Origin of the sequence: Brenneria sp. hezel4-2-4 (genome assembly GCF_013155275.1) — a bacterium.
GTDB lineage: Bacteria > Pseudomonadota > Gammaproteobacteria > Enterobacterales > Enterobacteriaceae > Brenneria.
The window spans coordinates 346,028-461,370 of record NZ_JABJXS010000004.1 but is presented as its reverse complement, the minus strand read 5'-3'; the positions used below and the strand labels follow the sequence as shown (position 1 = coordinate 461,370).

Here is a 115,343-nt window from a genome sequence, read left to right as displayed (position 1 = left end):
GTTGAAAATCGCTCCTGGCGATTTATTGCTGTCGAGGAAAGGAATACGCTAATTTTATGAAGCCGATTTTTAGCAGGGGACCTTCCCTGCAACTACGACTTTTCCTTGCCGTCGTTACCGCGATTTTTGTGATTATTGCAGACAGTCGGCTTGGCGCGTTCGTTAAAATCAGAACCTATATGGATACCGCCGTCAGCCCTTTCTACTTTCTGGCCAACGGTCCGCGTCAGGTGCTGGATAACGTGTCTGAATCTTTGGCGACCCGTGAACAGCTGGGTCTGGAAAACACCGCGCTGCGTCAGGAGTTGCTAATGAAAAACAGCGACTTATTGTTATTGGGGCAACTGAAGCAAGAAAACGCCCGTTTACGTGAGTTGCTGGGTTCTCCGCTGCGTCAGGATGAGCAAAAAATGGTGACGCAGGTGATTTCCGCGGGAACCGATCCCTATAGCGATCAGGTTGTCATTGATAAAGGGCAGGTAAACGGCGTGTATGAAGGCCAGCCGGTCATCAGCGACAAAGGCGTGGTCGGTCAGGTGGTGGCTGTCGGGCAGTTTACCAGCCGGGTGTTGCTGATTTGCGATGTTTCCCATGCGCTGCCTATTCAGGTTCTGCGCAATGATATCCGCGTGATTGCCGCCGGTAATAGCTGTACTGACGATCTGCAACTGGAGCATTTACCCAATAATACCGACATTCGCGTCGGTGATGTGTTGGTGACGTCCGGGCTGGGCGGCCGCTTCCCGGAAGGCTACCCTGTTGCGGTGGTATCCTCGGTGACCGTTGATACTCAACGGGCTTATACCGTGATTCAGGCTCATCCGACGGCCGGCTTGCAGCGTTTGCGCTATCTGTTGCTGCTGTGGGGCGTGGACAGAAATTCAAGCGCCGCTTTGCCCGCCGCCGAAGTTCATCGCGTCGCCAACGAGCGCATGATGCAGATGATGCCGCAGGTGTTGCCTTCTCCTGACGATATGGGGCCGCCGCCGCCGTCGGTTGCCGACCCCGCCGCTACGCCGCCGGGGGTACGCCAATGAATCGCTATCGCCGACACGGCAACTGGGTTATCTGGCTCTCTTTTTTGATCGCGATGGTATTGCAGATCATGCCATGGCCGGAGCAGATTTATGCCTATCGTCCTTCCTGGCTGACGCTGTTTCTCATTTATTGGGTTATGGCGTTGCCGCATCGGGTCAACGTGGGAACCGGGTTTGTGCTGGGTATGATTATGGATCTGATTTTAGGATCTACGCTCGGTGTCCGGGCGCTGGCGATGAGTATTGTTGCTTACCTGGTCGCATTTAAATTTCAGCTCTTCCGTAATATGGCGCTATGGCAGCAGGCGCTGATTGTGATGTTGCTTTCGCTGTTGATGGATTTGATAGTGTTCTGGGCTGAGTTTCTGGTGATTAACATCTCTTTCCGTCCGGAAACATTCTGGAATAGCGTGGTTGATGGCGTGTTGTGGCCGTGGCTGTTCCTGCTGATGCGTAAAATACGCCGTCAGTTCACCGTGCAATAAGGCTGCTCATGAATCAACTTTATCTGGCCTCTTCCTCTCCCCGCCGCCGGGAACTGCTGGCGCTGCTCGACATTCCTTTTGCCCTTTTGAGCGTGGCGGTAGAAGAACGGCGGTTGCCGAATGAAGCGGCGGATGCTTATGTCCGCCGGCTAGCGCATGAGAAAGCGTCTGCCGGCGTCGTGATTGCTCCGTCTGATTTGCCGGTGCTGGGCGCGGATACTATTGTGGTATTGAACGGACAGGTGTTGGAAAAACCACGGGATGAAGCGCACGCCGCAGAAATGCTGACGATGCTTTCCGGGCGGCAACATCAGGTGATGACCGCCGTGGCGTTGGCCGACAGGCAGGATATTTTAAGCAGTCTGGTGGTGACCGACGTCGTATTTCGCCGGCTTTCCCGTCAGGACATTGAGCATTATATCTCCAGCGGCGAGCCGATGGATAAAGCCGGTTCCTACGGTATCCAGGGCAAAGGCGGATGCTTTGTTAAGGCGATCCAGGGAAGTTATCACGCTGTGGTAGGATTGCCGCTGGTGGAAACACAAACGTTGTTCAGTAATTTCGCTGCGCTGCGGATGACGAGAGGAAAACATGACTGCTGAGTTACTGGTAAACGTCACGCCTTCGGAAACGCGGGTTGCTTATATTGATGGCGGTATTTTGCAGGAAATCCACATTGAGCGTGAAGCCAAGCGCGGCATCGTCGGCAATATCTATAAAGGCCGCGTGAGCCGGGTATTGCCGGGGATGCAGGCGGCTTTTGTGGATATCGGGCTGGATAAAGCCGCGTTCCTGCATGCGTCCGATATTATGCCGCATACGGAATGTGTCGCCGGTGACGAACAGAAAAACTTTCATGTGCGCGATATCGCCGAGCTGGTGCGTCAGGGACAGGATCTGATGGTGCAGGTGGTGAAAGATCCGTTGGGCACCAAAGGCGCCCGTCTGACGACGGATATCACGCTGCCCTCGCGCTATCTGGTCTTTATGCCGGGCGCTTCACACGTTGGCGTTTCACAGCGGATCGAAAGCGAGGTCGAGCGCGAGCGTTTAAAGAAAACGGTCGCCGACTATTGTGACGAGCATGGCGGGTTCATTATCCGTACCGCCGCGGAAGGGATCGGCGAAGAAGAGCTTTCTCAGGACGCCGCTTTTCTAAAACGCCTATGGAGCAAGGTCATGGAGCGTAAAAAACGCCACCAGACCAAATATCAACTTTATGGCGAAGTCGCCCTGGCGCAACGGATCCTGCGTGATTTCGCCGGAGCGGCGCTGGATCGCATTCGCGTGGATTCCAGACTGACCTACGATTCGTTGCTGGAGTTTACCGCGGAATATATCCCGGAAATGACCAATAAACTGGAACATTACGCCGGTACACAGCCCATCTTTGATTTATTCGATGTGGAAAATGAGATTCAACGGGCGTTGGAAAGAAAAGTCGAATTGAAGTCCGGCGGTTATCTGATTATCGATCAGACCGAAGCCATGACCACCATTGATATTAATACCGGGGCATTCGTCGGCCACCGTAATCTGGACGAGACCATTTTCAATACCAATATCGAAGCGACCCAGGCGGTGGCCCGGCAGCTTCGGTTACGCAATCTCGGCGGCATCATCATCATCGACTTTATCGATATGAACAATGAAGATCACCGCCGCCGCGTGCTGCATTCTCTGGAGCAGGCACTAAGTAAAGATCGGGTAAAAACCAGTATTAATGGCTTCTCTCAACTAGGATTAGTAGAGATGACGCGTAAGCGCACCCGTGAGAGTATAGAGCATGTTCTGTGTCATGAGTGCCCGACCTGCCACGGGCGGGGGACGGTAAAAACCGTCGAAACGGTCTGCTATGAAATCATGCGCGAGATTGTGCGCGTTCACCATGCTTACGATACCGATCGTTTCCTGGTGTATGCCTCGCCGGCGGTAGGCGAAGCGCTGAAAAGCGAAGAGTCGCATGCGCTGGCCGAGGTTGAAATTTTCGTCGGCAAACAGGTCAAAGTACAGATCGAGCCATTGTATAGCCAGGAACAGTTCGACGTCGTCATGATGTAAGTTTGCTTACGACCGACAACGCCGACCGGCGGGTGTTTTCATACACGCGCATGGCTGGAGACGGCATACTCCCCCGATACCCCAATGAAAGCGGCTTTCGCTCGTCGTCGGTGACGAAAACAAGGAGAAATACGTGAGGCGACTGCCCGGAATATTATTAGCCACGGGCGCCACTCTTATTGTGATTGTTGCGCTGTTAGTCAGCGGTTTAAGATTGGTGCTGCCACAGCTCGATCGCTTCCGGCCACAGCTGGTGGAATGGGCGCAGTCCGCCGCCGGGGTTCCACTGGAAATCGGCTCGCTGCAAGGGCGCTGGGAGTCTTTCGGCCCCACGCTGGAAATTGAAAATTTTCAGACTTCCCTGCCGGAGTCGGACTGGCGGGTTGAACGTATTACGCTGGCGCTGGATGTCTGGCAATCATTGCTGCATGGACGCTGGCAGTTCCGCGATCTCACCTTCCATCAGCTACGGCTTGATCTCAATACCACGCTGTCCGGAACGCGTGAGGATGGCGACCTGCTGGAGTCGGGCAAGCTGAGCGACCTTTTCCTGCGCCAGTTCGATCATTTCGATCTGCGCGACAGCCATATCTCTTTTCTTACGCCATCCGGCGCGCGCGCTGAATTCAGTATTCCCCAACTGACCTGGCTGAACTCGTCTAAGCGCCATCGCGCCGAAGGGCTTATCAGCCTGTCGAGTTTTAACGGTCAGCATGGCGTGGTGCAGATGAGAATGGATTTGCATGACGATCAGGGGGTGCTCAATAACGGCACGCTGTATTTGCAGGCCGACAATATTGATATGAAGCCCTGGTTCGGCCGCTGGATGAAGCATAACACCGGTTTGGAAAGCGCTGATTTCAGCCTTGCCGCCTGGCTTAACGTGCGCGAGGGCGATATTTATAGCGGCGATGTGTTTCTTCGTCAGGGAACCGCCGCCTGGGGCGAAGGTCAGGATAGGCATCGCCTGAACGTTGACGATATGGTTTTGCACGTTAGCCGTCAGGAAAATGGCTGGCAGCTTGCCGTGCCTGCGCTGAACATGGCGACCGATGGCGTCCCCTGGCCGACAGGCCGGCTTGCGGCGCTGTGGCTGCCTAAAAATGAACCGATGTTGGGGCCGGATCGTCAGGAAGAATTACGCATTCGCGCCAGCAATCTGGATCTGGCGCGTTTTGGCGCGCTGCTGCCGCTATTGTCCACCACGACGCCGGCGTTAAAGGAACGCTGGCAGTCGCTGCAACCCCAGGGCCGGCTTAGTACGCTGGCGGTGGACATTCCCCTGCAACAGCCGGAGAAAAGCCGCTTTCAGGCCCGATGGCATGACGTAAGCTGGCAGGCATGGCAGCGATTGCCGGGCGTGGATCGCTTTTCCGGCGCCGTCAGCGGCAGCGTCGAACACGGCCAGCTGGATTTGGGGCTGACGAACAGCACGCTGCCGAACAACGGGATGTTCCGCGCGCCTCTGGAAATCAGTCAGGCCAGCGGCGCCATCAACTGGCGCTATAACGATCGCGGGTGGGAGCTGTGGAGTCATGGGTTGGATGTTCAGGCCAAATCGCTGTGGGCCAACGGCGATTTCCGTTATCAGCACCCTGAAAAGGGGGCGCCGAAACTGGATATTCTGGCGGGCTTGCGGCTGACCGACGCGGCGGATGCCTGGCGCTATTATCCTGAACCCTTTATGGGTAAAGAGCTGGTGGATTACTTAAGCGGCGCGCTCAAAGGCGGCCAGGTGGATAATGGCACGCTGATTTTTGCCGGCGATCCGCAAAATTTCCCCTATGTGCATAACGAAGGACACTTTGAAGTCTGGGTGCCGGTTAAAAATGCCACCTTTGAGTTCCAACCGGGTTGGCCTGCCCTGACGCCGCTGGATATTAATCTGGACTTTGCCAATAACGGCCTGTGGATGTTTGCGCCGCAGGCCTGGCTGGGAAAAGTGGAAGGCAAGAACATCAGTGCGGTGGTGCCTGATTATGCCAAAGAAAAACTCCTGGTTGACGGGGAGTTAAGCGGTCCGGGGCCTGAGGTGGGGAATTATTTTCAACAAACGCCGCTGAAATCTTCGTTGGGTGCGGCGCTGGAAGAATTACAGCTTGGCGGACAGGTTAACGGAACGCTGCATCTGGATATCCCGCTGGCGGGAGACGAGGTTCAGGCCAGTGGCGATATCGCCTTGAATAATAACAGCCTTTATATCAAGCCATTAACCACCACGATAAAGAACCTTAGCGGTAAATTCCATTATGACAACGGTAACCTGCGTAGTGAAACCCTGCAAGCCAACTGGCTGGATCAGCCCATCACGGTGGATTTCACCACGGAAGAGCAGGAAAGCGCCTTCCAGGTTAACGTAGGGCTTCAGGGCGCGTGGCTGCCTTCTCGTTTGCCCGGCATACCGAAACCGCTGGTCAGTCAAATTGCGGGTACGGCGAACTGGAAAAGTACGGTTGCCGTCAGTTTGCCCTATCAGGGAAAAACGACGTATAACGTGGATATCGACGCCGATCTGGATAAAGTAAGCAGTCACTTACCCAGTCCGCTGGATAAGGCGGCGGGGGCGCGTTTGCCATTGCAGGTTAAAGCGAAAGGCGACCTGAACGGATTTGCGCTGAACGGCCGTCTTGGCAAGAACCAGTCGTTCAACAGTCAATGGTTGCTGAAAGGCGATGCGGTAACGCTGGCGCGAGGCCGTTGGCAGACCGGGGCTGACGCCTTGCCGTCGCTGCCGCAAGCATCGGCGCTGGTTCTCGACCTGCCGCCGCTGGATGCCGAACGCTGGCTCGGGCTGCTGCCGTCTGCGCATTCATCGCTGAACGCTAATGAAACGGCCGGTCGCTTCCGTTTCCCGACGGACGTCACCGTGCGAACGCCTGAGCTTCAGCTGTTGGGGCAGCGGTGGCACGATCTAGCGATTAGCCGTAAGGATACGCTGAGCGGCAGCGAGGTTCAGGCGCGGGGGCGGGAGATCGATGCGACGCTTGATATACCGCGGCGCGGGATATGGCGCAGTGATATCCGCTATCTCTATTACAACCCGCAGTGGAAAGGGAATGAAGCCACCAATCCGGTTGTGCTGGCTGAGAAAAAATCACCGCTGAACGATCCCGGCATCAGTTTTGAGGATTGGCCGGCATTACAGATAAATTGCCGGCAGTGCTGGCTTGTCGGGCAGAATCTGGGGCGAATTCAGGGAACGTTGCAGCCCGAAAAAGGGAAACTGACCTTAAGCGATGGCCTCATTGATACCGGTAAAGCCCGCCTGACGGTGAATGGCAGCTGGCAGGAAAATACGCAAGGCGTCCGTACCGCCCTGAAAGGGCGTCTGTCGGGCGCGAGTCTGGTGGAGAACGCGGATTGGTTTGGCGTCGATACGCCGCTGCGCGCCGGCTCTTTTGATGTCGATTATGATCTTTACTGGCGCGGAACGCCCTGGGAGCCGGATGTCGCCAGCCTGAGCGGTATTCTGCATACGCGTATCGGCAAGGGGGAAATCGCCGATGTGGGAACCGGTCAGGCGGGGCAATTACTGCGTTTGATAAGCTTTGACGCTTTGCTGCGTAAGCTGCGGCTTGATTTTAGCGACACCTTTGGCAGCGGTTTCTATTTTGATTCTATTCGCAGCACCGCATGGATTAAAGACGGTGTTCTGCATACTGATGATATGCTGGTCGACGGTCTGGAAGCGGATATCGCCATGAAAGGCGATGTCGATCTGGTGAGGCGTCAGGTTAATATGGAAGCGGTTATTGCGCCGGAAATCTCCGCCACGGTAGGGGTGGCGGCGGCGTTTGTCGTGAATCCGGTGGTGGGCGCCGCCGTGTTCGCCGCCAGCAAGGTGCTGGCGCCGTTATGGAACAAGATTTCGCTGATCCGCTACCAGATTACCGGTAGCCTCGATCAGCCGAAGATTCAGGAAGTGCTGCGTGAGCCGAGTCGGAAGTAAAGACATCAATGGCATCCGCGGCGCGTTCACCCGATTTCATCTAATAAAGAGTGAAAAAATATGAGTCTGTCTTTTGTCAGTGAGCAATTACTCACCGCAAACAAATTGAATCTTCAGGATCTGTCCTCTGTGCTGGGGTTGCTGAACGAACGTCGTCTGGATTATGCCGACCTCTATTTTCAGTCCAGCTATCATGAGTCGTGGGTGCTGGAAGATCGCATCATCAAGGACGGCTCCTACCATATCGATCAAGGCGTGGGGATCCGCGCCATTAATGGCGAAAAAACGGGTTTTGCCTATGCCGACCAGATCACGCTGAATGCGTTGCAGCAAAGCGCGCAGGCCGCTCGCAGCATTGTGCGCGAACAGGGGGCGGGAACGGCGCATACGCTGGGTGAGGTCTCTCACCGTGCGCTTTATCCCCAGTTTAATCCGCTGGATAGCCTGAGCCGTGAAGACAAGATCGCGTTGTTGCAAAAGGCCGATTCGGTGGCGCGCGCCGCCGATGCCCGCGTGCAGGAAGTGACCGCCAGCCTGACCGGCGTGTATGAGTTAGTGCTGGTGGCGGCCACCGACGGTACGCTGGCGGCGGATGTTCGCCCGTTGGTTCGTCTGTCTATTAGCGTATTGGTCGAAGCGGACGGCAAGCGTGAACGCGGCGCCAGCGGAGGTGGATCGCGCAGCGGTTATGACTATTTCTGGGAAATCGTCGACGGCGAAGTCCGCGTGGAAGCCTGGGCCAAAGAAGCGGTACGCATGGCGTTGGTAAACCTGTCGGCGATCGCCGCGCCGGCAGGTTCGATGCCGGTGGTGCTGGGCGCGGGGTGGCCGGGGGTGCTGTTGCATGAAGCGGTCGGGCACGGTCTGGAAGGCGATTTTAACCGCCGCGGAACCTCGGTATTCAGTGGCCAGATGGGCAAACAGGTGGCGTCCGAATTTTGTACGGTGGTTGATGACGGCACGCTGCAAGGGCGTCGCGGTTCATTGGCTATGGATGATGAAGGCGTGCCGGGACAGTATAACGTGCTGATTGAGAACGGCATTCTGAAAGGCTACATGCAGGATAAACTGAATGCCCGCCTGATGGGCGTTGCTCCGACCGGTAACGGCCGCCGTGAATCTTATGCGCATCTGCCGATGCCGCGTATGACCAATACCTATATGCTGGCTGGAAAATCAACGCCGGAAGAGATTATCGCCAGCGTTGAATACGGTTTGTATGCGCCGAATTTTGGCGGTGGTCAGGTGGATATCACTTCCGGTAAGTTTGTGTTCTCCACGTCGGAAGCTTATCTGATTGAAAAGGGTCGAGTGACCACGCCAGTGAAAGGCGCCACGCTGATTGGTTCCGGCATTGAAGCCATGCAACAGATCTCGATGGTAGGAAACGATTTGGCGCTGGATAAAGGCGTGGGCGTGTGTGGCAAAGAGGGGCAAAGCCTGCCGGTTGGCGTTGGACAGCCGACGCTGAAGCTGGATAACCTTACCGTGGGCGGAACAGCCTAATTACCGGCTGAATATGGTCTGCTTAAAAAGGCGCGAGCTGCGATAGGCTCGCGCCTTTTTTATTTTTCTTAAAAGATAAATCAGGATATTTTCTCAATATTTTTTCCTGTCATTAGGATATTTTCCTGACTTTTCTCATGGTCCTATTTAATGGCGGACGCTGGGCCGATTATATTTTTATCCATATTATTCTCTTTAAGATATTTATATTTTCCTCTTGATTGATAATGTGAAGCATTAATATTAACGTGGCAAAAATTAATAATTATTCAACAATTTACGTGTGAAACTATTGCAATGCTAAAGATAAGCTATCTGGTGATATATACTATATATTTATAAAAATATAACACTATTGGCTTAGTTTATTTAACTTAATGGATGATCATCCCAAATAAATAATATGTGATAAAGATCTATCGACGATGGACGATAGACACCGTTGTTAATATTTTAAGAGGTGGGCAATGTTTAAGAAAGTGAAAATAAGCTTGGGGCTGACAATAATTATTGGATTGTTCAGTCTTTCGCTTATCTGTGTTAGCGCTTTTAGTCTTAATGCGCTGACAAAAAGTAAAAATGCGCTGTACACCATCGACAGAATTGAAGGCGATCAGCTCAACCCTGTCTATGAATTATATGCTGATTTATTAAGCGGAAGGATCGTTTCTTATCATATCGCCATGGCCAGGGAAGATGGAAAAGATACGAAAATCATGGAGGAGAAGGCTAACAGTTACTTAAAGTCAGCCAATCAACATATGGAAGCGTTACGCGGCATTGTCCCGGTGACGGAACATGGCCGACAGCTGCGTCTCAATATTGAGAAAGCCTATGATGCCTATATGAAAGAGGGTATCGCTCCTGCGCAGCAGGCGCTGGATTTAGGTAACCTGGATCTTTTTTACCAGTTGATGACCACAACGGTGTCGTATAAAGGCGAGGCGCTTCAGAAAAGCATTGGCGAGTTTTCCAATTTCGCCAGGGAGTTGGGCGATCGGGAAATCGACCATTCGTTGCATTCCTATAAAATCAACATGGGCGTTATCATCGCGACGATTGCGTTAACTATCGTTTTGATTATTTTGGCGAAAATTCTGGTGAGCACCATTATTTTCACCCCGATCAACGAGGCTAAACATTTCTTCAGCCTGATTGCAAAAGGCGACTTATCCCTGGAAATTCCGCATCAGCCGAAAACGGAAATGGGGGGATTATTGACGTCGCTGGAGGATATGAAGCAGTCGCTGAAAGTCATTGTTTCAGATGTCAGAGAGTCGTCTGAAGTCATTTCGGTCGGGACTCGCCAGATTTCCGCTGGTAACCAGGACTTATCGTCACGGACGGAAGAACAGGCTTCATCAATTGAGCAGACCGCCGCCAGCATGGAAGAATTGACCTCGTCGGTAAAACAAAATACCGAAAATACCAGACTGGTGACGGGGATGACGGAAAATATGGCCGCGTTGGCGCAAAAGAACGGCAGCAATATTACCAATATTGTTAACCGCATCCATGATATTTCGGAAAGCTCGGAGAAGATCTCAAGCATTATCGGTGTTATCGACTCTATTGCTTTTCAGACCAATATTCTGGCCTTGAATGCCGCAGTGGAAGCCGCCCGCGCCGGTGAAGCCGGGAAAGGTTTCGCCGTGGTGGCGTCCGAGGTGCGTAATCTGGCGCAGCGCAGCGCGACATCGGCCAAGGAAATCAAAGAGCTGATTGAAGACACCGATAATAAAATTCAGCAAGGCTCGGCGCTGGCTTCGGTATCCGGCAATGATATGGAAACATTGCTGGCGGAAGTGAATAAAGTGAAGGAATTAATTGCCGGTATCTCGTTGGCCTCGGAAGAACAAAGTCAGGGGATCGGGCAGGTCAATGTCGCGGTGACGCAGTTAGAACAGGTCGCACAGCAGAATGCCGCACTGGTTGAAGAGGCGTCATCGGCAACCAATTCGCTGGCCGAGCAGGCCGATTTGTTGGAGGCGGCCATGCGCGTCTTTACCCTATCCCGCATGAACGGCGTTGACGCCGCCAGCGGTAACGTTCTTATCGGCAGAGGATAAGCCTGGCGTGGCTGGCTGAATGTGGTTAGTCGGCGCTAAGCGCATTCAATGCCGGGATCGGTTGTTTCCCGGGCAAAAGAGCGGCGATTTAGACCGCTCTTTTTTATTGGCGGCTATCTGCCGCCACCGCTACAGGCCGCCGCCACCGCGGATTTTTATTACCCGCCTATTCGCTGGTTTCCGCCAGCTCGCGCAGATACTGAAAAATCTGGCGGGTGGATTTTGGCGGCTTATTGGCCGCTTTTTCTTTTTGGGCGTTACGCACCAGCGAACGTAGCTGTTGGCGATCGGCATTCGGGTAAAGCGCCAGAATATCCGGAATGGCGTCATCCCCTTCCGCCACCAGACGATCGCGCAGCAGTTCCAGCTTGTGGAACAGCACAACCTGCTGATTATGGCGGTTCTTCAGTTTATCCAGCGCCGCCTGAATCGGCTCCGGATCGCGAGCGCGCAGCATTTTGCCGATCAGTTGCAACTGGCGACGACGGCCTTCTTTCTTGATGCGTTGCGCCAGTTCAACCGCCGCGCGCAGATCGTCATCCAGCGGGATCTTCTCCAACGCATTTTTACCCAGCTCAACCAGTTCGGCGCCCAGTTCTTTCAGCGCTTCGGCATCGCGTTTTATCTCGCTTTTGCTGACCCAGATGATTTCATCATCGTCGTCTTCTGCGTTATTGTCCGGGACTTCATCAAGCCAGTCTTCGGGTTTGTTGTTCATGGTTGGTTCCTAAAAAATTTTCAGGATAAATCGTTAACGCCGCTGGCCGCGGCCCTGAAAGTTGCAGGCTGGTCGCCCGCCATAATAAAGAGGCCGATCCTAACAGGTTTGGGCTTTGTGCGAAATTATTCGCCGATCCTGTTAGACTGAGAGGCATTATGCTACACCTTTTTAACCCCTTCATCTTTCAAGTTGCAGGTGTGTTGGTTTTTTCACTCATTATGGCAGAACGATGACAATAATCACTCAGGTTGCACAACAGCGTAAAGCGCTGGAACAGGCGGTGGCACAGGCGCTGGAACTGGCCCGTGCGGGTTCTGATGCGGCGGAAGTCGCCGTGTCGAAAACGACGGGGATTGGCGTTAGCACCCGCTATGGTGAGGTTGAAAACGTTGAATTTAACAGCGACGGCGCGCTGGGCATCACGGTGTACCACCAGCAGCGCAAGGGCAGCGCATCGTCAACCGATCTCAGCCCGGACGCCATCGCCCGTACGGTGCAGGCGGCGCTGGATATTGCCCGTTACACTTCCGTCGATCCTTTCGCCGGGCCTGCGGATAAAGAGTTGCTGGCCTTTGAAGCCCCGGATCTGGATCTGTTTCACCCGGCGGAGCTGGATGCGGAGCGCGGTATTGAACTGGCAGCGCGCGCCGAACAGGCTGCGCTGAAGGCCGACACGCGAATCACCAATACCGAAGGCGGCAGTTTCAACAGCCATTACGGTATCAAAGTGTTTGGCAACAGCCACGGCATGCTGCAAAGCTATTGCTCCAGCCGCCATTCCATGTCCAGTAGCGTGATCGCCGAAGTGAATGGCGATATGGAGCGCGATTACGCCTATACCATCGGCCGTTCGCTGGATGATATGAAAACCCCCGAGTGGGTCGGGCAAGAGTGCGCGCGCCGCACCTTATCCCGTTTGTCGCCGCGCAAACTTCCAACCATGCAGGCGCCGATACTGTTCGCCGCGGAAGTGGCGACAGGGCTGTTCGGCCATTTGGTCGGCGCCATCAGCGGCGGCAGCGTGTACCGTAAATCGACTTTCCTGCTGGATAAACTGGGCCAGCAGATTTTGCCGGAATGGCTGACGATTGAGGAATTGCCGCATTTACGCAAAGGGCTGGCATCGACGCCGTTCGACAGCGAAGGCGTGCGCACCCAGCAGCGGGAGGTTGTGAAAGACGGCGTGTTACAAACCTGGCTGCTGACCAGCTACGCCGCTCGCAAGCTGGGCATGAAAAGCACCGGACATGCGGGAGGTATCCATAACTGGCGCATTGCGGGACAAGGGCTGGATTTTGACGGCCTGCTCAGGAAGATGGGGAAAGGACTGTTGGTCACTGAATTGATGGGGCAGGGCGTCAGCGGCGTGACGGGCGATTATTCCCGCGGCGCTTCCGGTTTCTGGGTGGAAAACGGTGAAATTCAATATCCGGTCAGTGAGATCACCATCGCGGGTAATCTGAAAGACATGTTGCGCAACATCGTCACGATCGGCAATGACATCGAAACGCGCAGTAATATTCAGTGTGGGTCGGTGTTGCTGCCTGAAATGAAGATCGCGGGGGAATAAGCGGAAACGGCATGACAGCGATGTGATCTTGCGACCGTCACCGTCGGCGTTGTCCGACGGTTTGTCATTTCTCTGCGTTATCGCCGTTTAGCGGTGATACTCGCCCGCCGCTTCCGGCTGATAAAGCAGTTCCAGCACTTCGATATGCGCCTCGTCGCCGTTCGGCAACCGCCAGACGATGGTGTCGCCCACATGCATGCCCAGCAATGCCGCGCCCAGCGGCGCCATGACGGACAAGTGTTCCTTGCTGTCTTGCACTGCCGCCGGATAAACCAGCGTGCGGGTGTGTTCTTCGTTAGCGCTCAGATCGCGGAAACGTACCCGACTGTTCATGGTGACCACATCCGCAGGGATATTGACGGAAGGTAAAATTTCCGCCCGATCAAGCTCGTCGTTCAGGGCCTGGGCGATATCGCTGCCGGCAAAGGCGGGCTGCTCCAGTAACATATCCAGACGTTCCGCATCCAATTCACTGATTGTCAGGTTGGGTTTCGTCATACTCCTCTCCAGTTTTTATTTCCAGATGACAAAAAAGCAACACCCCCGCGCCAGTGGAGCGGGGGTGTGTATAAAAAAAGCGTTGTCTGGAAAGAGTAGGTGTTTCTCAGCAGAAAGGAAAGCGATCGCCGTCACGAAGATGATGAACGTCTGTGAATGCCTTTATTCTTCGTCAAATCCGGCTTCGAATAGCTCAATCACGGCTGCCAGCGCCAGCTCTTCATCCGGGCCGGAGGCTTCCACTTCAATGAAACGGCCTTTGGCCGAGTCCAGCATCAGCATGGCGATCACACTGCTGGCCTCGGCTTCCGTACCGCTGTCATTGCGCAACATGACTTCCGCATTAAAGCTTTGCACCAGTTCAAACAGCTTCACGGCTGGCCGGGCATGCATGCCCAGCTTGTTTTTGATTTCCACCGTTTGTCTGATGGTCATTATTTACGTTTTTCTAATGTGCGATGGCGGGACTGTACGTTTTTGCCGCGCGAGCGGAAATAATCAGCCAACTGCTCGGCGATGTAAACGGAACGGTGTTTGCCGCCGGTACAGCCAATCGCCACCGTCAGGTAGCTGCGATTATTGGTTTCCAGCATGGGCAGCCACAGTTCCAGATAGCTGCGGGTCTGATAGATAAAATTATGTACTTCGGTGTGCCGATCGAGGAAGGCGGCGACGGGTTTATCCAGACCGGTCATCGGACGTAATTTCGGGTCCCAGTGGGGATTGGGCAGGAAACGCACATCAAACACATAGTCGGCATCGATCGGGATGCCGTGCTTATAGCCGAAAGATTCAAACACCATGGTCAGCTCGCGCTCCCGTTTGCCAAGCAGGCGGGTACGCAGCATTTCGGCCAGTTCATGCACCGACATTTCAGAGGTGTCGATAATCAGATCGGCGCGCGAGCGCAGCGGCTCCAGCAGATCGTTCTCTTCATCGATAGCGCTTTCCAGCGACAGATTCTTGCTGGACAGCGGGTGCAGACGGCGGGTATCGCTGTAACGGCGGATCAATGTATTGCGATCGGCATCCAGAAACAGCAACTGCGGCGAGAAACTTTGCGGCAGTTGCGCCATCGCGTGCTCAAATATTTCCGGCGACTCCGGCATATTGCGTACGTCAATGCTGACCGCGGCGGAGATATTGCGCTCGGCCAGCGTGCTGGCCAATTCCGGCAGCAGAACTACAGGCAGGTTGTCTACACAGTAGAACCCCATATCTTCCAGCGCGCGCAGAGCGACAGATTTTCCTGAGCCTGAACGACCACTGACGATCATCAGCACCATCTGACGACTCCCCTTTGGCTACGTGATGGAGAACGGCTATTGCCATTGTTTTCACAATCAATTGTCGGAACATAAATTGTCGGGACACGATTATTACCGCGCATATCGCCATCCATCATAAGCATCACTATCACCTGAGCTAACCGGCTTCCGTCATAATCTGATAGAGTTCTTCATCGCTTTGCGCGGCGCGTAGGCGCCGACACACGGTTTTATCGGCCAATCGTTTGGCGACAAGCGATAAAGTATGTAAATGGGTTTTACATTGTTCTGCCGGAACCAGCAAGGCAAAAAGTAAATCAACGCCTTGGTTATCAATCGCATCGAAGGCGATAGGCTGTTCTAACTGGATAAATACCCCAACGGCTCCCAGCGCATTGTCATCCTCAAGCTTACCGTGAGGAATGGCGATGCCATTACCGATGCCGGTGCTGCCCATCCGCTCCCGGGTGAGAAGGGCGTCAAAAATAATCTGTGAAGACAGATTAAGCTGTTTGGCCGCCAGCTCGCTGATGATTTCCAATGCCCGTTTTTTACTTTGGCAATGGACGGAGCTACGGGCGCACTCGGGACGTAACACTGTGCTGAGTTGCAAAACGGGAACGTTGTTCATTTTATATTCACTTAACGACACTTTCACTTCTGGTGAGCCCGGCCCATACGATACATGGGCCGGGCCGATTCCCTGCCTAAACCGGCAGGGAGAAAAATCAGTGCTGTTTAAGCTTATCCTTATGCTTATTGAGCTGTCGGGCCAGTTTATCGATCAACAAATCAATGGCGGCATACATATCTTCCGCTTCCGATGTGGCATGCAGCTCTCCGCCATTAACATGGAGCGTGGCGTCGGCGATTTTTTGTACTTTCTCCACTTTAAGCACCACATTGACCTGATTAATGCGGTCGAAATATTGCTCTAATTTGGCAAACTTGGTGTTCACGAAATCGCGCAGCGGTTCCGTAATTTCGATGTGGTGTCCGGTAATGTTGAGCTGCATAGTGTCTTCCTTCTCTGTTGAGATCAAACCAGTTGTTTACGCTGGTTCGACGGTGGGATAGATAAAGACTCTCGGTATTTCGCCACGGTACGCCGCGCCACAATGATGCCCTGTTCAGAAAGCAACGTGGTCAGCTTGCTGTCGCTTAGCGGTTTGGCGGGATTTTCCGCAGCAATTAATTTTTTAACCAGTGCCCGGATAGCCGTCGACGAAGCTTCACCCCCGCTGTCGGTATTTACGTGGCTGGAGAAGAAATATTTTAGTTCAAAAATGCCGCGGGGGCTGTGCAGAAACTTTTGCGTCGTCACCCGGGAAATCGTGGATTCATGCATATCCACCACCTGGGCAATATCCGCCAGCACCATCGGTTTCATGAATTCTTCGCCCTGTTCAAAAAAATCCTGCTGCTGTTCGACAATGCAGCGGGTGACTTTGAGCAGGGTATCATTACGGCTTTCCAGGCTTTTTATTAACCAGCGCGCTTCCTGTAGATGGCTGCGGATAAACTGACCGTCGCTGTCGCTGCGCGCGCTGTTGCCCAGCGCGGCATATTGCTGATTAATCTGTAACCGCGGAACGCTGTCGGTATTCAGCTCCACCACCCAGTGTCCCTGGATTTTGCGTACCAGCACGTCGGGAATGACGTATTCGGACTCGCCGGTATTAATTGACTGCCCCGGACGGGGATCGAGGGACTGAATCAGCGCCAATGCTTCTTTCAGCGCCTCTTCTTTTAACCGTGTGGCGCGGATCAGGCTGCGGAAATCATGGTTGGCCAGCAGATCGAGATGGTCGCTGACAATCAGTCGGGCTTCGGTAAGACGAGGCGTATCGTCCGCAAACTGGGAAAGCTGAACCAGCAGACAATCGCGCAGATCGCGGGCGGCGACGCCAACGGGATCAAAACGCTGTACGCGTTTGAGCACGGCTTCCACTTCATCCAGCGTGACGTTTTCATCGCCGATGCTGTCGAGAATATCTTCCAGCGGCACGGTGAGATAACCGGTGTTGTCCACGGCATCGACGATAGAGGTGGCGATGGCGGCATCGGTATCGGAAAAAGGCGTCAGCTCGACCTGCCACATCAGGTAATCCTGAAGCGTCTGAGTGGTTTCGCCCTGGTAGATCGGCAACTCTTCATCACGATAATCGGTGCCGGTGCCCGACGGCGTGCCTGCGGAATAGATTTCGTCCCAGGTCGCATCAAGCGGTAACTCTTCCGGCATGTCCTTGTGCTCAAGCGCTTCACCGGTATCCAGTGAATCACTGTCGGTTGTCTCGAAAGACTCTATTTCTTCATGATTGTCCGTTTGCTCTAGTAACGGATTGCTTTCCAGCGCCAATTGGATCTCTTGTTGCAGTTCAAGCGTGGACAGTTGCAACAGACGGATCGCCTGTTGTAGCTGCGGAGTCATGGCCAGTTGCTGGCTAAGCCTGAGTTGCAAACCTTGCTTCATGTAGCGCTAACTTCCTTATATTTATTTTATGTCGTCAATTAAAAAATCCTACCCTATCAGAGTCGGAAGCCTTCGCCCAGATAGACACGTTTTACCTGTTCGTCGGCCAGAATTTCCGTAGGTGAGCCGTGAGCGATTAAATGCCCCTGACTGACGATATAGGCGCGCTCACAGACATCCAGCGTTTCGCGGACGTTATGATCGGTAATCAACACGCCCAGTCCGCTGTCGCGCAGATGTTCGATTATTTTTTTTATATCAATCACCGAAATGGGATCGACGCCGGCGAAAGGCTCATCCAGCAGGATGAATTTAGGATTCGCCGCCAGCGCGCGGGCAATTTCCACCCGGCGTCTTTCGCCACCGGAAAGCGATTGTCCCAGACTATCGCGCAAATGAATAATATGGAATTCTTCCATTAGTTCATTGGCGCGATCTTCCTGCTGTTCCGAGGTCAGATCCTTGCGGATCTGTAATATCGCCATCAGATTGTCATACACGCTCAGCCGGCGAAAGATCGACGCTTCCTGCGGTAAATAGCCAATCCCGCGCAGCGCGCGATCGTGAAGGGGCAGCAGGCTGATATCTTCATCATCGATCACGATCCGCCCTGCATCGCGCGGCACGATCCCCACAACCATATAAAACGTCGTGGTTTTCCCTGCGCCGTTGGGGCCCAACAGACCGACAATCTCACCGGAGTTGACCGTCAGGCTGACATTTTCCACGACCTTACGGCCTTTATACGCTTTAGCCAGATTTTCTGCGATTAATGTTGCCATACGTTATTCAGTGACTCGCGGTTTCGGTTGTTGAGAGGTGGAGGTTTGTCCCGGGTTCTCTTTCTGCTGAAGCTGGGAGGGAACTAATACCGTCGTAACACGTTTGCCCTGGTCGCTGAACGCTTCCATCTGTTGTTGCTTCACCAGATAGGTGATGCGGTCGCCTTTTACATTGCTATCCATCTGTTCCAGATAGGCATTACCGGTCAGCACCAGAAAATCATTGGCGAGCTCATAGCGGATTTTCTGGGCATGGCCTTTCACCGGCTTGCCGTTATCCTGCATCTGGTAAAAGGTGACCGGATTGCCATAGCCTTCAACCACTTCGCGGCCTTGCTCGCCCTGCGGGCGTATCACGATAACCTTATCGGCTTTAACCTCAATCGTTCCCTGCTTGACCACCACGTTGCCGGTAAAGGTCACCGTGTTGCCTTGCATATCGAGGGATTGCTGGGCTGAATCGATATGAATGGGCTGATTGCTGTCCCCGGTGACGGCGAAGATCGGAGCGCTGACGGCTAACAGCGAGCTGGCGAGCAGGGCATTGCGCATCTGTTTATTTGTTTTGAATTTCATAAGAAGTTTTTACCTTTTCGATCAACTCGGCTGTCTTTTCACGCAGATTACCACGCATTTTCATCCCGTTAGAGGTGAAACTGGCGCCGTACAGGGTGACTTCGTCGTCGGAAGAGACGTCCTGCGTGACCAGATTTACCTGGGCATTGTCCGTTTTTATCCGCTCCAACTGTGAGTCATTGGTCAGACTATTGACCTCAACGTGACCGTACAGATAGAGCATTCTGTCTTTGGTCAGCTTGGCGCGATCGGCGCGTACCGACCAGGTGGCCGTGCCTTGTTCGTTAAACAGCGTGGCGACAGGCGTGGTAAACCAGCTAAGCTGTTCGTCGCTAAAATACTCGGCTTTGTCGGAAACCAGCCGGTAACTGAGTTTTCCGGCGGGGCTGTAAACCTGCGTCGTCGTTTTCTCGCTGGTATAAACCGGCACCGCGGTATCCTGCTGTTCCGGCGGCGATTGCCCCTCCTGATCGGCTACATTCCAGCCGATCAGAATGAGAGCCAGCAAAGCCAGCAAGGCTGTCAGCCAACGCTTTGTTTTACTCATATCGACAACCCTTTGGCATGCTCCAGCTTATTCTGTGAGAACAGAATTAAATCGCAAAGTTCACGCACCGCGCCGCGGCCTCCCGCAATACGTGTTACATAATCGGCCCGCGGCAACAGTAACGGATGGGCGTCGGCCACGGCAACGCTTAAACCGACTTGCGCCATCACCGGCCAGTCGATCAGATCGTCGCCGATATAGGCAACCTGATCGGCCGTCACCGCCAGTTTATCCAACAGATCGCGGAAGGCCAAAAGCTTGTCCGACTGCCCCTGATAAAGGTGGGTGATCCCCAATGTTTTACAGCGATCGACGAGCATATTGGCCGTTCGGCCGGTAATAATGGCGACGTCGATACCGGAGGTCAGCAAACAGCGGATACCGTAGCCATCCCGGACGTTAAACGTTTTCAGTTCTTCGCCCTGATTGCCCATGTAGATCAGGCCGTCGGACAATACGCCGTCAACGTCGCTGATCAACAGCCGGACGTCGCGGGCTTTATCCAGTACCCGTCGATCGACAGGCCCGTAACAGGTATCGGTTTGCGCCCTGATTTCACTCATTCACGTTTATCCTTGGTTCTCTTACCCTACAGCATTTAGCACCGCGTACGGTATGGTTACACAGAAATGATCGATCACACCACGCCGGCGCGCAGCATATCGTGCATGTGAACGATGCCGAGCAGGCGATCGTTCTCCGCGACCAGTAACGACGTGATATGGCGCGACTGCATCAGATTGAGGGCATCCACCGCCAGCGTTTGCGGCGTGACGCGAATACCGCCGGCGGTCATCACATCAGCAATACGGGCGCTGTTCAAGTCAATCTTCATGTCGAAAATCCGGCGCAGGTCGCCATCGGTGAAGATGCCCAGGATTTTCATATCCGCACCGCAGATTACCGTCATCCCTAAATTTTTGCGCGTAATTTCCAACAGCGCGTCACGCAGGGAGGCGTCATGGGGGACGTGCGGGATCTCATCGCCCGAATGCATGATATCGCTGACGCGCAGCAGAAGTTTACGGCCCAGCGCGCCGCCGGGGTGGGATAAAGCAAAATCTTCCGGGGTAAAACCGCGCGCCTGTAATAATGCGACGGCCAGCGCGTCCCCCATCACCAGCGTGGCGGTGGTGCTGCTGGTCGGCGCCAGTCCGAGCGGGCAGGCTTCCTGCGGAACATGAATGCACAGATGAATATCGGCGGCTTTTCCCATCGTGCTTTCGGGATTGCCGGTCATGCAAATCAGAAACACTTTCAGACGTTTCAGCACCGGGATAAGCGATAGAATTTCATGTGATTCGCCCGAGTTGGAAATGGCGATCACGATATCGTGCGGCGTCACCATGCCCAGATCGCCGTGGCTGGCTTCGCCGGGATGAACAAAGAAGGCGGGCGTGCCGGTACTGGCAAAGGTGGCGGCCATTTTGCAACCGATATGACCGGATTTCCCCATGCCCATCACCACCACTTTCCCCTGGCAGTAGAAGATCTTTTCGCAAGCCCGGGTGAAGTTATCGTCAATATACTGGTCTAGTTGCCCCAGCCCGTCGCGTTCAATACTCAGTACCTGCTTGCCCGCCTGCTGAAAATCAAAACCGGGTTGTAGTTCAAAATGTGACATACCTGGATAATCCTGCTTGTTTTGATGTTCTGGTTAAGAAAACAGCAATACCGAAAGGTAGGCAACGAAAGCACATAACAAAAGTGCGCCGGCGCCTTGTCCGATGCTGCGTTTCCTGCTGAGGCAAAGCGCCGTCAACAGCGCGCTGGCTCCCAGCATGACCCAATAATCGCGCTGGAATGCGAGCGGATTGAGCGCGCCCGGAGAAAGCAGCGCCGGCACGCCCAGCACGATCACGAGATTGAAAATATTCGAACCGATGAGATTGCCCAGCGCAATATCATCTTCTTTTTTCAACGTGCCAACAATCGCGGTCGCCAACTCCGGCAGACTGGTGCCGACCGCCAGCACCGTCAGGCCGATGGTCAGTTCGCTGAGATGAAAATGGCGGGCGATCACGGTGGCGTTGTCGATCACCATGCGGGCGGCCATAGGTAAAATAATCAGGCCGAGGATCAGCCATAAAATGGCCACCGTCTGGTTGCCGTCTTCCTGCGGCAATTCGGCCAACTGTTCCCGGGTCAGGCTATCGACCTCTTCCTGCTGCGCCTGCCGTGCTATTCTAAGTACCAGCAGCATAAGCAGCCCGGCGGCGATCAGCAGTATCACGCCGTCGGCGCGGCTCAGATAACTATCATGCAGTAAAAAGCCGCACAAAACGGTGACCAGCAGCATCGGCGGAAACTCCCGGCGCAATAGCGCCGAATGTACCGTCAATGGGCGAATCAGCGCCGCGCTGCCGAGGATTAACAGAATATTCGCGATATTGGAGCCAAGCACGTTGCCGACCGCCATATCGATCTGATGGTTTAACGCGGCGGTTACCGAGACAATCAATTCAGGCAGGGAGGTGCCGAAACCGACGATGGTCATGCCGATAATCAGCGGCGGTATGCCAAAAGAACGCGCAAGGATCGCGGCGCCATATACCAGGCGATCGGCGCCATAAACCAGTAATACCAGGCCAACAATCAAGAGTGTTGTCGCAAAAAGCATGCGGCGTCCTTTATTAAGGTATAATCACCGGTTCATTTGGGTATATAAACCAGCCGTTCTGGACGAATTTTCGACAAAAAAGCGTTTTTCATCATTAGCGCTAATTCTGACTGTGTGAGGCGAAAAAGTAAAACCTATGGCGTTTTTGTTCCGCTTCTTTGGATAAGAACGTACCGTAATTTTTTGTAAAACTCGGGCTTTGACGAATATCAGCCATTAGGATTGAGTGATGGAGCCGCATTACCGTTATTGGTTGAAAACTGACGATCGTAGATAACACGCTGATCGGTAAGGAATATGAGAGAATGAACCATAAGGATACCAATCTGGTTGAGATCCGCGGGCTGAGTTTCCGACGCGGAGAACGGCAGATTTTTACAGATATCACGCTGAACGTTCCCAAGGGGAAAGTCACCGCGATTATGGGGCCTTCCGGTATTGGTAAAACGACGTTGCTGCGTTTAATCGGCGGGCAGTTGCAGCCAGATAGCGGTGAAATCTGGTTTGACGGCGATAATATTCCGACGCTTTCACGTTCCGCGCTGTATGACGCCCGCAAGAAAATGAGCATGTTGTTCCAGTCCGGCGCGTTATTTACCGACCTGAATGTGTTTGATAATGTCGCCTGGCCGCTGCGTGAACACAGCCGTTTGCCGGAGCCGCTGTTGCGTAGCACGGTGATGATGAAGCTTGAGGCCGTGGGGTTGCGGGGCGCCGCAGAACTCATGCCCGCCGAGCTTTCCGGCGGCATGGCCCGCCGTGCGGCGCTGGCGCGGGCGATTGCGCTTGATCCGCAACTGATTATGTTTGATGAACCCTTCGTCGGGCAGGATCCGATCACCATGGGAACCTTGGTAAAGCTGATTGATGAACTGAATCATGCGTTGGGCGTCACGTGTATTGTCGTTTCCCATGATGTGCCGGAAGTGATGAGCATCGCCGATTATGCGTATATTGTTGCCGACCAGCATGTGGTGGCGGAAGGCACGGCGGCGCAATTGCAAGCCAATGACGACTCCCGCGTGCGTCAGTTTCTGGACGGTATTGCCGATGGGCCGGTCCCTTTCCGTTTCCCGGCGGGTGACTATAAAGCCGCGCTGTTAGGTTCGGCAGGGAGTTAACGAATTCATGTTATTACAGGCGTTGGCGTCGCTGGGACGTCAGGGAATTTCTACCTGCGCTTCCTTTGGGCGCGCCGGACTGATGCTGTTTAATGCGTTAGTGGGTAAACCGGAGTTCAGGAAACAGTGGCCGCTGTTAATCAAACAGCTATACAGCGTCGGGGTTCAGTCGCTGTTAATCATTATGGTGTCCGGCCTGTTTATCGGTATGGTGCTGGGGTTGCAAGGCTATTTGGTGCTGACCACCTATAGCGCCGAAGCCAGTTTGGGCATGATGGTGGCGATTTCGTTGCTGCGTGAGCTTGGCCCGGTGGTCACGGCATTGTTGTTTGCCGGTCGCGCGGGGTCGGCCCTGACGGCGGAGATCGGCCTGATGAAGGCCACCGAACAGCTTTCCAGTATGGAAATGATGGCGGTCGATCCGCTCCGGCGGGTGGTCGCCCCGCGTTTTTGGGCCGGGTTAATCAGTATGCCGCTGCTGGCGATCATTTTTGTCGCCGTCGGCATCTGGGGCGGGGCGCTGGTCGGCGTCGAATGGAAAGGTATAGACAGCGGTTTTTTCTGGTCGGCTATGCAGGGCGCCGTTGAATGGCGGCACGACCTGTTGAACTGCCTGATTAAAAGTATCGTGTTCGCGATTACCGTAACCTGGATTGCACTGTTTAATGGTTATGATGCGATTCCGACCTCCGAAGGGATCAGCCGTGCGACGACGCGTACCGTCGTGCACTCATCATTAGCGGTATTAGGATTGGATTTTGTGCTGACAGCACTGATGTTTGGGAACTGAGTTGATGCAAACCAAGAAAAGTGAAATTTGGGTTGGCGCATTTATGCTGATTGCGCTGTGTGCCATTATCTTTTTGTGCCTGAAAGTCGCCGATATCAAGTCTATCGGAAACCAGCCGACGTATCGTTTGTACGCGACGTTCGACAATATTGGCGGGTTGAAAACCCATTCGCCGCTCAGAATCGGCGGTGTGGTGGTTGGCCGGGTAGCGGACATTTCGCTGGATGAAAAAACCTACCTTCCCCGCGTAGCGCTGGATATTCAACAACGCTACGACCATATTCCGGATACCAGCTCGCTGGCGATCCGCACCTCGGGTCTGCTGGGCGAGCAATATCTGGCATTGAATGTCGGTTTTGAGGATGAAGAGATGGGCACCTCAATACTGAAAGACGGCGGTGTGATTCAGGACACCAAGTCCGCCATGGTGCTGGAAGATCTCATCGGTCAATTCCTATATAAGAGCGGCGGCAATAGCGAGGATAATACCGGCCAGGCCACGTCTGCCCCGGCAACGGATTCGGCCGTCGCGCCTGGACCTCAAGGCCAGCCCGTTACTTCACATCCATAAGAGGATACCTGCATGTTGAAACGTTTACTGATGGTCGCTTTACTGGTGGTCGCACCATTAGCCAGCGCGGCGGATCAAACGAACCCGTACCGTTTGATGAGCGAAGCCGCGCAAAAGACGTTCGATCGTCTGAAAACCGAGCAGCCGCGGATCAGACAAAACCCCGACTATCTGCGTAACGTAGTGCGTGAAGAACTTTTGCCGTATGTACAGGTAAGGTATGCCGGCGCGTTAGTGCTGGGCCGTTATTATAAAGATGCGACCCCCGCCCAACGCGATGCCTATTTCAAGGCGTTTGAAGCCTATCTGGAACAGGCATACGGCCAGGCTTTGGCGTTATATCACGGGCAAACCTATCAGATTGCCCCGGATCAGCCATTAGGCGATGCCAACATTATCGCTATCCGCGTGACGATTATTGATAACGGCGGCCGCCCGCCGGTGCGTCTTGATTTCCAGTGGCGCAAGAACAGTCAGAGCGGCAACTGGCAGGCTTATGACATGATTGCCGAAGGCGTCAGCATGATCACGACCAAGCAAAATGAATGGGCGGCGACATTGCGTCAGAAAGGCGTCGACGGTCTGACCCAGCAGTTAAACGCCGCGGCGAAACAACCGATTACGCTGGATCAGCAAAACTAATCTGGGTAAGAAATATTCTGGGTAGAAAAATGGCTAATGCGCTGAACTGGCAGTCACAGCAATCGACGCTGATTTTATCGGGCGCGCTGGATCGTGAAACGTTGCTGTCGCTCTGGCGGCAACGCGACCTGTTACTGGCGGATAAAACCTCGCTGGATGTCTCCGGGCTGGATCGGGTTGACTCCGCCGGTCTGGCGTTGCTGATTCACTTTTATTACCAGCAGTCCCGGCAAGGCGTCGAACTGAAAATCAACGGGGCGGGCGATCGGTTAAAAACGCTGATAGCCTTGTATAACCTCAACGAAATCATCCCCGTATCTTGAGCGGGATTGTGCGCGTCTGAATTCTCCCCTTTGGCGTTGCACAAGGGGATTTAAGATAGCGGCATATTCATCTAAGATACCATCCTGTTTATCATCTCCCTGACATAGAAATCGAGATCGATGGAAAATAATGAAATTAAAGATGTGCTGATGAATGCATTGGCACTACAGGAAGCCCACGTTTCTGGCGATGGCAGCCATTTTCAGGTCATCGTGGTGGGCGACGTATTTGCCGACATGAGCCGGGTGAAGAAACAGCAAGCTGTTTATGCGCCGCTGGCGGAATACATCGCGGATAACCGTATTCATGCCCTGTCGATCAAGGCCTATACGCCGGAAGAATGGCAGCGCGACCGCAAACTGAATGGCTTTTAAGCCGTAGTTATGCGACGTGATATTGGATTTGAAACATTGAGAAACCGCTACTATGGATAAATTTCGTGTGCAGGGGCCAACCCGGCTCTCTGGTGAAGTCACCATTTCCGGGGCCAAGAATGCTGCTCTGCCTATTCTGTTTGCCGCCTTGCTCGCGGAAGAGCCGGTAGAAATCCAGAATGTGCCCAAGTTGCGTGATATCGACACCACGATGAAGTTACTCGACCAACTGGGCGCCCGCGTTGAGCGTAATGGTTCGGTACACGTTGACGCCAGCGCGGTGAATGTATTCTGTGCGCCTTACGATTTGGTGAAAACCATGCGCGCTTCCATTTGGGCGTTGGGGCCGCTGGTGGCGCGTTTTGGGCAGGGGCAGGTTTCACTGCCGGGCGGTTGCGCCATCGGCGCGCGCCCGGTTGATTTGCATATCAACGGCCTTGAACAACTGGGAGCCAAAATCACGCTGGAAGAGGGCTATGTCAAGGCTTCCGTGGACGGCCGTCTGAAAGGCGCGCATATCGTCATGGACAAGGTCAGCGTGGGCGCCACGGTGACCATCATGAGCGCGGCAACGCTGGCCGAAGGTACGACCATCATCGAAAACGCCGCCCGTGAGCCGGAGATTGTCGATACGGCGAACTTCCTCAATACGCTGGGGGCGAAAATCAGCGGCGCGGGGAGCGATAAAATCACCATTGAAGGCGTCGCGCGTTTGGGCGGCGGCGTATATCGCGTCCTGCCGGATCGTATAGAAACCGGAACGTTCCTGGTGGCCGCCGCGATTTCCGGCGGTAACGTGGTCTGCCGCCACACCCGTCCGGAAACGCTGGATGCCGTGCTGGCGAAACTGCGTGAGGCCGGGGCGGATATTGAAATCGGCGAGGATTGGATCAGCCTGGATATGCATGGTCAGCGCCCGAAAGCGGTGACTATCCGTACCGCGCCGCATCCCGGGTTTCCCACCGATATGCAAGCGCAGTTCAGCCTGCTGAATCTGGTGGCTGAAGGAACAGGCGTGATCACCGAAACGATTTTTGAAAACCGCTTTATGCACGTGCCGGAGCTGATCCGCATGGGGGCTCAGGCGGAAATCGAAAGCAATACGGTCATTTGTCACGGTGTGGAAAAACTGTCCGGCGCGCAGGTGATGGCGACGGATCTGCGCGCATCGGCCAGCCTGGTGCTGGCGGGGTGTATTGCCGAAGGCGTGACGGTGGTTGACCGTATTTATCATATCGATCGCGGCTACGAGCGCATTGAAGATAAATTATGCGCGCTGGGCGCCAATATCGAGCGCGTTAAAGCAGGCGACTAGCCGGCGCGGGCCGGGCGGTGGTCTGACCGCCCGGTCTCCGTTTTACTTTCGGCGCGCGGTTTGGCGATCTCAGTTAACCGGAAACTCCTGAATCGTCATATTCAGCGTTATCGATTTTTTATCGCGTTCGATGGTAATGGGGATTACGGTGCCCGGACGTAACTCCGCGACCTGATCCATGGTTTCAATGACCGAGCGGGTAGGCTTGTTGTTAACGCTCAACAGAATATCATTGACCTGAATACCGGCTTTATCCGCCGGCCCTCCCGGATCGACCGTTTTGACCAGGATCCCGCTTAATCTTCCCTGCTCAATGCCTTTGCTGTCGATGTTTTCCATCTGTATGCCGTTGATTCCGATATAGCCGCGGATTACCCGACCGTCGCGAATAAGCTTGCCCATCACTTTGGTCGCCAGCGCGACAGGGATGGCGAAGCCAATGCCTTCCGGTGTTTCCCCATCGCTGCTTTTATCAAAAGACAGCGTATTGATGCCGACCAGTTCGCCGAGCGTATTAACCAATGCGCCGCCGGAGTTGCCGTGGTTAATCGATGCATCGGTTTGCAGCAGGTTTTGGCGGCCATTCTGACGGTTATCCTCTCCGGCGGCGCTTAGCCCAACGCGCCCGGTTGCGCTGATAATTCCCTGAGTGATGGTTTGCCCCAGATTGTAGGGATTGCCGATGGCCATCACCACATCGCCGATGTGCGCGATGCGGTCCGGATTAATCGGAATGACGGGCAGGGAAACGCCGTCGATTCGCAGGACGGCCAGATCGGTCAAGCTGTCTGAACCAACGACCATCGCTTCATAGAGTCGGCCATCCTGAAGCGCGACCAGTATTTGCTGTGCGTTATTGATGACGTGCTTATTGGTCAGAATATACCCTTTTTCATTCATGATGACGCCAGATCCGAGGGTACGGATATTGAGTTCATTTTGCCGTTCCGGATCGGGAACGCGGTTATATACATTGACCACGGCGGGCGCCGCACGACGAACGCCCTGATAGTAACTCAGCGGCGTATTTTCGGGGGGGCTGTCATTACTCTCATTGTTTTTAAACAACGGCGTATTTGATTGCAGCACGGGCAGAGCGACCAGCAGAATGCCGGCAACGATCACCCCAAGCAGCGCGGAACGGAATAACTTAACAAGCATGAGCGTGTTTTACTGTCGAAAAGGAATATGACAATGAGAATATCATGAGATGATCGGACACCGCAGCGCGCAGTGTCCGATTTTTTACGACGGGCCGTCGCAAGGCGACGTTGAAAAATACGCCGGGCGTCTTGGTTTACCGCAACAGCAGGTAAATGGTTTCGTCGCCGCGTACGATGTTCAGCGCCAGAACGGCAGGCTTGGCCTCCAGAATTTTACGCAACTGGGTGATGTTTTCTACCCGTTCACGATTCACGCCGATAATAATATCGCCTTTCTGCAAGCCCAATTGAGCGGCTGGCGAATCTTTGGCGACGTTATCGATCTGGATGCCTTTGCCGCCGTCTTTCAACTGCCCGTTGGTCAGCGAGGCGCCCTGCAAGGCGGGATACAGCGTTTCGGCGCTGGTGGTGGACGTCGCGCTGTTATCCAGGACGACAGCGACTTCCTGCTGTTTACCTTCACGCAGCAAACCGATTTTCACGGTTGTCCCGGGGGCGGTTGTTCCTATCTTGGCGCGCAGCTCGGCAAAGCTGCTGATCGGTTTTCCGTCCAGCGAGGTGAGGACATCGCCAGCCTTGATGCCGGCTTTTGCCGCCGCGGATTTCGGCAGCACTTCGCTGACGAACGCGCCGCGCTGGGCATCGACCTTGAAGGCTTTCGCCATCTCGGAAGTCATTTCGCTGCCTTTAATGCCCAGGACGCCGCGTTTCACCTCGCCAAACTCAACCAGTTGCTGAGCCAGGTTTTGCGCCATGTTGCTGGGAATGGCGAAGCCGATGCCGATATTTCCGCCTCCGGGCGCCAGAATAGCGGTGTTAATCCCGATCAGCTCGCCGTTAAGGTTGACTAATGCGCCGCCGGAGTTGCCGCGGTTGATTGAGGCATCGGTCTGAATGAAGTTTTCCAACCCTTCCAGATTCAGCCCGCTGCGCCCCAGCGCCGAGATAATGCCGGACGTCGCCGTTTGCCCCAGACCGAAGGGGTTCCCCACCGCAACGGCGAAATCGCCGACGCGCAATCGATCGGAGTCCGCCATTTTGATTTCAACCAGATTTTTGGCATCAACCAGTTGCAGCAAAGCAATATCGCTCTGTTCGTCGCGACCAATCAGTTTGGCTTCATACTCGCGCCCGTCGTTTAACTGTACGCGAATTTTATCCGCATTGTTGATGACGTGATTATTGGTCAGAACATAGCTTTTCGCCGCGTTGATGATGACGCCGGATCCCAACCCTTCAAAGGGGCGGGAGCTTTGTTTATCGGTTGGAAAGTTCGGACCGAAGAAGAATTTAAACTCTTCCGGCACGCGCTGGCGTTGCACCTGGGTGCCCTCGATATGTACGCTGACTACCGCGGGCAGGACTTTTTCCAGCATCGGCGCCAGGCTGGGAAGCTGTTGTTCCTGAACTACTGCGGGCAGCGCAGCGTTCGCCGCCGGGAGCGAGGACAGGGTCAAGCTTATGCTCATGGCCAATGCACTAAATAATAAAGATTTTTTCTTCATTGTTGATTAACTCTCTCACGACCAGCGGATGAATAAAACGATGATATATAAACTTAAACACACGGTGAAGAGTCAGAGTGGTATCAGTGTGTAAAGTTCACTGATGTTTCGTCAGTAGATTGTAACTATAGTCTACGCGACCGGTTTTCATGGGAAGAAAGCAGGTGGAAACGTGAGGCCGGATGAAGCCTCACGCAGTAAGCAAGCCGCGTTTACTTGCGGACCGGGCGTTCTCCGCGCAGCAGGCCCGATGCGCCGTCGGAATAGTCGCGCGGCGGCATATCGACGGGAACCTGATCGTTATCCGATTCAGCTTCCGTTAAGCGATATTTAAACGGGTTGTCCTGACCGGGAATATTCGGCAGCAAACTGTTGGAGCTTTTCGCCATATGCTGGTAAAGCTGACGATAATCGTTCGCCATGTTGTCCAGTAACTCCGCGCTACGGGCAAAATGTCCGACCAGCTCCTGGCGATACTCTTCCAGTTCTGCTTTGCTTTTCTCCAACTCGTGCTGTAATACCTGCTGTTGCCGTAGCTTACGATTGCCAAAACGCATGGCGACAGCACCAATGATAATACCGGCAACCAACCCAATCAGCGCATACTCCCAGGTCATAATGACTCCTATTTTGACTTCGTTGTTCCGTAGGGTTTTTCACTTAATATATAGTCACTATAACCGCTAACCTTGTCTGAGTGGAATCCTGAAACGTGATGACTTAGGGTTATGTTGACGCATATATGGCATCAAGGTAGTTAACTGCTACGATTACGGCTCGAATCGACGGCAACGCACGACAAAACACAACTAACTTTTTTCTCAGGGATTGTGATGATTATGCAGCAGACGACACCATTGGCGCTTTACCAGCAGGCGCTGTCAGCCGGAGAGTACCACGCTGACGAGGTTCAGCATCAGACTGTGGTGCAGTTGGACTCGATCCATCGGGCATTGTGCGAGCGCGCCGCGCATCCCGCAGGCGATGCGTCGGGACGACTGGGCAAATGGCGCTCGTGGCTGGGGTTAAGCGATAAAAGCGCTTCCGTTCCTGTTCAGGGCTTATACATGTGGGGCGGGGTGGGAAGAGGCAAGACCTGGCTGATGGATCTTTTTTTTCAAAGCCTGCCCATTAAGCGCAAACTACGGCTGCACTTTCATCGTTTTATGTTGCGGGTGCATGAAGAGCTAAACCAGCTTCAGGGGCAGGAAAATCCATTGGAAAAGGTCGCCGACGGGTTTAAAGCCGAAACGGATGTGCTGTGTTTCGACGAGTTCTTCGTCTCGGATATTACCGACGCCATGTTGCTGGCTGAGCTGCTGCGCGCGTTGTTTGCCCGCGGCATTACGCTGGTGGCCACGTCTAACATTCCGCCGGACGAGTTATATCGCAACGGGTTGCAGCGCGCCCGTTTTCTGCCGGCGATTGCGCTGATTAAACAACATTGCGACGTGCGCAACGTCGATGCGGGCATTGATTATCGGCTGCGGACGCTGACGCAGGCTCATCTTTACCTAACGCCGCTGGATGCCCGCACAGAAGCGGCGATGCAGCAGATGTTTACCCGCTTGTCAGGGCAGCAATGGGTGACGCCGGGGCCGGTTCTTGAGATAAATCATCACCCTTTGCCTACGCTTGGCGCGAGCGACGGCGTACTTGCCGTCGAATTTTCGACGCTGTGCGCGCAAGCGCGCAGCCAGAATGATTACATCGCCCTGTCCCGCCTTTACCATAGCGTGCTGCTGCACAACGTTACGGTGATGGGCAGCGCGGAAGAGAATACCGCCCGCCGTTTTCTGGCGTTGGTCGATGAGTTTTACGAGCGTCGGATTAAACTGATTATTTCCGCGCAGGTATCGATGTTTGAGATTTATCAGGGCGAGCACCTGAGGTTCGAATACCAGCGTTGTTTATCACGCTTGCAGGAAATGCAGAGCGAGGCGTATCTGAGCCAGCCGCATCTGGCGTAAACCGGCGGTGATTTTTCTTGGTCTGGCCGAGAAAAAAGGTCGATCTTTGACGGCGACTTCTCTATAATCCTGCGACCCCACGTTACAACAAAGTTTTTTTCCCAAAAACTTTAATAGTGCCGGCAATGGCTATTCGAAGGGGTAGGTTTGCTGGACTTGATGGTCGTGTGAGCCTCAACTGTTTTTAAGCGTTGGGTGAACACCTGCGTGTAACTAATTATTGGGTAAGCTTTTAATGAAAACTTTTACAGCTAAACCAGAAACCGTAAAACGCGACTGGTACGTTGTTGACGCGAGCGGTAAGACCCTGGGTCGCCTCGCAACTGAACTGGCTAGTCGTCTGCGCGGCAAGCATAAAGCGGAATACACTCCGCACGTTGATACGGGTGATTACATCATCGTTCTGAACGCAGACAAAGTTGCCGTAACCGGTAACAAGCGTTCTGACAAGATTTATTACCATCACACCGGCCACATCGGTGGTATCAAACAAGCGACCTTTGAAGAGATGATTGCCCGCCGTCCTGAGCGCGTGATTGAAATCGCGGTTAAAGGCATGCTGCCGAAGGGCCCGCTGGGTCGTGCCATGTTCCGTAAGCTGAAAGTTTACGCGGGCACCGAGCACAATCACGCGGCACAGCAACCGCAAGTTCTGGACATTTAATCGGGATTATAGGCAATGGCTGAAAATCAATACTACGGCACTGGTCGCCGCAAAAGCTCCGCCGCTCGCGTGTTCATCAAACCGGGCAGTGGTAATATCGTTATCAACCAGCGTAGTCTGGAACAGTACTTCGGTCGTGAAACTGCCCGTATGGTAGTTCGTCAACCGCTGGAACTGATCGACATGGTTGGCAAGTTTGACCTGTACATTACCGTTAAAGGTGGTGGCATCTCCGGTCAGGCTGGTGCGATCCGTCACGGTATCACCCGTGCGCTGATGGAATATGATGAGTCTCTGCGTGGCGAACTGCGTAAAGCCGGTTTCGTTACCCGTGATGCTCGTCAGGTTGAACGTAAGAAAGTCGGTCTGCGTAAAGCACGCCGTCGTCCTCAGTTCTCCAAGCGTTAATTTCCTGCTGCAATTGCAGCGAAATCAATGCGAAAGACCCGGCGCTTGTCGCCGGGTTTTTTATGGAAGGCGGAATGCCTTCCACCCTACGGGCGTATTGCCCGCCACCCTTTGACTCGTTGCTTTGCGACGTTAAAAAGTTTTCCCGGAAATTTTTCTGTCTGAAAGGCTATTTTTGTCGAAAAAAACCTCTTTTTTTCTGGGCGTTAATGATGAAATTACGCTAGTACCCCCACAGAATGAACAAAATCTGATAAACTATTCGCCGATTTTATGCCTGTTCGCCAGTGAGTGTTTTTTTCTAAAACGACTGATTTTGTCAGGTGGTTTTCCACTCTGAATGACAAAATGCAGATAAGGGTTTGCAGGATAAAAGCAGATCGGTTATTCGCCGTATTTTCTCGATAAACTTGGAGGTTTTCATGGCTGTCGCTGCCAACAAACGTTCGGTAATGACGCTGTTTTCTGGTCCGTCCGACATTTTTAGCCATCAGGTCCGCATTGTACTGGCGGAGAAAGGTGTGAGTGTCGAGATTGAACAGGTGGACATGGATAATCTGCCGCAGGATCTTATTGACCTCAATCCTTATGGTTCGGTTCCGACGCTTGTCGATCGGGAACTGACGCTCTATGAATCACGTATTATCATGGAGTATCTGGATGAACGTTTTCCTCATCCGCCGCTGATGCCGGTATATCCGGTAGCGCGTGGTAACAGCCGTCTGATGATGCACCGTATTGAAAATGACTGGTATTCTCTGCTGAAGAGCATTATGCAGGGCAGTGCGCAGGAAGCGGACGCCGCGCGTAAGCAACTGCGTGAAGAATTGCTGGCGATTGCGCCTGTCTTCAACGAAGCGCCTTACTTCATGAGCGAAGAGTTCAGCCTGGTGGATTGCTATCTGGCTCCCCTGTTATGGCGTTTGCCGCAGTTAGGGATTGAATTAAGCGGTTCCGGGTCGAAGGAATTGAAAGGTTACATGACACGCGTATTCGAGCGTGATGCGTTCCTGGCGTCCCTGACGGAAGCTGAACGTGAAATGCGTTTGCAAACCAGAGGTTAAACAACATGGCGTTGTCTCAACTGTCTCCGCGTCGTCCGTATTTATTACGGGCCTTTTATGACTGGTTACTGGATAATCAGTTGACGCCTCATCTGGTGGTCGACATCACGCTGCCGGGTGTTATGGTGCCGATGGAGTTTGCCCGCGACGGGCAGATTGTGCTGAATATCGCCCCCCGTGCTGTTGGTGGACTTGAGCTAGCTGATGACAGCGTCCGTTTTAACGCCCGTTTCGGCGGCGTACCACGCCAGGTTTATGTACCGATGGCGGCAGTATTAGCTATTTACGCCCGTGAAAACGGCGCCGGCACCATGTTTGAGCCGGAACCCGCGTATGAATCGGCGGGCGAAGTCGATGATTTTCAGGATGAGGACGCCACTGCCAGCACGGTGGTGTCTATCGTCGACAACAATTCCGACGCGACGGATGAAAACGGCAATCCGAACGACGATCCGCCACAGCCTCCCAAAGGGGGAAGACCCTCGTTGCGGGTGGTTAAATAAATCACCACACTCGTCGGAGGGCACAATTTATCGTGCCCTTTTTTACATTTCGAGCCAGCGGCGTTTGGGGTTTTAAATCGGATGTCGTAGAGGTTGGCTGAATCGTTAGCGGTATCTGGCTGATGCTTTTTGTCAGAGAACAACCGGGCTGGTGGCGCCCGGTTGTGGGTAGGGCATGTAGTTAAGCGATTAACTAAATACCATACCGCCGTCGATCAACAAGGACTGTCCGGTCATATAATCGGAATCAGGGCTTGCCAGATAAGCCACGCAGGCGGCAACGTCTTCCGGTTGGGACAGGCGTCCCAGCGTGATGCGTTTTGCAAATTCAGCCGTGCCGTAGCCCGCCGGTTTTCCCGCCGCTTCAGAGATTTTACGATCAATCTCGTCCCACATTGGCGTTTGTACAATCCCCGGACAGAAGCCGTTTACGGTGATGCCCAGCGGCGCCAGATCGCGCGCCGCGGTTTGCGTCAGCCCGCGGACGGCAAATTTGCTGGAGCTGTATACCGCCAGTTCAGGATTGCCGACGTGGCCGGCCTGAGAGCAGGCGTTAATGATTTTGCCGCCGTGGTTAAGAGATTTAAACGCCTTGACGGCAGCCTGGATACCCCAGATAACACCTTTAACATTGATGTTATATACGCGATCGATAATTTCCGGGGTAATGTCTTCAATCTGCGTGGAGGGCGCGATCCCGGCATTGTTAACGATGACGTTGAAGTCGCCGAATTTTTTCTGGGTTTCCGCGACGGAGGCGAAAACCGCGTCCCGATCAGAAACATCAGCCTGAATGGCGATAGCCTGACCGCCGGCCTGCTCAATTTCCTGCGCCACGCTACGGGCGGTGTCTGTGTTGTAGTCTACTACGGCGACGGCAAAGCCGTCTTTTGCCAATCTGAGCGCAATAGCGCGGCCAATCCCCTGACCTGCGCCAGTAACAAGCGCCACTTTAACTGTCATGTTATCTCCTAAAATACAAATTACTATTAATATCAACGTGCAAGCACGTAACTATACTAGACGCTAAGCGGGATTTTTCCAGGCGGGAAGGGGGATATTCGCAGGGATTATCAGGAGATACTGCCTGGACCGAAAGGGCCGGTCCAGGCAAGGGGATTACACTTCCAGGTAGTTCATGATGCCGTCGGCGGCTTTACGCCCTTCGGCAATGGCGGTCACCACCAGATCCGAGCCGCGTACGGCATCGCCGCCGGCAAAAATTTTCGGGTTGCTGGTCTGGAAAGCATTTTCGCTGTTTTCAGGCGCGATGATGCGGCCCTGACTATCCAGTTCAACGCTGTATTCAGCCAGCCAAGCCATCTTGTGCGGACGGAAACCGAAAGCCATGATCACCGCATCCGCTTCCAGCACGTGCTCGGAGCCTTCAACGATTTCAGGACGGCGGCGGCCGTTGGCATCCGGCGCGCCCAACGCGGTGCGCGCCATTCTGACGCCGCACACCTTACCGGCCCCGTTAATCTCAATGCTCAGCGGTTGCAGGTTGAATTTGAATTCGACCCCTTCCTCGCGCGAGTTTTTCACTTCGCGTTTAGATCCGGGCATGTTCTCTTCATCACGGCGATAGGCGCAGGTGACGTGCGCGGCGCCCTGACGAATCGATGTACGCACGCAGTCCATCGCGGTATCGCCGCCACCCAGTACCACAACACGCTTGCCTTGCATGGTGATGTAAGGCTCTTCTTCAGAAGCGTCGAAGCCCATCAGCTGTTTGGTATTGGCGATAAGGAACGGCAGGGCATCGTAGACGCCCGGCGCATCTTCATTTTCCAAACCGCCGCGCATGGACTGATAGGTGCCGACGCCGAGGAACACGGAGTCATATTCATCCAGCAGTTCCTGCATCTGGACGTCTTTACCCACTTCGGTGTTCAGACGGAATTCGATGCCCATGCCGCTGAAGATCTCGCGGCGCTTGACCATCACTTCTTTTTCCAGCTTAAAGGCCGGGATGCCGAAGGTCAGCAAGCCGCCAATTTCAGGATGACGATCAAATACCACCGCCTGGACGCCATTGCGCGCCAGCACGTCAGCGCAGGCCAGACCGGCGGGGCCCGCGCCGATAATGGCCACGCGCTTGCCGGTTGGCTGTACGTTCGACACATCCGGCTTCCAGCCCATCTCGATCGCTTTATCATTGATATAGCGTTCAATGTTGCCGATGGTCACGGCGCCGAATTCGTCATTCAACGTACAGGAACCTTCACACAGACGATCCTGAGGACAAACGCGTCCGCAGACTTCCGGCAGGCTGTTGGTCTGGTGCGATAGCTCGGCCGCTTCGATAATCCGACCTTCATTCGCCAGCTTCAGCCAGTTGGGAATGTAGTTATGAACCGGACATTTCCACTCGCAGTAAGGGTTGCCGCATGACAGGCAGCGATCGGCCTGGGCTTTGGACTGGCTCTCCGAGAACGGTTCGTAAATTTCAACAAATTCAATTTTACGAATTTTCAGCGGTTTTTTTGGCGGATCAACGCGCTGTAGGTCGATAAATTGATAAACATTCTGACTCATGATGACCTCTTACTGCGCCTGAACCCGCAGCTCGGCTGCGGAACGACTACGGTGACCCAACAATGCCTTCACATCACTTGACTTCGGTTTCACCAGAGCAAATTTCGATGCCCAGGCCGGCCAGTTAGCGAGGATCTCTTCCGCGCGCTGTGAACCGGTGTGTTGCGCATGCTCGGTAATCAGGCCGCGCAAATGCTCTTCGTGAATCGCCAACTGTTCTACCTCCAGCACTTCCACCAGTTCAGGGTTAACGCGTTTGCGGAATTCGCCGTCTTCATCCAGAACGTAGGCGAACCCCCCGGTCATGCCCGCGCCAAAGTTGACGCCGGTGCGGCCCAGCACGCAGACGATGCCGCCTGTCATGTATTCGCAGCCGTTATCGCCGATGCCTTCCACCACGGTGATAGCGCCGGAGTTACGCACGGCGAAACGTTCGCCTGCGCGGCCGGCGGCGAACAGCTTGCCGCCGGTAGCGCCGTAGAGGCAGGTGTTGCCGATAATGCTGGCCTCATGGCTGCGGAACGCCGACCCCACCGGAGGTCGCACGGAAATGCTGCCGCCGGCCATACCTTTACCAACGTAATCATTGGCGTCGCCCGTCAATGACAGCTCGACGCCGCCCGCGTTCCAGACCCCAAAGCTCTGACCGGCGGTGCCGGAGAAGTAGGCTTTGATCGGATCGCTCGCCAGACCCTGATCGCCATGTTTGGCGGCGATCGCCCCAGACAGGGTGGCGCCGACCGAACGGTCAGTGTTGCGGATATCAAAGTAGAGCGCTTTGCTCTGTCTGGCGTCCACGTGCGGTTGCGCCTGCGCCAGCAGCTCTTTGTTCAGCAGGCCCTTATCAAACGACGGATTGCTTTCGGTGCAGTACAGCGCCTTGCCCGGATGGGGCTGTGCGGTGTGCAGCAACGGCGACAGATCCAGCTTATTTTGTTTGGCGGTGAAACCGTCCAGTTCGACCAGCAGATCGGTACGACCAATCAAATCCACCAGACGGCTGACGCCCAATTCCGCCATCAGCGTCCGGGTTTCGTGCGCGATGAACTGGAAGTAGTTGGTCACGCGTTCCGGCAGGCCGTGATAGTGGTCGCGGCGCAGTTTTTCGTCCTGGGTGGCGACGCCGGTGGCGCAGTTGTTCAGGTGGCAAATACGCAGGTATTTACAGCCTAACGCCACCATCGGGCCGGTGCCGAAACCGAAGCTTTCCGCTCCCAGAATCGCCGCCTTGATGATATCCAGCCCGGTTTTCAGACCGCCATCCACCTGTAAGCGGATTTTGTGACGCAGGCCGTTGGCGACCAGCGCCTGCTGGGTTTCCACCAGACCCAGTTCCCAGGGGCAGCCCGCATATTTTACCGACGTCAGCGGGCTGGCGCCGGTGCCGCCATCGTAACCGGCGATGGTGATCAGATCGGCATAGGCTTTGGCCACGCCGGTGGCAATGGTGCCGACGCCGGGTTCGGAAACCAGTTTTACCGAGATCATGGCTTTCGGGTTGATCTGTTTCAGATCGAAAATCAGCTGCGCCAAATCCTCAATGGAATAAATATCATGGTGCGGCGGCGGTGAAATCAGCGTCACGCCCGGGACGGAATAACGCAGTCTGGCGATATACGGCGTGACTTTATCGCCGGGCAACTGACCGCCTTCGCCCGGTTTGGCGCCCTGCGCCACTTTAATCTGGATCACGTCGGCGTTGACCAGATAGGCCGGCGTGACGCCAAAGCGACCGGAAGCCACCTGCTTGATACGGGAAACCTTGTTGGTGCCGTAACGCGCCGGGTCCTCACCGCCTTCGCCGGAGTTTGAGTAACCGCCGAGACCGTTCATGGCTTCAGCCAGCGACTCATGGGCTTCCGGGCTGAGCGCGCCAATCGACATCGCCGCGGTATCAAAGCGCTTGAACATTTCTGTCGCCGGCTCGACCTCGTCGAGGGAAATGGCCGCGCCTTCCTGCGGTTTCAGCGCCAGCAGATCGCGCAGCGTGGCGGCCGGACGATCGTTCACCAGTTTGGCGTATTGTTCGTAATCGCTGTATTCGCCGCTTTTAACCGCGGTTTGCAGCGTAGTGACCACATCCGGGTTGTAGGCATGGTATTCGCCGCCGTGCACGAATTTCAGCAGCCCGCCCTGTTCCAGCGTTTTGCGTTTCAGCCAGGCGCGTTTGGAAAGATTGAGCAAATCCTGCTCGAAATCGCTGAAGTTGGCTCCGCCGATACGGCTGACGACGCCCTGGAAGCACTGATCGGCAACGTCGTTATGCAAGCCTACGGCTTCAAATAGCTTGGAGCAGCGGTAAGAGGCGACCGTTGAAATGCCCATTTTGGACATGATCTTGTACAGCCCTTTGTTGATGCCGTTACGGTAGTTCAGCATCACTGCGCGGTAGGGTTTTTCAATGGTGTGGTTATCCACCAGCCGCGCCAGCGTTTCATAGGCCAGATAGGGATAGATGGCGGTGGCGCCAAAGCCTAACAATACGGCAAAGTGGTGCGGATCGCGCGCGCTGGCCGTTTCAACAATGATGTTGGCGTCGCAGCGCAGGCTTTTCTCTACCAGACGACGCTGAATCGCGCCCACGGCCATTGGCGCGGGAACCGGCAGACGTTTCGCCGAGATCGCCCGGTCGGACAGCACCAGCAGAACGGCGCCGTCGCGCACTTTGTGTTCGGCGGCGTCGCACAGTTTCTCAATGGTCTGTTGCAGCGTTTGCTGTTCCGGTTCGAACGTCAGATCCAGAGTATCCGCGCGGTAGTGTTGCTGATCCTGGGAGAGCAACTGTTTGAAATCGGAGTAAAGCAGGATCGGGGATTTAAAGCTCAGGCGGTGGGCCTGACCTTCCGCTTCACAGAAGACGTTCATTTCGCGGCCGATACAGGTCGCCAGGGACATGACGTGCGCTTCACGCAGCGGATCGATCGGCGGGTTGGTCACCTGGGCAAACTGCTGACGGAAGTAGTCATAAATAATGCGCGGGCGGCTGGACAGCACGGCGAATGGCGTATCGTCCCCCATCGAGCCGGTGGCTTCCTGACCGTTCTCGCCCAGCACGCGGATAATCTGATCCAGCTCTTCGCTGCTGTAGCCAAACTGCTTCTGATAGGTTTCCAGCAGGGCGTCGTCAAATTCGCGGCTACCCACCTGATCTTCCGGCAATTCTTCAAACGGCACCAGACGCTGGACGTTTTTCTCCATCCATTCTTTATAGGGGTGACGGCTTTTCAGATCGTCATCGGTTTCGGCGGAGTGCAGAATACGCCCGCTGCGGGTGTCGATAACCATCAGTTCGCCCGGCCCGACGCGGCCTTTCTCCACCACTTCATCCGGCTGATAATCCCAGATCCCCACTTCGGAGGCGCAGGTAATCAGTTTGTCTTTGGTGATGACGTAGCGCGCCGGACGCAGACCGTTACGGTCGAGGTTACAGGCGGCGTAGCGTCCGTCGGACATCACGATGCCGGCTGGGCCGTCCCACGGCTCCATGTGCATGGAGTTAAAGTCGAAGAAGGCGCGCAGCTCCGGGTCCATATCCGGGTTGTTTTGCCAGGCAGGCGGCACCAACAGACGCATAGCGCGGATGATGTCCATCCCGCCGCTGAGGAACAGCTCCAGCATATTATCCAGCGAACTGGAGTCGGAACCGGTTTCGTTGACGAACGGCGCGGCATCCTGCAAGTCAGGGATCAGCGGGGTTTTGAATTTATAAGCACGGGCGCGCGCCCATTGGCGGTTACCGGCAATGGTATTGATCTCGCCGTTGTGCGCCAGATAGCGGAACGGCTGCGCCAGCGGCCAGCGCGGTACGGTGTTGGTCGAGAAACGCTGGTGGAACAGGCAGATTGCCGATTCCAGGCGCAGATCGGCCAGATCGAGATAGAAGCGCGGCAGATCCGCAGGCATACACAGGCCTTTATAGATCGTCACCAGATTGGAAAAACTGCAAACGTAGAATTCTTTATCTTCAATCCGTTTTTCAATGCGGCGGCGCGCCATAAACAACCGACGCTCCATATCGCTTTGTAGCCAGCCGGCCGGGGCATTGACGAAGATTTGCTCAATGCGCGGCAGAGACGACAGGGCGATTTCACCCAGCACGTCCGGATTGGTCGGCACTTCACGCCAGCCGAGCACGGAAAGCGTTTCGTTTTGCAGTTCTTCTTCTACAATCCGGCGCGTGGCGCGGGCCAGCTCTTCATCCTGATTGAGAAACATCATGCCGACGGAGTAATTTTTGGCTAACCGCCAGCCGCGCTCTTCCGCAACCAGACGGAAGAAACGATCGGGTTTTTGAAGTAATAGGCCACAGCCGTCGCCGGTCTTGCCGTCAGCAAGGATCGCGCCACGGTGTTGCATACGGGCAAGTGCGTGAATCGCAGTACGCACTACCTTGTGGCTCGGTTCACCTTCTATATGGGCGATTAATCCAAAACCACAGTTGTCTCTCTCTTGGGATGCATCGTACAACATAATAGTGAACCTCCCCGGGCTCTGTGTGACTCTCACAACCTACTGCGAGAAAGCACCTTGGCGTCGAGCGGCTATAAGCCTGCCGCTCTCTTCTTCGGCCTCTCGTGACGGTCTCACAAGTGGTAAATGACTTGTTTTTAGAGGGAGTCTTCATTTACTGCATAAATATGACAAGTCGCGGACTTATCAGGAAAGCTTCCAGCGGATTCCCAAATTAGCGAGAAAGCCTGTTCAGGTCAAATACCTGTGCAAAATGTGCCGATAAGGGATAATTTTTAGTTATACCTATGAAAGTTAATGTTTTTTTTAGCTAAAGTATGCTGATTAAGGACTATTGGATTTGATCGAACTGTGAGCTGTATCACTATGCTCATATCACAATATCTCCCCTACATGCTGCAATTTTTCTGATTTTCGGAATCTTGTACTGCTTTGGCTCGGTTTTTTGATTTATGCCACTGTTTTTCATTTTCTCGTCATCTTTTAATGAAGTCGCGTGGGCGGATAAGAAAAATTAATCAGCGTCAATGTGAGTTTATTTGCACTAAAAGCGAATAATAATTCACTTTGACTGAAGTGGGGGGATTGATCGATGTCATCGCGACGGAGGGGCCGACAGAGTAGGCTTCTGTTCCTCAAGAGGGCTAATCAGAATATGCAATTACAAAAATTAATCAATATGTTTGGCGGAAATCTTCAACGCCGCTACGGAGAAAAGGTACACAAGCTCGCGCTGCATGGCGGTTTTAGCTGCCCCAACCGGGACGGAACGCTGGGGCGGGGAGGTTGTACGTTCTGTAATGTCGCTTCGTTTGCCGATGAGCAGATGCAGCAGCGCAGCATTGCCCGGCAACTGGCCGCGCAGTCCGGAAAGATAAACCGCGCAAACCGTTATCTGGCTTATTTTCAGGCCTATACCAGTACCTATGCCGAGGTTAAGGTGTTGGAAAATATGTATCAGGCGGCGCTGGCTCAGGCGGATATGGTCGGGCTGTGCGTCGGCACCCGGCCGGATTGCGTACCGGACGCGGTTTTGGATCTGCTCGCGGGTTATCGCGAGCAGGGCTATGAAATCTGGCTGGAGTTGGGTCTGCAAAGCGCCTGCGATAAAACGTTGCGCCGAATTAACCGCGGCCATGATTTCGCCTGCTACCAACAGACGGTCCGGCGCGCCCGCGAGCGTGGTCTGAAGGTGTGTTGTCACCTTATCGTCGGTCTGCCGGGCGAAGATGCTCCGCGTTGTTTATCCACGCTCGATCGGGTGGTCGAAACCGGCGTGGAAGGCATCAAGCTTCATCCGTTGCACATCGTGGAAGGCAGCATTATGGCGAAAGCCTGGCGCGTCGGCAGACTATCCGAGCTGGCGCTGGATGAGTATGTGTCAACCGCCGGTGAGATGATCCGCCATACGCCCCCGGAGATTATCTACCACCGCATTTCCGCCAGCGCCCGTCGCCCGACATTGCTGGCCCCGCTATGGTGTGAGAATCGCTGGACCGGCATGGTAGAGTTGGGGCGTTATCTACAGCTTCACGGCGTGCAGGGATCGGCATTGGGCACGCCTTATCAGTACAGCGCGCTGTAGTCGGCTGATATTTTTAGCAAAATGCGCGTGTTGTGCAACGCCGGCAGGTTATGTCGTGAATCTCCTGCGCCGTCACCACACTTATTGTTGTTTTACGATATGATTCGGTGGTTCGTAACCAAGGAAACCGCTATGAAGCAAATCCGCCTGTTGGCTCAGTACTATGTTGATTTGATGGTAAAACTGGGGCTTGTCCGTTTTTCACTGCTGCTGGCTTCGGTACTGGTACTGCTGGCGATGGTGGTGCAGATGGCCGTCACCCTGCTGCTCAGCGGAGAAGTGGAAAATATTGATGTGGTTCGTTCGGTCTTTTTCGGGCTGCTGATTACCCCGTGGGCGGTTTATTTTCTTTCCGTCGTCGTCGAGCAACTCGAAGAATCACGCCAGCGGCTGTCGAAGCTGGTCGCCAAACTGGAGGAGATGCGTCACCGGGATCTGGAATTGAATGAACAGCTTCAGGAAAATATCGCCCAGCTTAATCAGGAAATCGCCGACCGTATCAAATCAGAAGAAGCGCGTCTGCGGGTGGTGAGCAAGCTGAAAGAAGAGATGGCGCGCCGTGAGCAGGCGCAGGTCGAGCTGGAGCAACAGTCCGCGTTGCTGCGCTCTTTCCTCGATGCGTCGCCCGATCTGGTTTATTACCGCAATGAAGAAAAAGAGTTTTCTGGCTGCAACCGCGCGATGGAACTGCTGGTCGGCAAAAGCCAGAAGCAGCTTGTCGGCCTGACGCCGCAGGATGTTTATCCGCCGGACATCGCCGAGAAAGTGATGGAAACGGACGAGAAAGTGTTCCGTCATAACGTGTCGCTGACGTATGAGCAGTGGCTGGTGTATCCCGACGGCCGCAAAGCCTGTTTTGAACTACGCAAGGTGCCGTTTTACGATCGAATGGGCAAACGACACGGGCTGATGGGATTTGGACGCGATATAACGGAGCGTAAGCGTTACCAGGACGCGTTAGAGAACGCCAGCAGGGAGAAGACCACTTTCATCTCAACGATCAGCCACGAGCTTCGTACGCCGCTTAATGGCATTGTCGGGCTAAGCCGCATTTTGCTGGATACCCAGCTCGATGCGGAACAGCAAAAGTATTTGAAAACGATTCATGTCAGTGCGATCACATTGGGCAATATTTTCAACGACGTGATTGAAATGGACAAACAGGAACGCCGCAAAGTGCAACTGGATAACCAGCCGATAGATTTCACCGGATTTCTGGCCGATCTGGAAAATTTAGGCGGGTTGTTGGCTCAGCCCAAAGGGCTGAAGTTGATTATGGAACTGCATCAGCCTCTGCCGCAGAAAATTATTACCGATGGCACACGTCTGCGGCAGATCCTGTGGAACCTGCTCAGCAATGCGGTGAAATTCACCCCGCAGGGAAAAATCGTGGTGCGGGTATGGCATGAGCGGGGCGATTGTCTGCGTATTGAGGTCGAGGACTCCGGCATGGGGATCCCGGCGGATGAGCTGGAAAAAATCTTTGCCATGTATTATCAGGTGAAGGATCAGCATGGCGGCAAGCCGGCGACAGGAACGGGCATCGGCCTGTCGGTTTCAAAACGTCTGGCGCAAAACATGGGGGGCGACATCCACGTTGCCAGTATTCAGGGTAAAGGTTCCTGCTTCACGCTGACGGTCATCGCGCCACGGGTGGAAGAGGTCGTCAGCAGCCAGGATGCGGACGATGAGATGCCGCTGCCGGCGCTGCATGTGCTGCTGGTGGAGGATATCGAACTGAATGTGGTGGTGGCGCGTTCCGTGCTGGAAAAACTGGGCAGCAGCGTGGAAGTGGCGATGACCGGGCAAGAAGCGCTGGATATGTTCGATCCCGATGAGTTTGATCTGGCGTTGCTGGACATCCAACTGCCGGATATGACCGGACTGGATGTGGCTCGTCATATCCGTGAGCGCTATGCCGACCGGAGCCTGCCGCCGCTGGTGGCGTTAACGGCCAATGTACTAAAAGATAAAAAAGAGTATCTGGACGCCGGTATGGATGACGTGCTCAGTAAACCGCTGTCGGTGCCGGCGCTGACGGCGGTTATCAAACAATATTGGGATCATCAAATCGTCCGTGCTGACGATCCCGTTACCGAAAAAGGTGATGAAATGGCTAACGAGGAACTGCTGGATATTGCGATGCTGGAACAATACCTGGATCTGGTCGGACCCAAATTGATTCACCAAAGCCTGGATATGTTCGAACAAATGATGCCGGGCTATCTGGCGATCCTCGATTCCAATATGACCGCGCGCGATCAGAAAGGCATTACCGAAGAGGGACACAAGATCAAAGGCGCGGCGGGATCGGTCGGGCTTCGTCATCTGCAACAGGTCGCCCAACAGATACAGACGCCGACGTTGCCGGCCTGGTGGGATAACGTACAGGAATGGATCGAAGAGCTTAAGCATGACTGGCGTCATGATGTGCAGGTTCTGCGGGACTGGGTGGCGGAAGCCGAAAAAATTTCCAAAAGAGATTTGTAACGCCGCTTGCGGCGGCCCGTAGGGCGAGCGACAGGGATGTTGCGAGTAAAAAAATGACCCCGACCGAAGCCGGGGTGCGCGAATTATGCGCCAACACCAGGGAAAACGGGCACCTGCATATTTTTAGATATCAGGAGTCGTGAGCTCGCAAGTGCGGATATTCTTACCTTTACTAATTTACATCTTCATCAAGTAACAAACTAGCAAATACAGAAATGTTAGTTACAAGAATCATTAAAATGTGTGATGTAGATTAGTGTTTGTCAATTAAAAAATCAATTAGTTGATGTAATGAAATGGAGGAAAAGTTGATGAAAAGAGTTGGTATCGTCCTGAGCGGGTGTGGTGTTTATGATGGTTCAGAGATTCATGAAGCCGTACTGACGCTGCTCGCACTGGATCGGGCGGGGGCGGAAGCGGTTTGCTTTGCGCCGGATAAGCCGCAATTACATGTGGTCAATCACCTGACGGGTGATGTAACCAATGAGAATCGCAACGTTTTAGTCGAATCCGCCCGCATTGCCAGAGGGAAAATCCGGCCGCTTTCAGAAGCCGATGCGCAACAGCTTGATGCGTTAATTGTGCCCGGCGGGTTCGGCTCGGCAAAAAATTTAAGCGATTTCGTCACTCAGGGTTCGGCCTGTCAGGTCGATGAATCTTTAAAATTACTCACACAGGAAATTTATAAGCAAAATAAACCAATTGGTTTTATTTGCATCAGTCCGGCATTGTTGCCAAAGCTACTGGGAGAACCGGTCAGGATTACAATTGGTAACGATATTGATACTGCTGAAATGATTGAGGAAATGGGCGGAATTCACGTGGTTTGTCCGGTTGACGATATTGTGGTGGATGCCGAACATAAAATTATCACTACGCCCGCCTATATGCTGGCTGGCTCAATCAGTGAAGCCGCCAAAGGCATTGATAAGCTGGTGGCGCGCGTACTGGATTTTATTGAATGAAATCGAACCGTCGCAATGGTCTGCTGATGCGTCTTAAACGTCTGGTCATCAGGTTTCTGCTGGCGGTATTGGGACTATGGCTGGCAGGTATACTGCTGTTTTCTTTTCTGCCGGTCCCGTTTTCCGCCGTGATGGTTGACCGGCAGGTTAGTGCGTGGTTAAGCGGCGATTTTGCGTACGTTGCCCATTCCGACTGGGTCTCAATGGATGAGATAGCCCCGGCGATGGCGCTGGCGGTGATCGCCGCCGAGGATCAGAAATTCCCTCAACACTGGGGTTTTGATATTGATGCCATTAACTCGGCGCTGAAACATAACGAACGTAACACGCAGCGGATCCGTGGCGCTTCTACGCTCTCTCAGCAAACGGTGAAAAATCTGTTCTTGTGGGATGGCCGCAGTTGGCTGCGAAAAGGTCTCGAGGCCGGGATTACCACCGGTGTTGAACTGGTATGGACCAAACGGCGGATCCTGACGGTCTACCTGAATGTCGCTGAATTCGGCCCCGGCATTTTCGGCGTGGAAGCCGCGGCAAGGCGTTATTTCAACAAGTCTGCCAGCAGGCTTACCGCCAGCGAAGCGGCTTTGTTGGCGGCGGTGTTGCCAAATCCTATACGTTTTCGCGTAAACGCGCCGTCCGGTTACGTGATCCAACGCCAGCAATGGATTTTACGCCAGATGCGCCAGATCGGCGGCGAAGCGTTTTTGCGCTCACACGGATTAAACTGAACGCGCCTATGCGGTTGAGCGGCTTACTGCTGTTTATCCTGCCGCGCTGGGGATGTGTGGCAACAATCGAGGCCATCCAAGGGCGCTAACCATGATTATTCGCGCCTCAGCGCTTGCTGGCGGCGCGATCCTGATAAAGATGATGGGTGGCTTGGGTTCGTGGTGATTGGCTGGTTGAGGGGACGTTGGCGGCGTTAGTGTCGATGCCCGGCGCGCCGTCTGGCTATTATCGCCGGTTGAGGAATAAAAAACCGCCGATGAAAACATCAGCGGTTGAGGTTGCCGGGCGGCTAAATTATTGCAGATAGGTAAATGCGGTGGTGACGTGTTTCACCCCGCTGACCTTGCTGGCAATTTCAGCCGCAGACGCGCCTTCACGTTGGGTGACCAGACCTAACAGGAAGACTTCGCCATTTTCGGTGGTGACTTTTACGTTGGAGGATTTCACCGTATCGCTCGTCAGGATTTGCGAACGGACTTTGGTGGTGATCCAGGTGTCTATTGAGGCGGTTCCCAGCGATACCGGGTTGCCCTGTCGTATTTCATTATAGACTTCGGCTGCGCCTTCCACGCCAAGGGCGATTTGTTTAGCACGGTTTGCGAGTTCTGTATTGGGCGCCTGCCCCGTCAGCAGCACTTTTCCCTGATAAGCGGTAACAACAACGCGGGCGTCTTTTTTCAATTGCGCATCTTTGCTGATGGCGTTGTTCACGCGGATTTCCAGTGTGCCGTCGTCAACCTGCGTCCCCACCGTGCGGGGATCGGTGGCGCTTTTGGTGGCGACCGCGGCGCTTCCGACAACGACGGCGCCGACGCAGCCTTGTAGTAGCAGGGCGATAGACAACACGGCAAATGCAGAACTTATCCTCATGTAGTGCTCCTTAATCGTTCTGGTGTGGAAACAAAGTGTTATCAATTAAATCGCACAGGCAGTTAACCGTCAGCATGTGCATTTCCTGAATACGGGCGCTACGGTGTGAAGGAATGCGGATTTCCACATCCTGTGGACCAAGCAGCCCGGCCAGTTCACCGCCATCGTAACCTGTCAGGGCGACGATAGTCATATCTCGGGTTACCGCCGCTTCCACGGCTTTTACAATGTCGCGGCTGTTTCCGCGGGTTGATATCGCCAGTAATACGTCGCCGGTTTGTCCCAGCGCCCGAACTTGTTTGGCGTAGATCTCTTCATGCAACCGATCGTTGGCGATCGCAGTTATGACCACATTATCGGCATTAAGTGCAATCGCCGGTAAGCTGGGGCGTTCGGCTTCGAAGCGATTAATCATGCTGGCGGCAAAATGCTGGGAGTTGGCGGCCGACGTTCCGTTACCGCAGCACAGAATTTTATTGCCGTTCAACAGGCTCTGCACCAGTGCCACGGCGGCACGCGAGATTGCATCCGGTAAGGCTTCCGCAGCAGCGATCTGCGTTTGAATACTTTCGGTAAAACAAACTTTTATTCTATCCAGCACGTTGAATTAACCTACTTTAATTAAAATCCATACATTAATGGCCTGTCCCTATAGCGATGTTGCTCGCCATTTGGGGCTTGAGCCGTGTCCGACCAAACGCGATGGCGTTTGAACGTCCCGGAGCAAATGCTTATTGGGAGCGGCGCTGAAATCTATCATTCCTGCGCGTTAAAAGCGTTAGGGATCCAGGAAAATTGGTTATCCGTAATGGCCAGCACGTCGAAACGGCAGTCCACCGTATCAAAACTGGCGTCCCGTTGCGCCAGCCAGACGGCGGCGGCATGAAGCAACCGCCGCTGTTTCTGTCGGGTCACGCTGGCGGCCGCGCCGCCAAAATCGGCATTCCGCCGATAGCGGACTTCCACAAACACCCAGGTTTGCCGATCGCGCATAATCAAATCCAGCTCACCGCCGCGCAACGTGACATTGGCGGCGGCGAAGGTTAAGCCGGCGCGTTCAAGATAGCGTCTGGCCCGCTGTTCGTAATCTGCGCCTGTCGTCCGCCGGTTCAGGATGCGGGCACCAACTGTCCCTGACGATATTGCAGCCAGGTCATTTGCCGGTTAATCACGCAATCGGATGTCGCGCTCAGCCTGCCCGTCGCTCCTGCCACCTGATGGCCGGGGATCTGACGCATTTCAGCAAAGCGGCTGGACAGGGTCCAGGCGTCCATCCCCATGGCATACAGGCGCACCAGCGAGTAATCGTTTCTGAACTGGTTGCTCACCTGCTGCATCAGCGCCGGATTTTCCCCGGCGAGTAGCGGGATCTCGCTGAACTGCAACCCTTCCATTTCGAGACGGAAATCAGGGCCGCTGCCGGCTTGAAAACTGCGGGAACTGGCATACAGCGCAGGACGTGAACGCGATGTGGTGCGCATATCAATCATCGGTTTGATCAGCGCCAGTTCATCGGGGGTGGCGATGATATAGACGGCATCAATATTGCCGCTGATGGCGGCGTTAACCGTCGGCGGCACCTGCGCCGGGATGGTTAAGCCGCCAACCGTTGTGCCGGTTTGGGGTTGCGGCGGCGTCATATTGACGGGCTGGCCGCTCAGGCTTAGGCCCGCGCCGCTGTTGATGGCTTGTTTTAACTCAAAGGCGCTGCCAAAGCGTTGCTGCAATAGGTTGCCGCCGCCTTGTTGGCTCCAGGCTTGCGCAAACGCATTGACGATGCGATCGCCCAGGGTTCCGCGCGGCACCAGTAATAACGGCTGCTGTTTACCCTGCTGGTAAATAAACTTTGCGGCGTCTCTGGCCTCATCTTCCGGCGCCAACGCGAAGTAGCAGATATTGGGGCTGTTCTGCGCATGTTCCGGCTGATTGAGCGCCAGAATATTCAACGGAGACTGGCTTCCTGCCAGTTGTTCCACTTCGTTTTTCAATAGCGGCCCGACGACCAGGGAAGCGCCGTCCTGTTGCGCCTGAGCCAACACATTCGCCAAGGGCTGAGATGAAGTGTCATACACTTTTACCGGTAAGGAACTGGGAAGCGCATGTTGTTCTGCGGGGGCTGCGGCAACGGTATCAACATCGGTGCTATATTCTGCGGCAGGCTGACCATCCTGAACGTTTTGCTCATCCAGACCATCGGCAGGCTGACTATTTTGCATCTGCTGAGGATCGCCGGCCGATGGCGCGGTTTCCGCCATGGTCGCCTGACCGTTTTTAGCCGCGTTGAACCCTTGCTGGATCGCATTGGCAAACACCTGGGCCTGGCCGTTTAACGGCAGCAGCAGCGCGATACTGCTAACCTGCGACTGGTGGAAATCCACCACTTGATTTAACTGCGTCGGCAGGGTTTTGGCCGCCGGATGATGCGGATAGCGGGTCTGCCAATCCTGAATGGCCGCTTTTAGCTGGTCGGGAGACTGGCGGTTATTCTGATAGGTATTCAACAGATCCACCCAGCCGGCCAGCGTGTTCTCGTTGGCGTTGATCAGTAACGATCCCGATTCCTGCGGGCTCATTTGCGCCAGCGTCAGCCAGGTCTGATCCAGATTTGATTGACGCTCGTCGCCTTGCAGCAACGGCTCCTGGGCGATGTAGGCGCGCAGCAGCGTGATGGAAGGACGCCCCTGATTGGCGTTGATCTGCGTTTGATAGTAGCGGCGCTTCTGCTGTTCGCCGAGCGTATTGATGTCCAACTGGCCCAGGGCGGCGTTCGCGGCGTCCATGTTGTTCTGTGCGGCGGCCAGTTCAGCATTGATCAACTGCCGTTCCTGTTGCTGCGCCGCGCTTAATTTTTCAGGTAATGCGCTAAACTGCTGACTTGCCTGCGGCACCTTGCCTTCCTGTATCAGAGAACGAATCGCAAGTAATTGCCAGCCAGCCTTGTTATCATCGCTGCTTTGCTGCATCTGTTGCAGATAATAATCAGATGAAGCATCAGCCTGGCCTTGAACCTCGGGCGGCGGGCTTTGCGGCGCCTGACTCGGACAGCCTGCAAGAAACAGCGCCGCTAACAAAACAGGGATAGCGCGCCCTGCCTGGGTACGGACGAAATGAAAGGAAAGCATACTGTATCCAGTGATTTTTTTTAAAGATGCTCAATATTAAATCGGCAACCCGGATGAAACAATGAATCAAGACCAACAAGCAGACATTTCTGCATCCACCCTCTACATTGTCCCCACGCCGATTGGCAATCTGGGCGATATCACCCAACGTGCTTTGGCGGTATTGCAGCATGTTGATCTGATTGCCGCCGAGGATACCCGTCATACCGGTTTGCTGTTACAACATTTTGCCATTAATGCGCGGCTTTTCGCATTACACGATCACAATGAACAGCAAAAAGCAGACACGTTGCTGGCGAAATTGCAGTCCGGACAAAGTATTGCGCTGGTTTCCGATGCGGGAACGCCGCTGATTAACGACCCCGGCTATCATCTGGTGAGACGCTGCCGCGAGGCCGGGATCCGTGTTGTCCCCTTGCCGGGCGCTTGTGCGGCGATTACCGCCCTGTCGGCCGCCGGACTGCCTTCCGATCGCTTTTGCTATGAAGGCTTTTTGCCGGCGAAAACCAAAGCGCGCACCGATACATTGCGCGCGTTGCAGGAAGAGCCGCGAACCCTGATTTTTTATGAGTCGACACATCGGTTATTGGATAGTTTGCAGGACATTATCGTGGTACTTGGCCCACAGCGTTATGTGGTGCTGGCGCGTGAAATCACCAAAACCTGGGAATCCATCCACGGCGCGCCGGTGGGCGAGCTGTTGGAGTGGGTGAAGGAAGATGAAAATCGCCGTAAGGGCGAAATGGTGCTGATTGTGGAAGGCCACAAAGCGGATATTGATGCCTTGCCGGCCGAGGCTCTGCGAACGCTGTCCCTGTTGCAAAAAGAGCTGCCGTTGAAAAAGGCCGCCGCGCTGGCCGCGGAAATCCACGGCGTTAAGAAGAATGCGCTGTATAAGTATGCGCTCGACCGGCAGGAAAGATGACACGTAGGGTAAAACACTATACAATCCGCGCCGGAGTTGACCAGACAGTCGCCGCTTCACTGCCGTCCCTTTCGGGGGAGACAGGTGGAGGGGAGGAAAGTCCGGGCTCCATAGGGCAGGGTGCCAGGTAACGCCTGGGAGGCGCAAGCCTACGACAAGTGCAACAGAGAGCAAACCGCCGATGGCCCGCTTATGCGGGTACAGGTAAGGGTGAAAGGGTGCGGTAAGAGCGCACCGCGCGGCTGGCAACAGTCCGTGGCAAGGTAAACTCCACCCGGAGCAAGGCCAAATAGGGGTTCACATGGTACGGCCCGTACTGAACCCGGGTAGGCTGCTTGAGCCAGTGAGCGATTGCTGGCCTAGATGAATGACTGTCCACGACAGAACCCGGCTTAACGGTCAACTCCCTTGTTTGTATACGGCCAACGTGCGCTTCACCTCGCGCGTTGGCCGTTTTTTTTGCCCGTAACGCGTTGTCCGCAAAGGTATTTTCTTTTCCGCTAACGATTATTTTCAAATTTATTGATGTTCTTCATCACAGATATCCGACTTTTTCCGGCACCCAAAGGGCGTAGAGTAATCTCATTACGTGCTGTTGCACGACGCTGGCATTTTGCTAAGGATATTTTATGAACCACACAGCCCGGATGCCCGCACTGTTCCTCGGTCACGGTAGCCCGATGAACGTGTTGGAGAATAACCCGTACACTCAGGCCTGGCAGGCGTTAGGGGCGACATTGCCGCGTCCGAAAGCCATTCTGGCGGTTTCCGCCCACTGGTATACTCGCGGCACGGCGGTGACGGCAATGGAAAATCCCCGCACCATCCATGATTTCGGCGGTTTTCCGCAGGCGTTGTTTGATACCCGCTATCCGGCGCCAGGCTTGCCTGATCTGGCCGAAAAAATTCAACGGCTGCTGGCGCCCATTCCGGTGGCGGCGGATCGCAGCGAATGGGGATTGGATCACGGCTCCTGGGGGGTGCTGATAAAGATGTATCCACAGGCGGATATTCCGGTGGTGCAGCTTAGTATTGATGGGACGCAGCCGGCGGAGTATCACTATCAGTTGGGCCGTAAACTGGCGGCGCTGCGGGATGAGGGCATCATGATTGTCGCCAGCGGCAACGTGGTGCACAATCTGCGTATGATTAAATGGGATGGCGACGACGAACCCTATCCCTGGGCCGTTTCATTCAGTCGGTTTGTCCGGGATAACCTGACGTATCAGGGAGACAACCATCCGCTGATAAACTTTATGCAGCATGAAGGCGCGGCGTTGTCCAATCCAACGCCCGATCACTATCTGCCGCTGCTGTACGTGCTGGGAGGCTGGGATGGTAGAGAGGCCGTCACTGTACCGGTCGATGGCATTGCCATGGGATCGCTGAGTATGTTGTCGGTGCAGGTAGGATAACGTCGTTTTTTCGTGGCAGGCACGGTGTGAAACCGTGCCTTTTTTACGATTAATCCAGAATGATATGCGGGTAAAAACGCGACAGATCCTGCGTGATCAGTTCGCGATCTTCGCGTACGCCAATGCCGCAGGGTTGATCGTTTACCAGCCAACTGCCAATCAGGGTATAGCTGTCGCCGAATCTGGGCAAAGGGTGGTATTGCTGAATGATTTTGCCTTCTTCGCCATATGGCCCGCCCACCGCGGCAATCTCCTTGCCGTTTTCCACAATCTGGATATTGGCGCCTTCGCGCGAAAACAGCGGCTTGATGACGTAATTTTCCAGCGCCGGGTGTTGGTCTTCGCTGAAATAAGCGGGTAACAGGTTGGGGTGATTCGGGAACATCTCCCACAGCATCGGCAGCAGCGCCTTATTGGAGATAATGCTCTTCCAGGCGGGTTCCAGCCAGCGAACGCCGGCATCTTCCAGCTTGGTGGAAAACATCTCGCGCAGCATGAATTCCCAGGGATACAGCTTGAACAGATTGCCGATCACCTGATTTTCCAGATCGGTAAACTGGCCTTTTTCACCCAGGCCGATTTCTTCCATATAAAGAAATTCACTCGGCAGACCGGCTTCCAGCGCGCAATCCTGGAGATATTGCACCGTACCGCGATCTTCTTCCGTATCCTGGCAGCAGGCGAAATGCAACAAACCAAAACCGTGATTGAGTTTGAGATCCTCAAAACGTTCGATCAGCTTTTCCTGAATACTGTTGTACTGATCGGCGGTTTGCGGCAATTGCCCTGACTTGAGTTGATCTTCCAGCCACAGCCATTGAAAAAATGCCGCTTCATAGAGCGATGTCGGCGTATCCGCGTTGTTTTCCAGCAGCTTGGCCGGCGTTTTGCCGTCATAAGCCAAATCCAGGCGCGAATAAAGCGACGGCTGGCGGGTGCGCCATGAATCCCTGACAAATTCCCAGGTGTGTTTGGGAATGCGGAATTTCGTCAGTAGCTGTTCACTGTCGACGACTTTTTCCACCACCTGTAAGCACATCTGGTGCAGCTCGGCGGTGGTGTCTTCCAATTCTTCGATTTGTGCGAGGGTAAACTGATAGTACGCCTCTTCACTCCAGTAGGGTTCTCCATACATGGTGTGAAAACGAAAGCCGAATTCGGTGGCTTTCTCACGCCAGTCGGGACGTTCTTTGATTTCAATCCGCTTCATTAAATACGTCCTCAGCCACCCATGCTACGGGAAGAGCTGGAACTTGAACTGGCGTTGCTGCGTTGCATGCTGGTCTGTTTGGCGACCGTCTCGCCGAACCCGCCGCGGGTAATGGTTGAGGTGGTGGCGGGTTTAGGCGCCAGCGCCGTTTTCGGTACGTTAATGGTTCGGCCCGTCGTGGCATTACCGTAATTTTTACCGGTCGCATCAACGAATTTGCCGTTGGCCGGGCTGGTCGGGGATTTTGAGGTAAACAGCGGCTGTTGGGCGTAGCCAGCGCCGCCGCCCATCATTCGGCCCATCATATAACCGGCCATCAGCGGCATCCAGAAACTGCCGCTCTGCTGAGATTCCGCGGCCATGCCGGCCTGCGCCGGAGCCTGAGTACATTGCGCTTCGCCAAACTCAGCCACGCAGTCTTCGCGCGTCGCATATTTAGGCGCGGTTTTTTCCGCTTCTTTCAGGGCGTTGTTATACGCGGTGGTGCACTGCTCGCTCATCGATGGATTGGCGCTCGAACATTCATCGGCGTTCTGATACAGGGAAACGGTTTCATCGGCCTGCTCGCAGCCTGCCAATACAAATACCGTACTGACGGCCAAGGCGATGGGCGCCAGACGGTACGTTCGCCATCCTTTCCGGAAAGTTTCCTGATTAATATTTTTGGTACGTTTCATCGTGTTATCCCAGAGAAAAGGCATCATGCCCAATGACTAACAAGTGTGTTAAGAATAGGGGAAGGCTGCTTGAATTTAAAGCACCAAAGGCAGTAACCGAGCGACTCTTTACGTTGCTATACATTCAGTTGTGCGGCGCTTCGCTTTATCGGCATGAGAGGGGAACGTTTGTTCCCCAGGATAGCGATAGGACTACTGAAGCGGCGCGGAGGTGGTTTGCGTGAGCAGCCCGCTGCGGTGATCGTCGCTGACCGGCGGCGTGGTTGAAACCGGCTGGCCTAACGCGGCATTCAGCGCTTGCAGATCGCTTTCATTCAGCGTCCCCAGTGCGGATTTAATGTTCAACTGATTAATCAGGTAATCATAACGGGCGCTGGAAAGCTGCTGCTTGGCGTTATACAGCGTGGTGGTGGCGTCCAGCACATCGACAATGGTTCGGGTGCCTACCTGATAACCGGCTTCCATCGCATCCAGTGAGCTTTGCGCGGAAACTTCAGCCTGTTTATACGCGTTGATGCTGCTGATCGAGGCGGAAATATTGTTGAAAGAAGATCGCACGGTCTGGACGACGGAACGGTGAGCGCTTTCCAGCAGTTCGCTGGCGCTGACGAAACTGTGCTGCGCCTGTTTTACCTGCGAACTGGTCGCGCCGCCGCTATACAGCGGTAAGCTGAAACTGACGCCGACCTTGTTTTGACCGACGTCACTGTCATTAAACGAACTGCCGCGGGCATTGGAACCCGAATAGCTGGTATCGCTGACGCCGGTGGAGGCGGTCAGATCCAGCGTAGGCATGTGCCCGGTTTGCGCGTAACGGATTTGTTCGCGCGCCAGATCCTGGCTCAGGCGGGCGGACAGCAGGTTAAGGTTGCGGTTTTCTGCTTCTTTCAGCAGGTTGTTTACCACGCCGGGCTGACGGGTGGCAAAATTGTCGATGTTCAGACCCGCCAACTGCGGGTAGAAATTACCGCTTACCTGACGCAGAACTTCCAGGGCGTTATCCAGCGTATTGCGCGCCAGCACTTCGTTGGCAAGCACGCTGTCGTACTCGGAGCGCGCGTTCTGTACGTCGGTAATCGCCACCAGACCGACGTTAAAACGCTGAGTGGTCTGATCCAACTGACGGTAGATGGCTTCTTTTTGCGCGTTGATATAAGACAGGGAATCAATGGCGCGCAGCACATTGAAATACGCGGTCGCCGTATTCAGAATAAGGGCCTGTTGCGCGCTCTGATAGGTAACGTCTTCAATGCCGGCCTGTTTTTCCTGTAAGGTCAGCGCGCGCCATTTGGACATGTCGAACAGGGTTTGCGTCAACTGCAATGACGCGCTTTTCACATCGCTGTTCACACCCTGGTTGTCGCGATAGCCATTGTTATAGGTATAATCCGCGCCTAAACCCAATTGCGGCAGCAACGGGCTGCGGGCTTCGTTGATTTTTTCAAACGCGGCGTCGCGGGTGGCGGCTGAGCTGCGTAAATCAGGGTTGGTCGTTTTCGCCTGCTGATAAACCTGTAACAGATTTTCCGCCTGGCTAATGGCGCTAAAACCACCCAGGCTCAGACCGATAAGGAGAGGGAGCAATTTCTTCATTTGCATTCCTTGTTGTGCAGCAATGTCGCTATATAGCGCTGTCGATAGACGAATAGTCGTCGATTCTATCAGAATCTGCCAATAGGATAAGGTAGCTGAACGTGCCATCTTTTCCCGCCATCCGCCCGATTAGTCATTTTATTTACTCTGTGTTGTACTTGAGCGGCGTGTCCTTATTTTCGTACTGTCGGGACACGGCCGGCACCAAAAGTGGCGATGACCATCATGCCTGCTGGGATAGGTTCCGGGTGTACGTAAATTTACCACAAACAACAGCGAGTGTGATGATTGGCGAGTCCGCGCTACAATACCGGGCGTCATCATACTCGTGACAGGAGCTTAGTCATGACGTCTTCAGTACCCAGTCCGGTTACTTTTAATCAAGACGATGTAGAAATTATTGCACGTGAAAAGTTATACAACGGCTTTTTTTCACTGGTACGCTACCGTTTTCGTCATCGGTTGTTTAATGGCGAAATGAGCGATGAAGTCAGCCGCGAGATTTTTGAACGCGGGCATGCGGTTGTCCTGCTGCCTTACGATCCGGTGCGTGATGAGGTGGTGCTGGTCGAACAGATACGCATTGCCGCTTATGACACCAGCGTCTCTCCCTGGCTGCTTGAACTGGTGGCCGGCATGATTGAGCCGGGAGAAAGTCTGGAACAGGTCGCCCGGCGGGAGGCCCAGGAGGAAGCCGGGTTATCTGTGGGCCGCTGCCGGCAAATAATCAGCTATTTGGCCAGTCCCGGTGGCACCAGTGAGCGTCTGGCTGTTATGGTAGGGGAAGTGGATACCCGGACGGCGGCGGGCATTCACGGGCTGGCGGAAGAAAATGAAGATATCCGGGTTCATGTCGTCAGCCGTGAACAGAGTTATCAATGGGTTGAGGAAGGGATTATCGATAACGCCGCGTCTGTCATTGCCCTGCAATGGTTGGCACTGCACCATGAAAAATTGAGAAAGGCGTGGGTGGATTGAATTTATGAAACGTTATACCCCGGATTTCCCGGCAATGATGAGGCTATGCGAAACCAATTTCATGCAATTGCGTCGTTTGCTGCCCCGTATCGACGAAGTCGGTGAAACGGCGGTTTATCACGTTAATCATGCGGTTTATCGTTTAACCATTATTGAATCCACCCGGTATACCTCATTGGTGGAAATCCAGCAGACCGCCCCGGCGGTAAGCTACTGGAGTCTGCCCATGATGACGGTCAGGCTGTATCATGACGCGTTGGTTGCGGAAGTGTGTGCCAGTCAGCAGATCTTCCGCTTCAAAGCACGTTATGATTATCCGAACAAGAAGTTACATCAACGTGACGAAAAGCATCAAATTAATCAGTTTCTTGCTGATTGGCTAAAATATTGTTTGGCGTATGGTTCGATGTCGATCCCGGTTTTTGATACCCAATAGCTTTCAGGTTGCGGGAAGCCGACGCGCCTGCGACGTGAAAGATGGCGGGTATAGACAGAGTTAAGTAACCAAGGACACCATCATTTGGAAAGCCTGTTGACACTTCCTGTGGCGAGTGGGGCCAGAGTCAGGATTTTACAAATAACAGATACCCACCTTTTTGCCGGTGAGCATGAAACGTTGCTGGGTATTAACACCTACCGCAGCTATCACGCCGTGCTGGATGCAATACAGGCTCAGCAGCATGAGTTTGATTTAATCGTGGCGACAGGCGATTTGGCTCAGGATCATTCGCTGGAGGCCTATCGCCATTTCACGCGCGGGATCCAGCGCTTGTCCGCCCCCTGCGTGTGGTTGCCGGGCAATCATGATTTTCAGCCGGCGATGGTCGATGCGCTGGCCGAGGCGGAGATTGCGCCGTCCAAACATGTGCTGTTGGGCGATACATGGCAGATTATTCTGCTGGATAGCCAGGTGTTTGGCGTGCCGCATGGCGAACTGAGCGATTATCAGCTCGAATGGCTCGAGCGTAGTCTGCAAAGTCAGCCGGATCGCCATACTCTGCTGTTACTGCATCATCATCCGCATCCTTCCGGCTGTACCTGGCTCGATCAGCACAGTTTGCGTAACGCGCATAGCCTGGCGGCGGTGCTGGCCCGCTATCCGCGGGTGAGTACCATTTTGTGCGGACATATTCATCAGGAGCTGGATCTCGACTGGCACGGCCGACGTCTGCTGGCCACGCCCTCTACCTGCGTTCAGTTCAAACCCCATTGCACGAATTTCACCATTGACGGTTTAGCGCCCGGCTGGCGTTATCTGGATCTGATGCCGGACGGTCGGTTGGAGACCGAGGTGCATCGTCTGGCGGGGAGCGAATTCCTGCCCGATATGGATTCGGACGGTTACTGATGCCGACCCTGCTTTATCTGCACGGCTTCAACAGCACGCCTTATTCAGCCAAAGCGACGGCGCTGAAAACATGGCTGGCCAGCCGGCATCCCGACATCGATATGCTGGTGCCGCAGCTTCCGCCTTATCCGGCCGAGGCGGCGGAGATGATGGAGTCGCTGGTGATGGCGCACGCGGGTCGGCCGCTGGGCATTGTGGGTTCCTCGCTCGGTGGTTATTATGCGACCTGGCTGTCCCAGTGCTTTACCGTTCCCGCCGTGGTGGTGAACCCGGCCGTCAGGCCGTTTGAACTGCTGCTCGACCATCTGGGCGAATATCAGAACCCCTACACCGGCGAACAATATGTGCTAGAGTCACGGCACATTTACGATCTGAAGGTCATGCAGGTTGATCCGCTGGAAGCGCCTGATTTGCTGTGGCTGCTGCTTCAGACCGGGGATGAAGTTCTGGATTATCGTCAGGCGGTGGCGTATTACACCGCCTGTCGCCAAACAGTGGAGTCAGGGGGCAGTCATGCCTTTGTCGGATTTGAGCACTTTTTTTCACCCATAGTGAATTTTTTGGGGCTCACGACAGACTGATCAACAAGGGTGCCAACCGCAATAGCCGGCGAACGTCGCCGGTTACGCGCTCGTGAATAACGCACCTCCGGTATAGTTTACCACTTATTCTTTTAAAACAACGAATTAACTCAAACCATGACTCAATCAAGCTATAACGCTGATGCGATTGAAGTACTCAGCGGACTGGAACCGGTGCGCCGTCGTCCGGGAATGTACACCGACACCACGCGTCCTAACCATTTGGGGCAAGAGGTTATAGACAACAGCGTCGATGAGGCATTAGCCGGGCACGCGCGCCGTATCGATGTGATTTTGCACGCCGATCAGTCACTAGAGGTGATTGACGACGGTCGCGGTATGCCGGTGGATATTCACCCCGAAGAGGGGGTTCCGGCGATTGAACTGATTCTGTGCCGGCTGCACGCCGGAGGGAAATTCTCCAATAAGAATTATCAGTTCTCGGGCGGTTTGCACGGGGTGGGGATCTCGGTGGTCAACGCGTTGTCTTCACGTGTGGAAGTGACGGTGCGGCGTGATGGTCAGGTGTACGATATGGCGTTTGAGAACGGCGACAAAGTGCAGGATCTGACCGTAACCGGCACCTGCGGCCGTCGTAATACCGGTACGCGCGTTCACTTCTGGCCGGATGAAAAATTCTTCGACAGCCCGCGTTTTTCCGTCTCTCGTTTGACGCACCTGCTCAAAGCCAAAGCGGTATTGTGTCCCGGCGTCGAGATCGTGTTTAAAGATAAGCTCAATAATACCGAGCAGCGCTGGTGCTATCAGGATGGGTTGAAGGATTATCTGTGCGAAGCGGTAAACGGATTGATCACCCTGCCGGAACAGCCGTTTCTGGGTTCCATTTCCGGCGATACGGAAGCCGTTGACTGGGCGCTGCTGTGGCTGCCGGAAGGCGGCGAATTGCTGACCGAGAGCTATGTTAACCTGATCCCGACCCCGATGGGCGGAACGCACGTCAACGGGTTGCGTCAGGGGCTGCTGGATGCGATGCGTGAATTCTGTGAATTCCGCAATATACTGCCGCGCGGCGTGAAGCTGAGCGCCGATGATATCTGGGAGCGCTGTGCTTACGTGCTGTCGGTGAAAATGCAGGATCCGCAGTTTGCCGGGCAGACCAAAGAGCGCCTGTCCTCACGTCAGTGCGCGGCATTCGTTTCCGGCGTGGTGAAAGATGCGTTCAGCCTGTGGCTAAACCAGAATATTCAGACCGCCGAGCAACTGGCGGAACTGGCGATCGCCAGCGCTCAGCGCCGCATGCGCGCCGCCAAAAAAGTGGTGCGTAAAAAACTGACCAGTGGCCCGGCGCTGCCCGGCAAGCTGGCCGACTGCACCTCGCAGGATCTGAACCGCACGGAACTGTTTCTGGTGGAAGGGGACTCCGCGGGCGGCTCCGCCAAGCAGGCCAGAGAACGTGAATTCCAGGCGATCATGCCGCTGAAAGGTAAGATCCTGAATACCTGGGAGGTGTCGTCCGATGAGGTGCTGGCTTCTCAGGAGGTGCACGATATCTCGGTGGCGATCGGTATCGATCCGGATAGCGACGATTTAAGCCAGCTTCGTTACGGCAAGATTTGCATTCTGGCGGATGCGGATTCGGATGGTCTGCACATCGCCACGCTGCTGTGCGCCTTGTTCGTTCGTCATTTCCGCTCGGTGGTGAAAGGCGGGCATGTGTATGTGGCGATGCCGCCGCTGTACCGGATCGATCTCGGTAAAGAGGTGTATTACGCCCTGGATGAAGAAGAAAAAGCGGGCGTGCTGGAGCAGCTCAAGCGTAAAAAAGGCAAACCCAACGTTCAGCGCTTTAAAGGGCTGGGCGAAATGAATCCGCTGCAATTACGCGAAACCACGCTCGATCCGAATACCCGCCGTTTGGTGCAACTGACGATAAACGACGACGATATCGATCAGACCATGGCGATGATGGATATGCTGCTGGCGAAAAAGCGCTCGGAAGATCGCCGCAACTGGTTGCAGGAGAAGGGCGACCGGGCGGAAATCGAGGTATAACGACGGCATCGGCCGGCGTTCAAACGGTAAAAACGGGATAAGCAAGCGCGGCGCTCTTATCCCGTCTCGTCAGACAATAATCAATGAGGCGTTTCCGCCTCACGACTCATCAGAAATCAACATTAATTCCCAGTTGGAAAGTGCGGCCCGGCGCGATGGCCAACTGCTGGTTGTAGTAGTTGATATCACCGGCATCGGTGCTGGTCGGTGCCTCGATATTGCGGCTGGTCTGATAATCCCAGTATTTGCGATCGGTCAGGTTGTAGATGCCGCCACTAAGTCTCACGTTTTGGGATACGCGGTAGTAAGCGGTCAGATCCACCAGCGCGTAACCCGGTACATGCATAAACGTATAATCGTCAGAACCCAGATTGTTTCCATTGGAAGGGAGCTTACGACCCGCCGCGTAAGTGGCGGTTTTGCCTTTGTTGAAAGTGGCGATCAGCGCGGCGCCGTAGAGGCTGGACGGATCATCGTAGGCGATACCCACCACGGCTTTCTGCGGCGTTACCGAGTCCAGAGCGACATACGAGTCGCCGCTGGCGCTGGATTTTGATGCCCCTTCGGTGTAGCCGTAGGCCAGACGGGCGCTGAAGCCGTTCGCCTGTTCGAACCAGGTGCCGAGGTTGAATTTGGCGCTGATTTCACCGCCGTAGATATAGGCTTTATCGCGGTTCTCGGTCAGATAAAGAATGCTGAGATTACTCGGCACGCCGGCGAACAAGGCGGGATTATCGGCGCGGCGGTAGTAACCGTTGGCGATAAAATTCTTGTAATCACTATAGAAGGCCGACGCGCTCAGCGTGACGCCTTCCACTATCTGACCTTTCAGCCCCAGTTCATAGTTATCGCTGGTTTCGGTTTTCAGGTTTGGATCGCTCAGGATGGCATAGCTACTGGAAGTGCCCATATAGCCGAGAGCCCAGGAGCCGTACAGTTGCCCGTCGGTGGGGAACTGGGCGCCGCGCCGGTATTGAACGTAGGCCAGCAGATCGGGCGTGAGGGTGTACTGGAATGCGATGGACGGCAGAACCTGTCCATCGGCATTGGTGCCATACATGCCGGCGGCTTCGTCTGAAGTTACATTGCCATTAGTGTTGGTAAACAGATTGGACGCGTTCTTTGGTTCGGCGTGCTGCCAGGCAAAACGCACTCCGGGTACGACCGAGAAGTCGCGACCCGCCAGATCCCAGGTGATCTTGTCCTGTACGAAAGCGCCCAGATTGACGATTTCGCTATCCGCCTGCGGGCGCCCCAGATCGATACCCAGGCCGCTAGCCGTCAGATTTTCCGTGATGAACGGACGTTCTGTTTTCGACTGACGAGCATTGAAACCGTAGCTGATACTGTGATTACGCCATTCCTTGCTAGCCTTGCTCTCAAGACCGATGGTTTTGGTATCGTAGTTGCTCCAGACGGAAGTCGGCGTGGAAGCATCGGTGACGGTATAGTCGTGCGCTTCGGTTTGGGTATAAAACAGCTTGGTGTTCAGGCTGTCGAACAGCGCGAAATCTTCCGGCGTATAGAGATCCGCCAGACTGAATCCCCAACGGCGGGTCTGACTGTCCTGATAGGAGGTGCTGCCGTCAAGTGACGAGACGCCCGATGCGCTCATGTTCCAGGTCGGGAAATTGGCGTGATTGGTTTTGTGATAATAATCGACGGTGGCGGTAAGCTGATGCGAACTCGTCGCCTGCCAGATACCGGACGCCAATATCGCGTTGGAGTGCCAGTTGGCCGGGGTGCTGTCGATCGCGGCGTCGCGCTGGTTTTCGGTTTCATTGCCGTCGCGACGGCTGATGACGATAACGCCGCGCAGATCGTCGCCGCCGCCGGCCGCGGTAATGCCGTTGTGGACGCTGCGGTTGGCGGAGTCATAACCGGCCTGATAACCAAAATAGCTGTGCTTGCCGGCGTTTAGATAATCATTGGCGGATTTTGGTTTGAAAGAGACCGACCCGCCCAGCGCGTTATTACTGTTGGCGACCGACGTGGCGCCGGATTCGATATCCACTGAACCGTACAGGTACGGGTCGAGATAGTCGCCACGGCCAATGCCGGTGCTGCCCGTCTGGCGGCGACCGCTGACCGTGGATGTACCGCGATCGGTGGAAGACGGTAGCTCCACGCCGTCGATATCAATGGAGACCCGGTTGTTTTCCAGCCCGCGGATATTGTATCCACTGGCGCCGCCGCGGTCATAGCTGCTTTTACCTGCGCTGACGCCGCTGGTGACGCCCGGCGCGCTGATCAGCGGCTGGTAGCGCATGATGGTACTGAAATCGTTGCCGCCCTCTTTCTGCATATCGCTGGCGGTGATGATTGTCTTGGTACCGGCTTCTTTCTCAACTTTGGGCGAGTAAACCGTCATTACATCGCCGGTCGGCTCGGATTGGCTGGTCGGGGTCGTCTGATTTTTTGTCCCGGCGGCATCGTTGTTCGCCACGTTACGCTGTGCGGGTGATTGGCTATCGGCCGCCGTGCTGTTCAACGCTGTGCCGGCCAATATCCCGGTGAGAAGAATTTTATTGAGATTCTTATTAATTAACATAGTGATACTCTTTTCTATGGTTCTGTTCGACCAGCCATGCCGGGATAAACAGGACGATGCTGGCAGCCAACTTCAAAAGTTAACGTCTGATAACATTACAAAAAATATGGAAATGATAACCATTACCATATGATAATTATTATCATTGTTGGAAAAAATCATAATGAATAATTCTTAATAAAACGTTTTGGCGGGTAATCGGCCGCGTGGCTTTCGAGCGTTTCATCATCGACCGGCGCGCCCAAAATAAAGCCGTCAGGCGTCGCCGCCGGTGACGGGTGAGTCCGCCGGCGTTATCTGTGACAGGACACGGCCAGATAAGGTACTATTCCCGCCAAACATGCCGTGTAGCGTGTTAAAGAAAGCAATAATCGCGCTGCGATGTGAGGAAATGAGATAAATGAGTGAGATGACGCATGACGGCGCAGAAAGCCTGGCGCTGCACACGTTTACTGAAAATGCGTACCTGAACTACTCCATGTACGTCATCATGGATCGGGCGTTGCCGTTTATCGGCGACGGTCTAAAGCCGGTACAGCGCCGTATTATTTATGCCATGTCGGAGCTGGGCCTGAATGCCAGCGCCAAATTCAAAAAATCCGCCCGTACCGTCGGCGACGTGTTGGGTAAATATCATCCGCATGGCGACAGCGCCTGTTACGAGGCGATGGTATTAATGGCGCAGCCCTTCTCCTACCGCTATCCGCTGGTGGACGGGCAGGGGAACTGGGGGGCGCCGGACGATCCCAAATCATTTGCTGCCATGCGTTATACCGAATCCCGGCTGTCTAAATATGCTGAAACCCTGCTGGGAGAACTGGGGCAGGGGACGGTCGACTATGTGCCGAATTTTGACGGCACCATGCAGGAGCCGAAAATGCTGCCTGCCCGGCTGCCGAACATTCTGCTTAACGGCACGACCGGGATCGCCGTCGGTATGGCGACCGACATCCCGCCGCATAACGTCCGTGAAGTGGCGGCGGCGGCGGTGGCGCTGATCGATAAACCCGGCTCCTCGCTGGAAGATCTGTTGCAATACGTTCACGGGCCTGATTTCCCGACGGAAGCGGAAATCATTACCCCGCGTGATGACGTGCGTAAAATTTACCAGAACGGGCGCGGTTCGGTGCGTATGCGCGCCGTCTGGAAAAAAGAGGATGGCGAAGTGGTGATCACCGCGCTGCCTCATCAGGTTTCGGGGGCCAAAGTGCTGGAGCAGATAGCCAGCCAGATGCGCGCCAAGAAACTGCCGATGATTGAAGATCTGCGTGATGAATCCGACCACGAAAACCCTACCCGATTAGTGCTGGTGCCGCGCTCCAACCGTATCGATCTGGATCAGGTGATGAACCATCTGTTCGCCACCACCGATCTGGAAAAAAGCTACCGTATCAATATGAATATGATCGGTCTGGATGGTCGCCCCGCCGTCAAAGGGCTGGTGGAAATCCTGACTGAATGGCTGGTGTTCCGCCGTGATACCGTGCGCCGCCGCTTGAATTACCGTCTGGAGAAAGTGCTCAAGCGTTTGCATATTCTGGAAGGTTTGCTGATTGCGTTCCTCAATATCGATGAAGTGATCCACATTATTCGCACCGAAGACGAGCCTAAGCCGGTGTTGATGCGTCAGTTCAGCCTGAGCGAAACGCAGGCCGAAGCGATTCTGGAATTGAAATTACGCCATTTGGCCAAGCTGGAAGAGATGAAAATCCGCGGCGAGCAGGACGATCTGGCGAAAGAGCGCGATCATCTTCAGGCGTTGCTGGGATCTGAGCGCAAGCTGAGTAATCTGCTGAAAAAAGAAATTCAGGCGGATGCGCAAGCTTATGGCGACGATCGCCGTTCGCCGTTGCAGGAACGCGGCGAGGCGAAAGCCATGAGCGAACATGATTTTGTCCCGTCGGAACCCGTCACGATCGTGCTGTCGGAAATGGGCTGGGTACGCAGCGCCAAAGGACACGATATCGATCCTTCCGGGTTAAGTTATAAAGCGGGCGACAGCTTCCGTTCCGCCGCCCGCGGTAAAACCAATCAGCCGGTGGTGTTTATCGACTCGACAGGCCGCAGCTACGCGCTTGATCCGCTGACGCTGCCTTCGGCGCGCGGTCAGGGCGAGCCGTTGACCGGTAAGCTGACGCCGCCGCCGGGCGCGACCGTTGAACAGGTACTGATGGCCGCGGACGATCAACTGCTGTTGATGGCTTCCGACGCCGGCTACGGGTTTGTCTGTACCTTTAACGATCTGGTGGCGCGCAACCGCGCAGGAAAAGCGATTATCACCCTGCCGGACAATGCCAAGGTGCTGCCGCCGCTGGAGATTAACGGCGAGGACAATCTGCTGATGGCGATCACCGCCGCGGGCCGGATGCTGTTGTTCCCGGTTTCTGATTTACCGCAGTTGTCGAAAGGCAAAGGCAATAAGATCGTGTCTATTACGTCAGCAGACTTTGCCAGCGGCAAGGATCGCCTGACCTGGCTGTTGTTGCTGCCGCCGCAGGCATCGGTGACGCTGTACTTTGGTAAACGCAAACTGGTTCTGCGCGCCAACGAGCTACAAAAATATCAGGGCGAACGCGGGCGGAAAGGCACGCTGCTGCGTGGTCTGCAACGTATCGATCGCATTGATGTCGATGCCCCGAAACGGACTGGCGACGGCAGCAGCGAAGAGTAAAATCATCAACACCGGGGAAAAGGCGACGAGATAATATCGTCTTTTCCCCTGTTTGATCGATCCTTGCGGATTTTACCTAATTAAAACATCGCCAACCCGCGGCAAAGGGGAGCATGGTTTATCGCGCAGTATATTTGATGAAGGGTATATACTAGCGGCGGCGGTTGGCTAATGAGGTTGTTATGTTATTCATTCTTCGGTTTATTGTGGTGATTGTATTTTCGCTGCTGATCTGTATTTTTGGTTCTATTTACTGTCTTTTCAGTCCTAAAAATCCGCGTCATGTCGCAACATTCGGCCACCTCTTCGGACGTTTGTCGGTGGTTTTCGGTTTGAAGGTGGAAAAACGCATACCGGAAGAGGCGGCGCATTACGGCAAATGTATCTATATTGCCAACCACCAGAATAATTACGATATGGTCACCGCATCGAATGCGGTTCAACCGCGGACGGTGACCTTGGGCAAAAAAAGCCTGCTGTGGATCCCTTTCTTCGGCCCGCTGTATTGGCTGACGGGGAATCTGCTGATTGACCGCGAAAACCGGGCCAAAGCGCACGGCACCATTGCTCAGGTGGTCAAACACATCAAAGAGCACAATATTTCGATCTGGATGTTTCCTGAAGGAACGCGCAGCCGCGGTCGTGGGCTGCTGCCGTTTAAAACCGGGGCCTTTCACGCCGCCATCAGCGCGGAAGTGCCGATCGTACCGATTTGCATTTCCACCACCAGCAATAAAGTGAAGCTGAATCGCTGGAATAATGGTCATGTAATCGTGGAAATGTTGCCGCCGATCGATACCCGTTCCTACACTAAAGAGCAGGTTCGTGAACTGGCCGCGCACTGTCATGAGATTATGGCCGCCAAGCTGGCGCAGTTGGATGCGGAAGTCGCAGAACGCGAGGCGGCAGAAAAAAAATAAGCCAGCCAGACTTAGCCTGCTGCAACCTTTGACCGCCAGACATTCGGCAATATTGCGGTTTTTTGGGTGGTTTGACGATTACCGGTGGTTTCGGTCTTTCCGGTCCGGCATTGATATCTTCCGCACCGTCGTTCGGAAGCTAAATTTTGCATACGGTTTAACAGATTTACGGAGCAACTATGTCATTCAGCCGGCGTCAGTTTATTCAGGCATCGGGTTTAGCGTTGTGTGCGGCGAGTCAGCCTTTGTCGGCGCGGGTAAACGGCGCGTCAACCGCATTACCGATACCTCCATTGCTGGAGTCGCGGCGGGGCCAGCCTCTGTTTCTGACGATGCAACGCGTCCATTGGGCTTTTACCGGCGATCGTAAAGCGCCCGTCTGGGGCTTCAACGGACATTATCTCGGGCCGACGGTGCGGGTGTTTGACGGGGATGACGTTAAGCTGATTTACAGCAACCGGCTCAATGAACCGGTCTCCGTGACGGTCAGCGGATTACAGGTTCCCGGCTCGCTGATGGGCGGCGCGGCGCGTATCATTTCGCCGGGTATGGACTGGTCGCCGGTATTACCGATCCGCCAGCCGTCGGCCGCCTGTTGGTATCATGCCAACACGCCAAACCGGATGGCGCCTCATGTTTACAACGGGCTGGCGGGGCTGTGGCTGGTGGAAGACAGCAGCGGTAAATCATTACCGCTTCCCAATCACTATGGCGTGGATGACTTCCCGTTGATTATTCAGGATAAACGTCTGGATAGCTTCGGCGTGCCGATTTACAACCCGCCGGGCAGCGGCGGTTTTGTCGGCGATACGCTGCTGGTTAACGGCGTTCAGAACCCCTATGTTGAAGTATCCCGCGGCTGGGTGCGATTACGGCTGGTCAATGCATCGAATGCCCGCCGCTATATCATGCGGATGAGTGACCGACGCCCGATCCACGTTATCGCCAGCGATCAGGGGCTGTTGCCTGCCCCGATGGCGATTAATCAGATCTCGCTGGCGCCTGGCGAACGGCGGGAGATCCTGATTGATATGTCGCAGGGCGATGAGGTTACGCTTACCGCGGGCGAGTCGGCCGGGATTATGGATCGTCTGCGCGGGCTGTTTGAGCCATCCAGCATTTTGATTTCAACGCAGGTATTAACGCTGAAACCGACGGGGTTATTACCCCTGGTAACCGATAATCTGCCGATGCGTTTGCTGGCGGATAACATTATCGAAGGCAGCATCAGCCGCACGCGCGAGTTTCGTCTGGGCGATAGCCTGCCGGGGATCAACGGCGCAATGTGGGATATGACCCGCGCCGATGTCCAGACCCAATTAGGGCGCTGTGAGCGTTGGCTTATCCATGCCGATACCCCGCAGTCATTCCATATTCAAGGCGTGAAGTTTTTGGTGCGTAGCGTCAACGGGGGCGCGGTGCCGATAGAGGACAGCGGCTGGAAGGATACGGTGTGGGTGGATAACGATGTCGAACTGCTGGTGTATTTCACCCAACCCTCATCACAGGCTTTTCCCTTGCTCTACTACAGCCAGACGCTGGAAATGGCCGATCACGGCTCGGCCGGGCAGCTTGTCGTTCAGCCTCCGACCTGATGGTTGGCCGGTACAAAGGACGGACTGAGATCTTGAGCGCGATATCGCCGGCAAATACCGCCGGCCGGCGAAGAAGAAAGGATCAATCGTTTTCCAGCGTGTCGGGATCGGGGCCAAGACGCTTGCCGTTGTCCAGTTTCGTTATTTCGCCCAGCTCATCCTTATCCAGACGAAAATCAAACACGTCGAAATTTTCTCTGATGCGCGCCGGGGTAACGGATTTCGGGATGACGACCAACCCGCTATCCAGATGCCAGCGGATCACGATTTGCGCCGGGGTTTTATCATATTTCGCCGCCAGCTTGCGGATAATGGGCTGATCGAATATGCCTTCGCCGCCTTGCGCCAGCGGACTCCAGGACTCGGTCTGAATACGATGGGTTGCGTTCCAGGTATGAAGCGGGCGCTGCTGGAAAAGCGGGTGTAGTTCAATCTGATTGATAACGGGCAGCACGCCGGTTTCATCTTTCAGTCGTTGCAAGTGATGGGTGTGGAAATTGCTGACGCCGATACTTTTTACCAACCCCTGTTGCTGTAATTTAATCAGTCCTCGCCAGGCATCGACATAGGTATCCTGCTGCGGCAGCGGCCAGTGGATCAGATACAGATCCACATAGTTCAGTTGCAGTTTCCTCAGGCTTTCTTCCAGCGCTCTCTGCGGATCTTTCTGATCGCTGTTCCAGAGCTTGGTGGTGATAAACAGTTCTTCCCGCGGTATTTCCGCCGATTGCAGCGCCTGACCGACGCCCTGTTCATTTTTATAAATGGCGGCGGTATCAATCGCGCGATAACCCGTTTTTAATGCTTCGGTTACGGCCGTCACGGTTTCTTCATTACTTGCCCGCCAGACGCCAAGGCCTAACTGGGGCATGATGTTGCCGTCGGCCAGCTTAAGTTTAAGTTGCGTCATTTCACTCTCCTTTTTTGACCGCCACCTCACTGATGTACCCAATGAGCGGCGGGAGTGGCTAGCCCGTTAGTGTTGTGGCCGATGCGGTATCGGTTTCTTTCTCATATCGGGCGTGTCGCTTAATTCTAGTCGAAAAATGAAGCTATTGTTTCGCAGGCTAAGGAATAGTCTGCACGACGGTAAAGTCGGAAAAGCAACAGCGGGATAGTGGGGAACGGATTTTATCTCAGCGCGCGCCGATTGGCTCGGGCGCGATCAGGCGGCGGCGTGTTTTTTGCGCCATACCATAACGATCATGCCGATTAACCCGCTGACCAGCAGGATCACCGGCAGGAGGATCAGCGCTGTCATCACCTGATCTTCATAGCGTTTTACCAGGGGAATGTGGCTCATGCTGTAACCAAGCGTGACGATAACGCCGACCCAAAGGAAACCGCTGAGCCAGTTGAAGATCTGAAAGCGTGTGTTATTTAACCCGGAAATACCGGCAATGGTGGGCAACAGCGTACGGATGAATGCCAAAAAACGGCCGATCAGCAACGCCACCAGCCCGTGATTGTGAAACAGACGATAAGCCCGCTGATGGTAGTGAGCGGGTAACTGCAACAGCCAGCCTTTAACCAGGCGGGTATCGCTCAGCCAGCGGCCCTGAAGATAGCTGAACCAGCATCCGAGGCTTGCTGCCACGGTCAGCAGGATCATGGTGGGAATGAAGTGCATGACGCCTTTGGCGATCATGGCGCCCGTCAGCAATAGCAGGCTGTCACCGGGAAGAAAAGAGGCGGGCAGTAAACCGTTTTCCAGAAACAGGGTTGCAAACAAAACACCGTAAATCACCCACATGACATGGGGATCGGCCAGCGCGCTGAAATCCTGATGCCATAGCGCCTGAATAATTTCGTGAACCACACTCATATTACTTCCTGCCAGCTGACTGATGCCCTAAAGAAAACGGAAACGGGTCAAAATGCCCGACCATATCGTGCTTAATATGCTGATATCAACGCAGGGCTAAGTTTAAGGTAAAGCGGTTTTAGTAAGAACTTATGCTCTCTATAATACACGCTTTACCCTCTCCGAGGCAGATAAATCAAGGGATATGAGTCCGGTCGCCGTCACACTTCCTTCATTCTGTTAAAGCCGGCGGCCAAATCGTCAATCAAATCATCACAGTCTTCCAGCCCGATATGTAACCGAATCAGCGTGCCGCTAAAGTCAACGCCGGCAACCGGACGGATTGATGCCAAATCATCCGGCTGGTTGGCCAGAATCAGCGATTCAAAGCCGCCCCATGAATACGCCATGCTGAAGTGTTCAAAATTATCCAGATAATGCGCCAACTGCGCGCTGCTCAGCTTGTCTTTTAATACAAACGAAAACAGACCGCTGCAACCTTTAAAATCACGGACATAGAATTCGTGGCCTTTACATTCCGGCAGGGCCGGATGATTAACCACGGCGACTTCGGGGCGTTCGGACAGCCATCTGGCGATGCGAATACTGCTTTCCTGGTGCTGTTTGAGCCTTACTCCCAGCGTACGCAGACCGCGGCTGGCGATATAGGCGGTATCGGCATCAACCATTTGTCCCATCAGATAGGAATGTTCGCGTAGCTGGGCCCAGCAGCGTTCGTTGGCGACGGCGGTGCCCAGCATGGCGTCAGAGTGACCGACGATGTACTTGGTGCCGGACTGCACCGAGATATCGACATCAAACTCCAGGGCTTTGAACAGCACGCCCGCCGCCCAGGTGTTATCCATGATGATAACGATTTCCGGATTGATACGGCGTACGGCTTGTACGATCGCCGGGACATCGTGGACTTCCATGGTCAGGGAGCCGGGAGACTCAAGAAACACTACTTTGGTGTTTTCCTGTATCAGTTCGCTGATGTCCGTGCCGATCAACGGATCAAAATAGGTCGTGCCGATATTCAACTTACTGAGTACTTGATTACAGAACCCCTGGGTGGGTTCGTAGGCGGAGCCGGTGACCAGCACATGATCGCCTGCCGACACGAAAGAAAGGATCGCATTGGCGATCGCCGCCGCGCCGCATGGGTACAACACACAGCCGGCGCCGCCTTCCAATTCGACCATCGCTTCCTGCAAAGAGAAATGGGTCAATGTGCCGCGACGGCCGTAGAATAATGCGCCTTTGGCCCGGTTGATGGTGGCGTGTTTTTTATCCTGGACGGTATCGAACACCAGCGAGGAAGCCCGCTGAATGACGGGGTTTACCGATCCCTGGGTGAATTTTTTGCTGCGTCCGGCGGAGACCAATGCCGTTGCCGTTTTCTTGCTTGTCATAACCGATATCACCTTATTCTCTTTTGGAGCCAGCCATGCGGGGCGATTCAAGACGCCCGGATGACCCCGTTTACCCGACTCATTGTATTCTGTGGTTTAATTCATTCTGGTCGTAGATGGTTAAACGCGCTGATACTTTCTACGTTATCACGGCTTAAGCGGCTTGTGGGCAGGCTTTTCGGATTGAGGCGAAAAACGCGTTAAATGGCAGGGGCAAGCTCGGGTTTACCAGCATGCCCCGGTGAGTGCGGGAAGGCGATTAAACGGATTCGGTGTAGCGCTTTGCTTTATAGGCCGGATGCATCAGGTTCTGGATAGAGAAGATATCGTCCAGTTCGCCTTCGGTGAGCAAGCCGCGTTCCAGCACCACTTCACGCACGCTCTTGCCGGTTTCGGCGCAGATTTTCCCGACGATATCGCCATTATGGTGACCGATGAACGGGTTCAGGTAGGTCACGATACCGATAGAATTGAAGACATATGCTTCACACACTTCTTTATTGGCGGTAATGCCATCGACGCATTTTTCCAGCAGGTTGCAACACGCATTCGACAGAATCTGGATGGACTCGAACATGGCTTGCCCAATGACCGGCTCCATGACGTTGAGCTGTAGCTGGCCTGCTTCTGCCGCCATGGTCACGCAGGTGTCATTACCGATAACCTTGAAGCACACCTGATTGACCACTTCCGGCCCCACCGGGTTCACTTTCGCCGGCATGATGGACGATCCGGCCTGCAACTCCGGCAGGTTGATTTCGTTCAGACCGGTACGCGGGCCGGAAGAAAGCAAACGCAGGTCGTTACAGATCTTCGATAGCTTGACCGCCAGACGCTTGAGGGCGCTGTGTACCATCACGTAGGCGCCGCAGTCGGAGGTGGCTTCGATCAGATCCTCGGCCGGGACGCAGGGCAAGCCGCTGACGGCCGCCAGATAGCTTACCGCCAGATGCTGATATTCATCAGGCGTATTCAGGCGAGTGCCGATGGCGGTCGCCCCCAGATTCACTTCCAGCAGCAGTTCCGCGGTACGCAGCAGGTTGCGGTTTTCTTCTTTCAGCAGAATGTTGAAAGCGTGGAATTCCTGGCCCAGCGTCATCGGCACCGCATCCTGCAACTGGGTGCGGCCCATTTTCAGGATATTTTCAAATTCCTGGGCTTTACGCTCGAATCCCTGGCCCAGTTGGGTGATGGCATCCATCAGTTTCAGGATGGAACTGTACACCGCCAGACGGAAACCGGTCGGATAGGCATCGTTGGTGGACTGACATTTATTCAGATGATCGTTCGGGTTAAGGTATTGATATTCACCTTTTTGATGACCCATCAACTCCAGGCCGATATTCGCCAGCACCTCGTTGGTGTTCATATTCACCGATGTACCCGCGCCGCCCTGATAGACATCCACTGGAAACTGATCCAGGCATTTGCCATTATTCAGTACCTCATCACACGCCTGAATAATCGTATCGGCAATATTACGTGGGATCGTTTGCAGCTCCCGGTTTGCCAGCGCCGCCGCTTTTTTCACCATCACCATGGCGCGGACAAATTCTGGAATATCGCTAATCGTATGGTCACTAATATAAAAGTTTTCGACAGCCCGAAGCGTATGAATACCGTAATATGCATTGGCGGGAACTTCACGCGTACCTAACAGGTCTTCTTCTATACGAATATTATTTAACATAACCGTTATTCCTTTCATTTATCGATTTCATAAGCTGCCTGTTTTAAATATATAGCCGTGAGTCGGCGCTATTTATCAATACGGCCGCTATTTGATAAGACAATATTTAGTCGTCACGATATTTATTTATCGTGATGAGATAGTTTGGGTCAGGACGAATCATCCTCAATAAAAATGCCTTACGTGCTTATTTTAACGTGCCGATGATTAGTCTCCCGGTTATTGAAATTTTATAAATGTTCTATTCCATCTCATTTGAGTTAATCGAAACCAATTTTTCTATTCCCCGATTAAGGTTCTCCAGTTTTGGAATAAAAACGGTCTTGATAATTTCATGCGTCACATCGCATGCTTCATCAAAGAAAGCGCTGTACTCATCGCGATGGCCGACAATATAAAGCGAACGTTTAATATTCAGTTGTTCCGGCATATGGGTCACAACCTGCCGGGAATGGATTTCCGATTGCAGAAAACTGATCGGGCTGGTCACGGCCCAACCGATCCCCGCGGCCACCATGGACGTTAAGGTATCCGCATTATCAAATTCGAGTCTGTTAGGAACGCGGATATCTATTCTGCGTAGATAACGTTCAATCTGCATGCCAATCTGTGAGTTGCGATTGAATCTCACCAGCGGCAACGCGGCGGACAACTCGCGAATATCCTCGATAGTCTTGATGCGTTTGCGATATTCCGGCGGCGTAATAATGAAATAGCCTTCGGAAAACAGACGGTAACGCACCACGCTATCGGTATCCATCAGCGGATCGCTGGTTACGATAAGATCCAGTTCACGCCGCATCAGCGCTTCACCCTGCTGTGGGCTTAGGCCCGTACGAATCAGCAACTGCGATGAGCTTTTCAGCAAACGTTTGGTGAATACCGAACCGCAGGTGATGGCAAACGAGTCGACCAGACCGATGCGCAGGTCGGGTTTAATCCCTTTGCCCGCCTCCAGGACTTGCGCTTTCAGGTTGGCGATCTCTTCGGTCAGCACTTCTCCGCGGTTCTTTAACGCAATGCCATAGGGGGTCAAGACAAAAGGGCGTCTGGCCCGATTGACCAGCATGACGCCAAATTCATCTTCCAACAGCCTGATGGTTTGCGAAATGGCTGACGGTGTCAGGCCTAACCGCGCGGCCGCCGCGGTCATGCTTCCCGCCTCGGCCATCGTCACGAAGACGTGAACGGCATACATATCAATCGATTTATTGGCTGACATTATTCGCTTGACCATCTGGTATTGCCTACGGTGCAGGGCACTGGGTTATTGACGCATTCAGGTAAACATACAGTTTAACCCATAATGCCTTGCCGGCAGGCGTTGTAACTGACGTCAGCTTAGTGAGTCAGGCGCGGAAAAAATACGGCGTAGGTCACTGATTAATTTTTTCTTATAACTAGGTGTAGCTAAGCTGAAGATAGCGGGGGAACAAGGCATTCTGCGTGTTCTTTTACATTTAGTCCTTACCATCAGCCCGCAGACATCAGGTCTTAATTTAAGCCGCTGCACTAATATAGAGCGTATGCGCAGGCTTTACGCACTGTCAACGTTCCTCTTGCCCCTTTCCTGAAAAAAATTGATTTAAATTCAATTAATTAAAAATTGGCATAACTTCTGCAATCCCTGTGAGACTTGTATACAAGTTTGAATCCATTTCCAACAGCTTACCCAACTGTCTGTTTTTATTCGGTGTGGCCGCCCGGCTCACCCTTTGGAGGATTAACGATGAAACGTATCACTCACCAGGCTTTATCTGTTCCTGCTAATCCACAACGTCGGCGCTTGCTCCGACTTTCCGCGCTGGCATTCGGTGCGATCGTCGCGGGTGAAACGCTGGGAATCTCCCCGGCGCAGGCTGCCGAGGATGACGAGATCCGCATTGGCTACTGGCCTATTGTCGGCGGGTTGCCGCTGTACGTCGCCATCGAACGCGGTTTTTTCAAGGAAGCGGGACTGAACGTGCGGGCGGTGAAGTTCGCCAGCCCCCAGCAGATTGTCGAAGGGATGATCACCAACCGTATTCATGGCTGCGCCAATGGTACGGCGACGGGCGCGCTGGGGCTGGGGGCGCAGACCATGCCGGAACTGTTTAAATTTATTTGCACCAATCCGTCCAATCATCAGTGGGTGCTGGACGAGTTTCTGGTTCCGATCGACAGCCCGGTAAAAAGCATCGCGGAGCTACAGGGCAAACGTATCGCCACCGGCCCCGGCATCCAGAATGTGACGCTGGCCAAGATCATTCTGGAGAAAAATGGTTTTACCGATCCTAAAGTGATCGAGCTGCCGGTGGGGCAACATATTCCTTCCCTCGCCGCCGGGCAGATTGACGGCGTCTATACCCTGGAACCCACCGGCACGGTCGGCAAGATGAGAAATCTGGCGCGCACGCTGGAAACCGGCGTGATTTCCAAATATGTCCTCGACGATGCCGATGCGCCCTGGTTTGGCGGCGCGGCGGCGCTAACCAGCGGCTTTATCAGCGGCAATGCGGATAAGGCCAAGCGTTTTATCGACGCCTACGCCCGCGCCGTCGAATTCATTCAGACTCAGCCGGATGCCGCACGAGAAAATATCGGTAATTTTACCGGTATCGACAGCGCGTTGTTGAAGCAGGTGCCGCTGCCGAATTTTGTGATGTATAACCACATGACCCCTCAGGATATTGGTTACTTCCAGAAGTTCTACGACATTTTTACCGAACGTAAGATTTTTCGCGACCCCATTTCCGTCGCGGCGCTGATGTATTCAGCTTAAAACCAGGAGAGATTATGAATCGTAAGCTGTTGCCTTTTCTTGGCCCCATTTTGCTGTTTCTGCTGTGGCAGCTTGCCGTCAGCGCCAAATGGCTGAATCCGGTGCTGCTGCCTTCCCCGACGGAGACGCTGAGTTATCTGTTTCACGCCCTTGGCGAGGCGGGAATGCGTCAGGATATTTCCTCGACGCTTTACCGCACCCTGATGGCGTTCGCCTTTGCCGCGGCGATCGGTGTGCCGCTCGGCGTCATTCTCGGCAGCAGCGAAACAGTGTATCGCAGCGTTGAATTTCTGATCGATTTTTTCCGATCGACGCCGTCTTCGGCGCTTATTCCTTTGTTCTTATTGATTTTCGGGATTACCGATGCGAATAAAATCGCCATTGCCGCTTTTGCCGCAGTACTGGTGATCCTGTTTAACAGCGCCTATGGGGTGATGAACGCGAAGAAAACCCGGGTGATGGCCGCGCAGGTCATGGGGGTGTCCCGCTGGCATATTTTCAAAGACATCATGCTGATGGAAAGCCTGGCGCAAACCTTTGTCGGGTTGCGCACCGGCGTGTCGATGGCGCTGGTGATCGTGATTGTCGCGGAAATGTTCATCGGATCGGAAACCGGGCTGGGCCATCGCATTATCGACGCCCAACAAATTTTCAACATCAGGGATATGTATGCCTCGATTCTGATAACCGGTGCGCTGGGTTATCTGTTGAATCTGCTTTTTTTACTGGTTGAGAAGAGAATTGTTCACTGGAGCGGCAAAGCATGACGAAACCTATCGCATTACAGCCAGACTACCGTGGGCCGCAGTTGGATCAATATCCGCCGGCCGATACGCATGTAACCATTCGCGGGCTGGACAAGTCTTTTGCCGGGCAGCCGTTGTACAGCAATCTGAATCTGGATTTGCCGCGCGGCAAAATTGTTTCGATATTCGGCCCGAATGGCTGCGGCAAGTCGACGCTGATGAATATGATTGCCGGGCTGATACCGGTGGATAAAGGGGAAATCCTGTTCGACGGTAAGCTGCTGGCGGATACCACCATCGGCTACGTATTCCAGAACTATCGCGATGCGTTGTTTCCCTGGATGAGCGCCTACGCGAATATCGCTTATCCGTTGATTCGCCGCGGCATGAAGAAGGCAGAGGTAAAACAGCGGGTGGAGGAACTGATCGCCATGTTTGAAATCCGTTTCGACCTCCAGCGTTACCCTTATGAGCTTTCCGGCGGGCAGCAACAGACCGTGTGCATCATGCGCGCGCTGGGGCCAAAGCCGGAAGTGATGTTTCTTGACGAACCTTTTTCCGCGCTGGATTTTGAGATGACGCTGTTTATCCGCGACAAATTACAGGAAGTACAGATTGCCACCGGGGTAAGCATGCTGATCGTCTCGCACGACCTGGAGGATGCGGTATTCCTGGCGGATGAGATCCTGCTGCTGACCCGCCGCCCGACGCAGGTTGCCGAAGTGGTTCCTTTTAACCTGCCGAGGCCGCGCGGCGCCGAGGCGATGAGCGATCCGGAGTTTATTCGGGTCAAAGCCCATACGCTGGCGGTATTTAAACGCGAGATGGCGTCGTAAATTCGGCCGCAGCAGGTGAGAAAAGCATGTTGTTTGCTGGATCATCAGCGCCTGCTGCGCTACCGTCTCTGCGCCTGCTTTCTCATTCTCAGGGATAAGATGTCACATTACCGTATTTCCGGGCTTCGCCCATTTTGTCTGCTGGCTTTGTTGGTGCTGGCCGGGTGTGCGAGTCACACTTCACCGACGCCGGCGCCGCGCCCGGCGGAGATCCGCGCGCAACTGCTGAAACTGTTGCCTGCCAACGTCAGCGATCGTCAGGGATGGGCAACCGATATTGCCGCCGCGTTTACCGCACAAGGCATTGAGGCCAGTAATGAAAATCTGTGCTCGGTACTGGCGGTCACCGAGCAGGAATCGACGTTCAAGGCCGATCCGCAGGTGCCGGGGTTAGCGAAAATCGCCTGGCAGGAGATCGATCGCCGCGCGGATAAACTGCATATTCCGGCTCTGCTGGTGCGAACCGCGTTGCTCATTAAATCACCTAACGGCAAAAGTTACAGCGAACGGTTGGACAAGGTGCGCAGCGAAAAAGAGCTGAGCGCGATCTTTGATGATTTCATCAATATGGCCCCGATGGGGCAAACGCTGTTCGGGCGGCTGAATCCGGTACGCACCGGCGGGCCGATGCAGGTGAGCATTGCGTTCGCCGAGGCCAACGCCAAAGGCTATCCGTACCAGGTGGACGGCTCGATCCGCCGTGAAGTGTTCAGCCGACGTGGGGGAATGTACTTCGGGATTATGCATCTGCTGGGCTATCCCGCGAATTACACCCAATCCCTCTATCGCTTTGCTGATTTTAATGCCGGCTGGTACGCCAGTCGCAATGCGGCCTTCCAGCGGGCGGTTAGCCGCCTGAGCGGCATTACGCTGGCGCTGGATGGCGATTTAATCAATTACGCTTCCGATAAACCGGGCTCGACGGAACTGGCGGTGCGTTCGCTGAGTAAACGTCTGGACATGAGCGATGCGGCGATCCGCCGCGCGCTGGAAAAAGGCGACAGTCTGGATTTTGAAAAAACCAGTTTGTATGAGCGAGTCTATGCGTTGGCCGATAAATCCAACGGCGGCAAGACGCCGCGTGAAATCTTGCCGGGCATCGCATTGGAAAGCCCCAAAATCACCCGTAAATTGACGACGGCATGGTTCGCGAAACGGGTCGACGAGCGTCGCCAGCGCTGTATGGGCAGAGTGCAATAAGCTATTGCTTTTGTAGTGACTGGACGCCTGATTTCTATAAATCCGCCGCCAGCACAACTCATGCGCATCCGCAAGTGCGCAGACTTTCTCGCAAGGCTTGGCGGTATGAACAACAACGTCTGTCAGAGCAAATGGGGAGTAATTTAGCCAGTGCCGCTAATTCACGTTCTGGTGAAATGCGTTTCATGGTATCTCCCCATCGCGCCATTAGTGTTGATATCGGGTTTTAACTGGGGTCTTTTAACGGCGAGATTCACCTAATATTTTGACGGCGAGGGTCGTCAGAACACCCCCCATAACCCAGCGTTGGATTAACGAAAAGGATGGCCGTTTCGTGAGAAAATGTGCGATTGTTCCGGCAGATATGGCGATTACGGCGTTGACTGAAACGCTAATGATTATCTGTGTCATACCGAGGGCTAACGACTGCGTTAAGACGCTACCATGAGCGGGGTTGATAAACTGTGGTAATAACGATAAATACATCACGGCGATCTTGGGATTTAACAAATTGGTCAGGAATCCCATAATGAAAAGTTTCCGAGCGCTATCCTTCGGCAATACTTTAATCTGAAAGGGTGACCTTCCGTTTGGACGTATTGCCTGCCATGCCAGCCATAAGAGATAAATAGCACCCGCGATCCGGATTGTATCGTAAGCATAAGGAACAGCCATCACTATCGCTGTTATACCAAATGCTGCACAGATCATGTAAAAGACAAAACCCAGCGCGACGCCTCCGAGCGAAATCAGTCCAGCAGCACGCCCCTGGCAAATAGAACGTGAAATAAGGTATATCATATTGGGCCCCGGCGTAAGCACCATCCCAAGAGCTATTAGCGAGAATGCAAAAAGGCTGTTTATTTCGGGCATATACCCTCCAGTTAGCGACAAACTCCATACCCGGTTAATTCGAAGATACTGGCCTCAATATATGAAAACTATCTGTTCAGGCGCGACTTCAACATCTATTGACGAAGCATGATCTTCAGGCCGTACAAAATCAAGCAGTTTCAATGATCTTGGGTATAATTACTTACCCTGTCTTAATCCCTTTTCCCTTCTTGCCTTTCTATCAAGCAATATTCCCGAATCATCAAAATAACGGCTGGGCCAGATTTCCGCAGGATGCACGTCCAGCGCCGTAGCCACAAGCCATTCTTCTTTCGGCCACGGACGGGAAAACACATCGGAGTGATTCACAACGCGTCCGGCATCAAGAGCCTGTATATAAATTTGTGTAATTGCCTGATTTTGATATGTTCAATCCAACATCAAAAGCAGGTTAACTTATGGACGAAAAACAGTTACAGGCCCGTATAACCAGCATGGATAACCAAATCCTGTCGTTATACGCCAAAGGCATGACTACCCGAATGTGCTGACAGAGCTGGAAAACAGAGGCCTGAACAACATTCTAATCGCCTGTGTTGACGGTCTGAAAGGCTTCCCTGATGCCATCAATGCGGTCTACCCGGAGACGCGTATCCAAATGTGCATCGTGCATATGATCCGCAATAGCCTGCGGTTCGTGTCCTGGAAGGATTACAAGGCCGTCCCTGTGACCTGAAGGCGGTTTACGGAGCAGAGACGGAAGAGGCGGCGTTGCAGGCGTTGGAAACGTTCGCCAGGGTTTGGGACGAACGCTACCCGCAAATCAGCCGGAGCTGGCGGGCAAACTGGGTGAATCTGTCAACATTCTTCGCGTACCCGGATGATATCCGTAAGGTGATTTACACGACCAATGCTATAGAATCGCTGAACGGCGTCATCCGGCATGCGATCAAGAAACGCAAGGTGTTCCCGACAGATGACTCAGTGAGGAAAGTGGTGTGGCTGGCGATACAGTCGGCATCAAAAAAATGGACGATGCCGATACAAAACTGGCGGCTGGCGATGAGCCGTTTTATTATCGAGTTCGGTGACCGCCTGGACGGTAACTTCTGAGAAAAGGCATTTACACAGAATCGTGTACAGGGTCTATGATCACTTTCCCTAGTCACTCACCGTTTTATGGCTACCCCTGCCTGAAAGGTGAATTGTTTCAAGACGTTCTTCAATATCTTATTTACGGTGCATTTCTTGTAACCGACCGCACTGTTGCCGCATACCCTCAAAAATACATTCAGCAAGCTCTGGTGGGAATGACTCAGGCAGCAACGCAGATATACGTTCAATAACTTCAGGTGTTCTGGATATAATATCATCCATCATGGATTCAACCTGTCGTCTGCCCAGACCGGTTAACTCACCCTGCTTGATCCAATGTCGCCGTTGAATTTTGTATAGGTGGTAATAATTACTGCTACCGCGAACGGCCATTGCCAGCTTGCACTTCTGCCAAGAAATCTGGTTATTACGCGGACCAATGACCGGCCATGCCGATAAAAGATCATAAAGAGGCGTAAGGTGATAGCGACCTTGTGGCTCAATAGCGATACTGAAATTTTTGGCATGGCCGTCAGTAGCCGCTATCAGCCAGAAAATAATTTGCGCTCTGAAAAACTGCTTTTTGTCCTGCTCAAACTGCTCTGAATGACTCAGTATGGCCATAATATCGGAAATACTGGGCCCACCATCAGACTGGTATTTTCGTAGCGGGGAAACACCCAAAGCCTGACACATATCCTCTTGTGGCAAGCGAATGATCCATTGCCGATCACCTGACCATCTTCTGTCAAAACGCTCAACAACCAATGCCTTCTGATCTTCAAACTGCGCAATCTGTGTTTTTGCTACAGGGATCCCATAGTGCTCAAGAAGCAAAGAACATAGCCATTCATTTTCAACCGACGTACTCATATCCGCTTGCATATTACCAACCAGCCCAAGTGGTAGCTTAAAGATATGTGTCGTTGGGGTATTACCTTTTGGTAAACACCATTGTTCTTTATGCCACAGTAAAGCCGTTTTTTCCTGCGCACCGGCAATTGATAAACGCAAATCGTCAGTATCATCCTGCCGACCTGGCAACAATGCCGCCGTGGTATTACGCAATCTTGTGGCGATCTCAGCTTCAGAAAGCGGGCGATAATTTACGGAAAATAAATCTGTGGGTTCCTCATCAACATTCAGTAACTGTATTGCACCGACACAGTCTCTTCCCAGCTCAGCCAACAGATCAAAAGGCTCAAGGCTGTCAGCATGGTAACGCATTGCTAAACGCCTACGAATGCCTTCGCTGTCAGGCAATAAATTATCAAAATAGTCGCGTACCACATTGCCGCGCCAAAGCTGATTACCGGGGGTGAAAAGCAAAGAGAGTGATAAAGGTCTTCCCTGTTCATCAGCAATCCATTCGGGAAGGTATTGCAACCTATCTTCGCCTCTGGTCTTTTCCCAAAATCCAACCTGGATCCCGTTCATCCATATCGCTAAACGCTGTTGTGTACGATGCATATCATCACCATTTTTCCCGTCTGGCGGGTGAGTCTATTGGCTTTTCTGGCTCTTCCATTGTTGAGGATGACATCGAGAAATGTACTCTTGGTCCAGAAGACAGCACCACCTCAACCCCCAGAACAGTAAGCACTTTAAACAAGCGCTCAATACTGGCGCTTCCAGGATTTGCTTCCAGACGGGCATAAGTTTGCTGTGTTACACCTAACCTTTCAGACACTTCTTTTTGCGTCAGTCCCTTAGCTTTGCGAAAGCCAATCAGCAATGGGCGCAACTGATTCAAGGTTTTCAACGGATAAACAGTATTCATAAGGCACTTACCCTTATTTTAGATGCTTATACATACTATAGGCTGTTTTTACATAATACACTCTATAAGCTGTAAAAACAAAATACATCAAATAAGCTGTAAAATGATAAAACAGCTTATATGCTGTAAAAAGGTAATGTTGTAAAACGATCTGGCGGAAATGATACTTGGGTATTATGAGCAGCAGAAAAAATCATCCACATAAGAAAAATGAGCGCCAGCCCCTCCCCAAAAAGGGGCTGGCGCGGCGCTTAATGCATAGGCTTTCGATACAGGATACGCCCTGTATTTCTATTGATTAGGCTTTCTTCAGTCTGGCGATAAACGCCTGCATATCAGAGTGATTCACAACACGCCCAGCATCAACATCAGCAAGTCCTTGTAAGACCCTTTGATGACGCTGTTCTGCCTCTTCAATCAGATAAGTAACTGCCACCGTTGGTTTTTTCGTTTTTTTCATCGCTAACACCCTAATGAATCAGATATTTTTAAACTCATACGGCACCACATACTCATCCCGATTCGCATCCAGATAATCCGCCCACCATTGCAGCATCAGCCTGCGCTCATCCAGATGTTCTGCTTTATGGATATAGGCGGCACGGACGCCATTACGTTCCTGATGGCTCATTTGCCGTTCCACCGCATCCCGTGACCACTGGCCGGACTCAACTAGTGCGCTACAGGCCATAGTGCGGAAACCGTGTCCACATACTTCGGTGGTGGTGTCGTAGCCCATTACCCGCAATGCATTGTTGACGGTGTTTTCACTCATCGGTTTGGTTGGCCGGTGATCGCCAGCGAGATCAGTTCATGAGAGCCGCTGATGGCCTTGATCTCTTCCAACAGCGCCAAAGCCTGTCGGGATAACGGCACCAGATGTTCAGAGCGCATCTTTGCGCCACGCTGTGAGTGCTTCACGCCGGGGATGGCTTCGCGTTCAGCCGGTATCGTCCACATGGCGCATTTGAAATCGATTTCCGGCCAGCGGGCAAAACGTAGCTCACTGGAGCGGATGAAAACGTACAGAGTAAGTTTTAACGCCAGCTTGGTTAATGCCCGCCCTTTGTGGCGTTCAATCCTTGCCAGAGAATCCGGCAGTTTGTTCAGCTTCAATGCAGGCCGGTGGGTGGCTTTTGGCGCGGCTATCGCACCAGAGAGGTCTTGCGCAGGGTTGCGCTCTATCAGATCGTTCTGCACCGCGTAGCGCATGATATCGGTGACGCGCTGGCGCAACCGTGACGCCAAATCAAGATGCCCGTTTTGTTCCACGGCTTTCAGCGGTTCAAGCAGATCTTTAGCTTTCAGATCGGCAATATGGCGATGCCCGATGGCTGGCAGAATATTCCGTTCCATATCGCGCCATACCCGTCCGGCATGTGTTTCCGACCATCGGTTTTGACTGATGTTTCGATGCCAGTCTTGCGCGACCTTCGCAAAGGTATTCAACGTTTCTTGTGCCTGCACTTTCTCTTCTTCACGCTTTTCCGTTGGGTGGATGCCCTCCAACAGCAGCAATCGCACCTCGTCACGTTTCTCTCTGGCCTTCGCCAGCGAGATCAGCGGATAGGCGCCGAAAGCAATCCGGCTTTCCTTACCTGCAAAGCGGTACTTGAGATACCAGAGTTTAGAGCCGTTAGGACTCACCAAAAAGATACAGGCCATGCGCATCCGCGAGCTTGTAGGCTTTCTCGCGCGGCTTGGCGGTACGGGCAACAACGTCGGTCAGCGCCATAATTTGGGGGTCAACTCATAATCGAAGTGAATTGACCCTCATCTTGACCCCCAAATCAGCTGGATGTCAATGGACGAAAAAAGACCACTGTGGATAAAACAGACAAAATAGCGGAGAGGGAAATGAAATTAAAAATCGTTATTTTATAGATAGATATAGACGTCTCTGGACGATTATGGACATAAAAAAAGCCACCATGAGGTGACTTGATTTTCATACGATGGTGCGAAGGCCGGACTCGCTAATCAACAACAATCAACTGAATTTTAAGTAATTAATATGTAAAAATTTTATTTATATACTCACATGTATACTCAATTACTTTCCTTCAAAAATCAGCGTATTAACATAACGCCTGAATCATCTAAACGATGATGCAGTAATCATACCATCCTGAATAATTTCAGCTGGGAATATTTCTCTTTCCTAGACAGATCCAACAATTAGCACTTACATAGCAATACTAATGCTTCTTGCCTCACTCTGGAAAAAAATCTCCTGTAAACAAATCAATCTGTTATCTTCAGTTCATTTAAGATTAAGAAGGGAAAGATGATGTTCACAATGGTAAAAGATTTGCTCAATATCCCAGTTATCACAAGCGTCACCCTTGCCATTCTCGCCGCAATTGCGAAAAAGTATGTCCACTTCAGCCGACGGGATTTCTTTTCTCGTTCTCCTTTAGAGCAGATCGAAGCTGTTAAATGGTTAAGGCAATCAAAACCACCATCTTCAGACCCACTAGATGTGGCTGAACAACAATTCCGCCTTCTATCTTTAGGTCTACATAGGGACAGAGATTTATCCTACAGGCTTGTGGCTTTTCATTCCAGCCACTCTCAAACCTATATTCAATCACTCAAAGCGATATTACGTTGGCCGGGATTATATGATATCGGCGATGGCAAGATATACCCTCATAATCATTTAAAGTGGTCTTTACCACTCATGCTTATTTTTATACTGACCATTATGGGCTCAGAGGTAATTAAAAGCTATTCACGTGAAGATGTCAGTCAGTTTATTTTCTTCCTAACTGTCACCTTAGCTACTCTTATTCCATGGTTCTGGATGTTATCCTGTGTTCTCAAGATATTTGGCATCAGTAAAAAATTAAACACATACGTTCCACCAGTCATTGATGCTGAAACCAATGAAGAGGATTTCAGCTCGATCCTTAATAATAAATACCATTAAAACTAGCTATACTTTGTAAATACAAGCGCACCTGCCAATAGTGGCAGGTGCGCTTGTATGTTCTATAAATTTGGTGAAGACTGGTGATTTAAGTCAGGAAGACTGCTCAGAACTCTCACAATACAGCATCATTAAGACTTCGTCGCAATAAACCAATCGCCTGTCGTGCTCGCAGGATATCTACGGCACGAAGATAAGGTGATTGCTCCTGCCAACTAAACCCTCTGCGATCGATACGAACCAACCCATATTTATCCACCAGAAAGTTAACAGCATCAGCCAGCGTAATACCGGCGTTGATATGTTCCTGAATAACCGTTTCATCACTGAATGGGGTGTCATTCAGTGTCAGGCCATAGTGCTGATCCAGCAGGCGTGAAAGTAATATTTTCCAGACAATCACTGGTGACGGGCATGGCTCAGCCGCCCGCAAAGTCTTTGCAGCTAGAGTTTTCATGTTTATTCTCGTGAAATTATTTACCGTTGAGTAGGATAGACGACGATGTATACGTAGCCGCAACTGCCAAGAGTATCGGCTTCACAGGTAAAACCGTTGTGGGACAGGGTTAAGCAGCGGGCATGGCGAGGATTCATTTCACCAGTGGTCAGCATCGATTCTATCTGACTGATAAAATGAGGAAATGCTTCATCCAGCTTAAGACATTCGGCGTCACTGAACTTACCGGTAATACTGGCCCGGTCAGCCAAGTAGTGGAGCCGATTACCCTCCTGCACCAGACGTGCTCCCAGACGCGGTGTAATATTCCGCTGCAGTCCCCATGTGACATTACTTCTCATCGGGCTTCTCCTTTATTGTCAGTTCAGGGTGATACTCATCAGAGAGGCATAGGGCCCGTTGCGGTCCTGGCGGCGTTCGGCGTATACCGCCAGCACGCCAGGAATGTCAGGAATGTCAGGAACTACCTGACCGGTATAATGACTGACGCTGCCGTGCCACTGGTACCTGCCGGTGCCGTATCGAAAAATGCGGGAGGCCGGATGCTGACGGTAAATCGTCATCGCCCGGCGTTTACTGATAATTTTCATGTCGTACCTCAAAGCAGACCGTGTTCAGCGAACGACAATATCTGCGTGCCACCGACAATGAGATGGTCAGGCACACGGATATCAACGAGCTGAAGCGCCTGCACCAGACGCTGCGTGATGGTCTTATCTGCCAGGCTGGGTGTAATGTCACCGGAAGGATGGTTATGCGCCAGTATCACTGCTGCCGCATTGAAGTACAGGGCACGTTTGACCACCTCACGGGGATGCACCTCGGTGCTACTAATGGAACCGGCAAACAGGGTTTCGTGGGCAATCAACTGGTTCTGCTGGTCCAAGTACAGCACCATAAACTCTTCGCGCTCCAGCCCCGCCATTTTCAGTTTCAGCCAGTCACGGGCAGCCTGAGTGGAGGTGAATGCCACACCTGTTTCTCGCAGGTGTCGGTCAAGCAGCGTTAAAGCGCGTTTTACCGTGCGTTGTGCGGCCAATGGAAGTGCCGGAGCCTGTGGGATAAGTGACTGTTCCATCATGAGTATCCTTAATCAATAATGCGCAAAATGGCGCTGGATTCAGGGTGCTGCAGAGCGTAATCCCGCAGGCGGTAATAGTGCTCAGTCATGGCATCGCATTCGGTGCGACAGGCGTGATGGCTGTATTCAATCAGGCAGACAGCGACACCTGCGGCTTCCGCGCTCATTTCCGCACCATTGCCGTTCATGCCGTTGAACAGATGCCATTTATCGTCCCCGTCAGCATCAGGGGCCATAAACGCGCCGCCATTGCTGAGCGTGTAAAAGGACCAGATACCACCGCTGTATTCATCACAGAAGCGGTCCATCCAGGCGAAAATACGGGGTTCCAGCGTTATCCACTGCGGGATAGCGCCAAAGTACAGCGGCCAGAAATTGAGACGCTGTTCGTCAGGTACTGGTGTTGCAGTGAGAGCAAATTGAGTTGCATTAGCGGACATCAATTCGCATTGCGTTTGTGTCGTCATGGATATTCTTCGTCAATAAAAACGCCAGCGACGATGGCTGGCGTATGGGAAATAAAGGACATGCAGGGATGATTAATGGATGTGGTCAGGAGGAGGATGCTCTGAGGATGCCTGACTTGCGGATATAACGATTAAGTCCTTCGCCAGCATCAGGTTCAAAGCACCATGCCCGCCAGACCATTCGACCTTCAGAGTCACGAACCACCAGGCGGAAGTGAGTGCCCTGGTCGTCTTCAATGCTGAGGTTGTGATACCGGCGGGTAACAGCTTCAGCCTGCTGTCGCGTGAAAGCTCCCGGTGGCAGCATGTGAGATTCAGGCATTCGATGTACCTTAAAAGCAAAAACCCCTGACGCTGCCGCGTCAGGGGTGTGGGTGTATGCAGGTGTGGGGTGATAATCAGTAACCGGTTTGTACCTTATACAGCCGCAGGGTTTTGCTGCCCCGGACAATTTTCACATACAGGGCATTATCTTTCGTGCCGCGTAGAAAACTGGCCTGCACATCGCCCTTACAGTCACCACCGTCGTAAGGAATGTTGACACCGGTCTGGCGCACCAGGTCGATAACCCCGAAGCTTAAGTCCTCACAGGCCGGACCCGGCAGGTCCTGAATCAGGGCAAATTTATGGTCGTCGCTGACACCGGTCAGTGAGCACATGGAGGTGTTGATGTCGTTTCCCTGGCACCAGTACTCTTGGCCTGGATTGTCTTTATCCATCAGGCTTGCCGGAAGCTGTGCGGCACCGGTACTGAAGGTGGTGAGTGACAGAATGAGAGCGGGTATGGCTGAGGTTATAATTCTTAACATGGCATTCTTCCTGAATTAATGGGTGTCCTATACACCCGATAGATTGCCAGGCATCTGATGTAATTTAAAACGCCTGTAACCAGATTCTCAGCAGTTACCAGTACGGCGGCACAGTTCAGCCATGCTTTGCTTTGCCACCCACTGCTGCAGTTCGCGGTCTTTTTGAGAACGCTTAGCCGCCAGCGCGGCCTGTTGTTTTGGATTGACGCAATTATCCGGCACGACCAGCATGGCTTTCGAAACGTAGGTAGACCGGGCATGGTTCAACGCTTCTGTCGGATTATCTGTACCACCTGCTCTCTGTTGCGCCTCGTCCAGCAGCGAGGCCTGGGTATCAATCAGAGTGAACCCACACGCCTTACCCTCCCCCTGGTACACGGATGTCAAATCGGCGGGGGAACCACTGGCCGTTTTGAGTGCAAGTTTGCGTACCGTTTTGGTGTTTTTGTCAGCGAGAAAATAGCCTCCGTTGTATCCCATCCGCAGCAGAAACTGCCGGGTCCAGGGATAATTATCAATGACTCTGGCACCGTAGAGCGCATTGCTGAGGGTGTGATTGTCCAGACCATCGGCTGATTTCCAGCCGTCAGCTTGCATGTATTGCCAGGCCTTAACCGTCCCTACGACATTTTCAGCGGCTACTGGCAAAACGGTACCCGCGCACAGACTGAGCGCCAGCGCCGTGGTAGTAAGTAATTTCATATCTGTTCCTTTTGAGGTGAAAACCCGTCGTCACTGACAACGAGCAGTGAGTGGAAAGTCTGAAAGTGAGGTAATATCCGAAGAAAATCAGGATGTGACAACAGGTTACGCACCCGTGCATCGGGCACGAACAGTGCCGGGTGGAAGGTTACCGTGTGAATATCGCCCAGCGGGAAAACCGTTATATGCCCCCCGAGCTCACCGGTCAGATACCAGCAGCCGTCGCTGCACACCAGGCGGTAAGGGGCCAACCCGGAGTAACGACCGCCTTCTGCCAACAGCGTCACCCGACGGTGTTCAGTGATAGCGCGAACCAGTCGCGTAAACACGTCAGGCCGTGCCAGTGCCCGGGGCCAGATAAGGCAGGGGGGTTCGCTGGCACTCAACAGAGAGGTAACCATCTGGTTGTCGATATCCGGAAAGAGCGCCTCCACGCCGGAGTGGCGGACGAAGGTCTGCACCGCCAGTTCCCGCTGGCGACTACCAGACAGCAGGCTGCACTGCCCGTCACGGAAATCCAGGTCGAGATAGGTCAGCCGCTCACGAAAATCCCGACGTAGCGTGCGTACAGACACGCCGAACTCGGCAGCCAGCTTCTGCATAATTAGTGTTTCTCCCGCCACAAGGCGGCTGATAATCAGCGACAAGCGGACCGCAAGGCGCTCATGGCGGCGCTCAGTCTGAGACATGAGAGGCGTTCTCCATTCTGTTAATGGACTGAAAATTAAGTGATTAGTGTAACGAGAGGGCCGGACAAGATATGGACAGCAGAAGCTGTATTTTTTCAGCAGGCCGAATGCAATCAGAATGCGGCTTCGTGTTCAGTCAGAGGAAAAGCTGCCTGTAAATTGAGCAATGAACGGACAGGTGATGTCCGCGTTAATCCGGAGCTAGTATTTGTTTGTCTGAAACCCGCTGAGCATCGTTTCTGCCATCACCCACAGCGCACGGTTAAGCTTCACATCACCGTCAATGCCGCGCACGGCACGGGTATGCGTTCGTCCGCCTTTCGCACTCCGCCCACTGAGCCCGCCTTTAATCAGGTTCTCCTGAATACGCTGGTACGTGGTCCACAGGTCGTTGCTTGCATCCTGCCAGCGGCGTGGGGAAAGCACCTGTGATGGATCAACCGGCTGGTGGTCCTCACCGAAACGGTACGTCAGTGCAGCCTGTGCCAGCGCCTGTTGCGCAGGTGGAGGCAGCATCAAAGACTGCATCGCATCCCGCTTCTCCTCCACACGGTCAAAAATCCCCAACACCTCATAAGCGCCTTCAATCACCTGACTCACCACATCCCCTTTATGCGGCACCCGCACTTCGCCAAACGATTCTCCGCAGACGAGCCCGTTCTGACATACCGCACGAAATAATCCCGGTAGCATCTGATACGAGCTGGTGCCGTCATGGGAGTTGAGCAGAATGATTTCCGGAACCTGTTTACCGGTGATCTGCCCCTCCCGACGCAGGCGCAGCATGTGTTTTGTGTGTTCGCGACGCCCTGGGTCACGAACCCTGGTCTGACAGGCAAAGAACGGCTGAAAGCCCTCCCGCTGCAGGTTTTCAAGAACGGTAATGGTTGGTATCCAGGTATACCGTGCGCTGCGTGACGCATGCTTCTCCTCACTGAACACACTGGGCACCACCCGAAACAACTCTTCACGGGTTAACGGACGGTCACGACGAATAAGGTTTGCTGCGCCAAAGCGCGAAGCCAGACGGGTCATAAGCAGACTCCTCATGATGGAAAATAAAGACAAAAAAGCCCTGCCGCTCAAATGGCGACAGGGCTCAGGAAACGACGGATTAAGTAGCAATATTCAGAAGAGGAAATTCCAGACGGCACGGGCGACCGATACCACGGTGTCGCGTACAGCCTGAATGATTGCCCGAACCGGGGCCGGTATCAGGGGCATGGAACTTACTGTATCCAGTACCGAGCCTACCGTTTCACCAAAATCGTCACGGGCTTTTTTATTAACTGAATCGGTACGAAATGGCTCACTGAGCTGGACTACCACCGGGCTGCTCGCGTCACGCGGCAGACAACGAATCATCCGCTCAGCCATCACCCTAAGCCCCCATTGCAAACGAACCGATACCGCACAGACCGGATTTACAGGCTGAAAAAGTTCATGCAACTGGCAGATTTTACGGCTGATATTTTGTTTCTGTTCAGTGGATAATTTATTGCCACTGCTTCCTGGTTCGACTTTATCTGACTGACTAATAACAAACAGCACTTTATTCCAGTAAGCTTCTCCAATTACCTGACGGTAAAAATGTTCATCCACCGACAGCGCCCGGTCATCGGCCTTAATAAGCCACAGCACCAGGTCCAGACGGGTGAGCTGTTCGCGGTACAGTGTGGCGTACTCTGTGTCCCGGCGCTCAGACTCCCCGACGCCGGGTAAATCCACCAGTGTCATAAAGCGCTTTCCCATCTGCAGGCGAAAGCGTAAGGGTTCGCGAGTGCAGGCGATCACATCGCTGACGGGTGAAATCTCTCCGGCAAACAGGGCATTGCACAAACTGCTCTTGCCCGCCCCAGTTTTACCCATAATGCCGATCACCGGTTCGTAATGAGTAAGCTGGTTTATCTGCTGCAGAATACGCTCCGACGCCCACTGCGGCAGGCCAGAAAGCGATTGCTGCAGGGGCTGCATGCCTTCCCGATTATCCATGACATCTCCTGAGATAAAGAAAATAAAAAACGGCAGAATCGTTAGGTTCTGCCGTTAATGAGGTATGTTCAGGGAGATGATATATATTTGAATTCTTTTTAAATAAACAAAAGCATTTTACTTTCTACAGATCATTCCTGACACACTCACTTTCAATAAGCAAGGCCATCATATCCAACTCAGAAATCTCGTATTTCTCTGAGAGCTTTGTGAGTTTCTTTTTTATTTTGGCCGGGAGTTTCAGGTCTGCCTGACGTTCTTTTTTCTTTTTGCGAAACAGTTTCAGTGCCCAGGCTTTTTCCAGTTCGTCCATCAAGACTGCCTTATGCTTCCCTGGAGGGCAAAGTGATGACTTTAACTCAAGGCGTTGAGGACTTATTTTTTTATGACCTCTCGTTAGTTCATCCAGCTGTTCATTCGTCCATCCCTGCCATAAATCGAAGGTTGCGCAGATAAAGTGCCAGCGCTGAAAGTTATTAAGTGGATTAATTGGAGGGGAAACGCCCTTATCCTTCATGGTATTCCAAACCCAAATACACTGTTGTTCATTTTTAATATCCACCCATGAAAAAGCCTGTTGAAAGTCCTCCTGAACGCTTACCCATGCTTCTTTGGTTTCTTTTATAAAAGTAATAATTTTCTCTATATCGAAGCGAGATAGAGTCTTTATGATATAATCAGGAATATTCTCTACGCCTGTAAAATCTTGGGCAAAGTGCGGGAAGAAAACCCCATTTGCAGGTTTATTATTCAATCTGGAGATATTCGTTTTTTTAATAATTTCATTTATATCTTCTTTCAGATTTACTTGAGTGCTGGGTGTTGTCTTCATCAAACTGTTCTTTTCTGATGTTTCTTGTACCTCCAGTATCTCCTGTGCATCTGATTCAGATTTGTCCTGGTGATAATTAAAATCGAAACTCGGTGTGATCCCACCAATCGTAGCTCTTTCTTCTGGTTGCCAAACCGGTGTTTTATCAATAGCCATTTTAAATGATGTGGTTCCGAGTGCCTTCGCTGATAATGGATCACCATAGTTTTCAGCCTTCGGCACAATGCTATCACTTCTGGATTTTTGGAAATTAATCCCCAGGTAAAAAAAGAAAAAAAATGCAGCCCTTGGTTCTTTATTTAACCACTTCAGCTTGTTTTTTAACCACGCGTGCTTTTCTGAAGATTGCTTTTCGAGCCTGATGCGCTCTTTTTCGGCACGATCTTTTTCCCATGCACGGCTTTCTTCAACGTACCCCTTTCTGTCTTCGTTCATTTTTTCACCAATTGCTGCGATTGATTTTGATTATCTTACGTATTGAAAGCGTAAAAAAACAATAGAAATAATGACTAATAATTGATTTAAAATCATATAAAAAACAAAATAAAAACGTAGTAAAAATGTAGGATACATTTAGATGGTAAAAATAAAAAATCAATGGGTTACAAGCAAGTCTGTGATAAATAGACAGGATAATGCCATATCAATGCAGGCATCTATACTGCCAGGCAATAAAAACGTTACAAGTCATCGCCTTTCTCACGTAGTGCAGGCTACAGGTCACTGAATCTGACATGTAATGAAGCGGCTTCATCAACTCGCTTGGTCAAACGAAGCTACAAATGATCTCTACCGCTTTTTTACCATTGCACCGGTACCTATATGCCGGAGAGGGCAACAGCAATTCATGACCCGTCACGGGTACCGGTCACCGCCGTGATACATCATGCTTTGCTTCGATTATTTAACGGTAGTCAACCACTGCTCATCTCTGTTGACAGAAAGGTGGGTATTTTCAACTGACAGAGGTAAACGTACACCGAGTAGTGACGTAACCACCATTGCCCGCCGTTTCACCGGAAACACTCGGCGTCACCTGTGGAATACCCTTCCGATATGGGGGCTCTGGTTAAATGGACTCATCAGCGAATCGTATTGGCGATGTTGGTGTGGGAGCTCAAATATTGCTCTCGCTAGAGTCTGACCGGGACGTGCAAATTGAATAATGTGGAGCCAGAGTTCCGCCTTCAGCACGTACTTGATGCGGTCGGTAAGCTGGATCATCAAGCTGCTACCGTGGCACTTCACACTGCTTGCGGAATAATCTCCCTCGTCAATATGGTTCCCGGGATCCGCTTAACACAAGAGCTCCAGTCATACTTTAACGAGCTAAGCCCTCCTTTCTATAAAGTTAAACTCTTCGCATCCCGGTTATAAGTCGTAGCAATCTTCTGGTTTTTAAACGTATTTTTGATAATTAAGGTTAATTGGTATTATAGGGAAGTAGATCTCAGCATATAACAACTATCCCACCAGGGGATAGCACATTGCTGATAGTAATTAACTGGATCTGCCAGGTAGGTAACACTCCCAGTTGCATTACAAAAAAACAGTTTCTGCTGTTCCTTTGAACTCACCCAAAGGAATAACACAATGCAAAGACTTTACCCACACTTTAAAAAAATCACTCCCAATGATTTCCTCCTGAATATGATCAATCACCATCTTAATCAGATTCTGATGTGTCACTCCAAAATACTGGCGTTTCGAATGGATTTTGATTATCAGCGAGGTACCAACCGATTCATTCGTAATTCTTCATTTGAGATACAGGATGACCTCCGGGAGTTAACCTTGGCTGTAATGCAAATGCCTCAACTCTGCGGTTGTTTCTGGGTGCTGGAATGGACAAAGACGAATGCTATCCATGCTCATGCCATTTTTTATCTTAAAGGGCAGAAGCATCAGAAGTCATTTCCGTTTATTCAACAGACTGGTGAATTGTGGCTGACGATAACGAACGGCGAAGGGAAATACGAACGTTGCAAACCGAAGGACTACTGCCAGGACAACATTAATAACGTCGTTGATTATGACAACGACGAAGACGTTAATAGCCTGAGACGTATTGCCAGTTATCTGACGAAAGAATCCCAGAAGAACGGAAATCTGATTTGGGGATGTAATGAGGTTCCTGAACCAGCCAGACAAGGCCGCCCCAGAAAGGGCAAATAATATAACGACTTTTTTACAGCACCACCGGTTGCTATGCCGGAGAGGGCAGCAGTAATTCTTAACCCATCTCCGGTTCCCACTTAGCTACCGGAGAATCAAATCATGACCGTTAAACCTTCCCTGCTCGAAGACCAATTCATCGATATGGCATTCATTACACAACTCACCCAGTTGACCGATAAATGGTTTTATAAACTCATTAAAGACGGTAAGTTCCCAAAACCAACCAAATTTGGTCGCAGCTCCCGCTGGCGGAAAAGTGAAGTGGAAGCCTGGTTACAGGCGAGAATTGACGAATCACGCAGCTAGATACCTCTCCTTACATATCACTTTCCTGACTGGCAGACTCTTTATCCGCTGATTGCGGGGGTTTGCAGCTGCCTGTCATTCAGTATTCAGGGATAATTCACCATGAAAGAGTCAAAGACGCGATATGACAGTTTGCTGGATAGCTACCAACGTTGGCTAAACGGGTTCACAAAACTGGCCATCATAAATGGTATGTGTCACCCCAATATCCAGGCCAGCCACCATCTGATGGTAGGCAGTCTGTTCTTTCCCGGCGCGGGACAGATGACTGCAGTGGTACCACAATGCCTTTACCGACTGATTTACGGAAGTCAGCAGCCAGAGCCAGTATCGGTTGTGACTGATATGCAAATCAGCCTTGAGACAAAGCAAAAAACTTTACTGCACCACCCAATGCTGGAAGGGATATTGCTGAGTGAATGTATCCGCCTGAAGCAGCGTCCGCTGGCGAATAAGCTGATTAGCCTGCTACAACAATTCAGTTCACCTGAGTATCGCCACAAACTGGTCTGGCTATGTTGGTACGATTTGATGATGGGAGCGACGCTGGAAGACTGGCTGGATAATCTGAAACGTAAGGCACCTGAAGATCTAGGCTTGTGGCTGGTTGGACGGCAGGAGGAAAACATATCCCTCACGCAAATGATGGATGAATATCTGCTATTTACCGGCCACTGATATCAGTTCCGATTTGTGCCGAACTGCTTTTACACCTCGGAAAAAACAGAACTCCTCCCTGCTCGCCCTTTTCTCAATGACGCCACCTATGTCGGAATGGAAGGGGTGTTACTGGGTCAGTTGTGCAAGATTGAAGCAAACAGCCTCTCCGCACGATTTAAGGTGCGTGAGATTCGTCATAAGCTGATTTGGCTATGCAGCTACAACTTGATGCTGGGAACTTCAATGATTAACTGGATGGAAAACCTGAAGCGGATGAATCATGAGGAGATTTACTTTTGGCTGAGGAAACTCTAGGAAGAAAATGAGGTACTTACAAAACTGATGCATGAAAATATATTTACATCCAATTGAATATAAAGCAAAAAACAACTCCATATAGAATAGTTCACCTCTGTGCGAATTTGGTTTATAAAACTAAATTTCGGGCATATATCGGAATACAGTACGCAATTTTTTACGTGAAAAAACTGTAATTTTTGCCCTGAGTTACGTAAAATATCACGTAACCAAATTCATTCGATTTTTATACGGATTACAGCATGGCTAGTGTTGATGCAGATTACTGCTACTCTTTTCCAGCTATACGTGGCATTCAGGCTGGTCGTCCTTTCTACATCGCCACGTGCCCGATGCGCATCATTCCCAAGATATTCAGCTTTGATGAAAATGACGTACCGCCTGAGCTACGCGCACAGCGCACACTGAATAAATCGCGTATCCCCGAAATGGTGCGTTATCTTCTGGAAAATCCAAAAGATTATGTATTCTCTGCGCTTACAGCATCCATTGCCGTTGACGTCCAGTTTGATGAGCACCCAGGTACAAACAACCTGGGAACGTTATGCGTACCGATGGATGCGCAAATTCTGATCAATGACGGCCAGCATCGTCGTAAAGCAATTGAAGATGCTTTAGAAGCACGCCCAGAGTTGGGGCAGGATAACATTCCGGTGCTGTTTTTTGTCGATGAAGGATTAAAACGCAGCCAACAGATGTTTGCCGATCTGAATAAATACGCTATTCGTCCCAGCCCGTCACTGGCATCGTTGTATGATCATCGGGATGCCAGTTCAAATCTGGCACGTTATCTGGCAATGTCCGTAGAGCCGTTTGTCGGAATGACTGAGCTGGAAAAATCCGGTATCAGTCAGCGGTCAAATAAATTATTTACGTTAAGCAGCATCAAACAAGCTACCCGTGCGTTGCTGGGAAAAGATCCTAAAGAGGGCAATTTTGAAGAATGTACCCAGATAGCAACTCGCTATTGGCAGGCTATTTATCATGTAATGCCGGACTGGCAGTTAGCCGCAAAAAAAGAAGTTTCACCGGTTCAACTACGTCAGGACTATGTTCACGCTCACGGCATTGGTTTGCAGGCACTCGGACAGCTGGGGTATGCCCTGCTGATAGACTACCCCGAGCAGTGGCCGGAGAAAATTGCTGCACTCAAAACCTTTAATTGGCGCAGAAACAATCCGGATCTGATCAAACGCGCGATGCAGCACGGCAAGCTGAGTAAAACCAGTACGGCGATCCAGCTTACCTGCAATGCACTAAAAACCGCGCTCTCAATTCCCCTCACTCCTGAAGAACAGGAGCTTGAAGCTCAAATGGTTGTCTCATGAGTAAATTAGTTCAGGCCTACGATTTGGCCGAATACGAAGATTTTATTAATCAGGAGCAGTTCGCTGGACGCCCTCTGGCCGAATATGTTGCTGAGGTCCAAAGAATTTATTGTGCGGATAAGCGACCGTGGGTAATTGGCTATAGCGGAGGGAAAGATTCTTCCGCCGTGATCACGCTGGTGTATCTGGCCCTGCTCGGCCTGCCCCCGGAAATGCGCAGTAAAGATGTTTTTCTGGTGTCATCCGATACGCTGGTGGAAACACCAGTGGTCGTGGATCTGATTAAGAAAACAATGTTGCAGATTGAGGCAGGCGCAAAACGTAATGGCCTGCCGATCACTCAACATGCCGTGATGCCTAAAACTAATGAAACCTTCTGGGTCAATTTACTAGGGAAAGGTTATCCGGCCCCAACCCGTAGTTTTCGCTGGTGTACCGAGCGTATGAAAATCAATCCGGTGAGCGACTTTATTAAAGATAAGGTCAGCCAGTTTGATGAGGTGATTGTTGTCCTCGGCTCACGTAGCAGCGAGAGTGCCTCCCGTGCGCAGGTCATCGCAAAGCACAAAATTGATGGCTCACGCCTGGCCCGACATACCACGCTGGCAAATGCGTTTATCTATACCCCTATTGATACCTGGGATGTAGAAGACGTCTGGAAACTTCTGCGCGGCGCGTTCCGCTATGCTCCTGAAGATATCGACGAATGGGAAAGCCCGTGGGGTGGAAACAATCGTCCTCTGTGGACGCTGTATATGGACTCTTCCGCGCAGGGTGAGTGTCCCTTGGTGATCGACGAAAGTACCCCCTCTTGCGGGAACTCTCGCTTTGGCTGCTGGACCTGTACCGTAGTCACCAAAGATAAAGCGATGGAAAGTCTGATCAAAAATGGCGAAGAGTGGATGTCGCCATTGCTGAAATATCGTGATCTACTGGCTTTTACCACCGATCCCGTGAATAAAGACACCTATCGCAACTATAAACGCCGCACCGGTAAGGTGAGCTATCAATACGCTAAAGACGGCGAAGATCGCAGCGCAGAGCGTAAGCATGTTCCTGGTCCCTACTGGCTCAAATACCGTCAGCAGTGGTTAAAAGATTTACTGGAAATTGAGCGCGATTTAAACGCCCAGGGCCACACGATTACATTAATTACCCAGCCAGAGCTACATGCTATCCGTCAGGAATGGTTGAAAGATCCTAATGAGCCAGACTGGCACGACACGTTGCCGGATATTTACCGCGAGATATATCAGCAGGATCTGAACTGGGTGGTTGACGATCAGTCGCGCTTTGACGCCAGCGATGCTAATTTGCTGGCCCAGATAACGCAAGGATTCGACGTAGTACCTGAAATGGTGATGAAACTGATAGAGCTAGAAACTTCGATGGAAGGGTTAAGTCGTCGTCAGGGGATTTTTGACAAGCTCGGCACAATTTTGAAGCAGGACTGGGGCAGTCTGGAAGAGATCCAGCAGCAACAAGCAACACTGCAAAAACGCAACGATCGGGATATTCATCAGGACGAAGTTGAAAAGCTGGAAGATGAACTCCAGATTTTACAGCGCAGAATTGTCGATGCGGGTGAATCATCCGTGCTTGTCGATGAGGAAAATGAACGTGCTCATTAAGCAACTGGTATTGCATAATTTTCGGGTATTTAGTGGTACACATACCATCGATCTGGCTCCCAGAAAGCGCCCGCATGAAGTAAACCCTCGTCCAATTGTGCTGTTTGGTGGTTTAAATGGCGCAGGGAAAACGTCTATTCTGTCGGCAATTCGACTGGCACTGTATGGGCGTTTAGCGTTTGGCCCGGCAATGCAGCAGCAGGAGTATGTTGAACAACTCGGTGCACTGGTGCACAACGGGACGTATACAGCAGAGCATCCGGATGAGGCCGCCGTAGAACTAACCTTTACTTACAACCAAAACGGCCATGAGACTGAATTCACCGTCACGCGTAGCTGGAAGAAAGGAAAGAAAGACCGTCTCTCTTTGCAGCAGGATGGACAACCGCGTAGTGAACTCAGTTATGACCAGTGTCAGGGGTTTTTGAATGAATTAATTCCTCACGGTGTTGCCGATCTTTTCTTTTTTGATGGAGAGAAGATTGCAGAGTTGGCGGAAGATGAATCCGGTAATATTCTGCGTACAGCGGTGCGTCGTTTGTTGGGACTGGATCTGATCGCCAGACTGCAAAATGACCTGATGATTTTTGTCAAACGCCAGCAAACCGCGCAGTTAGGTGGCTCCCAGCAACAGCAGGTCGAAGCGCTTGAGACAAAGATTAAAACGCTTGCCGGTCAGGCAGAGAAATTGCTGGAAGAGGCCGATTTCGTCAACTCGCGGATTGAATTTTTATCCCAGGACATTATTCGCCATGAGGGATTGTTAAATGCGCAGGGCGGCGCATTTGCCCAGACCAAAGCACAGGAAAAACAGAAAGTTGAAACGCTGTTAAAAGAAAAAGAGCGTCTTGAAAAAGCGTTACGACAGGAATGCGATGGATCGTTGCCCTATGCGTTAGCGCCTAATACGTTGTCGCGGTTGCTGGAAAAAATTGCCAATGAAGCACAGATCAAGCAGGCGAAAAATTTTGAGATGGAGTTAAATCAATTTTTAACTCAACTCAAAAATGAGATCGCGTTCCGTTCCAGTAATGAGAGCAGTACCAGAGCCATTGCTACCGAAGCGATTACTAATAATTTGGACGCATATATGGCGGCCAAACCAAAAGGTGATTTGCTGTTTGATATTTCTGAACGTGAAGCCGGTATGCTCCAGCAATCAATTGAGCAGGATAGCAAAAAAGCTTGGCAGCGTTTTGATATGTACCGCCATCAATTAACGGATATTGAACAACAACTGGAGCAGGCCGCTGCTAACATTGCTCGCGCCCCGGAAGACGAGCAGTTAATGGATCTCTTTGCAGCATTACGCGATCTCGATCATAAGCGTGAAAAACAGCGGCAAAAATATCGCTCGTTGCTGGAAGAGGCTAAACGGACGAAACAACAGCAACTGGACTGTGTTCGTCAGGTACAGAAAGCACATGACATCACCCGTAGCCAACATGGTTTGAGTAGCGCATTTAAAAATGCACAGGAGACTATTAACCTGCTCGATTACTACAGCGATGTGCTAACACAGGCGCGAGTGAAAAAATTATCTGCTAACTTTGAAATTGCCTACCACAAGCTGGCTCGTAAAGAGGATTTACAGCTCAATGCGCACATAAATCCACAGACATTTGATGTTGAACTGGTGGATGAAAAGGGTTCAGTGATTAATCGTAAGCTGCTTTCTGCGGGTGAAAAGCAGATTTATGCGATTGCTATTCTTGAGGCGCTGGCAAAAACCTCTGGGCGTGATTTCCCGGTGATTATTGATACACCGTTAGGGCGTCTGGATTCTCAGCACCGGGATAAGTTGATTAATCATTATTTCCCGGAGGCCAGCCATCAGGTTGTGCTGCTATCCACCGATACTGAAGTGGACGAGCGTTATTTCGTCGATCGACTGCGTGATGATATTTCTCATGCGTATGAGATTGTGTTTAATGCGCATACCAAATCATCTGCGCTGAAACCCGGTTATTTCTGGGAACTAACTAAGGAGGCTGTCTGATGCTCCCGAATCGAATGGTGCTTAGTCGTCAGACTGAAGACCAGCTCAAGAAGTTAAAAGGATATACTGGGATTACGCCAAATGTCGCGGCTCGACTGGCATTTTTCCGCTCGGTGGAGAGTGAGTTTCGCTATTCGCCTGAGCGGGATAGTAAGAAGCTGGATGGATCGCTAGTGCTGGATAAAATTACGTGGCTTGGAGAAACACTGCAAGCTACAGAACTGGTGTTAAAGATGCTTTATCCACAATTGGAGCAGAAGGCGATGATTAAGGCATGGGCTGCGCATGTTGAGGATGGGATTGCTGCGTTGAGGAATTATCGGAGTTTAAAGGATTTGGTTCAAGTACTATAAAAACTCGCAAGGTCTGAGCATGTTATTTTTCATATCAGGCCTTGCGAAATATATCATCCTATTTGAGTAACCTCACATAGTCGTTATAATCTTTGTGTTCAACTAGATCAGTAAGAGATTTCAATTTTAATTTAATCAATGATATGTTCTTCATTCGTGTTGCACCAATTCCTGATGCAGTAAAGAAAATATCAGAAAAATCAATATCCACAAGCAGTTCTAATTTTTCATCAATACCATTGAGCTCATAATCAGATGTCGACAGTAAATATTGCCTAAGAATTTCAAACTGCGTTTGAAAACCGATTGTTTTTAATAAATAGCTGTTATCCGATTGCTGAATCCATAATATCTCTTTGATTTTAGTGAAATATTTTCTTATTATCCCTTCAATTTCATCGTCTTTATATTCTATATATAAACCTCTTAACGGCTGGGAAATCATTTTTCTTGATAGAGCACTTCGTCCATTTTTATTTTTGAAGTTAAGAAGTTCATCTCTATCCTTCTTGGGATTATTAGTTATCAATTTCATCACACCATCAACAATAGTTGATAGAGAAATTAATTTCATAGAGGAACTAGTATCATCAATGTCGGAAGGAGCCCCTAGCTTTATTTTATCTTTCAAGGGTTCACAATACTTATTTAATCTTCTAGCTATAAATACAGCTAATTTCTCTGGTGACCATTCTTTCTTATCTTCTTCTTCAACTCTAAATCCATATAAATCATATGCAAGGCTTTTATTAACATTTTTTTGATTAAAATTGATGGTAGCGAAAATATATGCCTGATATGGCGCAGGAAGATCAATAAATACAGAACATAAAAGTTCCATACTTTCACGTTCTGAATACCCAAACCCTGATAGTCGATGCTGCCCATCAATTATTGTTGCTACAACATTGTTTTCCGAAGGTATAACTAAGGTATATAAATCCCCATTCTTTTCCACTCGCCATCTAATATCATAATCCTCGACCAAATTCCCGTCCTTATCAAAATTGGCACCAAGAATTATAGAATTTGGGAATGTTGACTCAACACTGTCAATATATTGGCCTATTTGTTTGCTACGTTTTAAATCCAACTCACGCTGGTTACCTTTTAAAAGCGAAAAGATTCCTTCTTGAAGATCGGATTTTTTATATTCAGCTCTAGAGCTAAAAGCAACTTTTGATAATAGATCCGAACGCATAGAAACTGCATAAAATGATCCAATTGGTTGCTCTATTTTAATTGCTGGAAGTCTAATTTCATTACTCATACGCTCCCCCCAAGCATCTCATTAATGCCTTTTGGATCATATCTTGATGTATTAACATGGTTAAGCAGCCAAACTAACATTGTAAAAAATAAAGAGATATGAACCCAACCCATCCCCCAGAATAATGGAGTCCCATTTGTTACAACACCTTTAACATATCCGATGCACAATAATATCACACCTAGCAAAACTATTAATTTAGTTACTCCAGGAGATTTAGCATCATCATTTTTATCCATAAAAAGCCTTGCTTCTAATATTATAAACAACGTCACAAGACCAAATGTTAAAACATTCATTGGATCAAAAACTGCATTCGCGCCAGAAGCCCCTAAAAAAGGAGGAAGCCATAGCCCCATACTTCCTAGGAAAAAATATGCAATAAACTCTCGCCAGAAAGAAAGAGCACACACAGCATTTACACATCTTATCCCAGTAGACTTAATGTAACTGTCACTTGATGTAATAGTATTAGAGTCATCACTCATCTAACACCTCCATAAATCATAACTAGAATCATATCAGCTCCCAAAAAGCCCGATCACGCATCTTCTTAACCCGCTTATCCCCATCCACATACAGGCTAAAATGCTTCTCAAGCTGCCGAATCTCTCCCATCAAAGACTCCTGCTCACCTTTATCATCGACGTTAAATACCGCCTTAATATCCGCATTCCTAATCTCGGAAACACGATGGATCACCCAAGTTAAGATATATGAGGCATAGTTATTTTCACCAGTCTTAAAGTGGGTTATCTCCTGAGTTGACAGGATCGCACCAACGCCATACTCACGGCCCTCTTTAAGGATCTTACGGAGGCTGGAAAAATCCTGACGCATAAAGTTATCGGCTTCGTCCACCAGAATCATTTTGGTGAGCTGACGATAATCCCCCCGCACGACTGGTTTACCGCGCTTTTGCATCTGCGCGTAAAACAGATCCAGCGTGAGCGCGACTACCAAGTTTTGCACTTCTGGCGGGTAACCAGCCAGTTCGATCACGGTGACGCCGTCAATCAATTCGTACAAGCTGGTCATCTTCTCCGGGATAGTCTCGAATATCTTGTAACGCGCCAGTTTAGAAAGAGCTGCGTAAAGCGAATCTTCTTCAACCTTATCCTGATCGAGGAAGCGCTGCCATACATCTTCAATTGTCGGCGCAGTCCTTGACCATGTTGTCGAATCTTCCGCCGAAATACCTGCCGCTTCGTAGCATTCTAAAATCAGATTTTCTAATTTGAGCTGCTGTTTATGGCCTAGCCCATAGGCTTTCGCCATCGTTTCCGATAGTCCACCAGCGGTGTGGATTGGTAACATTGGCGTGTCGCCAAACAGAGATAAGGGGTTGTAAGGCAGCTTGAATAACTTGTACTTTTTGGCCTCCGTAGCATCAATAAAAGCCTCGTCCACATAGTCTGATTTGTAGTCGAAGATCAGCAAACCAATAGGTTTACCATCAACGTTACAGGACTGATTACGCATCAACTGTGTGACCAACGATTTAGTAAACTGGGTTTTACCAGTGCCCATCGTTCCAATAATGCCGGTATTGGTATTCATGAACTTCGCGGTGTTGGTTGGCTCCCAATGTAATGGGCTCCGACGCACTGCATCATGACCAAACAGGATCTGTAATGGAGTATCGCTAATATCAGGTGTCACCACCGGTACAGCAGGCTCTAACGACTCCGACTCAGGTTCCGAAATGGACTGTGCAGCAGTCGGCGTTGTGACTTCTACCACGACTTCGGGTTTTGACGGACTGGCATCACACTCAGGCTTAAGTCGGTATTTTTCCGGTACCCGGTAACGTTCCACCAACGGTGATTCATGCCCTTGCGCAGCAATCAACGAAGGCAGTAGTGAATAAGGGATTTCGATCTGTAAAATATTCTCCGCTGTCTCTTTATAAGAGAGATCGAAGCAGGTTGCGCTGTCTACATGCGCCACGACGAAGCCGTCCGCATAGTCGGCCAACTCACCTAACTGATAGTCGCCTGTTAACCACCATTCGCGTCTATCCAGCAAGGGAGCCAGTTTGTTGCTGTCCAGCACACCGTACAAACGCAATTTCTCCACCTGCATCAACACCTGACGAATAAAGAGCGCCCGGTACAATTGTGATGCCAGCGTTTGTGGTTCCAGAATGTCCTGCTGTAAATAACGTTTCAGCTCACGAGCCTGTTGGCCTGCATAGCTGTAGTCAGGCCGCGCCCCGGTTTTAACTTCTAGCGGTAGCAGATAGAGGCGGTTTTCTTTAAAACCCACAAAGAGCACATCATCAGATATTGCGCCGTTACGATAACCCTGTAAATTTCTCGATAAATCGCTCTCTTTCATTTTCAGCCCGACATTGCCGGACACACGGATCATTTCGGCCACCGATAACGGAATCCAGCAAATGTCGGACTGGTGCAACATAGATTGCACAAATTTGTACGCACCTATAATACCGTGCTTCTCTTTACGCTCTCTTTCATTGGAGCGCAGCATTTTCAGCAGCCATTCGCCGTTAAAGGCATTAAATTCAGCCAGCAAATGCTGACTATCAACAGCAGGTTGCCCTGACTGGCTTCCGGTCTGGAGCAACCGCAGGAACAAATCAACCTGCTTCGTGACGGTGACGGCATCGTAGCCTGCGCAACTGGTGTACTGGTCAGAATAGTGGATAAGCACCACATCTTTCTGACTGGTGAAAAAGTCGAGAGTGACTTTTGGATCAATAATGGTGGTCCAGAGCGCACTACTGTAGGAGTAATTGAGCAGCTGTTTAAAATTGCCGCTCACAGCCAGGCCGATCCCTTGTCCATGATACTGGCTGTTGCTTTGACGTGCAGGTTGCCACAGGCAGCCGATTAGTCGGGCAAGACGCAGGGCGCAGTAGGACTCAGTATCCACATCACGCAGTCCAAACGCGGTAAAGTAAGCATCCCCCTGCGTTTCGGCACCTTCCCCAGCGATCAACCCATGACACAATACCCCACTGGACGCATCTTCAATGCGGATCTGGCGGCAATCCACAGGTGCTGTATTGGTGAAAAATGCCAGATGTGCATAGGCCAGCTTGTCGCTTTCTGACGGCAGGACAAACTTGCTGAACGTTAACCGGCTACGCAGCAGGTCAATCAGCATATCGGCTTCCGCCCGCCATACGCCGCTGTTCAGATCGAGATCGTTTTTAAGCTGCTCATAGCTACCACTTTCTGCGAAGTGATCGAACATATTGGGTAGCAAACGTTCATCGTAGCAGTTCACATGAACCGAAATAGCCTTCTCTTTTTCTTGCTTAAAATATTCTACTAATCCCAGAAACAGTTCTTTGGCGTTCCCTTGATTAATGGCATTGATAATCAACGCACTGTTTTCAGCGCTCTGGAACAACCGGGCGTAAGCGTCCGTGAACTCATTAAGTTTGTCTTTTACCAGACGTTTAACGTAGTCATGGCTGACCTGCCGCTGGGGAACCACATCAATCCAGAAGCGGTTTTCATCCACCGGCTGTAGTTGCGCGTATTCATGCTCACTGTGATAAACAAACGGTACTAACCCGGAAACCATCAAGCGATCAAGAGTGATCGGCGGTAGTGTGGCAAATGATGCCGAATCGTGCTGTTCCGACTCCGCAACGATAGTTTCTGCCAGTTGTAGATGGTAGGCCAGGACCAGAGGATGCAGCGGAGAGAGGCGCTCATGGCTATCATTGCGGCAGATCCCAAGATGCAGAAGACGTTTCTCTTGTGCTGTCAGCGCTCTGCTCAGGCCTATTTGCTGGAGTGACTGTTCAAACGTAGTAACAATGTAGCTGACTAGTGTGCGATATTCCGTTGACCACGACACCAGACTCGGCAGGGTGTTACGACGATGATAGTAGGCAAATAACTGCTCATAAGCGTTATGGAGATCGGGGTATCTAGCAAGAAGTTCATTCAGCGCAAACTCGCTATCGTCACTTCCCGTACCTAGCAGACGTTGCTCAATTAATGAGGCTTCCAGTATCAACAACTGCTGGCGTACACCGACGACCTTGTGTTCAGTATTATCGAGGATGATGCGCCCTTTTAGTCGGTTCCAAGTTGCATTGCCCTCTTCCTTAAACAATTTGTTGAAACGACTTTGGTCAAAAAGCAGTGGCAGCGTTAGCCCTTCTTCTGCTCCCGGTCCCTCTATGTTAAACGACAGACGGGTATCGCCGGAAACGATCGCAAACTGAACCAGGTCACTTTGATTTGCCAGCGTCTCAAAATTCACCTGAGCATAATGCTGGCAGTCTATGTCTTCGCTCTCGTCATTCAACGTACAGGTCAGGTTGCCAGACTCGGCAATACGCAGAGTGTTATCTTCCAGTTGCAGGGTTATTTGTTCTTTACCTGGTTCAATGCGGTAACAGTGCTGAATATCGTTCAGCCAGAATTGTCCCTGCTCGACCAACAACAGACGAAATTTATACTCTTCAGCGGAATTATTGCGGTTGGTCAGTTCGAGACTAAAGAAGCAAGGATGCCCGTCAAAAGGCACCGATGCCATAATGCGTGAAGTCTTGCCTCCCGCCCGGCTGGTGCGCCAGAAAGGTGCATTCTTTAACTGGCGATTATGGGCAATCTTTATCTGGTTATCCTGAAGGTCATTACCCTGAAAATTGAACTCCAGCTCAGCCTTTGATTGCCCTGGCTGCACCTGCACCAGCAGACTGATGTCACGTTTGCCTGCCTTACTGGCGCTTTTCGCCCGTTGCCAAACCTCGCCGTTTTCGACGGAGACGTTCTCCAGCACCAGTTTTTGTTCACTATTCTGTGCTTTCTCTTTCCTATAGTCGGAGAAATCGAGCTCACGCCAGTCATCTTTATCGTAAAAATGCTCCTGAATGAATTTTGTACTAAACTCAGGCAGCACATTCTCCAGCTGTCCACTGTAGCGTTCAACACTATCTTCTATCTGGCGATATAATTTCCGGTTTTCATTCAGTCGGGTGCGTAGTTGCTTCTGGCTGTAGTTCAGTAGTTCATCATCTTTAAACAGATGAAGCTCAGAGAAATCCAGATTGCCATCATCCAGCAAGCGATACAGCGACGAGAAACCAAATACGGTCGCGCCTTCATCCAGTACCGTCGCCAGTTGATCCTCCAGCAAACAGCGGGACAATTCCGAACGGTTACTATTAGTAGTAATGAGCTTTTCCAGTTGATGACTGAAAGTTTGTGGGTACCAAATAGCATCCGGTGCCGCCACGTCTTTCGTGCTGTTAACCAGGGTATCGAGCATACTGTTGTGAATAATCAACAGCGCTGTTTGGGCAAAAACGCCGCTGCGCCCTGCAACTTCATCGCGCAAATGAGAAATGTAGTTTTCTGTGAATGCTGGGGCCTCGGCTCCGTGCAATACAGGAATAAGCTGAACACCATTGCAGGGGAGGCAATCAATATATTGCCCTGGCGCAATTTCCAACTGATTGCCGTCCGCCAGAGAGACGAATGCTTCCCACAGTTTTAGGGCATTATCGGGATCGGGAGATTTGAACTGGTAGCGCTCGCCGGGCTGAATGATGCCACCTACCCATTCAATAAAAGTTTCTGCCAGATAGGTTTCATACTGTTTTACGGACATACACGGCGTCTCCACTATCACTCATTCGCTCTACATTTCCCATGCGTTCATAAAACGCCACCAGCGTTTGCGCCGACTGGTTGTCCAGATAAAAACCACGCTGTTCAAAACCACGCAGCAGTTCATGCAGGCGGAGTTTGTCATTTTTGCCCACAGTGAGATTGGTCAGCAACAGAAGACGATCCTGATTCAGCACCAGCACTTTCCCTGCCCGACCACGGACCTGAATGAAACCTGTACAGATTTCTCTTTCCAACTCATTGATGTAATTACGGTTTACTGCTGCCCTATCTTTTTTATCTTGGAATTGTTCAAGAGCAACAGAAAAAAATTGATTGAAGACACCTTCTAGAGTTGATGCTTTTTCCCTAGCTTCGAGCTTCCGATTCTCAATAAATTCACTCAAATACTTATTAAGCGCATTTAATATCTGGAATGAAGTGTCTGGATAATTTAGTACATCCTGATAAACCTGCCATAATGGACGTTTTTTTTCGCCTTTTTCCCACTGTAATACCTCTAATGCAGAAAGCATGGGGAAAAGTTTTTCACTTTGACTTGAGAATAGTTTATAACCATATCGTTTCAACATATCACGTTCGGAGCTAGCCTTCTCACTATCAAGAATAAAAAACAACGATTTGCTTTTTGGAACTCCATCTTTCCAGTTATCAATATTGAGTGCTAATTGAGCACACCAGCTGAAGGCATACAATCGAAGAGTATTGGTTAGCTCTTGTAATAGATACTTTGGATGCTCTGCTAAAAATGAAAGATCTGACTGAAAACACTCCACCATATAGGGTAAATATGGTTGTTCTTCTGTAAATGGTCCCCTGCCCAAAAAAGGAGTAATATTTTTAGCAAGTTTACCTAACATTCTTTGCTCGATGAAATTTAAATTATCTTGTATTGGATAATTTAATGAAAACTCCCCTATCAGATTAGAAAATAGGATAGCAAGTCGCTTATCTGCTGTGGAGCCTACATTTATTTTATCATCAGAAAACTGCGCATGGAAAAGTAAAAAAAGCGGAGATACACGGAAAACATCATAGTTTGTAAAGTACATTCTTTCCAAGATCGACCAAAATTCTGAATCTTCAAGTACTCCCTGCAAATCAGATCTGCAGTCATCACGAAACTGAGAGAAATCGTAATCATCAATCTTATGTTTAAGTGCATAACTAAGTACCAGACCAGTAACTATTTTCCAATCAATATTATTATTGCTGTTACGCACTGGTAAGTAGCTATCGACTATATTGTTTCCAACTTTCAGTTTTTTTAGGGTAATGGGATATATCATGTTATCCCTCCATGCAGCTAATTGATATTATGTCGTCATCTGCTTTTGCGCGATAGACTCGGAATCTGCCATCATAAAATTTTATATCGCGGCTAGATTTAGCTTGTTCGGCAATTAATTCAACGAGTTCATCCAGCAGAACTATGGCATTTTTATCGTATTTATTCGGACGATATCCATTGTTCAATTTGTGCAAAAGTTCAAAGAGATTGAGCCCAATGTGAACAGGAGGAAGTGCGTTACACCCCACCTTTAAATATATATCAAAGCCGGTAGGATGAGCCGTGTGTTTATTACGAATAGAGTCCCAGTCAGGCTTTATCTCTACCGGCGCGGTTATTTTAACACCTCCGAACTCACCCAAAAAGAACTCTTCTTTTTGCATACTTAATTCAGGCGCTTTGCGGTTAGCATAGCGCTGGATACCAGCAATAAGCTCAAAAGCATAGAAGCGATTCAGTGACCTTTTTTGCTCCGGATCTGCTGTGTAATTACTATGCAAGTGCCAGATTTCTGAGTAACGTTCAAACAGCGATTCGTTAAAGAACGCGGAAAATTTCCGATGATAATCATTACCCAATGACTCGTACTGCAACAGCCAGAAAAGCCGGATCAAGCAGGTTGCGTCACCAGACTTAACGCTCTGGCGATCAAACTTAATGTGCAACGGCTCAAGTGCGGCTAAAAAATCATCGAGATCAGCATCAACCAGCCCCAGTTCATAGCGCAAAACAAACTGATCAAGTTCATAGGTGTGCAATCTGGCGGGATCAAAATCGGAAACTTTTTTAATCAGATCATTTTCTGCACCGGTGAAGAGATTATCAAATAAGTAGCCAGGCCCCATCAGCAGATGATGCAAAAAATCCAACAGCGTTCGGGTCGTTACAAATTGGTCTTTAATTAATCGCGCTTTAAAGAGCTGCGTAATTAATACATCCTGCACGCCTGGCATGCAAAGCAATTTAAAGTTTGCGACCTCTTTTAGATCTGGATTAATTGACTCATCGCGCCGAAAAATAAACTGAAATAAATTATTATCATCATCACGAGTTAAATTATCTAATAAGGTCTTAATAAATGATGAATATTGTTTATTTTCGTCAAACTGGAATTTAGGGTAATGTTCAAAATCAAAAAAAGAACAATTCTCGTTACGGTAAGGACGGCTTGCATCCTGCTGCCCTGATAAAAATGAGTCAATTGCAGACCGGATCACCCTGTGGCATTCAGCGCCTTCTCGGGCAAAGTTAGCAAGCATTCCGGTGTTGATGCCAATGAGCAACGGAGATGACTGCTGATGATGATTAGCAAATAACTCATTCAAAGCATCAATGGCTGATTGTCGAGGGGCAAAGCTATGAGTGGCATCCAGATGGAAATTAAACCGCCGCTGATAACGCGGATCTGACTGACAGCGGGTTAAAATTTCGGACTTTCCGTCCCCGCTACTACCGCATAAAAAAATGATTTCACCGGGTTTAGCAACATCCAGATAGCGTTGTAACTCGGTTTCAATCTCTTGTTTAACAAAGAGTTGTTCCTTTAACTGATCGAACTCATCCTTCTGACGGTGTGTCACGGTGGTGACGGAAAACGAAGATGACTTCGCAAGTACACCCAACGCTTTACGTAATGTGATTGCGCTCATGAGTTCATGTTCTCTAAAGTAAGAATTCACCTATTGTATAAAAGCTAACCCATGATATCTATAGGCTCTTTAACACATTCATCACGAGCAATTTCAACATTGTATATTTTCCTATCCGTCCACGAAACACATCCAGAGCTGGCGGATCAAATCCATCCATCAACCAGCTTCCAAAGTGAAGCTGGTTGATTAGTTGTATATTAATTAAACATATACACTAAATATTACCCCGATTGATTTTTGCATAGTCAAACGGCGTAATCCCACTCTCCCGATTCGCATCCAGATAATCCGCCCACCATTGCAGCATCAATCTTCGCTCGTCCAAATGCTCAGCCTTATGAATGTAAGCAGCTCTTACAGAGTTACGCTCCATATGGCTCATCTGCCGTTCTACCGCATCCCTCGACCACAACCCCGATTCAATCAACGAGCTACATGCCATCGTCCTAAATCCATGCCCGCAAACCTCAACCTTCGTGTCGTATCCCATCACGCGCAGCGCCTTGTTCACCGTGTTTTCACTCATCGGTTTACGAGGGTTGTGATCCCCAACGAAAACAAAATCGCGCTCGCCACTAAGCTTGTGAACCTGTCTGAGGATTGCTAAAGCCTGGTGAGACAATGGCACCAGATGAGGTGTACGCATTTTAGAACCACGTTGAGAGTGCTTCACTCCTTCAATAGCTTCTCGTTCCGCCGGTATCGTCCACATTGCCGTATCGAAATCGATCTCAGACCAGCGGGCAAAGCGCAATTCACTAGAACGAATAAAGATTAATAACGTGAGCTCAACAGCCAGACGGGTCATTTGGCGTCCCGTGTAACCGTCGATTCGATGAAGTAATTCAGGTAAGCGTTTCAAATCAAGCGCTGGACGGTGGACACGGTTACTGGAAGCGACAGCACCAGCCATTTCTTGAGCTGGGTTGTAATCAATCAAACCACTTTGCACTGCATAACGCATAATCGCATTAGTACGCTGCTGAAGACGTGAAGCAACTTCAAGTCGCCCTGTAGCCTCAACTACTTTAATAGGTACAAGGAGATCGCGTGTGCTGAAACTATCAATACTCCGCTTCCCAATTGTAGGGAACAGATTGTCTTCCAGGCTCTTCAGCACCCTCCGACTGTGTTCCTCTGACCATTTATTGTTAGTTGCATGCCACTCCCTGGCAACTGACTCAAAGGTAATGGCCTCTTTCGCCTTCTCCTCCTTTACAGCACGCTTATGTTCGCGAGGATCGATACCAGCAGCAACCAGCTTTCTGGACTCGTCCCTCTTCTGCCTCGCATCGGCTAACGAAGTTTCAGGATAAACCCCAAACGCCATCAGGTGCTGATTACCACCAAAGCGAAAACGGAACCGCCAGTATTTTGAGCCGTTGGGATGAATAAGCAAAAACATGCCATCCCCATCGACAAGGGTGTACTCCTTTTCCTGCGGTTTTGCAGAACGCACTTTGATATCTGTCAGAGCCATAAAAGTTCTCCTTCCATGTGCTGCCGTGAGTATATAAGTATTATCGAACCAGCATATATACTCGGTTCTATACTCACAAGCATGTTGATGTGGGGTAACTCAGATTGATGTCGGTTGACTGAAAAGCGGGGAAAAGCCTTGCGGGGACTGGATTTTAGACATAAAAAAAGACCTCAGTTGAGGTCTATTTACATACTAATGGTGCCGAAGGCCGGACTCGAACCGGCACGTATTTCTACGGTTGATTTTGAATCAACTGCGTCTACCGATTTCGCCACTTCGGCACTGAAAGTAGTATGCGGAAAACGGGTGCATTATACCTTTTGCCGACTCGGGCGCAACTCTAATCCGTCCGGTGCCGGGTTAAGTGCTGAAAAAATCATCTTTGGCAAGGTGTTATCGCGCTTTCGGGGGCAGGGAAGGGCACTTTTACGTTGTACCTGGATGTCGCCGCCGACAAAAAAGCGCTGAGCGGTTGCCCGGCCAGCGCCTTTTATCTGTTCAGTTTACCTTAACGACGTTTGAGCAGCAGCGCCACGCTGATGACCAAGAACACGGCGCTCGGTAATACGGCGCCCAGTATCGGAGGAATGCCGTACACCAGACTGAGCGGTCGAAAGATTTCATTCAGCAGGTAGAACAGGAAACCGAAACTGATGCCGATGACGATACGGGCGCCGGCCGGCACGCTGCGTAGCGGGCCAAAGATGAACGACAGCGCCATTAGCATCATTACGGCGACGGATAGCGGCGCAAATATCTTGCTCCACATATTGAGCTGGTAACGGCTCGATTCCTGTCCGCTTTGCTTCAGGTAGGCGGCGTAATCGCGCAGCCCGCGAATAGAAAGCGAGTCAGGTTCCAGCGCCACCACGCCCAGTTTATCGGGCGTCAGGTTGGTTCTCCATTCACCGCTCAGCGTCTGGCTGCCGCCAATCTGTTTTCCATCGCTCAGGTCGGACTCGTCAACCTGAGTGAGTTTCCATACGCCATTATCGAAAGAGGCGGACGCCGCATAGCGAACGGACAGCAGTTTGTTTTGTTGGTCGAAATGGTAAATATTGACGCCGGCAAGCTCGCTGTCGCCCACAACGCGTTCAATATAAATGAAGTCATTGCCGTCTTTTGCCCACAGGCCATTTTGCGTAGAGAGCATCGAACCGCCGTACATCATCTGCGAACGGTAGTTGCGCGCCATCTGCTCACCCTGCGGCGATACCCATTCGCCTATCGCCATGGTAAGTAATACCAGCGGAATGGCAGTTTTCATGACGGCGGAGGCGATTTGCAGACGGGTAAATCCCGCGGCCTG

The 115,343-nt window shown here is 52.0% G+C and carries 100 protein-coding genes, 1 tRNA gene, 1 other RNA gene and 4 pseudogenes (1 of these 106 cut by a window edge); 48 read left to right on the top strand and 58 right to left on the bottom strand.

What is annotated here, in order from left to right:
- The first annotated feature begins 56 nt into the window (after window positions 1-56).
- The 7 genes from mreC to HOY33_RS11770 all read left to right on the top strand — a co-directional run bounded on the left by mreC (window position 57) and on the right by HOY33_RS11770 (window position 11,107).
- Complete coding sequence (mreC, locus tag HOY33_RS11800) at window positions 57-1,037, top strand: rod shape-determining protein MreC (protein WP_172290395.1); 981 nt, start codon at window positions 57-59, stop codon at window positions 1,035-1,037.
- A complete protein-coding gene (gene mreD / locus HOY33_RS11795) occupies window positions 1,034-1,522 on the top strand; it encodes a rod shape-determining protein MreD (protein ID WP_172290394.1) in 489 nt (162 codons plus the stop codon). The genes mreC and mreD overlap by 4 nt, the downstream gene beginning before the upstream one ends.
- 8 nt (window positions 1,523-1,530) lie before the next feature.
- The gene (locus tag HOY33_RS11790) at window positions 1,531-2,124 is read left to right on the top strand and encodes a nucleoside triphosphate pyrophosphatase (RefSeq protein WP_172290393.1); all 594 of its coding nucleotides are present in this window, start codon (window positions 1,531-1,533) and stop codon (window positions 2,122-2,124) included.
- Window positions 2,114-3,583 carry a ribonuclease G gene (gene rng, locus HOY33_RS11785; protein WP_172290392.1) on the top strand — a complete coding sequence of 490 codons (1,470 nt, stop codon included), beginning with the start codon at window positions 2,114-2,116 and terminating at the stop codon, window positions 3,581-3,583. Before HOY33_RS11790 ends, rng begins: the two co-directional genes overlap by 11 nt.
- A gap of 133 nt (window positions 3,584-3,716) precedes the next feature.
- A complete protein-coding gene (gene yhdP, locus HOY33_RS11780) occupies window positions 3,717-7,532 on the top strand; it encodes an AsmA2 domain-containing protein YhdP (RefSeq protein WP_172290391.1) in 3,816 nt (1,271 codons plus the stop codon).
- Window positions 7,533-7,592: 60 nt separating this feature from the next.
- Window positions 7,593-9,038, top strand: coding sequence for a metalloprotease TldD (gene tldD, locus HOY33_RS11775; protein WP_172290390.1), 1,446 nt, complete (start codon window positions 7,593-7,595; stop codon window positions 9,036-9,038).
- 467 nt (window positions 9,039-9,505) lie between these two features.
- On the top strand, window positions 9,506-11,107 hold the full coding sequence (locus tag HOY33_RS11770) for a methyl-accepting chemotaxis protein (protein WP_172290389.1): 1,602 nt from the start codon (window positions 9,506-9,508) through the stop codon (window positions 11,105-11,107).
- 166 nt (window positions 11,108-11,273) lie between these two features.
- Here HOY33_RS11770 and yjgA read toward each other — a convergent pair whose 3' ends face one another.
- Entirely contained in the window at window positions 11,274-11,825 is a 552-nt protein-coding gene (gene yjgA, locus HOY33_RS11765) for a ribosome biogenesis factor YjgA (RefSeq protein WP_172290388.1), read from the bottom strand.
- 232 nt (window positions 11,826-12,057) lie between these two features.
- Between yjgA and pmbA the strand changes: the two genes are divergently transcribed.
- A complete protein-coding gene (pmbA, locus tag HOY33_RS11760; RefSeq protein ID WP_172290387.1) occupies window positions 12,058-13,398 on the top strand; it encodes a metalloprotease PmbA in 1,341 nt (446 codons plus the stop codon).
- A gap of 87 nt (window positions 13,399-13,485) precedes the next feature.
- Here pmbA and rnk read toward each other — a convergent pair whose 3' ends face one another.
- The 12 genes from rnk to HOY33_RS11700 all read right to left on the bottom strand — a co-directional run bounded on the left by rnk (window position 13,486) and on the right by HOY33_RS11700 (window position 22,162).
- The gene (gene rnk, locus HOY33_RS11755) at window positions 13,486-13,896 is read right to left on the bottom strand and encodes a nucleoside diphosphate kinase regulator (RefSeq protein WP_172290386.1); all 411 of its coding nucleotides are present in this window, start codon (window positions 13,894-13,896) and stop codon (window positions 13,486-13,488) included.
- 162 nt (window positions 13,897-14,058) lie between these two features.
- On the bottom strand, window positions 14,059-14,331 hold the full coding sequence (npr, locus tag HOY33_RS11750) for a PTS phosphocarrier protein NPr (protein ID WP_172290385.1): 273 nt from the start codon (window positions 14,329-14,331) through the stop codon (window positions 14,059-14,061).
- Complete coding sequence (gene rapZ, locus HOY33_RS11745) at window positions 14,331-15,182, bottom strand: RNase adapter RapZ (protein ID WP_172290384.1); 852 nt, start codon at window positions 15,180-15,182, stop codon at window positions 14,331-14,333. Before rapZ ends, npr begins: the two co-directional genes overlap by 1 nt.
- Before the next feature lie 139 nt (window positions 15,183-15,321).
- Window positions 15,322-15,795: a PTS IIA-like nitrogen regulatory protein PtsN gene (ptsN, locus tag HOY33_RS11740; RefSeq protein WP_172290383.1), complete on the bottom strand. Its 474-nt coding sequence runs from the start codon at window positions 15,793-15,795 to the stop codon at window positions 15,322-15,324.
- A 97-nt stretch (window positions 15,796-15,892) separates the two neighbouring features.
- On the bottom strand, window positions 15,893-16,180 hold the full coding sequence (hpf, locus tag HOY33_RS11735; protein WP_172290382.1) for a ribosome hibernation promoting factor: 288 nt from the start codon (window positions 16,178-16,180) through the stop codon (window positions 15,893-15,895).
- Window positions 16,181-16,203: 23 nt separating this feature from the next.
- A complete protein-coding gene (gene rpoN, locus HOY33_RS11730; RefSeq protein ID WP_172290381.1) occupies window positions 16,204-17,637 on the bottom strand; it encodes an RNA polymerase factor sigma-54 in 1,434 nt (477 codons plus the stop codon).
- Window positions 17,638-17,693: 56 nt separating this feature from the next.
- Window positions 17,694-18,419 carry an LPS export ABC transporter ATP-binding protein gene (lptB, locus tag HOY33_RS11725; RefSeq protein ID WP_172290380.1) on the bottom strand — a complete coding sequence of 242 codons (726 nt, stop codon included), beginning with the start codon at window positions 18,417-18,419 and terminating at the stop codon, window positions 17,694-17,696.
- A 3-nt stretch (window positions 18,420-18,422) separates the two neighbouring features.
- On the bottom strand, window positions 18,423-18,995 hold the full coding sequence (gene lptA, locus HOY33_RS11720) for a lipopolysaccharide ABC transporter substrate-binding protein LptA (RefSeq protein WP_172290379.1): 573 nt from the start codon (window positions 18,993-18,995) through the stop codon (window positions 18,423-18,425).
- Window positions 18,976-19,542, bottom strand: coding sequence for an LPS export ABC transporter periplasmic protein LptC (gene lptC, locus HOY33_RS11715; RefSeq protein ID WP_172290378.1), 567 nt, complete (start codon window positions 19,540-19,542; stop codon window positions 18,976-18,978). Before lptC ends, lptA begins: the two co-directional genes overlap by 20 nt.
- On the bottom strand, window positions 19,539-20,105 hold the full coding sequence (kdsC, locus tag HOY33_RS11710; RefSeq protein ID WP_172290377.1) for a 3-deoxy-manno-octulosonate-8-phosphatase KdsC: 567 nt from the start codon (window positions 20,103-20,105) through the stop codon (window positions 19,539-19,541). Before kdsC ends, lptC begins: the two co-directional genes overlap by 4 nt.
- Window positions 20,106-20,179: 74 nt before the next feature.
- Window positions 20,180-21,166, bottom strand: coding sequence for an arabinose-5-phosphate isomerase KdsD (gene kdsD, locus HOY33_RS11705; RefSeq protein ID WP_172290376.1), 987 nt, complete (start codon window positions 21,164-21,166; stop codon window positions 20,180-20,182).
- A 33-nt stretch (window positions 21,167-21,199) separates the two neighbouring features.
- Entirely contained in the window at window positions 21,200-22,162 is a 963-nt protein-coding gene (locus HOY33_RS11700) for a calcium/sodium antiporter (protein ID WP_172290375.1), read from the bottom strand.
- A gap of 305 nt (window positions 22,163-22,467) precedes the next feature.
- Between HOY33_RS11700 and mlaF the strand changes: the two genes are divergently transcribed.
- The 7 genes from mlaF (at window position 22,468) to murA (ending at window position 27,299) form a co-directional block, all read left to right on the top strand.
- A complete protein-coding gene (gene mlaF, locus HOY33_RS11695) occupies window positions 22,468-23,283 on the top strand; it encodes a phospholipid ABC transporter ATP-binding protein MlaF (protein WP_172290374.1) in 816 nt (271 codons plus the stop codon).
- 7 nt (window positions 23,284-23,290) lie between these two features.
- Entirely contained in the window at window positions 23,291-24,073 is a 783-nt protein-coding gene (mlaE, locus tag HOY33_RS11690; protein WP_172290373.1) for a lipid asymmetry maintenance ABC transporter permease subunit MlaE, read from the top strand.
- Between the two features lie 4 nt (window positions 24,074-24,077).
- Complete coding sequence (mlaD, locus tag HOY33_RS11685; RefSeq protein ID WP_172290372.1) at window positions 24,078-24,644, top strand: outer membrane lipid asymmetry maintenance protein MlaD; 567 nt, start codon at window positions 24,078-24,080, stop codon at window positions 24,642-24,644.
- A gap of 12 nt (window positions 24,645-24,656) precedes the next feature.
- Window positions 24,657-25,286: a phospholipid-binding protein MlaC gene (gene mlaC / locus HOY33_RS11680; RefSeq protein ID WP_172290371.1), complete on the top strand. Its 630-nt coding sequence runs from the start codon at window positions 24,657-24,659 to the stop codon at window positions 25,284-25,286.
- Window positions 25,287-25,315: 29 nt separating this feature from the next.
- On the top strand, window positions 25,316-25,609 hold the full coding sequence (mlaB, locus tag HOY33_RS11675; protein WP_172290370.1) for a lipid asymmetry maintenance protein MlaB: 294 nt from the start codon (window positions 25,316-25,318) through the stop codon (window positions 25,607-25,609).
- Between the two features lie 120 nt (window positions 25,610-25,729).
- Window positions 25,730-25,984 (top strand): BolA family iron metabolism protein IbaG, encoded by a 255-nt coding sequence (gene ibaG, locus HOY33_RS11670; RefSeq protein WP_172290369.1) that lies wholly within the window; start codon window positions 25,730-25,732, stop codon window positions 25,982-25,984.
- Between the two features lie 52 nt (window positions 25,985-26,036).
- Complete coding sequence (gene murA, locus HOY33_RS11665; protein ID WP_172290368.1) at window positions 26,037-27,299, top strand: UDP-N-acetylglucosamine 1-carboxyvinyltransferase; 1,263 nt, start codon at window positions 26,037-26,039, stop codon at window positions 27,297-27,299.
- Window positions 27,300-27,368: 69 nt separating this feature from the next.
- Here the strand turns inward: murA and degS are convergent, their stop codons facing one another.
- From degS to zapG, 3 genes are all read right to left on the bottom strand, one after another.
- The gene (degS, locus tag HOY33_RS11660) at window positions 27,369-28,460 is read right to left on the bottom strand and encodes an outer membrane-stress sensor serine endopeptidase DegS (RefSeq protein ID WP_172290367.1); all 1,092 of its coding nucleotides are present in this window, start codon (window positions 28,458-28,460) and stop codon (window positions 27,369-27,371) included.
- A 136-nt stretch (window positions 28,461-28,596) separates the two neighbouring features.
- Window positions 28,597-29,967, bottom strand: coding sequence for a serine endoprotease DegQ (gene degQ, locus HOY33_RS11655; protein WP_172290366.1), 1,371 nt, complete (start codon window positions 29,965-29,967; stop codon window positions 28,597-28,599).
- 212 nt (window positions 29,968-30,179) lie between these two features.
- Window positions 30,180-30,584, bottom strand: a complete 405-nt coding sequence (gene zapG / locus HOY33_RS11650; protein ID WP_172290365.1) for a Z-ring associated protein ZapG — start codon at window positions 30,582-30,584, stop codon at window positions 30,180-30,182.
- Between the two features lie 222 nt (window positions 30,585-30,806).
- On the opposite strand from zapG, the gene zapE reads away from it, so the two are divergent.
- From zapE to sspB, 5 genes are all read left to right on the top strand, one after another.
- The gene (zapE, locus tag HOY33_RS11645; protein ID WP_172290364.1) at window positions 30,807-31,937 is read left to right on the top strand and encodes a cell division protein ZapE; all 1,131 of its coding nucleotides are present in this window, start codon (window positions 30,807-30,809) and stop codon (window positions 31,935-31,937) included.
- Between the two features lie 235 nt (window positions 31,938-32,172).
- Complete coding sequence (gene rplM / locus HOY33_RS11640) at window positions 32,173-32,601, top strand: 50S ribosomal protein L13 (protein ID WP_121573560.1); 429 nt, start codon at window positions 32,173-32,175, stop codon at window positions 32,599-32,601.
- A 15-nt stretch (window positions 32,602-32,616) separates the two neighbouring features.
- A complete protein-coding gene (gene rpsI / locus HOY33_RS11635) occupies window positions 32,617-33,009 on the top strand; it encodes a 30S ribosomal protein S9 (protein WP_172290363.1) in 393 nt (130 codons plus the stop codon).
- 422 nt (window positions 33,010-33,431) lie between these two features.
- Window positions 33,432-34,073 (top strand): stringent starvation protein SspA, encoded by a 642-nt coding sequence (sspA, locus tag HOY33_RS11630; RefSeq protein WP_172290362.1) that lies wholly within the window; start codon window positions 33,432-33,434, stop codon window positions 34,071-34,073.
- A 5-nt stretch (window positions 34,074-34,078) separates the two neighbouring features.
- On the top strand, window positions 34,079-34,576 hold the full coding sequence (gene sspB / locus HOY33_RS11625) for a ClpXP protease specificity-enhancing factor (RefSeq protein WP_172290361.1): 498 nt from the start codon (window positions 34,079-34,081) through the stop codon (window positions 34,574-34,576).
- Window positions 34,577-34,765: 189 nt separating this feature from the next.
- Here sspB and HOY33_RS11620 read toward each other — a convergent pair whose 3' ends face one another.
- The 3 genes from HOY33_RS11620 to gltB all read right to left on the bottom strand — a co-directional run bounded on the left by HOY33_RS11620 (window position 34,766) and on the right by gltB (window position 41,584).
- Window positions 34,766-35,539, bottom strand: a complete 774-nt coding sequence (locus HOY33_RS11620; RefSeq protein WP_172290360.1) for a (S)-acetoin forming diacetyl reductase — start codon at window positions 35,537-35,539, stop codon at window positions 34,766-34,768.
- A gap of 156 nt (window positions 35,540-35,695) precedes the next feature.
- The gene (locus tag HOY33_RS11615; RefSeq protein WP_172290359.1) at window positions 35,696-37,114 is read right to left on the bottom strand and encodes a glutamate synthase small subunit; all 1,419 of its coding nucleotides are present in this window, start codon (window positions 37,112-37,114) and stop codon (window positions 35,696-35,698) included.
- Window positions 37,115-37,123: 9 nt separating this feature from the next.
- Window positions 37,124-41,584 carry a glutamate synthase large subunit gene (gltB, locus tag HOY33_RS11610; protein WP_172290358.1) on the bottom strand — a complete coding sequence of 1,487 codons (4,461 nt, stop codon included), beginning with the start codon at window positions 41,582-41,584 and terminating at the stop codon, window positions 37,124-37,126.
- Between the two features lie 655 nt (window positions 41,585-42,239).
- Between gltB and HOY33_RS11605 the strand changes: the two genes are divergently transcribed.
- The 4 genes from HOY33_RS11605 to mtgA all read left to right on the top strand — a co-directional run bounded on the left by HOY33_RS11605 (window position 42,240) and on the right by mtgA (window position 47,352).
- The gene (locus tag HOY33_RS11605) at window positions 42,240-43,169 is read left to right on the top strand and encodes a TIGR01212 family radical SAM protein (RefSeq protein ID WP_172290357.1); all 930 of its coding nucleotides are present in this window, start codon (window positions 42,240-42,242) and stop codon (window positions 43,167-43,169) included.
- A gap of 132 nt (window positions 43,170-43,301) precedes the next feature.
- Complete coding sequence (gene arcB, locus HOY33_RS11600) at window positions 43,302-45,659, top strand: aerobic respiration two-component sensor histidine kinase ArcB (RefSeq protein WP_172290356.1); 2,358 nt, start codon at window positions 43,302-43,304, stop codon at window positions 45,657-45,659.
- 311 nt (window positions 45,660-45,970) lie between these two features.
- Window positions 45,971-46,624, top strand: coding sequence for an isoprenoid biosynthesis glyoxalase ElbB (gene elbB / locus HOY33_RS11595; RefSeq protein WP_172290355.1), 654 nt, complete (start codon window positions 45,971-45,973; stop codon window positions 46,622-46,624).
- Window positions 46,621-47,352: a monofunctional biosynthetic peptidoglycan transglycosylase gene (gene mtgA, locus HOY33_RS11590; RefSeq protein WP_172290354.1), complete on the top strand. Its 732-nt coding sequence runs from the start codon at window positions 46,621-46,623 to the stop codon at window positions 47,350-47,352. Before elbB ends, mtgA begins: the two co-directional genes overlap by 4 nt.
- A gap of 295 nt (window positions 47,353-47,647) precedes the next feature.
- Here the strand turns inward: mtgA and dolP are convergent, their stop codons facing one another.
- The 4 genes from dolP to HOY33_RS11570 all read right to left on the bottom strand — a co-directional run bounded on the left by dolP (window position 47,648) and on the right by HOY33_RS11570 (window position 51,345).
- On the bottom strand, window positions 47,648-48,223 hold the full coding sequence (gene dolP / locus HOY33_RS11585; RefSeq protein WP_172290353.1) for a division/outer membrane stress-associated lipid-binding lipoprotein: 576 nt from the start codon (window positions 48,221-48,223) through the stop codon (window positions 47,648-47,650).
- Window positions 48,224-48,233: 10 nt separating this feature from the next.
- Window positions 48,234-48,824 carry a DnaA initiator-associating protein DiaA gene (gene diaA / locus HOY33_RS11580; protein ID WP_172290352.1) on the bottom strand — a complete coding sequence of 197 codons (591 nt, stop codon included), beginning with the start codon at window positions 48,822-48,824 and terminating at the stop codon, window positions 48,234-48,236.
- Window positions 48,825-48,979: 155 nt separating this feature from the next.
- Entirely contained in the window at window positions 48,980-49,336 is a 357-nt protein-coding gene (locus HOY33_RS11575) for a YraN family protein (protein WP_172290433.1), read from the bottom strand.
- Window positions 49,333-51,345, bottom strand: a complete 2,013-nt coding sequence (locus tag HOY33_RS11570) for a penicillin-binding protein activator (protein ID WP_172290351.1) — start codon at window positions 51,343-51,345, stop codon at window positions 49,333-49,335. Before HOY33_RS11570 ends, HOY33_RS11575 begins: the two co-directional genes overlap by 4 nt.
- A 61-nt stretch (window positions 51,346-51,406) precedes the next feature.
- Between HOY33_RS11570 and rsmI the strand changes: the two genes are divergently transcribed.
- The 3 genes from rsmI (at window position 51,407) to ygiD (ending at window position 53,685) form a co-directional block, all read left to right on the top strand.
- The gene (rsmI, locus tag HOY33_RS11565; RefSeq protein WP_172290350.1) at window positions 51,407-52,270 is read left to right on the top strand and encodes a 16S rRNA (cytidine(1402)-2'-O)-methyltransferase; all 864 of its coding nucleotides are present in this window, start codon (window positions 51,407-51,409) and stop codon (window positions 52,268-52,270) included.
- Between the two features lie 32 nt (window positions 52,271-52,302).
- Window positions 52,303-52,681: RNase P RNA component class A (gene rnpB, locus HOY33_RS11560), an RNA gene on the top strand.
- Window positions 52,682-52,899: 218 nt separating this feature from the next.
- Window positions 52,900-53,685 carry a 4,5-DOPA dioxygenase extradiol gene (gene ygiD / locus HOY33_RS11555; protein ID WP_172290349.1) on the top strand — a complete coding sequence of 262 codons (786 nt, stop codon included), beginning with the start codon at window positions 52,900-52,902 and terminating at the stop codon, window positions 53,683-53,685.
- A gap of 49 nt (window positions 53,686-53,734) precedes the next feature.
- On the opposite strand, the gene HOY33_RS11550 is transcribed toward ygiD, so the two are convergent.
- The 3 genes from HOY33_RS11550 to tolC form a co-directional block, all read right to left on the bottom strand.
- Complete coding sequence (locus HOY33_RS11550; protein ID WP_172290348.1) at window positions 53,735-54,895, bottom strand: glutathionylspermidine synthase family protein; 1,161 nt, start codon at window positions 54,893-54,895, stop codon at window positions 53,735-53,737.
- A gap of 11 nt (window positions 54,896-54,906) precedes the next feature.
- Complete coding sequence (locus HOY33_RS11545) at window positions 54,907-55,572, bottom strand: DUF1190 family protein (protein ID WP_172290347.1); 666 nt, start codon at window positions 55,570-55,572, stop codon at window positions 54,907-54,909.
- A gap of 192 nt (window positions 55,573-55,764) precedes the next feature.
- A complete protein-coding gene (gene tolC / locus HOY33_RS11540; protein ID WP_172290346.1) occupies window positions 55,765-57,165 on the bottom strand; it encodes an outer membrane channel protein TolC in 1,401 nt (466 codons plus the stop codon).
- A gap of 345 nt (window positions 57,166-57,510) precedes the next feature.
- Here tolC and nudF point away from each other — a divergent pair, with 345 nt between their 5' ends.
- The 5 genes from nudF to parE all read left to right on the top strand — a co-directional run bounded on the left by nudF (window position 57,511) and on the right by parE (window position 62,085).
- Window positions 57,511-58,143, top strand: a complete 633-nt coding sequence (nudF, locus tag HOY33_RS11535; RefSeq protein ID WP_172290345.1) for an ADP-ribose diphosphatase — start codon at window positions 57,511-57,513, stop codon at window positions 58,141-58,143.
- Between the two features lie 4 nt (window positions 58,144-58,147).
- Window positions 58,148-58,579 (top strand): DUF1249 family protein, encoded by a 432-nt coding sequence (locus HOY33_RS11530; RefSeq protein WP_172290344.1) that lies wholly within the window; start codon window positions 58,148-58,150, stop codon window positions 58,577-58,579.
- Window positions 58,580-58,663: 84 nt separating this feature from the next.
- Window positions 58,664-59,491 (top strand): 3',5'-cyclic-AMP phosphodiesterase, encoded by an 828-nt coding sequence (cpdA, locus tag HOY33_RS11525; protein WP_172290343.1) that lies wholly within the window; start codon window positions 58,664-58,666, stop codon window positions 59,489-59,491.
- On the top strand, window positions 59,491-60,072 hold the full coding sequence (gene yqiA / locus HOY33_RS11520; RefSeq protein ID WP_172290342.1) for an esterase YqiA: 582 nt from the start codon (window positions 59,491-59,493) through the stop codon (window positions 60,070-60,072). The genes cpdA and yqiA overlap by 1 nt, the downstream gene beginning before the upstream one ends.
- 117 nt (window positions 60,073-60,189) lie before the next feature.
- On the top strand, window positions 60,190-62,085 hold the full coding sequence (gene parE / locus HOY33_RS11515; RefSeq protein ID WP_172290341.1) for a DNA topoisomerase IV subunit B: 1,896 nt from the start codon (window positions 60,190-60,192) through the stop codon (window positions 62,083-62,085).
- A gap of 109 nt (window positions 62,086-62,194) precedes the next feature.
- Here the strand turns inward: parE and HOY33_RS11510 are convergent, their stop codons facing one another.
- Window positions 62,195-64,636: a TonB-dependent hemoglobin/transferrin/lactoferrin family receptor gene (locus HOY33_RS11510; RefSeq protein ID WP_172290340.1), complete on the bottom strand. Its 2,442-nt coding sequence runs from the start codon at window positions 64,634-64,636 to the stop codon at window positions 62,195-62,197.
- Window positions 64,637-65,036: 400 nt separating this feature from the next.
- Here HOY33_RS11510 and parC point away from each other — a divergent pair, with 400 nt between their 5' ends.
- From parC to ftsP, 3 genes are all read left to right on the top strand, one after another.
- Window positions 65,037-67,307: a DNA topoisomerase IV subunit A gene (gene parC / locus HOY33_RS11505; RefSeq protein ID WP_172290339.1), complete on the top strand. Its 2,271-nt coding sequence runs from the start codon at window positions 65,037-65,039 to the stop codon at window positions 67,305-67,307.
- Window positions 67,308-67,489: 182 nt separating this feature from the next.
- Window positions 67,490-68,227 carry a 1-acylglycerol-3-phosphate O-acyltransferase gene (locus tag HOY33_RS11500; protein ID WP_172290338.1) on the top strand — a complete coding sequence of 246 codons (738 nt, stop codon included), beginning with the start codon at window positions 67,490-67,492 and terminating at the stop codon, window positions 68,225-68,227.
- 179 nt (window positions 68,228-68,406) lie between these two features.
- Window positions 68,407-69,822 carry a cell division protein FtsP gene (ftsP, locus tag HOY33_RS11495; RefSeq protein ID WP_172290337.1) on the top strand — a complete coding sequence of 472 codons (1,416 nt, stop codon included), beginning with the start codon at window positions 68,407-68,409 and terminating at the stop codon, window positions 69,820-69,822.
- A gap of 82 nt (window positions 69,823-69,904) precedes the next feature.
- Here ftsP and dkgA read toward each other — a convergent pair whose 3' ends face one another.
- The 5 genes from dkgA to HOY33_RS11470 form a co-directional block, all read right to left on the bottom strand.
- The gene (gene dkgA / locus HOY33_RS11490; protein ID WP_172290336.1) at window positions 69,905-70,732 is read right to left on the bottom strand and encodes a 2,5-didehydrogluconate reductase DkgA; all 828 of its coding nucleotides are present in this window, start codon (window positions 70,730-70,732) and stop codon (window positions 69,905-69,907) included.
- A 255-nt stretch (window positions 70,733-70,987) separates the two neighbouring features.
- Window positions 70,988-71,647: a DedA family protein gene (locus HOY33_RS11485; protein ID WP_172290335.1), complete on the bottom strand. Its 660-nt coding sequence runs from the start codon at window positions 71,645-71,647 to the stop codon at window positions 70,988-70,990.
- A 200-nt stretch (window positions 71,648-71,847) separates the two neighbouring features.
- Window positions 71,848-73,041 carry a cystathionine beta-lyase gene (gene metC / locus HOY33_RS11480; protein ID WP_172290334.1) on the bottom strand — a complete coding sequence of 398 codons (1,194 nt, stop codon included), beginning with the start codon at window positions 73,039-73,041 and terminating at the stop codon, window positions 71,848-71,850.
- A gap of 259 nt (window positions 73,042-73,300) precedes the next feature.
- Window positions 73,301-74,731, bottom strand: coding sequence for an aspartate ammonia-lyase (gene aspA / locus HOY33_RS11475; RefSeq protein ID WP_172290333.1), 1,431 nt, complete (start codon window positions 74,729-74,731; stop codon window positions 73,301-73,303).
- 241 nt (window positions 74,732-74,972) lie between these two features.
- A complete protein-coding gene (locus tag HOY33_RS11470; RefSeq protein WP_172290332.1) occupies window positions 74,973-75,968 on the bottom strand; it encodes a LysR family transcriptional regulator in 996 nt (331 codons plus the stop codon).
- A 492-nt stretch (window positions 75,969-76,460) separates the two neighbouring features.
- Here HOY33_RS11470 and HOY33_RS11465 point away from each other — a divergent pair, with 492 nt between their 5' ends.
- The 4 genes from HOY33_RS11465 to HOY33_RS11450 all read left to right on the top strand — a co-directional run bounded on the left by HOY33_RS11465 (window position 76,461) and on the right by HOY33_RS11450 (window position 80,274).
- Window positions 76,461-77,492, top strand: a complete 1,032-nt coding sequence (locus HOY33_RS11465; RefSeq protein ID WP_172290331.1) for an ABC transporter substrate-binding protein — start codon at window positions 76,461-76,463, stop codon at window positions 77,490-77,492.
- A 14-nt stretch (window positions 77,493-77,506) separates the two neighbouring features.
- A complete protein-coding gene (locus tag HOY33_RS11460; RefSeq protein ID WP_172290330.1) occupies window positions 77,507-78,259 on the top strand; it encodes an ABC transporter permease in 753 nt (250 codons plus the stop codon).
- Window positions 78,256-79,074: an ABC transporter ATP-binding protein gene (locus HOY33_RS11455; protein WP_172290329.1), complete on the top strand. Its 819-nt coding sequence runs from the start codon at window positions 78,256-78,258 to the stop codon at window positions 79,072-79,074. Before HOY33_RS11460 ends, HOY33_RS11455 begins: the two co-directional genes overlap by 4 nt.
- A gap of 99 nt (window positions 79,075-79,173) precedes the next feature.
- On the top strand, window positions 79,174-80,274 hold the full coding sequence (locus tag HOY33_RS11450; RefSeq protein WP_172290432.1) for a DUF1615 domain-containing protein: 1,101 nt from the start codon (window positions 79,174-79,176) through the stop codon (window positions 80,272-80,274).
- A gap of 240 nt (window positions 80,275-80,514) precedes the next feature.
- Here HOY33_RS11450 and HOY33_RS11445 read toward each other — a convergent pair whose 3' ends face one another.
- Together HOY33_RS11445 and HOY33_RS11440 are read right to left on the bottom strand one after the other, a co-directional pair.
- On the bottom strand, window positions 80,515-81,147 hold the full coding sequence (locus HOY33_RS11445) for a LysE family translocator (protein ID WP_172290328.1): 633 nt from the start codon (window positions 81,145-81,147) through the stop codon (window positions 80,515-80,517).
- A 159-nt stretch (window positions 81,148-81,306) separates the two neighbouring features.
- Window positions 81,307-81,468: pseudogene (locus HOY33_RS11440) on the bottom strand (helix-turn-helix domain-containing protein); the annotation flags it as partial.
- A 181-nt stretch (window positions 81,469-81,649) separates the two neighbouring features.
- Here HOY33_RS11440 and HOY33_RS11435 point away from each other — a divergent pair.
- A pseudogene (locus HOY33_RS11435) lies at window positions 81,650-82,221 on the top strand (IS256 family transposase); the annotation flags it as partial.
- Window positions 82,222-82,338: 117 nt separating this feature from the next.
- Here HOY33_RS11435 and HOY33_RS11430 read toward each other — a convergent pair.
- The 4 genes and pseudogenes from HOY33_RS11430 to HOY33_RS11415 all read right to left on the bottom strand — a co-directional run bounded on the left by HOY33_RS11430 (window position 82,339) and on the right by HOY33_RS11415 (window position 85,718).
- Window positions 82,339-83,673, bottom strand: coding sequence for a type II toxin-antitoxin system HipA family toxin (locus HOY33_RS11430; RefSeq protein ID WP_172290327.1), 1,335 nt, complete (start codon window positions 83,671-83,673; stop codon window positions 82,339-82,341).
- A 4-nt stretch (window positions 83,674-83,677) separates the two neighbouring features.
- Complete coding sequence (locus tag HOY33_RS11425) at window positions 83,678-83,983, bottom strand: helix-turn-helix domain-containing protein (protein WP_172290326.1); 306 nt, start codon at window positions 83,981-83,983, stop codon at window positions 83,678-83,680.
- A 298-nt stretch (window positions 83,984-84,281) separates the two neighbouring features.
- A pseudogene (locus HOY33_RS11420) lies at window positions 84,282-84,395 on the bottom strand (CopG family transcriptional regulator); the annotation flags it as partial.
- A 66-nt stretch (window positions 84,396-84,461) separates the two neighbouring features.
- A pseudogene (locus HOY33_RS11415) lies at window positions 84,462-85,718 on the bottom strand (tyrosine-type recombinase/integrase).
- 552 nt (window positions 85,719-86,270) lie between these two features.
- On the opposite strand from HOY33_RS11415, the gene HOY33_RS11410 reads away from it, so the two are divergent.
- Window positions 86,271-86,915, top strand: a complete 645-nt coding sequence (locus HOY33_RS11410) for a hypothetical protein (protein WP_216660477.1) — start codon at window positions 86,271-86,273, stop codon at window positions 86,913-86,915.
- A 115-nt stretch (window positions 86,916-87,030) separates the two neighbouring features.
- Here the strand turns inward: HOY33_RS11410 and HOY33_RS11405 are convergent, their stop codons facing one another.
- The 12 genes from HOY33_RS11405 to HOY33_RS11350 form a co-directional block, all read right to left on the bottom strand.
- Window positions 87,031-87,372: a TA system toxin CbtA family protein gene (locus HOY33_RS11405; protein WP_172290324.1), complete on the bottom strand. Its 342-nt coding sequence runs from the start codon at window positions 87,370-87,372 to the stop codon at window positions 87,031-87,033.
- 20 nt (window positions 87,373-87,392) lie between these two features.
- Entirely contained in the window at window positions 87,393-87,713 is a 321-nt protein-coding gene (locus HOY33_RS11400; RefSeq protein ID WP_172290323.1) for a type IV toxin-antitoxin system YeeU family antitoxin, read from the bottom strand.
- 18 nt (window positions 87,714-87,731) lie between these two features.
- On the bottom strand, window positions 87,732-87,962 hold the full coding sequence (locus HOY33_RS11395; protein ID WP_172290322.1) for a DUF987 domain-containing protein: 231 nt from the start codon (window positions 87,960-87,962) through the stop codon (window positions 87,732-87,734).
- Window positions 87,963-87,970: 8 nt separating this feature from the next.
- Window positions 87,971-88,453, bottom strand: a complete 483-nt coding sequence (gene radC, locus HOY33_RS11390) for a DNA repair protein RadC (protein WP_172290321.1) — start codon at window positions 88,451-88,453, stop codon at window positions 87,971-87,973.
- Window positions 88,454-88,461: 8 nt separating this feature from the next.
- A complete protein-coding gene (locus tag HOY33_RS11385; protein ID WP_172290320.1) occupies window positions 88,462-88,920 on the bottom strand; it encodes an antirestriction protein in 459 nt (152 codons plus the stop codon).
- 85 nt (window positions 88,921-89,005) lie between these two features.
- A complete protein-coding gene (locus HOY33_RS11380) occupies window positions 89,006-89,242 on the bottom strand; it encodes a DUF905 domain-containing protein (RefSeq protein ID WP_172290319.1) in 237 nt (78 codons plus the stop codon).
- Between the two features lie 76 nt (window positions 89,243-89,318).
- Window positions 89,319-89,729 (bottom strand): hypothetical protein, encoded by a 411-nt coding sequence (locus tag HOY33_RS11375; RefSeq protein WP_172290318.1) that lies wholly within the window; start codon window positions 89,727-89,729, stop codon window positions 89,319-89,321.
- An 87-nt stretch (window positions 89,730-89,816) separates the two neighbouring features.
- Window positions 89,817-90,431 carry a hypothetical protein gene (locus tag HOY33_RS11370; RefSeq protein WP_172290317.1) on the bottom strand — a complete coding sequence of 205 codons (615 nt, stop codon included), beginning with the start codon at window positions 90,429-90,431 and terminating at the stop codon, window positions 89,817-89,819.
- Window positions 90,428-91,120: a WYL domain-containing protein gene (locus HOY33_RS11365; protein WP_172290316.1), complete on the bottom strand. Its 693-nt coding sequence runs from the start codon at window positions 91,118-91,120 to the stop codon at window positions 90,428-90,430. The genes HOY33_RS11370 and HOY33_RS11365 overlap by 4 nt, the downstream gene beginning before the upstream one ends.
- A 201-nt stretch (window positions 91,121-91,321) precedes the next feature.
- The gene (locus HOY33_RS11360) at window positions 91,322-92,155 is read right to left on the bottom strand and encodes a DUF932 domain-containing protein (RefSeq protein WP_172290315.1); all 834 of its coding nucleotides are present in this window, start codon (window positions 92,153-92,155) and stop codon (window positions 91,322-91,324) included.
- A 93-nt stretch (window positions 92,156-92,248) separates the two neighbouring features.
- Window positions 92,249-93,112, bottom strand: a complete 864-nt coding sequence (locus tag HOY33_RS11355; protein ID WP_172290314.1) for a GTPase family protein — start codon at window positions 93,110-93,112, stop codon at window positions 92,249-92,251.
- 124 nt (window positions 93,113-93,236) lie between these two features.
- Complete coding sequence (locus HOY33_RS11350) at window positions 93,237-94,379, bottom strand: hypothetical protein (RefSeq protein ID WP_172290313.1); 1,143 nt, start codon at window positions 94,377-94,379, stop codon at window positions 93,237-93,239.
- A gap of 1,158 nt (window positions 94,380-95,537) precedes the next feature.
- Between HOY33_RS11350 and HOY33_RS11345 the strand changes: the two genes are divergently transcribed.
- The 7 genes from HOY33_RS11345 (at window position 95,538) to dndE (ending at window position 102,717) form a co-directional block, all read left to right on the top strand.
- The gene (locus HOY33_RS11345) at window positions 95,538-96,119 is read left to right on the top strand and encodes an inovirus-type Gp2 protein (RefSeq protein WP_049606152.1); all 582 of its coding nucleotides are present in this window, start codon (window positions 95,538-95,540) and stop codon (window positions 96,117-96,119) included.
- A 102-nt stretch (window positions 96,120-96,221) separates the two neighbouring features.
- Window positions 96,222-96,428 (top strand): AlpA family transcriptional regulator, encoded by a 207-nt coding sequence (locus HOY33_RS11340; protein ID WP_172290312.1) that lies wholly within the window; start codon window positions 96,222-96,224, stop codon window positions 96,426-96,428.
- Between the two features lie 102 nt (window positions 96,429-96,530).
- Window positions 96,531-97,106: a hypothetical protein gene (locus HOY33_RS11335; protein WP_172290311.1), complete on the top strand. Its 576-nt coding sequence runs from the start codon at window positions 96,531-96,533 to the stop codon at window positions 97,104-97,106.
- A gap of 542 nt (window positions 97,107-97,648) precedes the next feature.
- A complete protein-coding gene (dndB, locus tag HOY33_RS11330) occupies window positions 97,649-98,734 on the top strand; it encodes a DNA sulfur modification protein DndB (protein ID WP_114683290.1) in 1,086 nt (361 codons plus the stop codon).
- The gene (gene dndC, locus HOY33_RS11325; RefSeq protein ID WP_172290310.1) at window positions 98,731-100,365 is read left to right on the top strand and encodes a DNA phosphorothioation system sulfurtransferase DndC; all 1,635 of its coding nucleotides are present in this window, start codon (window positions 98,731-98,733) and stop codon (window positions 100,363-100,365) included. Before dndB ends, dndC begins: the two co-directional genes overlap by 4 nt.
- Window positions 100,355-102,364: a DNA sulfur modification protein DndD gene (gene dndD / locus HOY33_RS11320; protein ID WP_172290309.1), complete on the top strand. Its 2,010-nt coding sequence runs from the start codon at window positions 100,355-100,357 to the stop codon at window positions 102,362-102,364. The genes dndC and dndD overlap by 11 nt, the downstream gene beginning before the upstream one ends.
- A complete protein-coding gene (gene dndE / locus HOY33_RS11315) occupies window positions 102,364-102,717 on the top strand; it encodes a DNA sulfur modification protein DndE (protein WP_024156435.1) in 354 nt (117 codons plus the stop codon). The genes dndD and dndE overlap by 1 nt, the downstream gene beginning before the upstream one ends.
- 58 nt (window positions 102,718-102,775) lie before the next feature.
- Here the strand turns inward: dndE and HOY33_RS11310 are convergent, their stop codons facing one another.
- The 8 genes from HOY33_RS11310 to lptG form a co-directional block, all read right to left on the bottom strand.
- The gene (locus HOY33_RS11310) at window positions 102,776-103,987 is read right to left on the bottom strand and encodes a DNA phosphorothioation-associated DGQHR protein 1 (RefSeq protein WP_172290308.1); all 1,212 of its coding nucleotides are present in this window, start codon (window positions 103,985-103,987) and stop codon (window positions 102,776-102,778) included.
- Window positions 103,984-104,475, bottom strand: a complete 492-nt coding sequence (locus HOY33_RS11305) for a hypothetical protein (protein WP_172290307.1) — start codon at window positions 104,473-104,475, stop codon at window positions 103,984-103,986. Before HOY33_RS11305 ends, HOY33_RS11310 begins: the two co-directional genes overlap by 4 nt.
- Window positions 104,476-104,503: 28 nt before the next feature.
- Window positions 104,504-109,588 (bottom strand): DNA phosphorothioation-dependent restriction protein DptH, encoded by a 5,085-nt coding sequence (dptH, locus tag HOY33_RS11300; RefSeq protein ID WP_172290306.1) that lies wholly within the window; start codon window positions 109,586-109,588, stop codon window positions 104,504-104,506.
- Window positions 109,569-110,894, bottom strand: coding sequence for a DNA phosphorothioation-dependent restriction protein DptG (dptG, locus tag HOY33_RS11295; RefSeq protein ID WP_172290430.1), 1,326 nt, complete (start codon window positions 110,892-110,894; stop codon window positions 109,569-109,571). The genes dptH and dptG overlap by 20 nt, the downstream gene beginning before the upstream one ends.
- Window positions 110,895-110,898: 4 nt before the next feature.
- Window positions 110,899-112,548: a DNA phosphorothioation-dependent restriction protein DptF gene (dptF, locus tag HOY33_RS11290; protein ID WP_172290305.1), complete on the bottom strand. Its 1,650-nt coding sequence runs from the start codon at window positions 112,546-112,548 to the stop codon at window positions 110,899-110,901.
- A 217-nt stretch (window positions 112,549-112,765) separates the two neighbouring features.
- Window positions 112,766-114,031, bottom strand: a complete 1,266-nt coding sequence (locus HOY33_RS11285) for an integrase arm-type DNA-binding domain-containing protein (RefSeq protein ID WP_172290304.1) — start codon at window positions 114,029-114,031, stop codon at window positions 112,766-112,768.
- Window positions 114,032-114,230: 199 nt separating this feature from the next.
- A tRNA-Leu gene (locus HOY33_RS11280) sits at window positions 114,231-114,315 on the bottom strand.
- Window positions 114,316-114,542: 227 nt separating this feature from the next.
- A protein-coding gene (lptG, locus tag HOY33_RS11275) for an LPS export ABC transporter permease LptG (protein WP_172290303.1) crosses the window boundary here: on the bottom strand, window positions 114,543-115,343 show its 3' portion. It continues 270 nt past the right edge of the window; the window shows 801 of its 1,071 coding nt (coding positions 271-1,071); its start codon lies off the right edge, out of view; the stop codon is at window positions 114,543-114,545.

Bases quoted from the DNA above. Each gene is read 5' to 3' on its own strand.
- HOY33_RS11395 (WP_172290322.1), bottom strand. From the start codon at position 87,962: ATGAAAATTATCAGTAAACGCCGGGCGATGACGATTTACCGTCAGCAT.
- degS (WP_172290367.1), bottom strand. From the start codon at position 28,460: ATGCTTGTTAAGTTATTCCGTTCCGCGCTGCTTGGGGTGATCGTTGCC.
- HOY33_RS11550 (WP_172290348.1), bottom strand. From the start codon at position 54,895: ATGAAGCGGATTGAAATCAAAGAACGTCCCGACTGGCGTGAGAAAGCC.
- HOY33_RS11500 (WP_172290338.1), top strand. From the start codon at position 67,490: ATGTTATTCATTCTTCGGTTTATTGTGGTGATTGTATTTTCGCTGCTG.
- HOY33_RS11445 (WP_172290328.1), bottom strand. From the start codon at position 81,147: ATGCCCGAAATAAACAGCCTTTTTGCATTCTCGCTAATAGCTCTTGGG.
- HOY33_RS11425 (WP_172290326.1), bottom strand. From the start codon at position 83,983: ATGAATACTGTTTATCCGTTGAAAACCTTGAATCAGTTGCGCCCATTG.
- HOY33_RS11790 (WP_172290393.1), top strand. From the start codon at position 1,531: ATGAATCAACTTTATCTGGCCTCTTCCTCTCCCCGCCGCCGGGAACTG.
- rpoN (WP_172290381.1), bottom strand. From the start codon at position 17,637: ATGAAGCAAGGTTTGCAACTCAGGCTTAGCCAGCAACTGGCCATGACT.
- HOY33_RS11335 (WP_172290311.1), top strand. From the start codon at position 96,531: ATGAAAGAGTCAAAGACGCGATATGACAGTTTGCTGGATAGCTACCAA.
- mlaF (WP_172290374.1), top strand. From the start codon at position 22,468: ATGAACCATAAGGATACCAATCTGGTTGAGATCCGCGGGCTGAGTTTC.
- tldD (WP_172290390.1), top strand. From the start codon at position 7,593: ATGAGTCTGTCTTTTGTCAGTGAGCAATTACTCACCGCAAACAAATTG.
- gltB (WP_172290358.1), bottom strand. From the start codon at position 41,584: ATGTTGTACGATGCATCCCAAGAGAGAGACAACTGTGGTTTTGGATTA.
- rplM (WP_121573560.1), top strand. From the start codon at position 32,173: ATGAAAACTTTTACAGCTAAACCAGAAACCGTAAAACGCGACTGGTAC.
- nudF (WP_172290345.1), top strand. From the start codon at position 57,511: ATGACGTCTTCAGTACCCAGTCCGGTTACTTTTAATCAAGACGATGTA.
- HOY33_RS11305 (WP_172290307.1), bottom strand. From the start codon at position 104,475: ATGAGTGATGACTCTAATACTATTACATCAAGTGACAGTTACATTAAG.
- HOY33_RS11530 (WP_172290344.1), top strand. From the start codon at position 58,148: ATGAAACGTTATACCCCGGATTTCCCGGCAATGATGAGGCTATGCGAA.
- HOY33_RS11570 (WP_172290351.1), bottom strand. From the start codon at position 51,345: ATGCTTTCCTTTCATTTCGTCCGTACCCAGGCAGGGCGCGCTATCCCT.
- tolC (WP_172290346.1), bottom strand. From the start codon at position 57,165: ATGAAGAAATTGCTCCCTCTCCTTATCGGTCTGAGCCTGGGTGGTTTT.
- dndE (WP_024156435.1), top strand. From the start codon at position 102,364: ATGCTCCCGAATCGAATGGTGCTTAGTCGTCAGACTGAAGACCAGCTC.
- sspA (WP_172290362.1), top strand. From the start codon at position 33,432: ATGGCTGTCGCTGCCAACAAACGTTCGGTAATGACGCTGTTTTCTGGT.
- HOY33_RS11405 (WP_172290324.1), bottom strand. From the start codon at position 87,372: ATGAAAACTCTAGCTGCAAAGACTTTGCGGGCGGCTGAGCCATGCCCG.
- aspA (WP_172290333.1), bottom strand. From the start codon at position 74,731: ATGTTAAATAATATTCGTATAGAAGAAGACCTGTTAGGTACGCGTGAA.
- HOY33_RS11460 (WP_172290330.1), top strand. From the start codon at position 77,507: ATGAATCGTAAGCTGTTGCCTTTTCTTGGCCCCATTTTGCTGTTTCTG.
- murA (WP_172290368.1), top strand. From the start codon at position 26,037: ATGGATAAATTTCGTGTGCAGGGGCCAACCCGGCTCTCTGGTGAAGTC.
- HOY33_RS11350 (WP_172290313.1), bottom strand. From the start codon at position 94,379: ATGAACGAAGACAGAAAGGGGTACGTTGAAGAAAGCCGTGCATGGGAA.
- kdsD (WP_172290376.1), bottom strand. From the start codon at position 21,166: ATGTCACATTTTGAACTACAACCCGGTTTTGATTTTCAGCAGGCGGGC.
- HOY33_RS11770 (WP_172290389.1), top strand. From the start codon at position 9,506: ATGTTTAAGAAAGTGAAAATAAGCTTGGGGCTGACAATAATTATTGGA.
- radC (WP_172290321.1), bottom strand. From the start codon at position 88,453: ATGATGGAACAGTCACTTATCCCACAGGCTCCGGCACTTCCATTGGCC.
- ibaG (WP_172290369.1), top strand. From the start codon at position 25,730: ATGGAAAATAATGAAATTAAAGATGTGCTGATGAATGCATTGGCACTA.
- parE (WP_172290341.1), top strand. From the start codon at position 60,190: ATGACTCAATCAAGCTATAACGCTGATGCGATTGAAGTACTCAGCGGA.
- HOY33_RS11370 (WP_172290317.1), bottom strand. From the start codon at position 90,431: ATGAAATTACTTACTACCACGGCGCTGGCGCTCAGTCTGTGCGCGGGT.
- rnk (WP_172290386.1), bottom strand. From the start codon at position 13,896: ATGACGAAACCCAACCTGACAATCAGTGAATTGGATGCGGAACGTCTG.
- mlaB (WP_172290370.1), top strand. From the start codon at position 25,316: ATGGCTAATGCGCTGAACTGGCAGTCACAGCAATCGACGCTGATTTTA.
- HOY33_RS11545 (WP_172290347.1), bottom strand. From the start codon at position 55,572: ATGAAACGTACCAAAAATATTAATCAGGAAACTTTCCGGAAAGGATGG.
- HOY33_RS11365 (WP_172290316.1), bottom strand. From the start codon at position 91,120: ATGTCTCAGACTGAGCGCCGCCATGAGCGCCTTGCGGTCCGCTTGTCG.
- HOY33_RS11355 (WP_172290314.1), bottom strand. From the start codon at position 93,112: ATGGATAATCGGGAAGGCATGCAGCCCCTGCAGCAATCGCTTTCTGGC.
- metC (WP_172290334.1), bottom strand. From the start codon at position 73,041: ATGACAAGCAAGAAAACGGCAACGGCATTGGTCTCCGCCGGACGCAGC.
- HOY33_RS11375 (WP_172290318.1), bottom strand. From the start codon at position 89,729: ATGTTAAGAATTATAACCTCAGCCATACCCGCTCTCATTCTGTCACTC.
- rpsI (WP_172290363.1), top strand. From the start codon at position 32,617: ATGGCTGAAAATCAATACTACGGCACTGGTCGCCGCAAAAGCTCCGCC.
- HOY33_RS11450 (WP_172290432.1), top strand. From the start codon at position 79,174: ATGTCACATTACCGTATTTCCGGGCTTCGCCCATTTTGTCTGCTGGCT.
- HOY33_RS11510 (WP_172290340.1), bottom strand. From the start codon at position 64,636: ATGTTAATTAATAAGAATCTCAATAAAATTCTTCTCACCGGGATATTG.
- HOY33_RS11485 (WP_172290335.1), bottom strand. From the start codon at position 71,647: ATGAGTGTGGTTCACGAAATTATTCAGGCGCTATGGCATCAGGATTTC.
- HOY33_RS11700 (WP_172290375.1), bottom strand. From the start codon at position 22,162: ATGCTTTTTGCGACAACACTCTTGATTGTTGGCCTGGTATTACTGGTT.
- ftsP (WP_172290337.1), top strand. From the start codon at position 68,407: ATGTCATTCAGCCGGCGTCAGTTTATTCAGGCATCGGGTTTAGCGTTG.
- arcB (WP_172290356.1), top strand. From the start codon at position 43,302: ATGAAGCAAATCCGCCTGTTGGCTCAGTACTATGTTGATTTGATGGTA.
- yqiA (WP_172290342.1), top strand. From the start codon at position 59,491: ATGCCGACCCTGCTTTATCTGCACGGCTTCAACAGCACGCCTTATTCA.
- dptH (WP_172290306.1), bottom strand. From the start codon at position 109,588: ATGTCCGTAAAACAGTATGAAACCTATCTGGCAGAAACTTTTATTGAA.
- mtgA (WP_172290354.1), top strand. From the start codon at position 46,621: ATGAAATCGAACCGTCGCAATGGTCTGCTGATGCGTCTTAAACGTCTG.
- dndB (WP_114683290.1), top strand. From the start codon at position 97,649: ATGGCTAGTGTTGATGCAGATTACTGCTACTCTTTTCCAGCTATACGT.
- dolP (WP_172290353.1), bottom strand. From the start codon at position 48,223: ATGAGGATAAGTTCTGCATTTGCCGTGTTGTCTATCGCCCTGCTACTA.
- HOY33_RS11400 (WP_172290323.1), bottom strand. From the start codon at position 87,713: ATGAGAAGTAATGTCACATGGGGACTGCAGCGGAATATTACACCGCGT.
- dkgA (WP_172290336.1), bottom strand. From the start codon at position 70,732: ATGACGCAACTTAAACTTAAGCTGGCCGACGGCAACATCATGCCCCAG.
- mlaC (WP_172290371.1), top strand. From the start codon at position 24,657: ATGTTGAAACGTTTACTGATGGTCGCTTTACTGGTGGTCGCACCATTA.
- HOY33_RS11455 (WP_172290329.1), top strand. From the start codon at position 78,256: ATGACGAAACCTATCGCATTACAGCCAGACTACCGTGGGCCGCAGTTG.
- hpf (WP_172290382.1), bottom strand. From the start codon at position 16,180: ATGCAGCTCAACATTACCGGACACCACATCGAAATTACGGAACCGCTG.
- HOY33_RS11285 (WP_172290304.1), bottom strand. From the start codon at position 114,031: ATGGCTCTGACAGATATCAAAGTGCGTTCTGCAAAACCGCAGGAAAAG.
- degQ (WP_172290366.1), bottom strand. From the start codon at position 29,967: ATGAAGAAAAAATCTTTATTATTTAGTGCATTGGCCATGAGCATAAGC.
- elbB (WP_172290355.1), top strand. From the start codon at position 45,971: ATGAAAAGAGTTGGTATCGTCCTGAGCGGGTGTGGTGTTTATGATGGT.
- kdsC (WP_172290377.1), bottom strand. From the start codon at position 20,105: ATGAGTGAAATCAGGGCGCAAACCGATACCTGTTACGGGCCTGTCGAT.
- lptB (WP_172290380.1), bottom strand. From the start codon at position 18,419: ATGGCAACATTAATCGCAGAAAATCTGGCTAAAGCGTATAAAGGCCGT.
- mreD (WP_172290394.1), top strand. From the start codon at position 1,034: ATGAATCGCTATCGCCGACACGGCAACTGGGTTATCTGGCTCTCTTTT.
- HOY33_RS11340 (WP_172290312.1), top strand. From the start codon at position 96,222: ATGACCGTTAAACCTTCCCTGCTCGAAGACCAATTCATCGATATGGCA.
- HOY33_RS11310 (WP_172290308.1), bottom strand. From the start codon at position 103,987: ATGAGTAATGAAATTAGACTTCCAGCAATTAAAATAGAGCAACCAATT.
- ygiD (WP_172290349.1), top strand. From the start codon at position 52,900: ATGAACCACACAGCCCGGATGCCCGCACTGTTCCTCGGTCACGGTAGC.
- sspB (WP_172290361.1), top strand. From the start codon at position 34,079: ATGGCGTTGTCTCAACTGTCTCCGCGTCGTCCGTATTTATTACGGGCC.
- parC (WP_172290339.1), top strand. From the start codon at position 65,037: ATGAGTGAGATGACGCATGACGGCGCAGAAAGCCTGGCGCTGCACACG.
- rsmI (WP_172290350.1), top strand. From the start codon at position 51,407: ATGAATCAAGACCAACAAGCAGACATTTCTGCATCCACCCTCTACATT.
- rapZ (WP_172290384.1), bottom strand. From the start codon at position 15,182: ATGGTGCTGATGATCGTCAGTGGTCGTTCAGGCTCAGGAAAATCTGTC.
- HOY33_RS11620 (WP_172290360.1), bottom strand. From the start codon at position 35,539: ATGACAGTTAAAGTGGCGCTTGTTACTGGCGCAGGTCAGGGGATTGGC.
- mlaE (WP_172290373.1), top strand. From the start codon at position 23,291: ATGTTATTACAGGCGTTGGCGTCGCTGGGACGTCAGGGAATTTCTACC.
- HOY33_RS11345 (WP_049606152.1), top strand. From the start codon at position 95,538: ATGCAAAGACTTTACCCACACTTTAAAAAAATCACTCCCAATGATTTC.
- npr (WP_172290385.1), bottom strand. From the start codon at position 14,331: ATGACCATCAGACAAACGGTGGAAATCAAAAACAAGCTGGGCATGCAT.
- lptC (WP_172290378.1), bottom strand. From the start codon at position 19,542: ATGAGTAAAACAAAGCGTTGGCTGACAGCCTTGCTGGCTTTGCTGGCT.
- HOY33_RS11465 (WP_172290331.1), top strand. From the start codon at position 76,461: ATGAAACGTATCACTCACCAGGCTTTATCTGTTCCTGCTAATCCACAA.
- HOY33_RS11380 (WP_172290319.1), bottom strand. From the start codon at position 89,242: ATGCCTGAATCTCACATGCTGCCACCGGGAGCTTTCACGCGACAGCAG.
- lptA (WP_172290379.1), bottom strand. From the start codon at position 18,995: ATGAAATTCAAAACAAATAAACAGATGCGCAATGCCCTGCTCGCCAGC.
- HOY33_RS11410 (WP_216660477.1), top strand. From the start codon at position 86,271: ATGATGTTCACAATGGTAAAAGATTTGCTCAATATCCCAGTTATCACA.
- yjgA (WP_172290388.1), bottom strand. From the start codon at position 11,825: ATGAACAACAAACCCGAAGACTGGCTTGATGAAGTCCCGGACAATAAC.
- dndC (WP_172290310.1), top strand. From the start codon at position 98,731: ATGAGTAAATTAGTTCAGGCCTACGATTTGGCCGAATACGAAGATTTT.
- mlaD (WP_172290372.1), top strand. From the start codon at position 24,078: ATGCAAACCAAGAAAAGTGAAATTTGGGTTGGCGCATTTATGCTGATT.
- mreC (WP_172290395.1), top strand. From the start codon at position 57: ATGAAGCCGATTTTTAGCAGGGGACCTTCCCTGCAACTACGACTTTTC.
- HOY33_RS11615 (WP_172290359.1), bottom strand. From the start codon at position 37,114: ATGAGTCAGAATGTTTATCAATTTATCGACCTACAGCGCGTTGATCCG.
- zapG (WP_172290365.1), bottom strand. From the start codon at position 30,584: ATGACCTGGGAGTATGCGCTGATTGGGTTGGTTGCCGGTATTATCATT.
- HOY33_RS11430 (WP_172290327.1), bottom strand. From the start codon at position 83,673: ATGCATCGTACACAACAGCGTTTAGCGATATGGATGAACGGGATCCAG.
- HOY33_RS11360 (WP_172290315.1), bottom strand. From the start codon at position 92,155: ATGACCCGTCTGGCTTCGCGCTTTGGCGCAGCAAACCTTATTCGTCGT.
- dptF (WP_172290305.1), bottom strand. From the start codon at position 112,548: ATGAGCGCAATCACATTACGTAAAGCGTTGGGTGTACTTGCGAAGTCA.
- HOY33_RS11470 (WP_172290332.1), bottom strand. From the start codon at position 75,968: ATGGTCAAGCGAATAATGTCAGCCAATAAATCGATTGATATGTATGCC.
- rng (WP_172290392.1), top strand. From the start codon at position 2,114: ATGACTGCTGAGTTACTGGTAAACGTCACGCCTTCGGAAACGCGGGTT.
- HOY33_RS11385 (WP_172290320.1), bottom strand. From the start codon at position 88,920: ATGACGACACAAACGCAATGCGAATTGATGTCCGCTAATGCAACTCAA.
- zapE (WP_172290364.1), top strand. From the start codon at position 30,807: ATGCAGCAGACGACACCATTGGCGCTTTACCAGCAGGCGCTGTCAGCC.
- ptsN (WP_172290383.1), bottom strand. From the start codon at position 15,795: ATGAACAACGTTCCCGTTTTGCAACTCAGCACAGTGTTACGTCCCGAG.
- HOY33_RS11605 (WP_172290357.1), top strand. From the start codon at position 42,240: ATGCAATTACAAAAATTAATCAATATGTTTGGCGGAAATCTTCAACGC.
- pmbA (WP_172290387.1), top strand. From the start codon at position 12,058: ATGACAATAATCACTCAGGTTGCACAACAGCGTAAAGCGCTGGAACAG.